The organism is Streptomyces sp. NPDC104313, assembly GCF_055583985.1.
The window spans coordinates 414,399-525,934 of record NZ_JBVJMW010000003.1 but is presented as its reverse complement, the minus strand read 5'-3'; the positions used below and the strand labels follow the sequence as shown (position 1 = coordinate 525,934).

Genomic DNA, 111,536 nt, shown 5'->3' with positions numbered 1-111,536 from the left:
GGTCAGACCACCCTCGCCGGGCCGGAACTGCCACCCGGAGAAAGGGAGTCGGCGCGCGGCATGCTGCTGCGCCGGGGTGTACGGCACCCGGCGGGGGCGGGCCGGCAGGTCATCTCGTACGACACTCCCGTACACGGGCTGCGCCCGGACGGCGAGCGCAGCCACGGGACGGGTCGGCTCATGGCCGAGTGGGACGCGAGCAGCGGGCGCCCGGGACAGATCTGGCTCACGAACATCACCGACCGCCACCCGGCCGAACTGCTGGAGCTGACCCGTTCACCCCAGGGGGCACAGGCCTCGATCGACCGCATGGGCGAGGATTTCGGCCTCCTCGACTTCGAGGGCCGTTCCTTCCCCGGCTGGCACCGGCACATGACACTCGTCTCGGCCGCCTATGCCTGCAGCGCCCTGGAGGGCATGACCCGCTGACCCCGACCCCCGAATTTCACTTGCACCTACAACTACATATCGGCCAGGGTCCCCTTCATGGGCATCACTACTCCCCAGATGATTGCATGGGCATGTATCTTGTTGTTCATCGCAGTCGAGAAGGGGAGCCGTTCCATGACGATCCACCAGCAGCCGCGCGCCGCCTCCGACCAGACCATGTGGGAGGCCGTCCTCGGCCTGCACGCCTTCGTAGAACGTCAGCTCGCGCACACCCTGCAACGCCGCTACGGCGTCGGCCTCTCCGAGTACCGCGCACTGGAGGCCCTCACCCACGCCGAGAAGGGCGAATGCCGCATGCAGGAGCTCGCGGACCACATCGGCCTGGGCCAGAGCTCCGTAACTCGCCTGGTGGGACGCCTGGACAGCGCCGGCTACGCCTACAAGGACAACTGCGCCGACGACAAGCGCGGCGTCTTCGCCGTCATCACCGACGAGGGCCGCAAGCACTACCAGGACGCCCGCGCCACCTACGCCGACGTTCTCAGCTCGGCCCTCAACACCGCGAGCGCCGACGACCAGCTCGCCCGCGCGGTGCAGGCACTGCGCAGCGCCGCCTGACACGACCACGACAGACGGCGGGACACGTCCGGGCGACCGGACCTCCCGTCGTCTTTTGCATGTTCGGGGTTCTTCTTCCACCTCCGGACCTGTGACCTGGATCACGGGATCTCAACTTTTACTTGCTTGACCATGCAAATAAAACCCCGTAGGTTCTCTCTCGTAGCCAGACTGCCCATCCACCGAGGGGGGACCGTTGCCTTCGCCTCGCCTGTTGCAGGCACTCAGCAGACACGTGCAGGAAAAGCCCGACAGCACCGCGCTCGTCTTCGCCGGCCGGCGGGTCACCTACGCGGACCTCGACCGGCTGGCCGGCCTCGCCGCCGCGGACCTCGACGGCACCGGCTTCGGATCGGTACGCGCCCTGTGCGTACCGGCCCACAAGTCGCCGGAGACCGTAGCGCTGCTGCTGGCGGCCTGGCGTCAGGGGATCAACACCCTGGTGCCGTCGCCCAGCCTGGGCGCCGCCGCCCTCTCCACGCTCACCGCCCAGGCCCACGGCCCGCTGTCGGCCGTCGCGGTCCCCGGTGGCGGTGCGACCCTGTCACGGGAGGAGGCCGACCTCGCGCTGTCGGACGGCTTCAGCGCCCCCGACCCCGAGGAGTCGCTGCTGACCCTCACCACCTCCGGGTCCACCGGCGTGCCCAAGCTCGTCCCGGTCCGCACCGGGGCCTACGACCGCTTCGCCGACTGGGCCACGGAGAAGTTCGGGATCGACGGCCGCACCAGCTCGCTGAGCTTCTCGCCGCTCAACTTCGACCTGGCCCTCCTCGACGTCTGGACCGTGCTGGAGGCCGGCGGCACCGTCGTCCTGGCCGACGCCGGAGCCAGCGGGGACGCCGGCTATCTCCGCGAGCTCGCACAGAGCAACGAGGTGACCCTGGTCCAGGGGGTGCCGCTGCTGCACCGGCTCCTGGCCGTGGACGGTGCTCGCTATCCGGCGGTGCGCACGGTCGTGTTCACCGGGGAGGCCGTGTCCGAGCAGGGGCTGCGCGACACGTTCGCCGCCTGCCCGGCCGCCCGCTTCCACAACGTCTTCGGCTGCACGGAGACCAACGACAGCTTCATCCAGGACATCGATCCGGACACGTACGTGCACCCGCTGCCCATCGGCGCCCCGATCGACGGCACCGACGCCGTGGTGCTGATCGAGGGTCCCGACGGCACCGAGGTCCTGCGCGGACCCGGCACCGGCGAACTGCTGGTGCACACCCCCTTCCAGACCTGTGGCTATCTCGAACAGGCCCGCAACGCCCATGCGTTCATGCCCGACCCGCGCGGCGGCGGCGCCATGTTCTACCGAACGGGCGACCTCGTCCACCGCGACGCCGACGGCCGCTACTTCCTCCAGGGGCGAACCGACTTCCAGGTCAAGGTGCGCGGCGTGCGCACCAACACCATGGAGGTCGAGACCGTCCTCGGAGCGCACCCGGACGTCGTCGAGGCCGCCGTCGTCGCCCTGCCCTGCCCCGAGGCCGGCACCCGGCTGCACGCCGAAGTGGTGCGCCGGGACGGCACCTCCCTCAGCTCACTGGGCCTGCGGGCGTACGCGGCGAAGCACCTGCCGCGGCACGCCGTGCCCAGCTCGGTGGGGCTCGCCTGTACCCCACTGCCGAAGACCGCGACCGGCAAACCGGACCGCAACTCGATCAAGAAAAACCAACTGAACGGAGACGCTTGATGAGCACCGTCACCAACGACCCGATCCGCGACTACATCGTCAGTGAGTTCCTGGCCGGCGAGGACGCCGAGGACCTGACCGACGACTTCGACCTCATCGAGAGCACCGTCGTGAACAGCCTCGGCCTGGTCCGCCTCATCTCCTGGATATCCGAGACGTACAGCATCCCCGTCGACGACATCCCGCTGGAGCCGGCCGCCTACCGCACGCTCGCGGACATCCGCGGATTCGTCAGCAAGGCCGCTCCGGCCTCGGTCTGACGACCCTTCTCCTCCCTGCACGAACCCCACGAACCCCACAAGCTCCACAGGCTCCGCAAGCTCTAAATGCACTTCGCGCCCTACGCGCCTGATGAGCCCCACACACCCCATGCGCCCCACGCGCCCCGAGAGCACCGAGAGCACCGAGAGCACCGAGAGCACCGAGAGTCCCCCACACGCATCGCACCGGCAGCACACACGTCCAGAAAACAACGATGACAGGAGCACTTCCATGATCGTCCGTTCTCTCTCCGACGTCCCCGCGATCGAGTGGGGCAGCGGCACCAGCCACCGCCTGCTCACCGAGGCCGACGGCATGGGCTTCACCGTCTGCGAAACGCTGGTCCGCCAGGGCACGACGAGCGCGCTTCAGTACCTCGGCCACCTGGAGGCCTGCTACTGCATAGGCGGCTCGGGCGAGGTGGTGACCGTGGACGGCGCCCACCACAAGATCACGACCGGGACCATCTACGCCCTGGACAAGAACGACGCCCACCACCTGGTCGCCTCCGACGACGAGGACCTCCTCCTCGTCTCCGTCTTCAGCCCGGCGCTGCGTGGCGACGAGAAGCACTCGCTCTCCGAGGACGGCTTCTCCCGCTACTGATCCGTACCGCCGGGTGCGGGGCCGCGACGGCGCGGCCCCGCACCCGGTCCCCAGCGCCCAGCGAAAGGCAAGGCAGACCACTCATGGCATCAGAGAAGGCCCCGGACACGTACGGCATCACCGCGCCTTACGGCGACGAGCTGAACGATGACGTCACCCGCTGGGACCGTGCCGGCGAGTTCCCGCACGACAAGTGGAAGCCGCTGCAACGGTCCGGCCTCTTCACCCTCCCCTTCGCCCCGGAGTACGGCGGCGCCGGCCGGACGCTCACCGAGACCATGGCGGCGCTGGAGGGCCTCGGGCACACCAGCCGGGACGCCGGCCTGAACTTCTCGGCGTCCACACAGATCGTCAGCGTCGGCATCCCGCTCCAGGCGTTCGGCTCCGAGGACCTGCGCGGGCGCTACCTGCCGCAGGTCACCTCGGGCGAGGCGATCACCGCGCACGCGATCACCGAGCCGAGCCACGGCTCGGACGTGATGAACATCCGGACCACGGCCGTCCGCGAGGGCGACGAGTACGTCCTCAACGGCGGCAAGATGTTCATCACCAACGCCCCGGTCGCCGGTCTCTTCCTGCTCTACGTCCGCACCGGCAAGCCGGGCGCCTTCGGGCTGAGCACCTTCCTCGCCGAGCGCGGCACACCGGGCCTCACCGTCGGCGAGCCGCTGGAGACGATGGGGCTGCGCACCTCCCCGATCAGCGAGGTCACGCTGGAGGACGTACGGCTGCCCGTCGGCAACCGGCTGGGCAGCGAGGGCGCCGGCTTCCTGATCATGGACTACGTGATGAAGCGGGAGGTTCTCTTCTCCTTCGCCGTGAACCTCGGGGAGATGACCCACCGGCTGAAGCGGGTGGTCGAACACGCCACCACCCGGCAGCAGTTCGGCAGTGCCATCGGCAAGAACCAGGCGGTCGCCCACAAGATCACGGACATGAAGATCGCCGTGGAGACGGCCCGCAAGTGGCTGTACGACACCGGTCTCAAGGTCGAGCAGGGCAAGGACGCGTCGCTGGACGTGGCCGCCACCAAGATCGTGGTCAGCGAGGCCAACCAGCTCACCGCCCAGCACGCGATCCAGATCTTCGGCGCCCGCGGCTACCTGACCGGCACGGGCATCGAGCGTGAACTGCGCAACGCCACCGCCGGCTCCATCTACTCCGGCACCAACGAGATCCAGCGCAACTGCATCGCCGCCCTGATGGGCCTGTGACGAGAGGCATTCGCATGACCGAGACCCTGGCCCACGCCCTGTCCGAGCAGCCGACGGCCGACGCCCTGTCCGAGCGGCCGGCCGCCGGCGCCACGGCCGCACAGCCGACCGCCGACGACCTCGCCCGCCTCACGGCGGCCACCGATTTCCTCGACCACGAGCACGGGAGCGTCAAGGCCTTCGTCGACAAGGCCCTGGACGGGATCGACCGCGAGACCGCCGGCCAGGTCGGCCTCGCCGTCGCCCTCTACTACGCGGTGCGCGACGGCATTCACTACGAGGTCTACGGCGCCGACCTGTCGCCCGACGGTCTGAAGGCGTCCAGCATCATCGCCGGCGGCAAGGGCTTCTGCCTGCACAAGTCCGTCCTCTACGCCGCCTGCTGCCGCGCCGTCGGCATCCCCGCCCGGCTGCACTACAGCGACGTCCGCAACCACCTCGCCTCCGACCGGCTGCGCGCCTACATCGGCGGCGACGTCTTCTTCCACGGCCTGGCCACCGTGTATCTCGAAGGCCGCTGGCTCCAGGTGACCCCGGTCTTCAACAAGCTCCTGTGCCGGCTGTACGGGATGACCCCGCTGGAGTTCGACGGCCGCTCCGACAGCCTCTACCACCCCTTCGACGCACAGGGGCGGCAGAGCATGGAGTTCCTCACCGACCACGGCGACTTCGACGACGTGCCGTACGCGTTCGTGATGGACAACATGCGCCGCAAGCACCCGAAGTTCCTGGACGAGGACGGCACCGGAACAGTCAGCGGCGGCTCGCTCGCCGACGAGGCGTCCTGACCCGCGCCCCGTATCCGTAACGGCACAGCAGACAGAACAGACAGAACAGGCACACAGGCACACAGGCACACAGGCACAGCAGCAGCAACAGCAACAGCAACCACACAACACAACACACGAACGGCAGAAGAGGAGAAGCACCCCATGACGCAGTTCCAGGCCCGCGAGGACGGGTGGGGCGCGGTCGCCCGCATAGGCGTCGTCGTTCCGCACGCGGACGTCGGGCCCGAGTCGGAGCTCCAGGCGATGGCGCCCCGCGACGTCTACATCCACGGTTCGCGCGTCCACTTCGGGGCGATGCGCCCCGGCGGGGAGATGGACCCCAAGATCCCGCACGACCCGGTGCGCGCCTTCATCGACCCGCCCTTCATCGACGACGCCGTCCAGCTGCTCGCCGCCTCCCCGCTGGACTCCATCGCCCTGGGGTTCACCAGCTCCGCCTATGTCCTGGGCGCGGACGGCGAGCAAAAGCTGTTCGAGCGGCTCGCCGAGCGCACCCGCGGCATTCCGCTCACCGGCACGACCCACGCGGCGACGGCCGGCTTCATCGCCCTGGGCGCGGAACGGATCGCACTCGTCAACCCGCCGTGGTTCGACGACGAGTTGTCGGCGCTGGGCGCCTCGTACTTCGGCGAGCGGGGCTTCGACGTGGTCCACCACGCCCCCTGCGGCCTGCCCAGCAACCAGAAACTGATCACACCGGAGGCGCTGGTGCAGTGGATCGAGTCCGCCGTCGCCCCGCAGCGTCCGCAGGCGGTGCTGGTCGCCGGCAACGGCGTTCGCGCCGTGGGCACCATCGCGGGTCTGGAGGAGCGGCTCGGGTTTCCCGTGCTCACCGCGAACCAGGTGCTCTTCTGGCACGCGCTGCACGCCGCGGGCGGGAGCGAGGCGGCGGGGCGGATCACCGATTACGGAGCCCTGTTCGGCGTACGCCCCGAGGGCGCTCCCACGGCCGCCGCCATGAGAGCGCCCGTGGGAGCGGCCCGGTGAGCATGCTGCCCGCGCACGGTTACCAGGCCGCCGTGCAGGAGACCTGCGACACGCCGGAGTACCACCTGCAGCTCGTGTGCTGGCACGACAACGGTACGGGCGTACGCGGCATGGTGCTGTACCGCGGAGCGCTCCGCCCGGCGGAGCAGGTGCCGGGGTTCCGGCGCTATCTCGCCTCCGATGACCTGGAGCAGTACGCCACGACCGGCCCGTGGCCGCTGCTCGCAGCCACCGTCTGATCCGACCCGCGGCGGGGACCGGCCGGGTCCCCGCCGCATCAGGAGCCGTATCGACATGACACACGACCTCAAGTGGTCCGACGCGCCTCCGGGAGAGGTGCTCGATCCGGTCGGCATCTGGATCGTCCGGGCCCCGGCCGGGCAGCGCCTCCTTCCCGGGGCGGCACCGCCCGACTGGCTGGACGAGAAGGAACGGAGCCGGCTGGCCTCGATACCGCAACAGGCCGGCCGGGAGGCCTACGCCTTCGCCCACTGGGCGCTGCGGAGCGTTCTCGGGTCCTCGCTCGGCTGCTCCCCCGGGAGCGTCGGCTTCCTGCGGCAGCCGTGTCCCGGCTGCGGCGGGGCGCACGGAAGACCGGCCATCCGCGATCCGGCCCCGGACGGCGAGCCGCCGGAGTTCTCGATGTCGCACAGCGGGGACCACGTCGCCATCGCGGTCGCCGAGGCCACCATCGGCATCGACATCGAGTCCTGGCCGACCCCGGAATCCGTCGCCGGCTATCTGCCGTTCCTCCACCCGAGGGAGCAGCAGTGGCTGGGCGGTCGCCCGGAGGACGAACTCGTCCGGGACTTCGCCCGCCTGTGGACCCGCAAGGAGGCCATGGCCAAGGCGACGGGACAGGGCATGGCCGCCATCATGAACCGGCTGGATCTCACCGGTCAGCCACTCGGCTGGCGGGTGCGGCAGCTGCTCGCACCACCCGGGTACGAGGCCAGCTTCGCGGTCCCGGCCTCGGTGCACGTCGCGGTCACGGTGCACGAGAGGCTGCCGGAGCCGATGCCGGAGCCGGTGCGCGCCTGACAGCCGACGGCGGGCGGCCCGTATCCCCCCCGTGAAGGGATACGGGCCGCCCGCCGCACCCGCGTGGTGCGGCCTACAGGCGGGGCGCCGGGCCGTCGGACGGTGCGTCCAGCAACGCATGCGAGAGCGGTCAACTCACCGCCCTCTCGTGAATGCCAGCTCGCGGAACGCGTTGCGGACTTCGGCCAGAAGCTGCCGGTCGCGTGTGTAGTAGAGCTTGTTCGTGAGGAGGACGGCCCAGTGGCCGGTAGTTGGCGAGATCCACATTCCAGTACCGGTGAACCCGTAGTGGACCCACACGTCGTCCGTCTCGTCCGTTCCAGGCGCCGGGTGCCAGAACAGGCCGCGGGCCGGTTCGAGGCCGCCGGTCTGGATGGTGAGCGACTGCGCGGTCCAGCTGGGTCCGAACCCGACAGGGGGCCCGACCGCCGAGGGGGCCAACATGTGGCGCAGGAAGTGCGCCAGGTCGTCGAGGACCGTGAAGGTACCCGCGATGCCGCAGACTCCGCCGAGCAGGCGGGCCGAGAAGTCGTGGGCGACGCCCTTGAGATGGGTATCCGTCTCCTGATCCAGCTCGGTGGGGGCGCAGCGGGCCGCGATTTCGGCGGGCAGCGGGCCGAAGCGGGTGGTTCCCATGCCGAGTGGCTGCCAGGTTCGCTCGGTGGCGAGCTGGTCCAGGGGCATTCCTGAGAGGTGCTCGGCGAGGAAGCCGAGGATCAGGGCCGCGCGGTCGGTGTACTCGACCGCCTCGCCCGGCGGCCGATGCAGTGGTTCGCGCAGCACGCCCTTGCGGATGTCGTCGTGGTTCGTTCCGTACTGGTTCTTCAACTGGGCCCGGAGGGGGACGCCAGCCGTGTGGGTCAGCAACTGTCGCGCCGTGACCTGGCCCAGCTCGTAGCCGGTGACCTCCGGCCAGTAGGTGGCGAGCTGGTCGTCCAGGTCGAGGCGGCCGGCCTCCCAGAGTGTTCCGATCGAGGACCAGACGGCGAGGATCTTGGTGAGGCTGGCGGCGTCGAAAACGGTGTCCAGCTGCATTCGGTGTTCTGGCTCGTCCGGGTTGAGCACCCCCGTGCAGCCGCTGGCCTTGGTGCTGGTGGAATCCCCCACGGCCCAGACCGCACCGGGATAGACCTTGTCTCGGACGCCTTCGTCCAGCAGGGCTTCGATACGGTCGATCATGGTCTCCCTCTGCTTCCTGGGGTCTCCGCCGCTCAGCGTAGTGACGGGACGCGGCGACTCGCGGTTCGGCGCGGCCTACCTCAGCACCTGGTGTCCAAGAGCGTGTAGAGCGCGTTGGGTGGAGGAGAGCGGGTAGCGCCGGGCGTTGGCGAGCCCTGCTTCTCGGAGTGCGGGGAGCCTCCCTCTGGAGTCCCGCATGCGGTGCAACTCTCTGGCTACGGCGCCAGGCCGGGTGAAGTCGGTGGGTGCTGCGGAGGCGCTGAGCACCTCGTTCAGGCCCGGCACTGGTTGGTAGAGGACGGGCAGTCCACACGCTTGTGCCTCAAGAGCCACCAGCCCCATGGCCTCCAGGGTGGTGGAGGGCATCACCAGAAGGTCGTGGTCCGCGAAGGTCTTCCACAGCTGGGGACGGTGGAGCCAGCCAAGGTAGCGGGCCTGGATGCCTGCTCGCCGTAGCAGCGGTGTCATCGCCTGGAACTCGTCTCGCGGTGCGGCGATGCTCAGCTCGATTCCGCGGGTCGGCGCGAGGCTCTTGACCAGAGCCTCGGCTCCCTTCTCAGCCGTGAGTCGACCGGCGTACAGCAGGCGGAGGCGGCCCGCCGGTTGCATCGCGCGGCGGGGCGGCGGGCTGCTGAGTAGGTGGTTGGGGACGCCCCATGGGATGTGGGTGATCTTCCTGCGGTCCGTGCTCGGGGCCAGCTTGAGAAGGCGATCGGCCATCGCGCCCGTAGGCACCACGATCGCGTCCGCCGACCGCGCTGCCTCACGCAGGACCCGGTTCTGGTCACGGTGGCTTTCGGCGAAGAGCAGGTCGGTGCCGTGGACCAAGGCGATCCTGGGTGGCGTCGGCAGAGCCCGCATCAGGGCCGGGGTCGCGCCGAAGGCAAGGTGCTGGAGATGAAGGACATCGATCTTGGACGGGTCGATAGCCCTCCGTAGGGCCTCACGCAGTTCGGTTACGTACCTGCCGAACGCGGGGCCCTCCAGGCACTTACCTCGAACCCGCAGGAGCTTGAGGCCGACCCTGGGGCGCGCATCCGACTCCTCGGCGGCGAGCATGAACGCTTGGGCCGGGATGCCGGGTCGGTTGCCGGTGTAAAGGTCCAGGAAGAGTTCAACGCTTCCTCCCGGGCTGCCGGCAGGAAGGTCCAGGGCCGTGGCAACCATGGGGTTCACAGTCGGTCGCCCCGCATCTCCTCGTATAGGCGGGAAGTCTCAATGCCCTTGCTGGTGCGGTACTTGCGGCCGTGCTGCTGGTAGCTCGCCGGATCGCCGAAGGTTTGGTGGAAGGTGACCTTCCCGAACACCATGAGCGGATAGACGCGTACGGGACGGGCTGCCCGTATCTCCAGGGTCCACCGGATGGCATGGCCCTGGTGGCCGAGCGGGGCGGAGACATGGACCCAGATTCCGAGGGCGCCGACACTTCGGTTGCCGTTGAGGAGTTGGGCGTACGTCTCCGAGCCGGTCCTCTCGTAGGTGATGCCCAGGTACAGGCGTTCCGGCAGCAGGACGTATCCCTCAGGGGGGATGGTGACCGTCCGGCTCTGAGTGCGGGTTGCTGCGTCGAGTTCGCCGTCGCACACGCGGAGAGTCTCGCCGAGCCGCCAGTCGTATGCGTTGGGCGAGAGCCGGTCAGGGTCGTAAGGATCGATGGTGACGGCGCCGGCAGCACGCGCCGCGGCGATGGCCGGTCCGGTGAGGATCACGAGACCGCCGATCCGAAGACGGGGTTGTCGCGCCAGTACGCGGAAGGCTGCGGGCCTGTGGCTGCCTGGTATTTGCCGGTGTACAGATCGACGGCTCCGACGGCGACGAAGAACATGATCTGGCCGATCTTCATGCCGGGGTATACCCGCAAGGGACGAATCGCTGACAGCATCAGCGTCCACTGCCCGTGGAAACCGATGTCCCCGATCGGTGCGGTGATCTCGACGAACAGGCCCAGTCGCCCCACCGAGGACCTGCCGAAGAGCAGGGGCACGAAGGAATCGGAGCCGACTTCTTCGAGGATGTGGCCGAGGTAGAGCTCGCCGGGTTGCAGGACGTATCCGTCCTCGTCCATGCGTACATCCGCCGTGGGGTTCGGACGGTGGCTGTCGATGACTGGTGTCGTGTAGGTCAACAGGGTAGGACCGAGACGGACGTTGTAGCTGTTGGGGTTGACCTGGTCCTGGTCGAAGGGCGCGATGCGTAAGCGACCGTCTACCGCAGCGGCAGTGATCTCGGGGCCTGTCAGGATCACGGCATTCCTCCTTCAACCAGTACCTGTTGGACGGCTTGGCCGAGAGATACGACGGCGTGTCTGGGCTGTCCACCGAAGTACGCGTCGGCCAGGTAGCCAGTGGTCAGCACGGTGCGGATGCCGGGTGGCAAGGGAGCGGGTGCAGTGATGAACGGCCCTACCTGCGCCGGCAGGGACGCCAGCAGCGAGACGTGCTGTTGATCGTCCGGCAGCATCACGTTGACGAGGTGGTTGTCGAATGGCTCGGTCGCGAGCAAGTCGCCCACGGTAAGCGTGCTGTGCAAGGGGACGGGCCGCAGCGCGGTCTCGTTGAGGAGTACCGCCTCCGCCCCAAGCCTCGTGCGCAGGCGCCCGGCCACCTCGGCAAGCAACACGCTGCGGTCGGGTAGTCGGTGCCGGTAAGCCGGAACGATGGTGCCGAGGGGCGAGTCCATCCGGCGGCGCAGGATTTCGATCTCCGCGAGAAGCGGTGCCAGTTCGGGGCAGGGGCCGTCGGACATCGGTGGTAGGAGATTCGTCTGGGTGTCCCACCCGCCAGCCCCTGGTTCGGCCAGTGCGTAGCCAATGCCTAGCTCGCGCCCTTTGAGAACCAGGGTGTCTCCTACGCGAACCGGTCCGTACCGCTTGCTGTGGCAGTGTCCGGCGAAGATCACGTTGAGGAACGGGCAGGCTTCGGCGATGCTCAGGTCTTCGGAGAAGCCGGAGTGGCTGAGCAGCACCCAGTCGTCCACCTCGTGGTGGTGGGCCGACATCAGCTTTCGCAGCGCCCGCACCGGGTTGATGACACGTTGCTGGGTGCGGTCGGCGTACGGGATGGCGTTGAACGCCTCGATGCCCATCACGGCTGTCACCCCCACGCGTCGGTCGCCCACGGAGGTCAGATGGATACGGCGGAACGCAGCGTCGCGACTGACCTCGTCCACGATGTTGGCGCACACGGTGAGCCGGTGGAGATTCGGTTCGAAGTAGTGAGTCCAGCCGTGGTTTCCTGGAGCGATCACGTCGTACAGGCTGGTGAGGATCTGGCGCTCGACCTGGCCACCGCCGATCCGGTAGTAGCCGCTGCCTTCAAAGAAGTCGCCGCAGTCGACGACGAGTGCCTCGGCATGAGCCGTGTGCAAGTGGTTCAGCAGGGGCACGGCGTCGCCGAAAGCGGAGTGGACATCGGTCGTGGCCAGGATGCGCCGTATGGTCCGCGTCATGCCATGACCTCGCAGATGTCGGCACCGAGCGCACGGAGCTTGGTGGGGAGGTCTGCGTGGCCTCGCCGCAGTTGTTGCAGTCCTCCGAGCGTGGTGACGCCACGAGCGGTGAGGCCGGCGATGAGGAGGGCCGAGCCGGTACGGATGTCGGTGGATTCGACGCCCGCGCCGTTGAGGTACTGCGGGCCGGTGATTCGGCACTGAGTGGGCGAGATCTGCTCGATGCGCGCACCCAGCACGGCGAGCTGAGGCACCAGGTTGCTGTGGCGGCCGGGGTTGATCGTGTCGGCGAAAAGGTGCGTGCCGGGCAGCCCCAAGGTCAGTGCCATGAGCGCGGGTTCGAAGTCGGCGTCGAGGCCGCCGGGGGAGAGGGAGGCGATGGCGCGCAAGGAACGGCCAGTCGGCTGCGTGTTCTCGGCGTGGACCGTGAGGGCGTCCTCCTGCGCGGCCACCGGAATCCCGAGCCAGCGCAGCGCTGCCACGAGCGCAGCGACATCTCGGCCACGCACGCCCTCGATGCGGCCGTTGCCTTTCGTGGCCGCGAGTGCGCAGACGAGCGTTCCCGCTTCGATCTTGTCTCCGGGGATGGCCCAGACGACGGATCCCTCCGGGGCACGATCGGCCGGTGGTGCTAGGACGATCAGACGCTCGGTCGCTTGCGTGTCCCAACCCGCTGACTTCAGTGCGTCCAGGACGCTGATGACCTCGGGAGACAGGTTCGGGTGTCCCAGACGCAGCGGGCGGCCCGCGACCACGGCTCGGAGGATGGCCGCGACGGTCGCGCCGCGCGACCGGAAGGGCAACATGATCGATGCGGAGTCGGTACGAGCGCTCCCGGCCACGACGGTGTAGCCGCGGTTGTCCACGGCGTACTGGTCCCCGAACGCCTCGTACACCCTGAAGTGTTGTTCCATGCCGCGCTCGCCGATCTGGCAGCCGCCCGGCCATGGCAGGACGGCACGCCCGTGGGCGGCGAGCAGAGCGGGCACCAGGTAGTACGAGGCGCGGATGCGGCCAGCGGTCTCGAACAGTTCCGGAGCAACGGGTCCGACGTGACCGCCCAGAACAAGAACCGCGGCCGGGTCACCGACTGCGCGGGCGAGCCGGTGCCCGGCCTGCTGCAACAGCGTGAGCATGGCCTGCACGTCGGCGCTGGCCGGAACGTTACTGATCTGCACCGGGCGCCCGAGGGCCGCAGCCGCCGCGAGAAGCGGCAGAGCGGCGTTCTTGGAGCCGTCGACGGTCACGGTCCCGGCGAGTGGCGGGCCAGGGCGGACCGCGATCACTTCTGCCTTCATGGGAGGGATCTGTGTGGTGGGCATGGTCATCTCCTCGGAAGCAGTACGTGGATTGCCGCATCAGGACGCGGAGGATGGGTGTGAGCCGGGATATCGGCCCAGCACCGCTTCCCCGACGCAGTGGTCTCGACGCCGTGTCCCAGGGCCAGGGCAGCCACGATGAACAGGCCGCGGCCGTGCTCGTCGTCCGGGCCCGACAGGCCGGCCTTCGGGCGTACGGAGCTGGCGTCGCAGACCTCGATCCGAACCCTGTCGACGGTCAACCGCACGGTCACGGAGATCGGGCCCTGACCTGCGTGCTGCACCGCGTTGGTCAGCAGCTCGCCGGCTACCAGCGCCAGGGTCTCCGCCATGTCGCCTTCGGCAGGGAATCCCCAGCCGTGCACGCCTGCGACCACTTGGTGTCTGGCATCGCTGACGGCGTATGCCGTGCTGGGGACGGGAAAACTGAAGCAGTGCGGTTCCACAGGGTGCCTCCCGGTCGAGTTCGGCTCCACCAAGGAACCGCCCGGGGTGGTGCGTGGACCAGCTCAGGCGCATGGTCGGCATGTCTTATGCAGAAGCTGCATGACCGCCAAGTGGACTGTGAATTAAGCTCGTTCGGCAGGCAGGATCAGGCGACGGCGAGAGGAGCCGTGGCACAGATGACTGATGCGCACGACGAGGCGAAACGGCTCGGCGAAGTGCTGCGTCGCGCCCGTGTATTGGCCAGGCGATCCCAGGCAGACGTCGCCACCGCGCTCGGCTACCACCAGTCGAAGGTCAGCCGCCTCGAACAGGGCAAAGGCACCGAGGACTCCCAGGTACTGCGCGCTGCCGCTCGGGAACTGGGCCTCCCGTTAGCCTCCGTCGGCCTTGCCGACGTCCCCGACGCCAGGAGCCTCGAACCAGAGACAGATGACATGCGTCGCCGCAACTTCCTCGCCGCGAGCTTGGCCACTTTGGCTGCACCCACCGCCCCTTCCCACTCCGGCTGCGGAGCACTTGTCCAGGCACTCCTCCCTGGGCCCATACCTCCCGCACAGGATGAAGACCAAGACCTGCCCAAGCTCGGTGAGCGCATTTCGGAGGTTCGCCGACTGTTCTACGCGTGCGACTACAACCGCCTGGAGGACACGCTTCCGTCCCTGATCACCGACCTCCGCAACGCGGCAGCAGGCTCGGACGAAGCCGCAGGACTGCTGGCCACCGCCTACCAGACCTCGGCCAGCCTGCTTCTGAAGCGGGGTGATCACGGCAACGCGTGGCTTGCGGTCGGACGTTCCATGGCGGAGGCGGAGCGCAGCGGCGACCCCGTGGTTCTGGCCTCCAGCGTGCGCGTCCACACCCACCTGCTGGCCCGGGAGCGGCACACATCGCAGGCCATCACGCTCGTCCGGCACACCGCCGACCAGCTCACGGGCGCCTACGACCAACGCTCCCCGCGCTATCTGGCCGCTCTCGGCCTGCTCCTGCTCCGCGGGGTCACCGCTGCAAGCGGTGGCGGCGACCGCTCGGCCACCCGCGACTTTCTCACCGAGGCCAAGGAAATCGCCCGGTACGTCGCGCTCGACCGCGCCGACGCCTGGGCCAACTTCAGCCCGACGAACGTCTCCCTGCACGAGGTCAGCGCGACCGTGGCCTTCGGCGACGCCGGGCTCGCCTTGGAGGCCGCGCGTCCCCTCATGCGTCGGCACATCCCCGCACCCGAAAGACGGGCGGCTCTGTGGGTCGAAACGGCGCGTGCTTACAGCCAGCAGGGCCGGCTCGCCGACGGATACCAGGCGCTGCGCATCGCCGAGAGCTGCGCCGCGCAGGACATCCGGCGTCCGGCCATCCGCGAGTTGGTCGCGGACATGGCCGCCCGCGACCGTCGTCGTACGCTGCCTGAACTGCATCACTTCAGCCGCCAACTGGGAGTACCCGCATGAGCGATCAGTCCGGGCACGAAGCCAGCAAGCCGTTTCTGTACGTCGTCGTGTGCGCGGCGGGCATCGCAGGTGATGTCGACCGGTTGATCTCGGCAGCTCAAGAGGCCGGTTGGGAGGCGGGCGTCGTTGCCACCCCTCAAGGTCTGGGCTTTATCGACGCGTCGGCCATCGAAGCGCAGACCGGCTACCCGATTCGGTCGGCCTGGCGGGCCCCCGCTGACCCGCGCCCGCTCCCGCCCCCGGACGCCATCGCTGTCGTACCTGCGACGTTCAACACGATCAACAAGTGGGCGGCCGGGATCTCGGACACCCTGGCGCTGGGCATCCTGTGCGAGTCGTACGGCCTCGGCGTACCCACCGCCGTCCTGCCGTACGTGAACGCGGCCCAGGCAGCCCACCCCGCGTACTCCGAAAGCCTTCGGAGGCTGCGGTCCATGGGGGTCGTGATCGGTTCCTACGAACCCCACCGCCCCAAGGCCGGCGGTGGGGCGGACCGTTTCCACTGGGAGGAAGCGCTGGACCTGCTGGCACCCAGACTGTCCGCGCAGGAGTGATCACCTGCGCCGGGGCGCGAAGCAGAGGTTCACTCTGCCTATCGAATCAGTTGTTGCTACTGCGATACACGAATCAGCCAACGGCACCGTCGCCCCGACGCTCGGAGCTCGGCACCCAGGACGCGAGCGCCGGAGCGGGCCGTTCACTCGTGCGGGGGTATGTAAACGGGGCCCCGGCCCGAAGCTCGGGGCCCGGGTCACGGGTGTCGGGACGCGAGACCCGGGCTTCGAGCCTCCTCTGTAACCGGTAGGTAAAAGAGAGGGGTTGGGAAAACCTCCCCACCCTCCCGACCCCGTCACGGCCAGCAAGTATGACTAATCGCGGCAGCTTGCGGTGCGCTGCCACGACTGCTTACGGTGCGAGAACCAAACGACCCCGACACGGTGTTGAACGCACCAGGCCGGGGTCTCACCACAAGATCCAACCCCAGAAAGCCGATCTCATGGCTACCCAGCACACTAGCCCCGCCCTGCGCGCCCCCGCATCCTCGCCCCCGTACCCGATGGCAGCGCCCGGTTACGGCAAGCGGTCCGCTCCCGGGCAACTTCCCCGACGCGGCGACGACTTCGCCTTACTGCCGACCCGCGAGCGGTACGTCGCCGGATTCGTCGACCACCTCCCCGACGGCGCGTCGATGAGCGTGAAGACCCTGGCCAAGCAGCTCCCGCTCTACGGGCAACAGGCCATCTCCACCGCGCTGACCGCCCTCTCCGTCGCCGGGCACCTGCGGCGCGTACGGTGCGCGGTCGGCCAGGGCGAAACGACCCGCTGGGCGTTCCGCACCTTCTGGTCCCGCACCGCCCACGACAACGAGTGGTGGAACACCTACCTCGCCGCCGAGAACACCCGGGACGTCGGCTCCGTACCGGAAGCGGCCACCTCCGGCACCGTCACCCCTCCGCCTCCCTGGGCCCCGGCCGAGGAGCCGCCCGCGCCCTCAGCGCCGGAGGCCCCCCGCCCAGAACCCGCCCGGCAGACGGCGCAGTCCCCTCGCACGGACGCCGCCCCGGAGCCCGCAGATCCCGCAGATCCCGCGAAACTCTCGCCCCCCGTCTCCGTACCTCACCAGCGCGCCCCCTCCGGCCCCTCGGACACGGCACCCGCGCCGGGCCCGGCACAGGGCACCACTCCGGCGACCACTCCGGCAACGGCCCCGGCTCCGGCGGCAATCCACTCCCCCGCCTACCTCGCCCTCGCCCGGCTCGGCCGCAAGGACCATCGCCTGGGGCTCTCCGCCGGCGACTGCGCCGCCCTGGAGAGGCAGGCGGCCGAATGGCTCGCCCGGGGCGTGGACGCCGACTACCTGACCGCCGCCCTCACCGCAGGGCTCCCCGCCCACGTCGACTCCCCGGTCGGCTTCGTCCGCCGCCGCCTCACCGACAAGATCCCGCCACGGCTGCCCGCCGAGCCCGCCTCACCCGACACCCCCACCCACCGCATCCTGATGGAATGCACCGACTGCGGCACCCCCGGCCGCCCCGAAGCCCTCCCCGACGGCCTCTGCCGCCCCTGCCGCACCACCCACACCTCCAGCACCGCCGAAGAGCCCGTAGACACTCGCGACATTCCCCACGCTCCCGACATCGGCGCCTACATCGCCGAACTCCGCGACCTCCTCAAAGCGCCCTGACGCTGCGCTTGTTGTACGACGAGAGGCCCGTATCCCCCCGTGGAGGGATACGGGCCGCCCGCCGCACCCGTGTGGTGCGGCCTACAGGCCGGTCGGCCCCTGGACGGTCACCTCGGAGGTGAAGACCCGGACGCCGTGCTGCTCGATCGACACGTTCACGTGGCTGCGGCCCGTGCCGTCGGGGACGGGGTCGCCGGCCACGACGACGGCGGGGGCGTCGAGTTCGACGTACCGGGCGAAGTCCGCCTTCATCCCGGTGACGGTCGAGGCGCCGTCGCCGACGGCGTGCGCCGCCTGCCGGGCGGCTTCGAGGAGAAGCATCCCGGGCACGTGGTCGACGGGGTGGTCGAACAGCACCGGGTGCGTGGGATCCACCCGCAGCATCCACCGTCCCCGCCTCCCGCCCGGGGCCGGTGAGAGCACCACGTCGGCCGGGGAGTTCCGGCCCACCCGGCACGGCTCCACGGGCGGGCCCGCCGGAAGGCAGGCCGCGAGTGCGGCGTCGAGGTCCGCGTAACTCCCGCGCAGACGGCGGTATATGGCCGCGGGCTGGTTGTTGAAGCGGGTGTGCGCGGTGCCCATCAGCCGCTCCCCCAGGTGGACGTCGACGCGCATCGTCATGCCGGCGAACCTGCTGCCGCGGCGGACCACCTCCGAGCAGGACACCACCAGGCGCACCTCCTCCTCGACGGCTGTCACCAGCGACGCCGACGGCTCGACCGCGAAGCTGAAGTTCTCCCACGCCTGCCGGTAGTCCCGCGGAACGTCGTGCACGGCGTGGGACAGCAGCGGCACCGTCTGGCGCACGCTCTCGGCGAGCAACAGCGGGTCGTACACACCCCCCGAGGGGCGGTAGAAAGCGTGCCCCCGCGGCCAGCGCGCCGTGAGTGCGTAGCGTCCCGGATTCGGCTCGGCCCACGACGTGAGCAGGACTTCCTCACTTCGAAGCTTGTGCACCTGCCACTGGTGCACCTGCCACTGCTCGACCTGCTCCGTCTCACGGCTCAGTACAGAAACAGACAACTCCGTCCCCCCCAGGATCGGTAGCCATTGCGGACGACTACACAGAGGTGCCTGAAGACCACTCCGTGCGTCCACACCAAAAATAATGTTATTTTTGTTTTGGCAAGTCAAGGGGAGCGTCCCCGGGAATTTCCCACGAGGCGATTTGCTCCCCTAGTCAACTGAATGCACGCAAAACGGACTTGCTTGGGTCATGGTTGACTCAGATACCGTAAGGAGCATTCTTTTTGGGAAGGTGTGAGCGAGCCATGGCGCAACCGAAACAGGAGCGGGCGGAACAGACCCGTCGCGCACTCCTGCACGCAGCCGCAGAGATCTTTGACGAGTTCGGCTACGCGGGAGCCAGCATCACCCGTATCCTCAAGCGCGCCGGGGTGACGGCGGGGGCGCTCTATTTCCACTTCGGCTCCAAGGAGGACCTGGCCAGGGCGGTGATGAACAGCCAGCCGGAGACCCTTGTACCGTTGCTTGCCGTCCGCGGCCTGCAGCGGCTCATCGACCTGACGCTCGTGTGGTCGTGGCAGTTGCAGCGTGACCCGCTCCTCCGGGCCGGCGTACGTCTGACGAACGAGCAGTCGTCCATCGGCGGGGCGCTGAACGCCGACCCGTACGACGACTTCCGCACGATCATGACCGAGTGTCTGGACGAAGCGCGGAAGGAGGGTGAGTTGCAGCCCGGCATCGATTCGACCGTGGTCGCGGAGTTCGTGGTCGCGGCCTGTACCGGAATGCAGATGTACTCCAACGTCGTCAGCGGTCGCCGGGACCTTCCCGAGCGCACCCAGCAGATGTGGAACCTGCTCCTCCCGGGCATCGCGGTCCCGTCCGTGATCACCCGTGCCGAAGCGACCCCCGCCCGTGGCGCCGAGATGATGCCCTGACCGCCCGTCCGCCCCGGCCGCCCTGGCTGTTGTGCCCGCTCTGCCTGTACCGAACGTCCCCGACGATCACCTACGGAGCCGCATGATCTCCCTGCGCCTGGCCGCCCTGAACATCGACGGTGTCCTGCTCAACGACACCTTCAGCCCGGTCATCCACCACTTTGTCGTCAGCAGAGGCGGGACGTACACCGCCGAGCTGGAGCGTTCGATATTCTCCCAGCCCCAGCACGTGGCCGGCCGGTTACTCGCCGCCGCCGTGGGCGGCGGCATGACGGGCGAGGAGGCGCTCGCCTCCTACTTCGAGGAACGCGCCGCCCACATCGAACGCGACCCGGTCACGATCACGCGGCACACGCGTGACCTCCTCCACCGGCTGCGGGGCGCGGGTCTGCGCACGGTCTGCTACGGCGGCCTGGGCAAGGACCACTTCGACCACCATCTGGGCCGCTACGCCCACCTGTTCGACGGGCCCGGCTACGTCTGCACCAACGGCATCCGCCCCGGGCTGAAGGAGATAACCGAGGACGTGTTCGGGCTCCGCCCCCGGCAGGCCCTCTTCGTCGACGACGTCGCCCGGGTCGCCGAAGCGGCCCGTGAGTTCGGCGCCGCCTTCGTCGGGCGCCCTTCCTCCTTCGTCCACAGCCACCAGCGCGCTCTCATGCGGGAGGCGGGCGTACGGTACGTGATCAGCGGTCTGGACGAGCTCGACGACGACCTGCTGTACGGGATCGACCGGGAGATGAGCTCGGAGTCGTTCTGGAGATCGCCCCTGTCCACGTCCGGCCCGGCCAGGTCCGTGTGACGCCGGGAAGACAGCTGTTGCACGGCAAGGTAGCGCTGATAACCGGTGCTTCCAGCGGCATCGGCGCCGCGGCCGCCCAGCACTTCGCCGACGAGGGGGCCGCCGTCGTGCTCGTCGCCCGCAGGGGCCGCCTGGTCGAGGAGATCGCCGAGCGCATAAGGAAGGACGGCGGCCGGGCCGTGGCCGTACCGGGCGACGTCATCCTCCGGGCGGACATGGAGCACGCCGTGGCCATGGCGGTCGCCCGGTTCGGCAGACTCGACTGCGCGTTCAACAACGCCGGTTACGTCAGCGCCGGAACCGTCCTGCACGAACTTGCCGACGACGTCTTCGACCGCACCATGGACGTCAATCTGCGAGGCGTCTGGAACTGTCTGCGCGCCCAGATCCCCGCGATGCTGCCGGGCGGGGCGGGCTCCGTCGTCAACACCTCCAGCGTCGCGGGCGTACGCGCCACCTCCGCTTCGGCGCCCTACGTGGCCGCGAAACACGCGGTCATCGGCCTGACCAGGGCGGCGGCGGCCGAGTACGGCGAGCGCGGCATCCGCGTCAACGCGCTCGTGGTGGGGAGCACCGACACGGAGATGATGGACGGGATCCTCTCGGCAGGCCCCTCCGTGAACGCGGACTTCGGCGGCAAGGCGATCCAGCAGCGCCTCGCCGATCCGACCGAGATCGCCCGCGCCGCCGCCTGGCTCTGCTCGGACGCCTCGTCCTTCACCACCGGATCCGCCCTCGCGGTGGACGGCGGCAGAACAGCGAAGTGACGGCGGTAACGCCGCAGGCGCCCGCGGCCCCCTCGGGAAGGGGCGGCGGGCGCCTGCGGCGTACCGGCACTGAGGAGCGTCAGACCTGAAGCGCGCGGGACCGGTCCGCGCTCGGCTCGGAAGCGGGCACGGCAGCCGCCTCGGGCTTCGTGCGGTCGGCGAGCTTGAGCCAGATGACCCCGACGATGATGACGGCCAGCCAGATGCCCTTGGCCAGGGTGAGGGTCTCGTCGAAGAAGAGCGGGCCGAGCACCGCGGCGCCGACCGCGCCGATCCCCGCCCAGACGGCATAGCCGATGCTCACGTCGATCGTACGGAGGGCGAGGCTCAGTGCGTAGAGCGTCAGCAGGAAGAACACCACCGCGACCAGGGACCAGGTCAGGACGGTGAAACCCTCGCTGCCGCCGACGGCGAGCGCGTACCCGATCTCGAAGACTCCGGCGAGAAGGAGTGAGAGCCAGGCGTTCGTGGAGCTCTTGGCTTCGTTGGACATGGGAGGTGAGTCCTCTCTCAGGGATGTCGTGTCATTCAGGTGATCGTGCGGGGTGCGATGCGTGCGAGGCCGGGAGTCGGGCTCAGGCCTCCGGACTCCGGGCTCAGGCGGACCCGCTCAGCTGGAGACCGACGACGCCACCGATGACGAGGAGAATGCCGATCGCCTTGTTCGCGTTCAGACGCTGGCCGAAGAACAGCGCGCCGAGGATGGTGATACCGACGCCCGCGACGGACGTCCACAGGGCGTAGCCGACGCCGACGTCGAAGGTCAGCAGCGCCTTGCTGAGGAAGAAGGTCGCGGCAGCACCGCTGGCCAGGGTGATGCCGGTCCACTTGCGGTTCTTGAAGCCCTCGGCCTTTCCGGCGGCGATGGCGACCAAGATCTCGAAGGCGACGGCGATGGCGAGGTGAAGCCAGTGCATGGGAGGTCCTTCCGTGCGGTGAATGAGCGGGGATGAACGGGATGTTCCGGGGTGAACGGGAGGTGGGGGGAGCGGGGGAATCGGAGTGCCGGGTGCCGGGTGCCGGGTGCCGGGTGCCGGGCGGCGATGCCGCGTGGCGGGAGTCCGGCCGCTAGCGCGGGGCGCGGCTCATGGTGAGGTAGTCCTGGAACGGCTGCTCGGCCTCCGGGAGGTGCAGCGCCGTGACCTTGATGGGCCAGCTCGCCGGGTCCTCGGCGAAGACGGCGTACGAGCTGGTGTAGTCGAAGCCGTAGCGGGCGGCGGTCCTGCGGTCGGCGGCGTGCACGATGTGACCGATGCCGGCCCACCGCGCCGCCAGGTAGCACAGGGCACAGGGCTCACCGGAGGCGAACAGGGTGGCGCCCGCCACGGCGTGGACGCCGTACTTGGCGGTGGCCTCCCGGAGGGCGACGACCTCGGCGTGGGCGGTCGGGTCGTTGTCCTCACGGACCCGGTTGAAGCCCGTACCCAGGATCCGTCCACTGCCCACGACCACGCCGGAGAAGGGGATACCGCCCTGCGCGACATGCTCGCGGCTGATCCGGACCGCCTCCTGGGCGTAGCCCATCAGTTCGCTTTCGTGTGTACCCATGAGTGCTCGTCTCCCGAGTTGCCGTGCGTCGATCATGTGGTCGGCCGTTCGCTAAGTCATTTGCCTGCACATGCAAGCGGATGCTTTCACAATCCTCCGCCGGCAACTTGCCCTGCCAGACCTAGACTTGCATGTGCATGTAATCAGTGTCAAGCGTTCGCGTAAGCACGAGCGTTGTCCAGGGTCGCCAGCGGCTCCAGCAGCCGGGGGTCGAACGGCGCCCGCGCCGTACCCGCGGCCACCCTGCGCGGCAGGTCGGGGTTGGCCAGCGCGCCCGTCCCGATGGCCAGGACGTCGGCGTGCCCCTCGTCCAGGACGCGCCGTGCCACGGCCTCCTCGTGCAGCCCGCCGTTGGCGATCACGGGAAGCCCGGTGACCGTCCGGGCGAGCGCGGGCAGCGTCCGCCCCTCCGGGAACCAGTCCCGTCCGCTTCCCGCGAGGTGCAGATAGTCGGCCCCGGCCGTGGCGGCGGCCGTGAAGACCGCTTCCGCTTCGGCCTCTCCTCCCGGCCACCGCCAGGCGAGGTCGTTGATCTTCCCCTGGGAGATGCGGACACCGACCGGGAAGCCGGCCCCGGTCGCGCCTCTGACCTCGGCCGTCACCTCCCGTACGAGCCGCAGGCGTTCCTCGACCCCACCGCCGTACTCGTCGGTGCGCAGATTGGTGTACGGGGTCAGGAACTGGTCGAGCAGATAGCCGTTGGCGGCGTGGATCTCCACCCCGTCGAAGCCGACGTCGCGGGCGCGGGCCGCGGCGGCGGCGAAGCCGTGGACGGCCTCGGCGATCTGGCGGCGGCTCATCTCCATCGGCACGGGCCAGGGACCGCTGCCGCGGTACTTGGCCAACTGCTCGCCCAGCGGCCGTACCGCCGACGGACCCGCCGCCCGGTCGCGGAACCGGTTGCCCTGCGAGACGGCCCCGGCGTGCATCAGTTGGAGGACGACGCGCGCGCCGGCCGCGTGCGCCCGCTCGACGACGGGCCGCCAGGCGGCGGCCTGCGCCTCGTCCGTGATGCCGGGCTGGTGCAGGTAGCCCTGGCTGAAGGCCCGGTCGGTGTAGGTCCCTTCGGTGATCAGGAGGCCGAAGCCGCCCTCGGCGTACGCCGCGTAGTACGCGGCCATCTCCTCGGTGGCCCGGCCGTCCTCGGTCGCGGAGACCCGGGTCATGGGGGCGACGGCGAATCTGTTGCACAGCTCCAGCCCCGCGAACCGGCAGGCCGTGAGCGCGGGATGCGTTCCGGGCACCTCAGCAGCCCCCGTCGATGCCGCAGGAGGCGCCGTAGACGTCGCCCCCCGCCTGCTGGGCCCGTGCGTCCAGGATCGCCTTGCGCAACTGGGCCGGACGCGGGACCCCCTCGATCCGGATGTCACCGACGAGCAGGGTGGGAACGGACCGCACCTGATGGGCCGCCGCCTCCCGCAGGGCCTCCTGGTGGCGGGCGCGATAGGTGCCGTCCGCCAGCGCGGCCCGGAACCCGGCCTCGTCCAGGCCGATCTCGCCGGCCAGGGCGACGAGGACGTCGGCCTGCCCCAGATCCTGGCTCTCCTGGAAGAAGGCGCGGAGCATCCGCCGGTTGTAGGCGGTCCCCAGGCCGTGCTCGGCCGCGTACTGATAGCCCTCGAAGGCGAGAGCGGTGTACGGCTGGGGGGACACGTCGGGGAGCGTGATGTCGACACCCAGGCGACGGGCCATGGGGTAGACGGCGCGCTCCCAGATGTCGGGCAGGTAGTCGTCCTCCGGCCGCAGGGTGGGCTGGGGGTGGGGACGCAGCTCGAAGGGCATCCACTCGACCTCCACCTCACCGCCGACGTCCTTGATCGCCTCTTCGATGGGGCCTTCGGCCAGCATGCAGAAGGGGCAGACGTAGTCGGACCAGATCTTGATCTTCACGGGTTCAGCCATGCGCCGACCTCCAGGTCGTTGATCGCGCAAGCAACAACATCCCCCGACAGTGCGGCAGGAGTTGACGGACGACCAGAAGGTTGCACGATCATGCACTTTTGTGTCAAGTCTCCACGCCCTTGCGGAGGCGGCAGACCGAGGAAGTCGGCCAGATCCGGCCGGAGCCGGCCGACCATCCGGCCCATCCGCATATCGACCTGCTCCCGGCCCGCCAGGGGGCGGGATACGGACGACGGCTGATGGAGGCCCGCCTCGCCGCCCTTCGCGCAACAGGGCGGGGATACGGACGACGCCTGATGGAGGCCCGCCTCGCCGCCCTTCGTGCAACAGGGCTGCGAGGCGGCGCACTTGGGCCTGCCCGCCACCAGCACCCGGGCCCGCACCTCCGCGACCGCGTCGGCCTCCACGGGATCACGGTTCCGGGCGACGACGGCGTCACCTGTCTCGTCCGCTCAACTCAGTAACGCGTAGGCCGCGTTGAACAGAATCAACGTGTGCACGAACCGCCCCGGGCGGGTGGGCGGGTATCGCCACATCAGCGGCCAGGTGTCGCCCCCGAGCGCCGGTACGGGGACATAACTGATGCGGCCGGTCGCCCCGTTGAACGTCGTCACCGCACGCGGCCACGGCCGCCCGGCCGTCGAACCCGCCGGGACGAGGAAATACACCCCCCGACGCCCGTTCGACTCGGTGACGACGGGCCCCGGTTCGCCGCCGACCAACTCCTCCATCAGGCCGGCCAGCCGCCGCCCGTCGATGCCGTCCACGCGGACGGCGTCGAATTGCACGCCCGCCTTGCGGAGCTGGAATCCGGAGTCCGGAATCCACTCTGCCCTCAACTCACCATTAAGTGCGTTCACGAGACGATTGTGACCCCGATCACCTAGCGTTCTCACTACCTGTCGAGGTGCGTCGTACAGCCGTTGACCTGCTCGAACGTCGCTGAAGTGGATTGATTTTCAACGACCTCGCGTAGTGACCGGTTGAGTTCGGTCGAGTCGAAAAGAGATCACGTAATGGCACGTGCCGAAAACAAGCAGACCGCGAGCCCGATGGCCCTCATGGTGGCGGAAGTGGCCCGCACGCTACGCATCCAGCGGGGGTGGACACAGGAACAACTCGGCCACGAGATCGGCTACTCGGCAGCCGCCGTGAGCGCCATGGAAACGTGCGCACAGCCCGCGAGCGACGCGATGCTGGTGGAGCTCGAACGCGTACTCGGCAACGGGACCGGCGTGTTCGAGACCGCGCGGCGGTTCATGCGGATGGAGAAGTACCCGCGCCAGTTCCAGGACTACGCGCTGCTGGAGCAGGCGGCGATCAGCCTCCAGCTGTTCGCGACGAACGTCATCCACGGGCTGTTCCAGACGGAGGCGTACGCGCGGGCGCTCATCGGCGGCGGATACCCGCCGCTCTCCGACCAGCGCGTGGAGGAGCTGGTCCAGCTGCGGATGGAGCGCACGGTCCTCTTCGACCGCGACCCCCTCCCGATGATCGAGATCATCATCGACGAGGCCGCGCTTCGGCGAGTCATCGGAGGCGAGGAGGTCATGCGGGACCAGTTGCTCCATCTCGTGGAGTGCGCGCGCCGCCGCAATGTCACGCTTCTGGTGCTGCCGCTGGACGCCGGTCAGTACGGGGAGTACGCAGCAGGTCACGGCGGCATGAGTCTGGTGGAGACGCCAGCGCACGAGCACCTCGTCTACCTGGAGGCGCAGGAGGAGAGCCTGCTGATCAGCGACCCCGCAAAGGTCAGCACCTACGCCCAGCGCTATGCGATGATCCGGTCACAGGCCCTGGGTCCTCGTGAATCGCTGGACCTCATCAAGCGGTTGGCAGGAGTAGCGGTATGAGCAGCACCCTCCGATGGTTCACGTCGAGCTACAGCAGCGGCAGCGGCGGCAACTGCATAGAGGTCGCCTTCGCCTGGCACAGGTCCTCTTTCAGTAACGCTGCTGGCGGCGAGTGCGTCGAGGTGGCCGCCTGCCCCCACGCCGTCCACGTCCGTGACTCCAAGGTGCCCGACGGGCCCGCCTTCGCCGTCGCGCCGGACGCCTGGTCGGTGTTCCTCGGCTGGACGGGCTGAGCGGCCCTCTCAGGACCACCGGCGGACCCCGGCCGGGGGTTCGGGTCGTGGCGGTCCATCAGTGGCCGCGCACCCTCGGCCCACGCGTTTCCCGGCAGGGGCGCGAGGCGGTGTGCCGGGGGGTGCGGGGGGTTGCACCTTCCGTAGCGGCATGTGGTCCGGTGGGTCCACGTCCCGGTCCCTTGAGGAAAGTCCCTGCTCATGCACTCGTCTTTCATGCCACCGCGCCAGGTCAAGATCGGTGACGCGGCGGCCTTCGCCGGCACCACGCCACGGGCGATTCGCCACTACCACGCGATCGGCCTGCTCCCCGAGCCCGAGCGGGGCGGCGACGGACGCCGCCGCTACGGGTACGAGGACATGATCCGTCTGCTGTGGATCCGCAAGACGGCCGACGCCGGGATCGCCCTGGACGACATCCGTGACGCCTTCACCACCGACACGGACTCCGCCGGTGCGGACAGCGGAGACGGTATCGCGGGCATCCTTCAGCGGTTGGAGGAGACCCTCGCCGAGCAGGAGGCGGAATCACGGCGGCAACGGACCGCCGTGCAGCGGATGCGCACCGAAGGCAGCCGGATGGGCCTGCTCTCCGACTTCGTCACCGAACGCCTCAGGAGCCTGCCCGAGGGCTCCCTGCGCCAGGCGGACCTGGACAGTCTGCTGGTCACCGAGCGGATCTTCGGCCCGCTCGGCGCGGCCGTCCAGGCCACCCGCTTCATCGTCCTGGCCACGCATCCCGCTCTGCGGGAGGATTCCGACCGCATCGACGACGCCGAGGAGGCACTCGACGACAGCGTCGCCGTCGATGATCCACGGGTGGCTCACGTGGCCGCCGAGCGGCACGCCTTCGAAGCCGCCCTGGAGGCCGCCGCCGAGGCGTCCGGTCTGGATGAGGACGACGACGCTCTCTTCGACGCCTGGGACGCCATGCACCCGATGACCGCCGAGGAAGAGGCCGACCTCGCCTCCGGCAGGCGGGAGGCCGGCTCCATGAGCGCGGCCCAGGCCATCGGCAAGATGCCCTACGACTTCTCCCCGGCCCGTATGCGCTGTATGGAACTGGCCGTAGAGCTGTCCGCCCAGGACCCACCCGCTTCCTAGAACACGGTCTGCCGGCCTGGGTCGGAGATTCGTCGGCAGTGGGTGGCGACGCTGTCGAGCATCCCGTCGGCTGTCTTCGTCCACTCGTCCACTCGTCCGCTCGTCACCGAGGTTGCGGGGGCGGTTCGGGGGGATGCTCGGCCGTCCAGCGGTCGGCTTCGGCACATGCTGTCTCCAGCGGGCCGAGGAGCCGCGGTGTGGCGGGGACGATGCCGCCGGGACCGAGGCGGGCGGCGGTGCCGGAGCGTTCCAGCAGCTGAAGCAGGGCGGGGCTGACGCCGCACAGGATGAGCCGGCCGCCCTGGTCGTCCAGATCGGCGGCGTAGCGGTCGAGGACCTTGAGCATGGCCGAGGAGGGTACGTCGGGCAGGGCGCGGACCGCCAGGACGAGGACCGCTCCGCGGGCGCCGTCGACGGTGGGGAGCCGGTTCTCGATCCGGGGCAGCTCGGCGAAGAAGGAGGAGCCCGCGTAGTCCAGGACGGTGACGGTGCCCGGCGCGAGGGCGGTCGGCGGTTCGGTGGTCTCCCACCACCCGGGACCGGCGGCCCGGTCCGAGGTGCGGTGCAGGGCGACGAGCTTCGCCTGCCGCGCGGCCTGGGCGCAGTACAGCAGGAGGGAGAGGACCGCGCCCAGGATGATGGCCTGTTGCAGGGGGAGCTGGGTGGTGGCCAGAAAGGTGAGGACCATGGCCGCCGCCGACATCGGTGAGGTGCGCAGGACAAGGCGGACGTCGTGGCGCTTGCCCCAGATCAGTTCACCGCCGACGACCAGGATCAGTCCGCCGATCACGGGCATCGGGATGTGTTCGGCGAGCGAGCCCGCCACGAGGACGACCAGGGCGAGGAAGACGCCGGACACCACCCCGGCCCAGCGGGTGCGGGCCCCGGCCGAGACCGCGACGCCGGTACGCGAGAGCGAGCCGCCCGACGGCATGGCCTGGAACAGGCCGCCGGCGAGGTTGGCGTATCCCTGGGAGCGGAAGTCGCCGTTGACGTCGGAGCGCGTGCCGTCCGGGTTCGGCATCGACGGCGTGATACCCGCGGCCTGCGCGAGAGCGACCAGTGCCACCGAGAACGCCCCGCCGATCAAGTGGGGCACGGCGGACAGGTCGGGTGCGCTGAAGGAGGGCAGCGCCGCGGGGATCGCGCCCACGTCCCGGACCAGCTCCACATCGACGGACAGCGCCGCCACCCCGGCGCTGGTGAGGATCATCGCGATCAGCAGCGCGACGGGCTTCAGGCGACGGAACGCTCGGGCCGCCGCCCACAACGCCACGGTGACGGCGGTGACGACGGTCGCCGCACCCTGCCAGTCCCCGACGTGTACCAGCCAGTCGCCCAGCTGGTACAGCTTGTTGTGCCCCTGGGGGGCGTAGCCGGTGGCGTCCTTCAGCACGCCGGTGATGATCTGTAGCGCGATACCGGTCGAGAACCCGGTCATCACCGCGTTCGACACGAAGCTCATCACCGCGCCGAGCCGCAGAAGGCCCATGAGCAGCATCACCACGCCGACCATCACCGTCAGCACGGCCACGTTGCCCGCGTCCTTCGGGTCGAGACCCGCGTCCGACAGGACGCTCTGCGAGGTCAGGGCGATCGCGCTGGTCAGGGTCGTGACCATGAGGACGGTGCGGGAGGTCAGTGAGCCCACGACCGCGGGCACGACGCCCGCGTACAGGCCGGCGACCGGGTTGAACCCGGCGATCGAGGCGTAGGCCATGCCCTCGGGGATCGAGAACAGGCCGGTCACCGCCCCGGACGTCATGTCCGAGGACCGGGGCCGACCCAGCCGGGAGAGCACGCCGCGGATCGGGGCCGCGGTCATCCGCTTCACGACAGGCCGGTGATCGCGTCCCCGATGTACTTGGTGCCGAGTACAGCGAGGACGGTGGTCATGATCGCGGCGTTGTGGACGGACATCCACTCCTTCCACCCGCCCAGGACCTCCGCCGAGCGGTTGCCGCCCAGGAGGTAGACGCCGAGCGGCAGCAGCGTGCACAGCGAGCCGATGAGCACCATCAGGACGACGGCCACCGTCTTGCCGGCTCCCGAGGCGGGCGCCGTGGCGATGGAGACGGCCCCACCGACGGCCAGGACCAGGTTCTTGGGATTGGCGGCCACCAGAACGACGGCGAGTCCGGCGGACCTGGCCGCGGTGAACCGGTCGATGGCCCGCATCCACTTCGGCGTCACGGCCTGGTGCCCCGCGCGCGGCCGGCTCCGCCACTGCTTGAGCGCCATCAGCACGAACAGCACGCCCAGGACCAGTTTGAGCCAGTACGACCAGGACGGTTTCTCCCCGCCGGTGTGCAGCCCGCTGCCCGCCGCCACGACGACAGCGACGACGGCCGCCAGCCCGACCACCCAGCCCGCCGTGAACGCGATCCCGTTGGCCCGGCCCTTCGGCGTGGCCAGCATCAGGATCACCGCGATCAGCGGCAGCGGGCTGATCGCGATGCCCACCGCCGACGTGAGCATCGCCCCGATCGCCTCACCCATCGCCCTCGCTCCCTTCACCGCGATGACCAGGACACACGTCGTCGACGGCCCCGGGCGGCGCCGACGGCACACGGCGCCTCACCCTCAGGGCCCCGAGCGTCAGCGCAGGTCCTCGAAGTCGCCGGGCCGCCACGAGCCGTCGAACGCGGCCTGTTCGGGGCCGTAGATGCGGAAGTAGACGAACCAGCCCCGTCCGGGCACCGTCTGGATCCAGCGGCCCTGTGCCCCGGCCGGTTCCTCCGGGCCGAAGTAGAGGTCGACGTGGTCCGCGCCCTCGGGTGCCGGCTCGTCGAAGAGCGAGCGCAGCGCCGCCTTCCCCTGGTCGGCCACGATCTCCGAGCGGGTGGCCGCGTCGTACACGGTGACCGACCAGAACAAGGTCTGCGGGACCGGCAGCGGAACCCTCAGCCGGTAGGTTCGCCCGCCGTCGAGGTAGGTGCCCTGTGCGTCACGCAGCCCGAGCCAGTACAGCGAGCCCGCGCCCATCTCGCGGCGGAACATCGCCGGCGAGGCCACGATGGCCTGGGCGAACCACCGGTCCCGGGCTTCCACGTCCAGCGAACCGGGCCGCTCGAAGGTGCCGTTCTCGGGCCGCAGGCCCACCCATTCCCAGGTGCGGTCCGGCCACACCGCCCGGTCCGGGCGCCGCGAGGCGAACGCCGACACCAGCATCTCGTCCCGGCCCTGCCGCGCCGCCTCCGTCAGGATCCGCTCCATCCGCGCGTCCGGTGCGAACGGCCGGCCCGCCTCGACCCCCAGCTCGGCCAGAAGGCCCAGCATCGGCCGCAGCTCGTCCACCGGAGGCTCGGCGTCGATCACCGCGTGCAGGACTCTCCAGAATTCCAGGTTGTCCTCCCACGCCAGCGGCGTGGTGTCCATCGGCTGCTCGTCACGGTCCAGGAAGGAGAAGGCCGGTGGGTCGTCCTTGCTCGCGAGCGGGTAGATCCGCGCCGAGGCGAGGAGCGCGTTCGCGGCGGCGACGTCCCCGCCCAGCGGCAGGGCCCGCAGGGCGCACAGCACCTGCCAGGTGTCGCAGCGCACCACCTCGAAGCCGTCGCCCTCGTCGGGGGTCTGCCCGTCGTACCCCGGCGGCAGCAGCAGTACCCGGCCGCCCCTGGGCCCGTTGCGGCCCGGCAGCCCGAGGTCCACCAGCCACCGGTGGTAGTGGTCGTCGACCAGACCGACCAGCGGCCCCGCGGGCAGCTCGATGACCAGTGGCCCGCTCTTCCTCAGATCCAGTCCCCCGCCGAGGTACGGGGTGTCGGAGTTCAGGGTGAAACCGACGTGGTGCGGCCGGGCGAAGAGGACGGGGGCGGACTCGTTGTCCACCGCTCCCGCCGCCCGGGTCCCGCGCAGGATCCCCTCCATCGACACCACCGGGTAGAAGAACCGGTACGCCTCCACCGCCCGATGGCGGTCGCTGCGCTCGTACGACTCCCGCGCGCTCGCCGCCACCGGATACCCGGCTCGAAACTCCACCCGCTCCACGACACCGCCACCTTCCCTGATCGCAGCCCCCAGCCCGGCCACACCTGTCACCGGCCCCATGGCCCACCCTCACGGGATCCTCGCGGCCGGGCGAACGTTGACCGCCGAACGGGTGATCGGAGGGCCCGGGCCGGCGGAGTCGGCGCGCGGCTCCATCGCCTCGCCAGTCCACCTCACCCTCCCCCCGACCAACCGGCCGCCACCCGGCCACACCTCACCCCGGGGATCAGCCGTTCAAAGAGCCGGGCCCCGGGCAGCCGCCGCCAGGTCCCGGGACCTCAGCGCCAGCCACAGGTCGTAGCGGGCGCTCGGGGGCCGGAGCAGCGAGCGCTGGAGGACCCTTTCGAGCCGGGTGAGGCGCTTGCGGGCGCCGGGCACACTGATGCCCAGCGCGGCGGCCGTCGGCCCCAGGCGGCCCTCGCAGCGCAGCCAGGTGCGCAGGGTCTCCTCGGACCCGAGGACGGGGGCCAGTCGCTGGTCGGCCCAGTGCCGTACGGCGGGGCAGCGCAGGATCTCGTCGAGAGCCCGCGCCGTCTCTCGCGTACCGGATCCGGTGGGGGCGTACGGGGCGGGCCCGGGGCCGCACGCCGGGGCGGGGGTGGCGCGGACGCGCAGCGCCAGATCGAGGGCGGCCTGGTCGGCGAGCCGGTGCAGGTCCAGGCCGAGCAGCTCGCCGATGAGCCGCAGCCGGGCGGCCAGGGTGTTGCGGTGGAGCTTGAGGTGGTCGGTCGCGTGCGACGAGAACGTCAGCCAGGAGCCGGCCGTGGCCACCAGCTCCTGGGCGCCGGGGTCCTGCGCGCGGCGCGGCACATGGGTCAGGAGCGGGGTCAGCAGGTCGTTCGCCCACTGGCGCCCGGCCGGTCCGACGACGAGCGCGGGGTCCGGCGACAGCCCGAACCAGGCGTGCCGGGACGGTAGTTCGCGGGCGACGGCCAAGGCGTGGAAGGCCTGGCGGTAGCCGGTCGCGGTGTCGGCCAGCGGCATGGGTTCGCTGACACCCACGACGCAGTCGCCGACCTGGGCGGCGACGGCCTCGTCGGCCGGGGCTGCCCCTTCCTCCGGCTGCTCCGCGGGCATCACCAGGATGAGGTGGCGGGCGTAGACGGGACACCGCACGATCCAGGACCGGCCGCCGTCCACGTCCGCGCAGATCCGGGCCACCTCGTCGCGGCCGTCGCCCGAGCACTCCACGACGCACACCCGTACCGGATCGGGCAGCCGGGGGCGCAACGCGCCGGCGACCTGCCGGGCGATGGAGAGCTGACCTGTCATCAGCAGATGCAGCACCGCCTCGCGACCCCGGGACTCGGCGAGGTCGACCCGGCGGCGCTCGCGCTCCAGGGTCTCGGCCCGCCGGCACACGGACAGCGGCAGGACCACATCGGCCAGCAGCGTGGCGAGTCCGGCGGCCACGGGCCGGGGGGTGACGACGGCGAGCACGGGGGCGGCGCGGTCGTCGGCGCTCAGGGGAAACAGCAGGGCGGTGTGCGCGCCGGAGTCGAGGGAGTACGCCTGGGCCGCGCGCTCCGTGAGGGTGCTCGCGACCTCGGCGACGAGCCCCGCGACATCGGGGGCCACCGCCCGCTCCGTACGGGCCGCCGCGTGCAGCACCGTCCCGTCCGGGCCGACGAGCCCGGCCCAGCCCCCGGCCCGCCCGGCCAGCCAGCGCAGCAGCCCGGCGGTCCCGCCCGTGCGGGCCAGCCGGTGCATCAGCAGAAGGTCGTCCGCACGCTCCCGTGCTCGCACCTGTTTCCCCGTTCCCGCCCTGGATGCCGCCGTTGCGCCGGTGGACCGCCCCGCATGGCTGACTGTGCGGACCGATACCCCCACGGCCGCCCCACTGGGCGCATTGAATCTCCCGTCTCCTTCCCCTGCGTTCTATCGTCCGAACGTGTTCCAGCCGGTCGGGGGACGGCTCCGGAACAGGAGGAGGCGGGGGCGCGGGGGAACGGGGCGGCAGCGGCTCACGGGGGTGGTCGCTGCCGTCGGTTCCCGCTCCTTCTCTCCCTCCTCTCCCCCTCCTCTCCCCCTTCCCGTCCCAAGTCCCCTCCTCACCGCGCCCCACTCAGCCCCGCGTTGATTGTCAGTGGTGCCTTTTATCGTCGACGTCATGGGAGCCGGCCTCCGGCTCCGGCTCCGGCTTTCGACGTGCCAGGAAAGGCCCCCATGGAGTTCCGTATCGAACGCAGTGCCCTGACCGACGCCGTGTCCTGGGCGGCCCGTGTCCTGCCCGTACGGTCACCCGTCCCCGTACTGGGCGGGCTGCTGCTGGACACGGAGGGCGGGGACGAGGGCGGACCGCTGCGGATCTCCGGGCTCGACTACGAGGCCTCCGCCCGCGTCGACGTGGACGCCGAGGTGCTACGGCCCGGGAAGGTGCTCGTCATGGGGCGGCGGCTGCTGGACATCTGCAAGGTGCTGCCCGAGGGGCCCGTGGAGTGCGCCGTGGAGGGCTCACGGTTCACGGTGTCGGGTGACGGGGCCCGGTTCGGCCTCTCCGTGCTGCCGCTGGACGACTACCCGGCGCTGCCCCCGCTCCCGCAGGTCCGGGGCGCGGTGGACGCGGAGCTGTTCGCGGCGGCCGTGGCCGAGGTGGCGGTGGCCGCGGGGCGCGACGACACACTGCCCGCGCTCACCGGGATCCGGCTGGGGCTCGACGGCGACACGATGACGCTCGCCGCGACCGACCGGTACCGCTTCGCCGTACGGACCCTCCCCTGGCGGGCGACCACTCCCGGCGAGGCCGCCGACGTCATCGTCTCCGCCCGCCGCCTCACCGAGATCGCCCGCTCACTGGGCCGGTCCGGGCCCGTGAGCGTCGCTTTGGACGCCGGTTCGGCGGGCTTCGAGCATGCCGGGACGCGGACCACGGTAAGGCTGCTGGAAGGCCGGCTGCCGCGCCACGAGAAGCTGTTCGCGATGGTGGACCCGGCGGTCGCGGTAGTGGACCGGGCCCGGCTGACGGAGGCCGTCAAGCGGGTCTCCGTCGTCGCCGACGGGGACAGCCCGGTGCAGATGACCTTCTCCCGCGCCGACGCCTCCGTACTGCTCCGCGCGGGTTACGAGGACGACGTGGCGTCCCAGCGGCTGCCGGCCACCCTGGAGGGGGCGAAGGAGCTGACCGTGGCCTTCAACCCCGGCTATCTGTCGGACGCCCTGGCGTCCTTCACGGAGCCGTCCCTGCGGCTCCTGCTGTTGGGGGCCGGACAGCGCGCGATGATCACGGACGAGGCCGGCCTGGACGTCCACCGGCACCTGCTGATGTCGGTGAAGCCGCAGTTGGCGTGAGGGCGGCCACCCATCAACCTCACGATGTTCAAAGGCTGTTGAGGGTCACGGGGGCCACGGGGGGGGCCACGAGCTGTTCGCGCGGCTGTTCCGGATGGCGGTGACGGTGTTCGAGCCCGGACGCGAGCCGACCGGAATCGTCGACGAGTCGACCGGCCTCCCGTACGGTCATGCCGCCCGATCGTTCCGGACGCCGAAACGGGGGTGCGCCCGGCGTGAGCCGGACGCACCCCCGTTTCGGGCGGGTCCTCGGGGATCCTCAGAGGCCCTCGCGGGCCGGTGAGGCGCGGTACAGGGTCAGCAGCTCAGGTTCGGACCGGTGGTGGTGCCGAGGACCTGGGTGAACTGCGTGAACTTGTTGATGCGGCTCTGGACCTGCGCCGGGTTGCCGCCGTTGCACTCCAGGGCGCCGTTGATCGAGCGGATCGTCTCACCGAAGCCGGCGTTGTTGACGATGGCGTTGTGGGGCGTCATGGTGCCGGGGCCGTTCTGGGTGTTCCAGTACCAGAGGCCGGTCTTCCACGCTACGGCGGGATCCTGCTCCACCAGGTACGGGTTGGCCAGGAGGTTGATGCCCAGGGCGTCACCGGCGGCCTTGTAGTTGAAGTTCCAGCTCAGCTGGATCGGGCCGCGGCCGTAGTAGGCGGCCTGGCCGGCCGGGCAGCCGTAGGACTGCGTGGTGTCGCAGTAGTGCGGGTAGTTCGCCTCGTTGACTTCCTTGATGTAGAACAGCCCGCCGGTCTCGTGGCTGACGTTGGCGAGGAAGGCCGCGGCCTCGCGCTTCTTCACCTCGTCGCTGCCGGTCTTGGCGAAGGCCGGGTAGGCGCTCAGGGCGTCGGTCAGGCCCTTGTACGTGTAGAAGGCGTTCCGGTTCGGGAACATCTGGTTGAACTGGGCCTCGCTGACGACGAAGCCGGTGCCCGGGTTCTCGCCGCCGGTGCCACAGGCCCCCTTGTCGGCCCAGACGTCCGAGGTGCCCGGACGCTCGTTCTGGGTCCACCACTTCGCGGTGTAGTTACGGCCGTTGTACGAGACAGCGCCGCCGTTCGTGTAGACGGAGGAGGAGCTCCAGGCCGTGGCGCAGGTGGCTGCCTGCGCGGTGGTGGCGGGAAGAACGACGAGCGTCGCGACGATCGCGCCGAGCGCGACCAGCAGACTCATGACACGTCGGATCACGTGATCACACTCCTTGGACGCGGCGCGACGTCCGGCCTGCGCCGCCGTGGGGGTGCCGATACTCAAGCGAGGATGGTCTGGACCTGTCAAGGTCTAGACCATCCTCGGAGAAGGTGCTGGTTCCACCGGTTCCGGCCGCCGCCGCCCGGGGCGGGCGTGTCAAGAGGGCCCCCAACAGCCCCTATTCCGGAGCGAGTCCATCCGAAGACCCTGCGAACGGGGGCGGAACCGAAGGTAAAATCTTCCGGCCCGCCCAGCATGCGGACGGTTCGGACGACTTCCCGCCCCAGCACGCACAACACCCTCAGCACGCCCAACACGCCCAACACGCCCAACTTGCTCAGCAGGTGAGTCCGGCCCCCGGGGCCACCCCGACGATGCCGGTGATCCGCTCGTACCGCTCCACCCGCGCGGTCACCGACGCCGGGTTGCCTCCGTCGCACTCCAGGGCCCCGTTGAGCGAACGGATCGTCTCGCCGAAGCCCGCGCCGCCGACCATCGCGTCGTGGGACGTCATCGTGCCGGGGCCGTTCTGGGTGTTCCAGTACCAGAGGGCGGTGGCCCAGGCGACGGACGAATCCCGCTCGACCAACCAGGGATCGTTCAGCAGATCGAGCCCGAGGGCGTCCCCGGCGGCCTTGTAGTTGAAGTTCCAGCTGAACATGATCGGGCCGCGCCCGTAGTACGCCTCGCGCCCCGCCGGGCAGCCGAAGGGCTGGGTGTCGTCGCACTTGCGCCAGTAGTTGGCCTCGTTGATCTCCTTGACGTACTTCAGCCCCACCGACTCGAAGTCCGCGTGCGTCAGGAACGCCGCCGCCTCCCGGGCCCGCGTCTGCGGCGTGCCGACGTTGGCGAAGCGCGGGTAGGCGTGCAGCGCGTCGATCAGACCCTGGTACGTGTAGAAGGGGGCCCGGTCCGGGAAGATCTCGCCGAACCGCTGCTCGCTGATGACGAAGTCGGACACCCCTCCCGTACAGGCGCCCTGGTCCGACCAGGCGGATCCGGCGCCCGGATTCTCGCCCCTCGTCCACCACTTGGCGCTCCAGTTGCGCCCGTGGTGGGAGACGGTGTCCCCGGCGCGGTAGTCGGCCGAGGCGCTGTGGAGCGCCGAGCAGGGCCCGGATGTAGGGGCGGCGGCGGCCGACGCGGCGGGGGCCGCCGTCACGAGAGCGGCGGCGAGGGCGGCCAGGGCCACCGGAACGGTCAGGAACCTCTTGGCACGAGCGACGCGAGCGATGCGATCGATGCGATTCAGGACTGCTCACTCCTTCGGTGCGGCACACCGAGCGTCCCGGCAGGCCGACATGACGGGCCACCACCCAAGCCCTCCTGGTCTGGACCTGTCAAGGTCTAGACCAGTAAGGCGGGGGGCTTCGCCCGGCCCCGGCCGGCTCCGCCCGGGGCCGGGGCGCCCGGGGCTGATACCTACCCCGGGTATATGGCCGGTCAAGGTATTGCGGTGGGTGACGCCCCCTCCATAGCGTCATCCGGTGATGATCGCCCACCCCCGCCGACAGGCCGCACTCGTCGTCCTCTGCTTCGTCCAGTTCATGCTGGTCCTGGACGACACCGTCGTGAACGTCGCTCTCCCCAGCATCAGGAGCGACCTCGGCTTCAGCACCACGGACCTGACCTGGGTGGCCAACGCGTACTTCCTCGCCTTCGGCGGACTGCTGCTGCTCTTCGGCCGCCTCGGCGACCTGATCGGCCGCCGCCGGGTCTTCCTCTGGGGCGTGAGCCTGTTCGGCGCCGCGAGCCTGCTCTGCGGCCTCGCCCAGGAACCCTGGCAGCTCGTGGCCGGCCGGTTCGCACAGGGGGCGGGCGCGGCCATGGCCAGCCCGGCGGCCCTGGCGCTGATCACCCTGCTCTTCCCCGGCCGCAAGGAGCGCGCCAAGGCGCTCGGCGTCTGGGGCGCCATCGCCGGCGTGGGCGGCACGACCGGGGTGGTGATCTCCGGCGCGCTCACCGGGCTGGCGTCCTGGCGCTGGATCTTCCTGATCAATCTGCCGGTCGCCGTCCTGGCCCTGGTGCTCCTGCCGCGCCTCGTCGGCGAGAGCCGCACCGACCGCCCCACCCGGCTGGACGTCCCGGGCGCGCTCCTGGGCACCGGCGCCATCGTCTCCGTGGTCTACGCCCTGCTCCGGACCGAGAAGGCGGGCTGGAGCGACCTGTCGGTCCTGGCTCCGCTGCTGCTCGGCATCGCCCTGGGGGCCCTCTTCCTCGGGGTCGAGGCACGCACGGCGGATCCGCTCATCCCTCGGGCCTTCCTCTCCGTCAGGATCCGCGCGGTCTCCAACGCCGCGGGCCTGCTCTTCGCCGCCGTCTTCTTCTCCCTCTCCTTCCTGCTGATGCTGCATCTGCAGACGGTGCTGGGATACGGCCCGCTCAAGGCCGGCTTCGGCTACCTGCCCTACGGCGCGGGCATCCTCGCCGGCGTCTGGTGCTCCTCCCGCGCGGTGATCAGGCTCGGGCTGCGGTGGACCCTGGTGGCGGCGTTCCTGATCGGCGCGGGCGGACTCCTGCTGCTCTCCGGGGTGTCGCCGAACGACAGCTACGCGGCCGGCGTGCTGCCCGGCATGCTGGTGGTGAGCTTCGGCTCGGGCCTCGGCTTCCCCGCCCTCGCCATCGCCGGGGTCTCGGGCACCGACGAGCAGAACGCCGGCCTCGGCTCGGCGATCCTCAGCTCGGTACAGCAGATCGGCGGGGCCGTGGGTCTGGCCGTCCTGGTCTCCGTGGCCACCCGGCGCAGCGAGGCCCTGACCGATTCCGTCGGCCCGTCGCGCGCGGCGACGGAAGGGTTTTCGCTGACGCTCACCATCGCCGCCGGGGCGCTCGCTCTCGGCGCCGCGCTCATCGTCGTACTGCTCGCCAAGGACAGCGCCGCACAGCCGGAAACCCACACGCGGGAGCCATCACCGGAACCGGTGTAGTGGTGTGCGTCATCGATGACGAGGAGCCGGTGGCCCCGCCCCGGATAGCGATGGATCTCGCCGTCCGCCGAGGCAGCCTAATAACCGCTGAGGAGAAGCCCGTCCTCGACGAAATTCCAGACGTCGCTGTACGAATCCCACTTCTCGGGATTGGTCGATTCAACGCGATTATTGATCGCCTTTGCGTACTTCTTGGCGTCCTTGTACCGCTGCCCGTCCTTGCTCAGCACCTGCTCCTCACGCATGTGCTTCGACTGCTGCTCAGAGACCGTACGGACCTGTCGGCCGTAGGTGGCCGCGAAACCGGGGCGGGACCGGAGCCGGCTGTTGGCGTCGCCGCAGACACCGCCGAAGCTGCTGGTGTAGTTCACGTAGTGCAGGAGTCGCCAGAGTTCGAAGCAGGGGTGGGAGTAGGCGATCCTGACCCCCTCCTTGTCCGCGAGCTGCCTGGCCTCGCGGATGTTCAGGTGGTCGTCGCGATCGAAGATCACCCACACCTCGGGATAGTTCCAGTCCCCGGGCTTCAGCCCCGCGTCCTTCGCCTCGCGCTGGACCTTGCCCAGGGTGCGGACGGCGTCCTTGACCATGGCGTGCGGCTTGCGGTGCTTACCTACGGCGTTCTCGTTCTCGAAGTGGTGATCGACGCCCCGGCCAGGCGTGGCCTGCGTGCCCTTCTTCACGATGATGTCGATGTACTCGGGCTCGGTGACCTCGCCCTCCGTGAAGATGTACACCTGGCGGGCCCTGCTCGCGCGGCCCTTCGCTCCGCCCTTCCTGCGGGAAACGATGTCCCCTCCCCTTGGCCTAGCCATCAGACCTCTCCCGCCTCCATCTCTGCCAAGTCGTCCGTCCGCACCAGCCGCCGCCCGATCTGCCCCTCGGAGACCTTCGGCACCGCGCCGAAGGAGCCCGCCAGGTACGACGCCATCAGGTCTTCCTCGTCGGTGGGCTCCCAGTCCGCGACGGACGACAGCTCCGTCGCGCCCCGCTCGTCCTTCTCGGTGAGCCAGAGCTGGCCCGGCTCCAGGAGCCGGCCGCCGCCAGGGGTGCGCAGCAGGGAAGGGTCATGGCCGGTGAAGATCAGCTGCGCGCCCTTCGGGTTCACCCAGGGAGCCTGGAAGAGACGGATGACCTCGGCCGCGAAGCGCGGGTGGAGGCTGGCGTCCAGTTCGTCGATGAGGAGGACCGCGCCGCTGTCGAGGGCGAGCAGGAGCGGGCCGATCAACGCGAACCAGGAGCGGGTGCCCCAGGACTCGGCGGACCAGTCCAGCGCCGTACGCTCTCCGCCGCCCGCGTGGATCAGCCGCACCACCGGGCGGCCGGACGAGGTCTGCTCGACCTCCACCTCGGCGATGCCCAGGTCGGCGACGCGCAGCAGTTCCTCGGCCCGTCGCCGGAAGTCTTCGTTCCGGAGCAGGTTCACGGCCGTGTAGTCCTCGCGCTGGGTGCGCTCGGTCTCGGGCGTGACGTCCCAGAGGTTGTTCTTGAACCAGTCGAAGACCGGGGTGAGCTGTTCGTGCCCGTCATTGGCCGCACGGGTCAGGAGAAGGGCGTCCTGCCTGGTCGTGCGCGCCAGGCGGGTGCGGTCGTGGAGACGGTCGCCGGGGAAGTCGAAGGCCTTCTCGCGGCCGGCGTCCCGGTCGAACCACACCTGACGGCGGCCCTTGGGATAGGCGTAGAGCCATTCCGCCTCGATACGCCGAGCGCCGAGCTCGAACCCGTACGTCCAGCGGACGCCGTCGCCGAGGACGAAGTCCGCCTCGTACAGAGAGGTCTCCGCGGCTGCCTTCGGGTCGAGGGCGAACTCGTCCCGGGGGATGCCGTCGTAGGACGTCCAGTCGGCATAGGAGCGCATCACCGCGTGCTTCATGTTCTTCAGCGCGGCGATGACATTGGACTTGCCGGAGGCGTTGGCTCCGAAGACCCCGACGACGGTGTGCACCGGGAGCAGGCTGCCGTCGGAAAGGGCAAGCTCGCGCGCGGCGGCCTGCTCCCTCTCACTCCCCTCGGACGCCACGAACGACAGCTCCTGCTCGTCGCGCAGGGACCGGACGTTCGCCACCCGGAATCTCAGCAGCATCCTGGCTCCTTCATGGCGGACACATTAGTCACACCATCCAGCCCGCGTATGCGGGTGTGCGGCGGCGGACGACGCGTCGTGCCCGTCGCCCGCCGCCGCGGTGTCGCTCGCCCGTTCCCTACAGGAACGAGTTGATCTGGATCGTCTCGGTCCGGCCGGGGCCGACGCCGATCGCGGAGATCGGGGCGCCCGACATCTCCTCCAGCGCCTTCACGTACGCCTTCGCGTTCTTCGGCAGATCGTCGAAGGTCTGGGCCTTCGTGATGTCCTCGGACCAGCCCGGCAGGTTCTCGTAGATCGGCTTCGCGTGGTGGAAGTCGGTCTGGTTGTACGGGAGTTCCTCGACGCGCTTGCCGTCGATCTCGTACGCCACGCAGACCGGGATCTGCTCCCAGCCGGTGAGGACGTCCAGCTTGGTGAGGAAGAAGTCGGTCAGGCCGTTGACCCGGGTCGCGTACCGCGCGATCGGGGCGTCGAACCAGCCGCAGCGGCGGTCACGGCCGGTGGTGACACCGCGCTCGCCGCCGATGCGCCGCAGCGCCTCGCCGTCCGCGTCGTGCAGCTCCGTCGGGAACGGACCGGCCCCGACCCGCGTCGTATAGGCCTTGAGGATGCCGATGACCCGGCTGATCTTCGTCGGGCCCACGCCGGCGCCGGTGCAGGCGCCGCCCGCGGTCGGGTTCGACGAGGTGACGAAGGGATACGTGCCGTGGTCGACGTCGAGCAGGGTGCCCTGGCCGCCCTCGAAGAGGACGACCTTGCCCTCGTCGATGGCATCGTTCAAGATCAGGGTCGTGTCGGCGACGAACGGCTTGATCTGCTCCGCGTACTGGAGCATGTCCTCGACGACCTTGCCGGCCTCGATGGCCCGGCGGTTGAAGACCTTGGCCAGGAGCTGGTTCTTCTGCTCCAGGGCCGCCTCCACCTTCTGCACCAGGATCGACTCGTCGTAGAGGTCCTGGACGCGGATCCCCACCCGGTTGATCTTGTCGGCGTACGTCGGACCGATGCCCCGGCCCGTCGTGCCGATCTTGCGCTTCCCCAGGAAGCGCTCGGTCACCTTGTCGAGCGTGACGTTGTACGGAGTGATCAAATGAGCGTTGCCGCTGATCAGAAGCTTGGACGTGTCGACGCCTCGCTCGTTCAGACCGCTCAGCTCGGAGAGCAGGACCGCCGGGTCGACCACGACACCGTTCCCGATGACCGGGGTACAACCCGGCGACAGGATTCCGGAGGGGAGGAGATGCAGCGCGTACTTCTGGTCGCCTACGACGACCGTGTGACCGGCGTTGTTGCCGCCTTGGTAACGCACCACATAGTCCACGGATCCACCGAGGAGGTCGGTGGCCTTCCCCTTGCCCTCGTCACCCCACTGAGCACCGAGCAGCACAAGTGCGGGCACAGGCGTACACCCCTTCCGGGCGGGGCATGTCCAAGGTCAGGGGGCGTACGTCATCGTCGTACCTGCCGTACGACGATGTACGGCAGAACCTGAGCCGTCGAACCGGGTGCCCCGGAATAGACCAAGCCCCTGGCGCAATAGCGCAAGGGGCTCTTGCACCAAGATGCTACCCGAGGAAGGACCGAGGTGTCGGCTGCAGAGCCCCCCGGCGACGGCGACGACCAGCTCCTGGTGGTCATCGACCCGGTCGCCCGCCGGACCGACGGCGAATCCGTCCGTATCGCCAAGGACGTGCTGAGCGCCGGCGCGCACGCCAAGATCTGCCTTCCCGACACCCCCGAGGAGTTCGCGCGGGCCCTGTCCCGGCGGGGTTCGCGCAGGCCCGTGGTGGTCGGCGACGACCACGCGCTGCTGCGCGCGGTGGCCCAGCTCCACCGCGAACGGGAACTGGCCGACGGCGTCCTCTCCCTCATCCCCGTCGGCGCGGCGCACACCCTGGAGGTGGCCCACGCCCTCGGCGTCCCCCGGGGCGCGGTGGCGGCGGCGCGGACCGCGCTGGACGGCGCGGTGCGACGCCTGGACCTCCTGGTCGACGACAGCGACGGTGTCGTCCTCGGCCGGCTGCGCATCCCCGCCCCGGCGCCGCCCGCCCACGGGGGCCCGCCCACGGGCGTCACGGCCGTCTGGGACACCTGCCGCTCGCTGATGACGTCCCTGGTCCGCCCGGCCCCGGTCGCCGCCTCCACGTACGCGGGCACACACCGGCTGCGCATCGAGGCGGACGGGGTGCTGCTGAGCGACCTGGACACGCCGGTACGGGGCGTCCAGGTGACCTCCCAGGGCGGCGGGGGCCTGGCCGACGTCGTCGTCCGCACCGCCGCCGGCGAGGACGTCACGGCGGAGGCCAAGGCCGTCACGGTCTCCGGCGCGGACTTCCGCTACCGGGCGGACATACAGACCGGGGGGCCGGTGCGCACCCGGACCTGGACGGTCCGGGCGGGCGCCTGGGGGCTGATGCTGCCGGGCCCGGCGGGCGCGGACGAGGCGGCGGGCGCACGCTGGTAGAAGACGGCCCGAGACGTCCCGGAGGTGACCGTCATGACCAGGATCGCTGTCGGATGGCACATCGAGCTCGAATTCGAGGAGGACACCCATCGCACCCGCGCGGCGGCGCTCGTCCGCCTCTCCGACGGAACAGAGGTACGCGCCCACGGCTACGCCAGCCGCCATCCCTCGGACACCGACCAGCAGCGGGTCGGCGAGGAGATCGCGGGGGCCAGAGCGCTCAACGAACTGGCGATGAAACTGCTGACCAAGGCGCACGGCGAGATCGACGAGGCGTCGGGCAGGTCGTCGTACCCGCTGACGTGAATACCGGGGCCCGCAGACGGCGTGAGGCCCCGTTTCCAGCTCCTCCGGCCTTTGAGGAGCCGGGGGTCCGGGAGCGACGCCCCCGGAAGCGGAGACGGAACCGGGCCCGCACCCCGCCGCGTCCCCCCGGTCATGGAGACCCGGAAGGACACCCTCGACGCGCGGCGCGAAGCCCGCGCCGGGACCGTCGGCTGCCTGACCGCCGCGCTCGGCCCACTCGTGGGCCTCGCGGCCTGGTTGCCGTACGGCAGGAGAGCTCTGTCCGGCGGGTTCGAGGGTGAGACCAACCCGGTCGTCCTCTGGCTCGGACTGCCCGTCATGGTCCTCGGCGGGACCGCCGCCGCCTTGGCCGTCCTCGCCGTCGTACGGGGCCGGTGGCGGCCGGCGCTCGGGCTGCTGGCGACCGTCGCGGGACTCACCGCCCTCGGTCTCGGCCTCGACGTCCTGGCCCCTCCGCAGGCGCTGCGGGACTGCGGCTCGCCCTGCTGAGGCGACCCGCCCTGCTGAGGCGGCCCGCCTACACCTCCACCCGCAGCTCCTTCAGCCCCCGGATCACATACCCCGGCCGCCACTCCGGCTCGGCCGTCATCCGCAGCGCGGGCGCCTTGCGGAGCAGCTCCCCGAAGGAGGCGGCCAGCTCCAGCCGGGCCAGCGGGGCGCCCAGGCAGAAGTGGATGCCCGCGCCGAAGGCGATGTGCGGGTTGTCCTCCCGGGACAGGTCCAGCGTGTCCGGGCGCGCGAACCGCTCCGGGTCCCGGTTGGCCGAGCCGAACAGCAGCGCCACCTCCGCGCCCCGCCCGATCCGCTGGCCGCCGATCTCGATGTCGTCGAGCACCCAGCGCTCGAACATCTGCAACGGGGTGTCGTAGCGCAGGAGTTCCTCGATCGCGCCGGACAGCAGCGCGGGGGCGGCGCGCAGGGCGGCCAGCTGCTCCGGGTGGTGGAAGAGCGTGCGCCAGCCGTTCACGCCGGTGTTGACCGTCGCCTCGTGGCCCGCGTTCAGCAGGAGCACACAGGTCGAGATCATCTCCTGCTCGGTCAGTCGCTCGCCCTCGTCGTGGGCGGCGATGAGCGCCGAGATCAGGTCCTCGCCGGGATGCGCGCGCCGCTCGGCGATGAGCCCGCGCAGATACGCGGAGAAGTCGACGGAGGCGCGGACGGCGGCCTGGGCCGTCTCCTCCGTGGGGTTCAGTTCGAACATTCCGCAGATCGCCGCCGACCAGGGCCGCAGCAGGCCCCGGTCCGCCTCCGGAACCCCCAGCATCTCCGCGATCACGGCGACCGGCAGCGGCTCCGCGACCTCCGCGAGAAGATCGCCGCCGCCCTTCGCCACGAACGCGTCGACCAGCTCCGCCGCCAGCCGCCGTACGGTCGGGGCGAGGTTCTCGACCGTACGCGGGGTGAACGCCTGGGAGATCAGCCGCCGGATCCGGGGGTGGCTGGGGGCCTCAAGATCGAGGATGCCCTGCCCGTTGAGCGTGGTGAACGGCTCGTGCGCGGCGGGCGGCGGGGTGCGGCCGAACTCCTCGTGGCTGAAACGGTGCAGATACGTCCGGCCGAGGCGCCGGTCGCGCAGCAGGGCCGACACGTCGGAGTGGTGCGGGATCAGCCACTGCCCCGTCGGCTCGAACCAGTGCGCCCGGCCGGCGGCGCGCAGCGCGGTGTAGGCGGGGTAGGGATCGGCGACGAACGCGGGCGACCAGGGGTCGAAGGACACGTGCATGACCCGACGCTACCCGCGCCCGCCGCCACCGCAAGAGGTGTCCCCGCCCGGGTCTCCCCGGACCGCCCGCCGCCACCGCAAGAGGTGTCCCCGCCCGGGTCTCCCCGGACCGCCCGCCGCCACCGCAAAGGGGCGCTACCCCGGCGTGACCAGCCGCGCCTCGTACGCGAACACCGCCGCCTGGGTCCGGTCGCGCAGCCCCAGCTTCACCAGGATGCGGCTGACGTGCGTCTTGATCGTGGACTCGGCGACGATCAGGTGCGAGGCGATCTCCGCGTTGGAGAGCCCCTGCGCGATCAGGACGAGCACCTCCGTCTCGCGTTCGGTGAGATCGCCTATCCGGGCCAGGGCGGGCGCGCGCGGGGCCTCCGCGAGCTTGGAGAACTCGTTGATCAGCCGCCGGGTCACCGTCGGGGCGAGCAGCGCCTCGCCCGAGGCCACCACCCGTACCCCGTCGGCGAGCTGCCGGGCGGAGGCGTCCTTGAGGAGGAAGCCCGAGGCCCCGGCCCGCAGCGCCTGGTAGACGTACTCGTCGAGGTCGAAGGTGGTCAGCACCAGCACCTTCGCGTCGGCGTCCCGCGCGACGATCTCGCGGGTCGCCTCGATGCCGTTCATCTCCGGCATGCGGATGTCCATCAGGACCACGTCCGGGCGCAGGGCGGTGACCTGGGCGAGGGCCTGACGCCCGTCGACCGCCTCGCCCACGACGGTGATCCCCGGCATCGCGTTGAGCAGGACCGAGAAGCCCTCCCGGACCATCATCTGGTCGTCGACGATCAGGACCCGGATGTCGGTGTCGCTCATGCGCCGCCGCCCCGTTCGAGGACGACCGTGTCCGCGTCGCCCGTCGTGGCCGCCGCGCCGCCGGCCGTCTCCCGCGCCTCCGGCTCGTCCGCCGGTGGTACGGGGAGGAACACGGCGATCTCGTACCCGCCGTCCTCGGTCGCCCCGGCCGTCATCCCGCCGTTCAGCATCGCGACCCGCTCCCGCATCCCGGTGATCCCGTGCCCGGCCCCCGGCGAGGGCTTGACCGGGCCGCGCGGGGGTCCGTTGACCACGCGCAGCCCGAGTCCGCCGAGGACGTAGCCGAGCTCGACCCGGGCGGAGGCGCCCGGCGCGTGCCGCAGGCTGTTGCTCAGGGCCTCCTGGACGATCCGGTACGCCGACAGCTCGACGCCCTGCGGCAGCTCGCGGACGGCCCCGGTGATCACCTTCTCCGTCTCCAGGCCCGTCTCGCGGACGTTGTCCAGGAGCCCGTCGAGCGCGGCGAGGGTGGGCTGCGGGGCGTTCGGGGCCTCGTAGTCCTCCGCCCGGACGACCCCGAGGACGCGGCGCAGCTCGGTGAGGGCGGCCACGGCGTTCTCCCGGATGGTGACGAAGGCCTGCTCCAGCTCGGGCGGCGGGTTCTCGACCCGGTAGGGGGCGGCCTCGGCCTGGATCGCGACGACCGACATGTGGTGGGCCACCACGTCGTGCAGCTCCCGGGCGATGGTGGTGCGCTCCTCCAGCAGGGTGCGCCGGTCGCGCTCGACGGCGGTGACGGTGCGCTGCACCGTGACCTCGCGCTCGGCGTCGCGCCGGATCTGGACCACGGCGACGATGAGCAGCGCGAAGGCGGACAGCGTCACCACGGGCGCGGTGATCGACGGGTCGCCGCCCTCCAGAAACACCCCGAACAGCAGGGTCAGCAGCCACATCCAGGCGGCCGTACGGGGCCGGGTCCGGGCGGCGACGACCACCAGGACCACGATCTGGGCCATGAACGCACTCGGTCCCCACAGCCCCTCGCTGCCCAGCACGGCGCAGAAGACGGTCGCCAGGATCGAGGCCCAGAACGCGGCGACCGGCCGCACGAGGGTCATCGCGACCGGGATCGCGGGCACCAGGCCCATCAGCAGGCGGAACTCCCACTCGCTGAACCCGGCCATCATCACGAGGAAGGCGGCGAACAGCACCAGGGCGTGCGGGGCCCACACGACGAACCCGCGCACCCCCTCGGGCAGCCGCCGGACGATCCGTCCGTCGGGGTTGAGCGGGGGCAGGGGGCGGTAGGCGAACACCTGGCGCAGGAGGTCGTTCCGCAGGCCGTCCATCGCCCCTGCGGCCGCCCGGAACTCCGGGCTACTGGTTTTTGTCTGGGTCTCGGTCACGCTTCCACGGTAGGCGGCGGCGGACGGCGGGTCGTCAGCATCGCTACGGATTCCGGGGCGTCCATCTCAAGGACTACCCGCCTCCGCCGTACCGCGTCAGGGGCCAAAAACCCCTGGTGGCAGCCTTCAGGCCGCCGCGCGGAAGTGGGTCGCGTGCTCCTGGGCCCACTGCGCGAAGGTCCGTGCGGGCCGCCCGGTGACCTTCTCCACCGTGTCGGTCACGGTCCGGCCCTCCGGCGGGGTGTCCCGGTAGACGTCGATCAGGAACGCGATCACGTCCTCCGGCATGCCCTGGCCCCGCCAGTTCTCCAGCGCCTGCTCCTCGGTCAGCTCGACCAGCTCGACGGCCGCTCCCCGCGCCGCCGCGACGATCGCCGTCCTGTCGCCGACGGTCAGCGCCTGCGGGCCGGTGATCAGGTACTCCTTACCGCCGTGGCCGTCCTCGGTGAGGGCGGTCGCCGCCACCGCCCCGATGTCCGCCTCGTGGACCATCGCGCTCAGCCTGCCGACGAAGGGCTCGCGCACCACGCCCTCACTCCTGATGCCGGGCGCCCACTCCAGGGCGTTCGCCATGAACTCCACCGGCATCACGACGGTCCAGGCGAAGTCACTCGCGCGCACCGCCGTCTCCATCAAGGTGGCCTCGCCGCCGTGCAGCACGGTCACCCGGCGCACGCCGGCCTTCCGGGCCAGGGCGAGGATCTCCTCACCGGTCTCCAGCGGGGCGAAGTACTCGCCGCCGAAGGTGATGAGGTGCAGCCCGCTCACCCCGTCCAGCGCGGGGCCCAGCGACGCCGGGTCGGTGAGGTCGCCGAGGACGACGTCGACCCCGTCCGGGAACTCCGCCCGCGCCGGGTCGCGGGTCAGGGCCCGGACGTGCTCGCCGCGCTCCAGCAGCTGCTCGACCACGCGGCGGCCGACCGTTCCCGTGGCTCCGGTCACCAGGATCGTCATGAGGTCTCCTTCGTCGGTTCCGACTCCGTCTGAGCGGCAACAGGACCAACGTAGAGACCCTTGCGGACACCTTCCGTCCGCAACTGCGCCCGCCCGGCTGACCGGCCCGGCTGACCGCCCGCCGCACGACCGCCCGCCCGCCGCACGACCGCCCGCCCGCCGCACGACCGACTCCGGACGACCGACTCCGGACGACCGCCCGCCGGACAACCGACTCCGGACGACCGCCCGCCGGACAACCGGCCCCGGGCCACCGGCTCACCAGGCGAGCTGGGTGATCTCCTCGGCCACGACGGCGCAGGCGTCGGCGGCCGGATCGATCAGCGGGAAGTGCCCGACGCCACCGAGCAGCGTCAGCCCCACCATCTCGCCGGACCTGGCCGCCGCGTCGACGTACGCCTCGGAGACGGCCTGCGGGACGACGATGTCCTCGACGCCCTGAACGATCGCGGTGGCGATCCCGGTCGGCAGCAGCACCCCGGGGTCCGCGTGCGCCGCCCGCTCCTCGACGTCGGTTCCGCTGCCCAGGAGTTGAGCGACCGCACCACCGCACACCCCCAGCTCGGCCGCCACCTCGAAGTCCGCGATCGGGGCCAGGGCGACGACCCCGCGCAGCGGCGGCGGGGCGGGCAGTCGCCACGGCGACCCCTCGGGCAGGACGTGCCGCGCCGCCGCCCACAGGGCGAGGTGCCCGCCCGCCGAGTGCCCGGTGACCACGATCCGCCGCACATCGGCCCCGGGCAGCTCGCGGGCGGCCAGCACCGGCATCGCGTCCATCGCCGCGGCCACGTCGTCGAAGGTCTCCGGCCAGCGCCCCGCGACGGGGTCGGCTCCGCCCGGCCGGGCGTTCTCCCCGCCGCCGCGCTGCTGCGGGATGTCGTCGCCGCCGCGCCGGTACTCCACGCTCGCCACCGCGAAGCCCCGGCGGGCCAGGAAGTCCGCGAGCGGGGAGACATGGGCCCGGTCGTACGGGGTCCGCCAGGCGCCGCCGTGCAGGAGGACGACGAGCGGGGCGCCGGTGCGGCCGTCGCGCGGCGCGTAGAAGTCGATGACCTGGTCGGGGTGGTCCCCGTAGGCGGCGGACCGGTCGGGCGCGACCGCCGGATGCGCGAACGCCGACTCCGTCTCGGCGACGTCCCGATCACGCGCGGCAGAATCCGACATGCTGCTCAACCGTCCTATGCCTGTGGCCTGTGCCTGTGCTCTTGCCCAACTGGGTTGACCTGCGGGGACGGTACCAGCACTCGGCACCGTCCCCGCCCGGTCGAACAGAGCGTGACGACCCGTCAGCCGACGGTATCGCCGGCGAGCACCTCGGCGAGCGTCCGCGCCGCCCGTTCCGCGTCGGCGAATCCCACGTACAGCGGGGTGAAGCCGAACCGCAGCACGTCCGGCCGCCGCAGATCGCCGACGACGCCCCGCTCGATCAGCCGGCGCATCACGGGCTCCGCCCCGTCGCAGCGCAGGGCGACCTGGCTGCCGCGTTCGGCGTGCGCGGCCGGGGTGACGGAGGTGACCCGGCCCGCGGGGGCGTACGCCTCGACGCACTCCAGGAAGAAGTCCGTCAGGGCGAGGGACTTGGCCCGCACCACGTCGACGGACACCCCGTCCCACACATCCAGCGCCGCCTCCAGCGTCAGCATGGAGACGATGTCGGGGGTGCCGACCCGGCCCCGTACACAACCGTCCGCCGGGGCGTAGTCGGGGGTCATGCCGAACGGGTCGGCGTGCGAGTTCCAGCCCGGCAGCGGCGAGTCGAAGGCGGCCTGGTGGCGCTCGGCGACGTACAGATAGGCGGGCGAACCGGGGCCGCCGTTCAGGTACTTGTAGGTGCAGCCGACCGCCAGGTCCACCCCGTGCTCGTCCAGACCGACGGGCAGCGCGCCGGCGCTGTGGCAGAGGTCCCACACCACGACCGCCCCCGCCGCGTGCACGGCGGCCGTCAGTCCGGGCAGGTCGTGCAGCCGGCCGGAGCGGTAGTCGACGTGGTTGAGCAGCACGGCGGCGGTACGCGGACCGAGGGCGGCCGGCACGTCGGCGGGCGCGACGGGCACGATCCGGTGGCCGGTGAGCCGGGCGGCGGCGGAGGCGATGTACCCGTCCGTGGGAAAGGTCGTGGCGTCAACCAGGATCTCGTCGCGTCCCTCCCCCGCGAGCCGGCCCGCGGCGACGACGGCCTTGAAGATATTCACGCTGGTCGAGTCACCGACGACGATCTGCCCGGCGGCGGCGCCGACGAGCGGGGCGATCCGGTCGCCGATCCGCTCGGGCGCGGTCCACCAGCCGCTCTCGTCCCAGGACCGGATGCGCAGCTCGCCCCACTGGCGGGTGAGGACGTCCTGCACCCGGGCGGGTACGTGGACGGGCAGCGCGCCCAGCGAGTTGCCGTCGAGGTAGACGCCGTCGTCGAGCGCGAAGAGCCCCCGCCGCGCGGCGAGCGGATCGGCGGCGTCGAGGATGAGCGCACGCTCCCGAAGGTCCGCGCGCGGGGTGGTGCGGGTGGTCTCAGACATGGCTGCGCGCCGTCCACAGCTCGGGGAACACGTTCTTCGTGGCGCGCTTCTCCAGCCACGCCACCCCGGCGGAACCGCCGGTGCCGGTCTTGGAGCCCATCGCGCGCCGGGTGGCGACGAGGTGGTCGTTGCGCCAGCGCCAGACGAGCTCGCCGACGTCGGTGAGCAGCTCGCCGAGGCGCACCAGCTCGTCGTTCTGGTCGTCGGAAGCGTAGATCCGGGCCCACACGGCCTCGACCTCGGGCGACGGCTCGTACCGCCGGGTCAGGTCGCGGCCGGTGACCGCCTCGGGGATGGCATAGCCACGCCGGGCCAGCAGGGCGAGCGTCTCGTCGTACAGGCTGGGCTCCCCGAGCGCCTTCTCCAGCTCGGCGTACACGCGGGGCGCGCCCCGGTGCGGCACCAGCATGGAGGCGGACTTGTCGCCGAGCAGGAACTCCATCCGCCGGTACATCGCGGACTGGAACCCGGAGCCCTCGCCGAGGGATCCCCGGTAGGAGTTGAACTGGGCGGGGGTGAGTCCGGCCAGCGGCCGCCAGGACTCGTTGAGCGCCTCCAGCTCGCGCAGGGAACGCTTCAGGGCATCGCGCGCGACGGGTATGCGGTCCTCGCGCAGAGCGCGGGTCGCGGTCTCCCACTCATGGACGATGACCGTGAACCACAGCTCCATGACCTGGGTGGTGACCAGGAAGACCATCTCGCCGGGATCGTCCGAACGCAGGTGCTGGAGATGGGTCAGGACATCCGCCCGGACATAGTCCTCGTACGGAGTCGTTCCCGCGAAGTCCAGGTGCGGGGTGTCCGCACCGGTGGCTTCGGGGCCGGGGTGATTCGTCGACATTTCTGTCTCCTCGACACGAGCTTCCGGGTAGCGGTCCGCCCCTTCCGTGAGGTGATGGAGCTCCGGTCCCCTGCTCGCATACTAAGCCGGACCCGCGCCACGTGGGCGGCGGGCCCGGCTCGGGAGCATATGCCCGGGGTCAGCTCAGAATGTCGGCCGCGGTCGGCGAGGAGTCCCGCAGGAACGTCGAGCAGCGCTCGTGCTCCTCGGTCTCGCCGATCGAGCCGGCGGCCCGCGCCAGGGCGTGCAGGGCGCGCAGGAAGCCGCGGTTCGGCTCGTGCTCGAACGGGACGGGGCCGTGGCCCTTCCAGCCGGCCCGGCGCAGGGAGTCGAGGCCGCGGTGGTAGCCGGTACGGGCGTACGCGTACGACTCGACGACCCGGCCGCCCTCGAACGCCTCGTCGGCGAGCTGCGCCCAGGCGAGCGAGGAGGTGGGGTACTTCGCGGCGACCTCGGTGGGCGGGGTGCCGGCGGCGAGCAGCTCGCGCGGCTCGGGGTCGTCGGGGAGGTGGGTCGCGGCGGGGCCGCCGAGCAGGTTCTCGTGGATGGACATGGCTCAAGTGTGCCTCCCGCGACGGCCCGGCGGCACCGCGCGCCCCGTCCCCGTGGCCCAGCGCGTTCGCACGGGCTTCGGACCCCTCTCCGGGGTGAGGGGTCACCGCTCGGCGTCGGACACCCCCTGGGGCTCCAGCGGCGGGGCGGCGACCGGGCAGTGCACCGCGCACGCGGGCCGCTCGCTCCGGACCGCGGTGGCGGCCGGGGCGCGCACCGTCCACCAGGCGATGGCCGCGCCGGCCACCAGCAGCCCGGCGCACATCGGCATCGCCCGACGGAAGGTCGCGGCGAACTCGCCCGCGTCCCGGTACGCCTCGGGCCCCATCCCGGCGAGCAGCGGAAGGGCGGCCACCGCGATGAGCCCCGCGGCCCGCGCGGCGGCGTTGTTGATGCCGCTGGCCAGCCCCGCCCGCCCGGCGTCCACGGCGGCCAGGACGGTCGCGGTGAGCGGCGCGACGACCACGACGAGCCCGACGCCGAGCACCGACACGGCGGGCAGCACCTCGCTGACGTACGAACCGACGGACGGGGTGCCGGGCCCCACCCGCAGCATCAGGAGCATCCCGGCGGCGGCCAGCAGCGGCCCCACCGTGAGCGGGATACGCGGCCCGATCCGTCGCCCCAGCTCCCCCGACCGGGCGGAGAACAGCAGCATCAGGACCGTGGTCGGCAGCAGTGCGGTACCGGCCCCCAGAGCCGAGTACCCGGCGACGACCTGGAGCTGGATCGCGGAGAGGAAGAAGAAGCCGCCGAGGGCCGCGTAGACGCAGAAGGTCACCACGTTGACCGAGGTGAACAGGCGGGAGCGGAAGATCGACGGCGGCAGCATGGGGTCCGCCCGCCGGCGCTCCACCGCCACGAACGCGGCCCCCAGCAGCAGGCCGCCGAGGGCCGACCCGATCACCACCGGCGACGCGCCCTGCTCAGGGGCCTCGATCAGGGCGTACGTCACCCCGGCGAGGGCCAGCGCCCCGAGGGCGGCCCCCAGCACGTCGAACCGGCCGTGCGCCGCCGGATCCCGCGACTCCGGTACGTGCCGGAGCGCGACGGGCACGCAGATCGCGGCGAGCGGCAGATTGAGCAGGAACACCCACCGCCACCCGGGCCCGTCGACGAGCCACCCGCCCACGAAGGGCCCCACGGCCGCCCCGACCCCGCCGAACCCGGACCAGAGCCCCACGGCCCGGGCCCGGTCGTCCGGATGGAAACTCGCCTGGATGATCGCCAGCGACCCCGGCGCGAGCAGCGCCCCGCCGACGCCCTGAAGGGCCCGCGCGGCGATGAGGACCCCCGCGTTCGGCGCGATCCCGCAGAGCAGCGAGGCTCCCGCGAACCACACCACGCCCACCACGAACACCCGCCGCCGCCCGTACCGGTCCCCGAGCGCCCCGCCGAGGAGGATCAGCCCGGCGAGCGTGAGCATGTACGCGCTGACGGTCCACTGGAGCGCGGCCAGGTCGGTGCCGAGATCCTCGCCGATGCGGGGCAGGGCCACGTTGATGACCGTGGAGTCCAGCATCGCCATGCTGGATCCGAGCACGGTGGTCAGGACGACCCACCGCCCGGCGGAGGAGGCGACCCGGATCTCTCCGGGCACGGGGGCAGCAGCCATGGGAGCAGCATCCCGTCTGACCCCGCCCCCTGCCACCGGGGCCGGGGCCTGGACCGGGCCGGGGCCTGGACCGGATCCCTACGCCTGCCCGCTATCCCGCGGCCCGGGGGAGCCGCACCACCGCTGTCCCACCGTCGAGATCGACGCGGGTCCGGTGGGGCGGCGCCCCGTCCTCCTCATCGTCCCGCAGGAGCAGGGCGGACTGCCGCTCCTTCAGCTCGCTCTGCTTGCCCGGCGAGAAGGTCGCGTGGAGCTGCTCGAACCCGGTCGCCGATATCTGCCCCTGCCGGGCACTGTTCCGCCACGGCAACAGCCCGGCACGCCCGGCGCGCAGCAGAAGCTGATCGAGGAAGGCGAGGGCGGTCAGCAGGATAACCAACCCGGGCAACGTCAGAAACACGAGAAAGGCCATGCGGCTCAGTGTGCCCGCTTCTGGGCCGCAAAGGCAGGGGCCCACATCTCCAGCCCCTCCGGCTTCTCCAGTCCTTCCCACATCTCCAGCCGCTCCGGCTTCTCCAGCCTCTCCGGCGTTTGAGGAGCGGGGGCGCGGGGGCAGAGCCCTCGCAACGGGGGCGCGGGGGCAGAGCCCCCGGAACCACCGCTACCGCACGGCCCCCACCGCCCGCACCAACGCCGAAACCCCCCGCACCGCCTTCTCCCGGGAACACCCCACGTTCAGCCGGACGAACCCGGGCGCCCCGTAAACGGAACCCCCCATGATCGCCACTCCTTCGCGCTCCACCAGCACCCGCTGCAACGCCTCGTCGTCCACCCCCAACGGCCGCAGGTCGATCCAGGCCAGGTAACCGGCCTGCGGCGGCGCCCACCCCAGCTCGGGGAAGGCCTCGCCCAGCCGCTCCGCGACGCACCCCAGGTTCCCCGCCACATACGCCCGTACCGCGTCCAGCCACGACGCTCCCTCCCGGTACGCCGCGATGTGCGCGGTCAGCGACAGCACGGCCGGCGACGCCAGCCCCTCCCCCGTCTCCATCCGGCGCAGGTACTCCGCCCGGTCGGCCGGATCGCCGATCAGCCCGTACGAACCGGTCAGCGCCGGAAAGTTGAACGCCTTCGACCCGGAGGAGATGAGCGCCCAGCGCCCGGCGCCCGCCACCCGCGTCCACGGCACATGGACGCGCCCCGCCTCCCCCTCGTGCACGAAGTCGGCGTGGATCTCGTCGCTGATCACGGCGACCCCGTGCCGCTCCGCGAGCTCCGCCGTCCGGGCCAGCTCGCGGGGCGTCCACACCCGCCCGGTGGGGTTGTGGGGCGAGCACAGCACCAGGACCTTCGCGTCGGGCCGGGACAGCTCGCGCTCCAGCGCCTCCTCGTCCCCCACCGGCACCCCCCGCAGCTCGCGCCCGAGCCCGGTGATCGCCTTGCGGAAGCCGTCGTAGGTGGGGGTGTGGACGACGACACCGTCCCCCTCCCCCGTCCACATCCGAAGCAGCTGGGAGAGCTGGTTGAGCACGGACGGGCCGTAGACCAGCTGCCCGGTGTCGATCGTGGTGCCGTGCCGGGTCGCGTACCAGTGGGCTATCGCCGAGCGGAACTCGTCCTGCTGCCAGGTGGTGTAGCCGAACACCCCGTGCTCCAGGCGGGCCCGGAGCGCGGCCAGCACCTCGGGGGCCGTGGCGAAGTCCATGTCGGAGATGGTGAACGGCAGCAGCCCGTCGACCCCGAACCGGTCCGCGACCCCGTCCCACTGGACACACCAGGTGCCCCGGCGGTCGACAACGGTGTCGAAATCGTACGTCGCACCCACAGCGGGGCCTCTTCTCTCTCCTGGTACGGCAACGGGCCCGGCCCCCTGAAGGAGGACCGGGCCCGACACCGTACGTCCGTGCGGACGGGTGACTACTTCAGCTTCGTACCCGTGGAGCGCAGGTGCCCGCACGCCTCGGTGACGCGCTTGGCCATGCCCGCCTCGGCGGCCTTGCCCCAGGTACGGGGGTCGTAGGTCTTCTTGTCGCCGACCTCGCCGTCGACCTTCAGGACACCGGCGTAGTTGCGGAACACGTGGTCCACGACCGGACGGGTGAAGGCGTACTGGGTGTCGGTGTCGAGGTTCATCTTCACGACGCCGTTCTCCAGCGCGGTGGCGATCTCCTCGGCGGTGGAGCCCGATCCGCCGTGGAAGACGAAGTCGAACGGCTGGCTGCCGGCCGGCTTGCCGTACTTCTCGGAGACGCCGGACTGCAGGTCCTTCAGCAGCTCGGGACGGAGCACGACGTTGCCCGGCTTGTAGACGCCGTGGACGTTGCCGAAGGAGGCGGCCAGCAGGTAGCGGCCCTTCTCGCCCAGGCCGAGCGCCTCGGCGGTGCGCAGCGCGTCGTCGACGGTCGTGTACAGCTCGTCGTTGATCTCGTGCGTGACGCCGTCCTCCTCACCGCCGGTCGGGGTGATCTCGACCTCGAGGATGATCTTGGCGGCGGCGGCCCTGGCCAGCAGCTCCTGGCCGATGGCCAGGTTGTCGGCGAGGGTCTCGGCGGATCCGTCCCACATGTGGGACTGGAACAGCGGGTTCAGACCCTTGGCGACGCGCTCCGCGGAGACGTCGAGCAGCGGACGTACGTAACCGTCCAGCTTGTCCTTGGGGCAGTGGTCGGTGTGCAGCGCGATGGTGACGTCGTACTTCGCGGCGACGATGTGCGCGAACTCGGCCAGGGCGACCGCACCCGTGACCATGTCCTTGTTGTACTGGCCGCCCAGGAACTCCGCACCACCGGTGGAGATCTGGACGATGCCGTCGCTCTCGGCCTCCGCGAAGCCGCGCAGGGCCGCGTGCAGGGTCTGCGTCGAGGTGACGTTGATGGCCGGGTAGGCGAACTTGCCCGCCTTTGCCCGGTCGAGCATCTCGGCGTACGCCTCGGGGGTTGCGATGGGCATCTGACCGCTCCTTGGGATGTGCGGGTGTGCAGGCTTTGAGTCCCTGACCTGGGGGCGACGTCATCGTCGCCCCCATCTTCCCAGATGCGCCATCCGGCTCCACTCGGCGGACCCTGTTTCACGTGAAACCGTCCGCCCCGGGCTCAGCCCAGGTCGAGGTCGGCCACCGAGTAGACATGGACATACGGCAGACCGGCCTCGGCGATGGCCGGGGCGGCTCCGCGCTCGACGATCACGGCGACGGCGACGACCTCGCCGCCCGCCTCACGCACCGCCTCGACGGCGGTCAGCGGAGAACCACCCGTCGTCGAGGTGTCCTCGACGACCAGGCAGCGGCGGCCCTTCACCTCCGCGCCCTCGATCCGGCGCTGCATGCCGTGCGCCTTCTGCGCCTTGCGGACGACGAACGCGTCCAGGCTCTCACCGCGGGCGGCGGAGGCGTGCAGCATCGAGGTGGCGACCGGGTCGGCGCCCAGGGTCAGCCCGCCGACGCAGTCGTAGTCCAGCTCGGCGGTGGCGTCGAGCATGACCTGGCCGACCAGCGGCGCGGCCTTGCCGTCCAGCGTGATCCGGCGCAGGTCGATGTACCAGTCGGCTTCCAGACCCGAGGAGAGGGTCACCTTGCCGTGCACCACGGCCTTGTCCTTGATCTGCTGGAGCAGGTCAGCGCGTACGTCAGTCATGTCCACGAGGGTAAGCGGTGCGGGCCGGCCCTACGGCCGGGGACCGGCCGGCCGCGTCCAGCTCCAGGTCGTCGTGATCTCCAGCGGATCGATCAGGGTCACCAGCCGGGGCGCGGTGTTCAGCCCGTTCGGCGGCCCGGATTGCGGCTCCACGCAGACGGCCTCGTCCTCCTCGTCGTAGACGACCACCCACTCGCCGCGGCTCTTCACCGCCAGCTCCAGCCGCTCCGGCCAGGTGAGCTTCACGTCCACGCCGTCGGGCATGCCGAAGCAGTCGTCCCACGGGCCGGGCAGGGGGTCGATGCGACGGCCGGTGGGCAGATGGTCCGCGCCGCGCTCCTCCTGCCAGTCGGCGTCGAAGGACAGCACGGCGTCCACGCCGTCGATGGTGCGGTGGAACCACGGGTGCCAGCCGGCCTGGGCCGGGAAGGAGTTGCCGTGCGTCTCGACGGCGAGACCCAGCGTCAGCGAGTCCCCGGTCAGCTCGAAGGTCTGTGTCACCCGGCCCGGGTACGGCCAGGGCTCGGCGAGGTCGTAGTAGAAGGCCGCCCGGCCCTCGGCCGCGTCGGCGGCCGTGTGGGCGGTGTGCCAGGAGGTGTCCCGGCCGGTGCCGTGGATGGCGTGCGGCGGGGAGTTCAGCGGCAACCGGTGCAGCTCGTCGCCGTTGCGGAACTCCCCGTTCCCGGTGCGCCCGCACCAGGGCACCATCGGGAAGCAGCCGTACCGCTCGCCCTGGCGGAGCAGTTCGACGCCCCCGATGCGCAGGCTGCCGATCCGGCAGCCGTGCACGGGTTCGACGGTCAACTCGGCGTCGCCGACGGCCAGCCTGACGTTCTCTTCGCTCCTGCTCACCCGACGACCCTACTGGCCCGCCACCGCCCGCGGCGCCCGTCGCCTCCGGCACCCACCACCTCGGGTGCCCCTCACCCCCGGGCGCCCCTCACCTCCGGGTGCCCCTTACCTCCGGCGGCGCAACGCCCGGCTCAGCACCACGGCGGAGGCGAGCGCGAGGGCGGCGGCGGGGGCGACCCACCGCAGGGTGGTGCTCGCACCGCCCGCCTCCGGAGAGGGCAGAGGGGCATAGCGGCCCCGCGGAGGCGCGTGGTCGACCTCCTCGGCGCTGCGCCCGATCATGGTGCGGCGGGCGTGCGCGGCCTCGGCGGGCGGTTCGTCCGGGACGGTGAACTCCACACCGGCGACGGGGTCGAGCGAGGGCGGCGGCACGGGCGAGTCGAACACGGACCCGGACTCCGCCGCACCGGAGTCGTCGGCCTCGGCCCCCGCCTCCGAGCCGGCATCAGGCCCGGCCTCCGCCTCCGACCCGGCCTCCGCCTTGGCCCCGGCACCGGCACCGGCACCGGCACCATCGGCCGGGTCCTCGTCGCCCTCAAGCCCCTCGGCGACCACCGCCCCGTCCCCGTCCCCGCTGTCGCTCTCCACGTCGGCGCCCTCGCCCTCGCCCACACCCTCGTCCCGAACCGCCAGCGACTCCGTCACCAACTGCTGGGTGAAACGGTCCAGGAGCCGGTGGGCAGCCGCGAGCGCCGCGCCCTCCTCCAGCTCGACCAGCCGCCCGTCCCCGCTCGCGGTGCCGCTGTAGGCGAGCGACGTCCCGCCGTCCGCCTCCGTGAGGCCGATGGTCAGGGCCAGCTCGACCGCGCCGGCCCCCCGGGCCTCGACGCCCCGCCCGGTCACCGAGAAGCGCTGCCCGCCCGAACCGCCGGGGACCTCCGGGCCGGTGAGCCGCAGCTCACCCCGGTAGGTGATGGTGTGGCCGCCCGCCCGCAGCTTCAGCCGGCCCGCCAGGGGCGACGCCGACGCGTCGGCGTCCTGCTGGAGGCCGGGGACACAGCGGGCGACCCGGGCGGGATCGCGCAGCGTGCGCAGCAGGGTCGGGACGGGAACCGGAACGAACACCTCATGCTCCATGGCAACCGAGCCTAATCGGCCCCGGCCCGGACGTCAGCGCTTCCGCCCGCCGAAAGCCCGGCCGCTCGCCGGGAGGGCGCCCGACCGCGCCACCGACCACTCCCCCGACCGCGCCCCGGGCAGGCTCACGCCTTCTCCCGGTACCGAGGATGGATCAGCGTCGACGGGATCAGCCCCGGCAGCCGGGCGTCGTCCGCCGCCCGCGCCCCCGCCCTCAGCTCCCGGCCGGTCAGCGACCGCGGGACGGGCCCGTCGGCGGCCAGCGCGGGCCCCGGAGCCACGCCCGGTCCGGCGAGGAGGAAGCCCCAGTCCTCCCGCTCCCGGCCCTCGCCGCCGCCCCGGGCCGGGGCGTACCGGCCGGTGACGCGGTACGGGCGGGTCGCGAGGCCGCCCGCCCGTATCGAGGCCTCCACCGTCCAGAAGGTCTGCGGCCGGGCCCCCAGCGGCCCGGCGTGCACCAGGAGCCGCCCGCCCGGTGCCAGGGCCTTTGCGACCAGCCCGTAGAACTCGGCGGAGTACAGCTTCGTACTGGCCGTGATGCCCGGGTCCGGAAGGTCGGAGATCACCACGTCGTAGCGCCCCCGGTCGGCCCGGAGCCAGGTGAACGCGTCCGCCCCGGCCACCGAGACGCGGGCGTCGCGAAAGGCGTGGTCGTTCAGCTCGGAGAGAGCGGGGTCCGTGCGGGCCAGTCGGGTGACAGCGGGATCCACCTCGACAACGGTGACCGAGCGGACGTCCCGGTAGCGCAGCACCTCGCGTGCGGCGAGTCCGTCGCCGCCGCCCAGGATGAGCACGCGGGCGCGGGACCCGTTCATCGCGGGGTGCACCAGCGCCTCGTGGTAGCGGTACTCGTCGCGGGCGCTGACCCGCAGCCGGCCGTCCAGATAGAGGTCGAGGGAATCGCGGTCCGCGCCGGTCAGGACGACCTCCTGCACCCCGGTCTGCACGGCGACCCGCACCCGGTCCCCGTACACCGCCCGCCGCGCCGCCCTCTCGAAGTCGTCGACCAGCACCGTGGCCGTGGCCAGGACCGCGATCACCGAACCGTTGGCCAGAACGAGGAGCCACCGGGAACGGGAGGTGAGATCGCGCCGGAACACCCACAGGACGAGCGCGCCGCCCGCCGCCGCGTTGACCGCGCCGGTGAACAGCGCACCGGTCAACTGCCCCAGCACCGGCAGCAGCAGGAACGGGAACGCGAGCCCGCCGACCAGCGCGCCCACGTAGTCGGCGGCGAAGAGGTCGGCGACGGCCCCGCCCGCGTCCTGCCGGTCGACGCGCTGGATCAGCGTCATCAGCAGCGGGATCTCCGCGCCGATCAGCACCCCGATCGCCAGCGAGAACCCGACCAGCGCGTACTGCGAGTCGCCGAGCCAGACGAACGAGGCGTAGAGCACCGACGCCGAGGAGCCGCCGATCAACGCGAGGGCCGCCTCGACCATCCCGAAACCGACGGCGGCACGGCAGCGCAAACGTTTCGCGAGAAGGGAGCCGATGCCCATCGCGAACACCATCACGGAGAGCACGACGGAGGCCTGGGTGACCGAATCGCCGATCAGGTAGGAGGCGAGCGCGACCAGTTCGAGCTCGTAGACGAGACCGCAGGCGGCGCAGACGAAGACCGCGGCCAGCACGAGGAACCGGCCGGTCCTCGGCCGTACGGGAAGCCGCGCCGCGCCCCCTCGCAGCGACATCTGCTGGTCGATCATGAAGCGAACGCTACGTCACTGCACCATCGCGGCCTGTCACCCACACGGGTGTAAGTGCCCCTGCCGGTCGGGCCGGTCAGGCCACGGGCGCGGGAATGCGCACCCCCACCCTGGTCCGGGTCACCACCAACTGACCCTCCTGCGGGTACGCGTGCCAGGTGCGCCACCGCACCTGGCCCTCGGTGCGCTGGGCGAGCATCGCGGTGAAGGCGTACGGGCTGCCGGGGAAGGTGCCCACCAGACCGTGCGGGTGATCGCTCACCAGCGCGAGCAGTTCCTGCGCGCGTCCGGCGAACTGCCCCTGCGTCAGGACCTCGACACGCGCCGCGAATTCGTACTCCCAGTCCCCGATCCGCTTCGCGACGCCGAGGGGCAGGGGGGTGCTGCTGCCGGGCATACAGGCCACGGTCTCGGAACAGACTCCGCGATCCTCCTGGAGGAGGACCTGATGCGAGGCGCCGAGCAGCCTCAACTGGAGTTCGGCGCCGTCGAGCCGGAGATCGAGGACCGCCAGGGCGGGCAGTGGCTCCCGCCCCAGCATCCAGGCCAGGTCGGCGGCGCGGGTATCGGAATAGGCCGTCTGGAGGGTGGTGAGCATGGGTGGGCTCCGCAAACACACATGGACACATGGACAGCAGGACGCACCCGGATGACCGCACATGGGAGGTGGGTAGCGCCCGATCTGGTCCAACTGGGGTCCGAGGGCTGATTGTTCTCTTCAACGAGGGAATCACGAAGTACGCACACTCACAGCGTTTTCGCCCAACTTGCCGTGGTTTCCATCCCCCCGGGGGCCCACCGGTTCACTTGTTCAACCAAAAACGTCCGCGTCGCTCAACAAAAGAGCGTCCGGAGGGAGTTCACCCTCCGGACGCCCGTCGCCACGTCACCTCCGGTGACCGTGGGGCAGTGACCCGGTCAGCTGCTGCCCCCGCCGCAGCCGCCACCCCCGCCGCACGACGAGCCGCCGCCGCACGAGTGGCCGCTGCCCGAGTCGCCCCCCGACCCCCAGCCGCCGCCCCCGCCGCCGTCGGCCCACGACCCTCTCCCGGAACGCCGACGTCCGACGCGCAACTTCGGCGGCCCGCTCCCACCGGTGACCCGCAAACCGGCCAGCACCGCTCCGATGACGACCACAGCGACCAGCACCGCGATGAAGACGCTCATGCCCCCCACCCGCCTTTCTTCCCCCGAAGCGAGGTCCCCCATCGCTTCCCCGTTGTTGTGTGACAGGGGGATTCCCCGGCCCTCCGCGCACCAAAGCGGACTTGAGCAACTCCAGAGCTTCGGCCCGGGAGAAAGCCACCTGGCCGGACCCGTTCACGCGCGCCGCCTTCCCCAGGGTGACCGAGCCCCCGCACGCCACGGCGCGACTCCATGGCGCCGGAATCGCCACCCCGCAGAACGCCGGCCATGAGTCAGGATGGTCCCCAGAGGCTCGACGGGTACCGAGTGAGAACGGTGGAGAGATGAACACCAGGCCACTGCTGAACCGAAGGCTGGACGGGCTCGGGACGACGATCTTCGCGGAGATGTCGGCACTGGCGACCGCGACGGGCGCGATCAACCTGGGCCAGGGCTTCCCCGACACCGATGGCCCCGAGGAGATCCGCGAGGCCGCCGTCCGCGCCCTGCGGGAGGGCAAGGGCAACCAGTACCCGCCGGGCCCGGGCGTTCCGGAGCTGCGCACCGCCGTCGCCGCCCACCAGGAACGCTTCTACGGCCTGACCTGGTCCCCGGAGACGGAGGTCCTGGTGACGACCGGAGCCACCGAGGCGATCGCCGCCTCCCTGCTCGCCCTCCTCGAACCCGGCGACGAGGTCATCGCGTTCGAGCCGTACTACGACTCGTACGCCGCCTGCATCGCCCTGGCGGGCGCGAAGCGCGTACCGCTCACCCTGCGCGCCCCGTCCTTCCGCCCGGACCTCGACGAACTGCGATCCAAGATCACCCCGCAGACCCGCCTGCTGCTCCTGAACACCCCGCACAACCCGACCGGCGCGGTGCTCACCCCCGGAGAACTGGCCGGGATCGCGGCCCTCGCGGTGGAGCACGATCTGCTGGTGGTCACCGACGAGGTGTACGAGCACCTGGTCTTCGCGGGGGCGCACCATCCGATCGCGGCGCTGCCCGGAATGCGCGAGCGGACGGTGTCGGTCTCCTCGTCGGGGAAGACGTTCTCGTACACCGGATGGAAGATCGGCTGGGTCACCGGGGACGCGCCGCTGGTGGCCGCCGTGCGTACGGCGAAGCAGTATCTGACCTTCGTGAGCGGCGGCCCGTTCCAGTACGCGATCGCCGAGGCGCTCGCCCTGCCCGACGCCTTCTTCACCGACTTCCGGGAGGACATGCGCCGCAAGCGCGACCTGCTGGCGAAGGGGCTGCGCAGCGCGGGCTTCCTGGTGTACGAGCCGGAGGGGACGTATTTCGTCACCACCGACATCTCCCCGTTCGGCGACGAGGACGCGGGCACCTTCTGCCGCGCGCTCCCCGCGCGCTGCGGGGTGGCGGCCGTGCCGAACTCGGTCTTCTACGACGACCCGGAGGCGGGCCGCAGCCAGGTCCGCTTCACCTTCTGCAAGCGGAAGGGTGTGTTGGAAGAGGCGGTTGCCCGCCTCAAGCGATTGGCGGGCTGACGGGGGCGCGAAAAGAGCGCCGCCGGTTCACTCCGGGGTGCGGGACCTGCTCAAGCCCCGCTTCCGAAGCGACCACGGTTCACTCGGTGTCCTTGGGATGTCGCGGGGAGGCGTACACGAGGATCACGGTGGAAGTCTCCGTGCTGACCAGGTAGCGCACTCGACCACCGCTGGTGACCTCGTACTCCCACTGGTCCAGGTCGGAACCCTTCCACACCTTGGTGGCGTGCCTGCCGCGCAACTGATGCTGCCGATTCCAGTTGGACCGGGTCAGGGGGTCACTTCGGAGAGCATCCAGGCACCGATGCGCGCTCGGCAGGGCCACGCGACACAGTTCCTCCCAGCCCGTCACCGCCTCTGTGGTCCCGAAGACGACGTTCCACCCGTTGAGGGGCGGAACGCTCACTCGGTCTCCTTTCTTCGGGCTCACCCACGCACCTCGACCTGCCCGAGGTCATCACCATCGAGCGGACGCAGCGATTCCCTGAGCTGCTCGGGATCGGCATTGATGCGAGCCGTGGCGCGCCAGGAGACGATCGCGCGGTGCACAGTCTCTCCAGCCCCCAGTTCGGCGGCGTCCGACAGCGCTTCGAGAAGCTCGACAGTGAAAGCCCGAACCTCTTCCGCGTCCAGGTGTCGCGCCCAGGGGAACACCTCGGGCAGTGCGAGGAGGAGCGCCCTGGCACCGTCGTCCTGCTTCATCAGCGCGAGGAAAAGCCGCGAGGCGGTGGTCAGGTTCTCCTCCGCACCCTCCGCGCGTACAGCCGTGGTCAGCACCATGTCCGGCGCGTCCCGATGGGTGACCCGAAGCCGTCCCAGGGCAGCGGCTCTGGCCGCGACGCCTTTTGGGTTGCGGGAGAGATCGGTGAAGGAGACGGATTCCGTTTCTGCTTCCAGACGCACGGTAGACATGATCAGAGCATACTCAGATCACGATCTGATTTCAAGGGAGACCGTCCGGCTTTCGATGCGCGCGCCTTGACCTTCCGCAAGAAGGACGAGGTGCTTCAGGAGGCGGTGGAGCGGCTGCGCCGAATCGGCTGAACACGACGAACGGCCCGGCGGGCGGTCGTGATGACCGTCCGCCGGGCCGTTGCCGTTCGCTGCGGGACTGGGGGAACAGCGCCTGCCGTCCCTAGGCGTCCGCGGGCTCCTCGCCCTCCGGCTTGCCCTCGGCGGGCTCGATGCCGAGGCGCTCGACGAGCCACTTGTCGAACTCGATCGAGGCGCGGACCCAGCTCACCGTCGAGGAGACGAAGTGCTCCAGGCTGACGCCGGTGCCGATGAGCATCTGCGCCTCACCGATCAGCCGGACGGAACCCTCCTCGCCCTCCTCGCCCTCGTGGGCGTGGGTGTAGACCTTGGGCCACAGGGTGCGGCGGTTCCAGTCGTCGATCGCGTCCAGCAGGACGGGACGCTGGTCGAGGTCGTGGGGGCGGTCGTAGAACGTGCGGACCGAGAAGACCTGCTGCTCGTCCTCGCCCCGGAACATGAAGTACGTCCGGAACTCTTCCCACGGCGCCGCGAGGTCACCCTCGTCGTCGACGACGTACTTCAGCTCCATCTGGTCGAGGAGCTGCTTGACGAGGTCCTGGTCAGGGACGACGGGGCCCTCCGGTCCTGCCGCCTGCGGTTCGGGCTGGCCCCCGAAATTAGGAATCGAGGACGGATCGATGCTCACCGTTATTTCCCTTCGTGCGGTTGCGGCCATCCTCCCCCATGGCGGGCGGGGCATGGCAAGCCCGGGCGGCCCCGATCCGCCACAAGCTGACAGACAGCGCGTGGGGACGGAATCCGCCGGGCACCCGCCGACAGCGCGCGACGGCCCGTGACCGGAGGTTACGAGCCGACGGCCCGTGACCGGAGGTTACGAGGCGGGGCCGACGACCAGCCCGTCCCCGGCCCGCTCCACCCGTACGGTGTCACCGTCGCGGACCTCGCCGGACAGGATCTCCTTGGCGAGCCGGTCGCCGATCGCGGTCTGGATGAGCCGGCGCAGCGGGCGCGCCCCGTACGCCGGGTCGTTGCCCTCCTCGGCCAGCCAGGCCAGCGCCTCCGGCGAGACCTCCAGGGTGAGCCTGCGGTCGGCGAGGCGCTTCGCCAGCCGGTCGATCTGGAGCCCGGCGATGTGCGCGAGCTCGTCGCCGGACAGGGCGGAGAAGACCACCAGGTCGTCGAGCCGGTTGATGAACTCCGGCTTGAAGGAGGCCCGCACCACGTCCAGCACCTGCTGCTTCTTGACCTCGGGCTTGACCAGGGGGTCCATCAGGAACTGGCTGCCGAGGTTGGAGGTGAGGACGAGGATGGTGTTGCGGAAGTCGACCGTGCGGCCCTGGCCGTCGGTGAGCCGGCCGTCGTCGAGGACCTGGAGCAGGACGTCGAAGACCTCGGGGTGGGCCTTCTCGACCTCGTCCAGCAGCACGACGCTGTACGGGCGGCGGCGGACGGCCTCGGTGAGCTGGCCGCCCTCCTCGTAGCCGACGTAGCCGGGCGGGGCGCCGACGAGGCGGGCGACGCTGTGCTTCTCGCCGTACTCGCTCATGTCGATGCGGATCATGGCCCGCTCGTCGTCGAACAGGAAGTCCGCGAGCGCCTTGGCCAGCTCGGTCTTGCCGACGCCGGTGGGCCCGAGGAAGAGGAACGACCCGGTGGGCCGGTCGGGATCAGCGATCCCGGCCCTCGTGCGGCGTACGGCGTCGGAGACGGCCTGCACGGCCTCGCTCTGCCCGATCAGCCGCCTGCCCAGCTCGGACTCCATCCGCAGCAGCTTCTGGGTCTCGCCCTCCAGCAGCCGTCCGGCCGGAATGCCGGTCCAGGCGCCGACGACGTCCGCGATATCGTCCGGGCCGACCTCCTCCTTGACCATGGTGTCCTTGGAGGCTTCCTGCTCCGCCTCGGCGGCCTCCTCCAGCTCCCGTTCCAGACCCGGGATCTCCCCGTACAGCAGCTTGGAGGCGGCGTCGAAGTCACCGTCCCGCTGGGCTCGTTCGGCCTGGCCCCGCAGCTCGTCGAGGCGCTCCTTCAGCTCACCGACCCGGTTGAGGCCCTGCTTCTCCTTCTCCCAGCGGGCGTTGAGGCCGCGCAGCTCCTCCTCCTTGTCGGCGAGGTCGCGGCGCAGCTTCTCCAGGCGCTGCTTGGAGGCGGGGTCGGACTCGTTCTTGAGCGCCAGCTCCTCCATGCGCAACCGGTCGACGGACCGCTGGAGTTCGTCGATCTCCAGGGGCGAGGAGTCGATCTCCATACGGAGCCGGGAGGCGGCCTCGTCGACGAGGTCGATGGCCTTGTCGGGGAGGAAGCGGGAAGTGATGTAGCGGTCGGAGAGGGTGGCGGCGGCCACCAGCGCCGAGTCCGCGATCTGCACCTTGTGGTGGGCCTCGTAGCGCCCCTTGAGCCCGCGCAGGATCGCGATGGTGTCCTCGACGGACGGCTCGGCGACCAGCACCTGCTGGAAGCGCCGCTCCAGGGCGGGGTCCTTCTCGATGCGCTCCCGGTACTCGTCGAGCGTCGTCGCGCCGACCATGCGCAGCTCGCCGCGGGCCAGCATCGGCTTGAGCATGTTGCCCGCGTCCATGGCGGAGTCGCCGCCGGCGCCGGCGCCGACGACGGTGTGCAGCTCGTCGATGAACGTGATGATCCGGCCGTCGCTCTCCTTGATCTCGGAGAGGACGGTCTTCAGACGCTCCTCGAACTCGCCGCGGTACTTCGCGCCCGCGACCATCGCACCGAGGTCCAGCGAGACGAGCCGCTTGTTCTTCAGGCTCTCCGGGACATCGCCCTTGACGATGCGCTGGGCGAGCCCCTCGACGACGGCGGTCTTGCCGACGCCGGGCTCACCGATCAGGACGGGGTTGTTCTTCGTCCGGCGCGACAGCACCTGCACGACGCGGCGGATCTCCTGGTCACGGCCGATGACCGGGTCCAGCTTGCCCTCGCGCGCGGCGGCCGTGAAGTCGGTGCCGAACTTCTCCAGGGCCTTGTACTGGCCCTCCGGGTCGGGTGTGGTCACCCGGCGCCCTCCCCTGATCGTCTCGAATGCGGCCAGCAGCTTCCCCGCACCGGCGCCTTGCCCGTCGAGGATCTCACCGGCGCGGCCGCCCTTGGCCGCGATGCCGATCAGCAGGTGCTCGGTGGAGATGTAGTCGTCGCCCAGCTCCTCGGCCCGCTGGGCGGCGTCCTGGATGACGGCGAGCAGCTCGCGGTTGGGGCCCGGCGGGGCGACGGTGGAACCGGTGACGCTGGGCAGGCCCCCGAGCAGCCGCTCGGTCCCGCTCCGCACCGCGGCCAGGTCGGCCTCGACGGCGGCGAGCAGGTCGACGATGTTCTCGTTGTCCTGGCCTTCCAGGAGCGCGAGGAGCAGGTGCCCCGGCGTGAGATCGGCGTGCCCGTCCTTCACGGCCCTGCTGGTGGCCGCGTTGATGGCGTCCCGGCTCTTGTTGGTCAGTTCGGCGTCCACGTGTGGTTACTCCTCCTCGCAGCTGATGGGTCATACGTGAGTGCGTGAGTGTGCGTGAGTGCGTGAATCACGCATTGACTTAATAGACGTACACAAAGTTGAGTCTATTCCACTCAACGCACTGCGCGCACGCGCTGCGGCCCCCGGTGACGACCCCCGTACGCTGCCGCGCCGCGACCCCTCGGCACCGGCCCTCGTACGCTGCCCCCATGGCAGACGTACACCACCCCACTCCCGCATACGTCGCGTTCTGGCGTGAGAGCCACCTGTCCACCCTGACGACCCCCCGCCCCGACGGCACGCCGCACGTGGTGCCGGTGTGTGTGACGTACGACCCGGAGGCCGGGGTGGCGCGCGTGATCACCGACGGGGGCAGCCGCAAGGTCGCCCACATCCGGGCCGCCGGCCCCGGCGGGGCGCGCGTGGCCGTCTGCCAGATCGACAGGGCCCGCTGGGCGACCCTGGAGGGCCTCGCGGTCATCCGCACGGGGCCGGAGGCCGTCGCGGACGCGGAGGCCCGCCACGAGGCGCGCTACGGCCGCGCCCCGCGGATCAACCCGACCCGGGTCGTCATCGAGATCACCCTCGACCGGGCGCTCGGCAAGGCCTGACCGACGGCTCCCCCGGACGCCGCGCCCGTACGGGAACAGCACAACGGCGCCACCGTGTTCAGGTCACGGTGGCGCCGCTGTGTGGGGGAAGCGCCGGAGCGATAGGTGACGACGGGGGAATCGCTCAGGCACTGCGGGGGGTGGCGGAAAGGGGTTCTGCGTCGAACAGCTCGTGGTCCCGCTGATCGAGATTGACGAAGATCATGCCGTACCGAACGGCACAGCGGACCGGCTGCGGCGCACCGCGCGGCCGACGGAGACAGCGATAGGCGCGGACGTCCTCGTCCTCTTCCATCACCACGACGATCGGCTCTCCGAACAGGGTGACCATCAACGAGTCGCCACGGCGGGGGAGTGCCGTGAGCAGATCGATGAAATGCCACCCTGAGCGATAGGCGGTCGCCATCTCGCGCCGGAAGGTGCGGTCGTCCGGTGGGGTACTCATACCCGGCCCGGTGCGACAGGGGCGTTCTCCGACAGCGACCCGGGGGCTGCTTGCGCCCCCGTCGTCCGTGCGGGCACCGAGTCCCAGGCCAGGTCCGGAGGCGGAGCGGCCTGCACGTGCGCGCCGGCCGTACCGTGGGTCACGCCGCCCTCAACGAGGTCAAGAACACTCAGCGCCCCGGTCGCCAGCCCAACGGAGAAGGCAACAGCAAGCACCGAGCGAAGCGTTTTGTAACTCATGATGGGCTTCGTCCTCACTTCCAAGGTTTCCTCTCCCCCGCAGACAAGACGATGGCTCATCCAGGCACGTCAACGCCACAGAAGCGATGCATCATGTTCCTGCTGATGCATGTTCCTGGGGGGTGGAGAATTGACCACAGACAACACCAAAGCTACACATCCCCACTCGGTTACTGCCTTGTGTGACGAGGGAGCACGGCTCTACGCCAGTGCGCTGAGTGTGGGCAAAATAGCTCGCGTAGAGGCGGAAGACACCCCGTGTCTGCTGGAATTCGCCCTGCTGCACCCCGATCCCGACGACCCCACCTGGCTACGACCGGTGCCGCCGTCCGCGGCGCTCACCCAGCGACTCCACCCGATCGAGCGGGAGATCCAGGACCGAAGGCGGCTCTCGGTGGAACTCACCGAGGTGTTCGAACCCTTCATGGCGATCAGCGCCCAGGCCCCGCCGACCACACACGCGATCACGGTTCTCGAGGGCATCGGCCGTATCAACGCCTCGATAGAACTCGCCCTCGCCGAGTGCCGCTCGGAAGTGCTCACCATTCAGCCGGGCGGCGGGCGCAGCGAGGACGCGCTCACTATCGCCATGGAACGCGGGAAGATGCTCACGGAACGTGGCGTCGGCATGCGCACCCTGTATCAGCACACCGTCCGCCACAGCCACGGAACCCTCAATTACGCGGCCCGGATGGCCGAGAGCAAGGTCGAGATCCGAACACTCGAAGAGCTGATTGAACGGCTCATGATTTTCGACCGCACCGTCGCCTTCATACCGGCCACCGACGATCGCACCGTAGCCCTTGAGCTGCGACACCCCGGCATCGTGGAGTACCTCGCCAAGGTCTTCGAGCAGTTCTGGCATCGCGCGGTGCCGCTTCAGGAACAGATTCCGTACGACTCCACGACGGACGGCATTTCCGGGGTAAGGCATTCGATCGCCAAACTGCTCGTCGAGGGCCACGTCGACGAAGCGATCGCCCGCCGTCTCGGCATGAACGTACGCACCTGCCGGTCGCACATCGCCAAGCTCAGCGTCGCGCTCGGCAGCAACAGCCGGGCCCAACTCGGCTACTTGATCGCACGGTCCGGAATCCTGGAATCGGGCCCTGGTCATACGCTCAACCCCACTTCCGGAGCATGACCGCGCACACCGGAGCATGACCGCGCACCGGGGAAGAGCACCGTCGCGCCCCGCCGGCACCGGGAGTTCCCCTCCCCCGGCCCCCGGCATATCCGCGGTGAACTCCTGAACTCCTCCGCGAGCTGCGAGAATTCCGCGCCTCGGGCCCGACCGGCCTGACGCATGCCCGCCATGTGACAGCAGGACCACGAAGACCGGGCGAACGGCGCCACCCCCCTGCCCGCCGCCGTCGAGCCGGCCGACGCGGCGATCGGCCACGCGCCGGCCGCCACGTCCGGCACCAGCGGCCGGCCGATGTGGATGATGGCGGTCGACGCGATCAGCAGCGCCCTGCCCCGGCCACGGCCGCCCTTGGCCTCGTGCGCGCACGCGAAGGGGCCGGGAGAGCGTTCATCCGCTCTCCCGGCCCCATGGCGCACAAAGGGTCCCGCCGGACCGCAGACGCGGACCGGCGGGACCGGCGGACCGCAACCGGAGTCCGGCAGCCACAGACCGGAGGTCTTCCAGCCCGTCTTCCAGTCCGCCCGCCGGTCCGTCGGCTAGTCCGTCAGCCGCTTCGGCTTCGGCCGCCAGACCACCAGCGCGCTGGTCTGCTGCACGTCCTGATACGGCACCAGGTCCCGACGGTACGAGGCGTGCACCTGGGCCTCGCGCTGCCGCATGGCGACCGCCGCGCCGTCCACCGCCGCCGAGAGCTCGGCGACGCGCTGCTGGAGGGCCGCGACCTGATTCTCCAGTTCGATGATCCGCTTGATGCCCGCGAGATTGATGCCCTCGTCCTGCGACAGCTGCTGCACGGTGCGCAGCAGCTCGATGTCGCGGGCCGAGTAGCGCCGGCCACGCCCGGCCGTACGGTCCGGGGAGACCAGGCCGAGACGGTCGTACTGGCGCAGAGTCTGCGGGTGCAGGCCCGAGAGCTGGGCCGCGATCGAGATCACGTACACCGGCGTCTCATCGGTCAGCTGGTACGGATTGCGTCGACGGCCGTCCATCTCAAGCTCCCTTCGCAGCCTGGAACAGTTCCGCCCGCGGGTCCTCGTCCGCGGTCGCCTTCCGGTAGGCCTCCAGGGCGTCCCTGGCCTCCTGGCCCAGGTCCCCCGGGACCGCGACCTCCACGGTGACCAGCAGGTCCCCGCGGGTGCCGTCCTTACGCACCGCGCCCTTGCCCCGGGCGCGCATCGTACGCCCGTTGGGGGTGCCGGGGGGGAGCTTCAGCGTGACCGGGGGGCCGCCGAGCGTGGGGACCTTGACCTCGCCGCCGAGGGTCGCCTCCGGATAGGTGACGGGCACGGTGACCGTGAGGTTGTCGCCCCTGCGGCCGAAGACCGGGTGGGCGTCGACGTGGACGACGACGTAGAGGTCGCCGGCCGGACCGCCGCGTTCGCCCGCACCGCCCTTGCCGCGCAGCCGGATCCGCTGGCCGTCGGAGACGCCCGCCGGAATCCTCACCTGCATGGTGTGCGCCGACTTCGCCCGGCCGCTGCCCCTGCAGACGTCACAGGGGTCCTGGGCGATGAGGCCCCGGCCCTTGCAGTCCACACAGGGGTCGGTGAGCGAGAAGCCGCCGCCGCTGCCGCGCGAGACCTGGCCGGTGCCGACGCAGGTCGGGCAGACCCGGGGGGTGCCGTTCTTGTCGCCGGTACCGGAACACGCCTTGCAGGGCGCCTGGCTGGACATCCGCAGCGGGACCGTGGCCCCGTCGACCGCCTCGGTGAAGCTGAGCGTCACCTCGGACTCGATGTCCTGGCCGCGCTTCGGCTGGACACGGGCGCCCGTGCCGCCGCGGTTGAACAGCCCGCCGAAGACGTCGCCGAGACCGCCCCCGCCGCCGCCGAAGCCGCCGCCCGCGCCGCCCTGTCCGCCGCCGCCCGGGGCGCCGCCTCCGAAGAGGTCGCCCAGGTCGAAGTTGAAGTTGCCGCCGGCACCACCGGGGCCGGCGCGGAAGCCGCCGTTGCCGAAGAGGGCACGCGCCTCGTCGTACTCCTTGCGCTTCTTGGGGTCGCCGAGGACGTCGTTCGCCTCGGAGATCTCCTTGAAGCGCTCCTCCGCCTTGGCGTCACCCTTGTTGGCGTCCGGGTGGAACTCGCGGGCGAGCTTCCGGTACGCCTTCTTGACCTCGGCGTCGGTGGCGTCCTTGGGGACGCCGAGGACCTTGTAGTAGTCCTTCTCGACGAAGTCCTTCGTGCTCATCGACGTCCCTCCTTCCGGACGATCGGCCGAGCGGCCGGCCCGTGGGCCGACCGCCGGGCCGGTCGGTGGACACCCCGGTGGTCAGACGCGTTGCCGTCAGACCTCCTCGGTGCCACCGCTCTCCTCGTCGTCTGTCTTCTCTTCCTTGGCCGCGGCGGGCGTGGCGCCCGGCTGCGGCTCGGCGACGGCCACCCGCGCGGGGCGGATGGTGCGCTCGCCGATGCGATACCCCGGCTGAAGGATCGCCACGCAGGTCGTCTCGGTGACGTCCGGCGCGTAGCTGTGCATCAGCGCCTCGTGGATCGTCGGGTCGAAGGGCTCGCCCTCCTTGCCGAACTGCTGGAGGCCCAGCTTCGCGACGATGGTCTCCATCGATTCGGCCACCGACTTGAAGCCGCCGACCAACTCTCCGTGTTCCCGCGCGCGGCCGACGTCGTCGAGGACGGGCAGGAGCTCGGACAGGAGGTTCGCGACAGCGATCTCCTTGACCGTGACCCGGTCCCGCTCGACGCGACGGCGGTAGTTCTGGTACTCGGCCTGGAGCCGCTGGAGGTCCGCGGTGCGCTCAGCGAGCGCGGTGCTCACCTGGTCCAGCTGTGCGGTCAGACCGACGGTCGGGTCGAGGTCCCCGGCCGGGGCCGCCGCCTCCTCCTCGGAGGGGTCGGCGGCCTTCGGCTCGGCGTCATCAGGGGTGGCGCCGGAAGGGACGTCGGGCTTCTCCTCGAAGCCCGGAGTCTCCTCGGTCACGCCGCACCGCCCTTGGTGTCCTTCTCGTCGTCCACGATCTCGGCGTCGACGACATCGTCATCGGCCTTGGCCTGAGCATCGCCCGGGGCGTCGGCGCCCGGGGTCGCGCCCTCGGCCTGGGCGTTGGCGTACATCGCCTGGCCCAGCTTCTGGGAGACGGCCGCGACCTTCTCGGTGGCCGTGCGGATCTCGGCGGAGTCCTCGCCCTTGAGCTTCTCCTTCAGCTCGCCGACGGCGGTCTCCACCTCCGCCTTCACGTCAGCCGGGACCTTGTCCTCGTTGTCCTTGAGGAACTTCTCCGTCTGGTAGACGAGCTGCTCGCCCTGGTTGCGCGACTCGGCGGCCTCGCGGCGGGCGTGGTCCTCCTCCGCGTACTTCTCGGCCTCTTCGCGCATCCGGTTGACCTCGTCCTTCGGCAGCGAGGAGCCGCCGGTGACGGTCATCTTCTGCTCCTTGCCGGTGCCGAGGTCCTTGGCGGCGACGTGCATGATGCCGTTGGCGTCGATGTCGAAGGCGACCTCGATCTGCGGCACACCGCGCGGGGCCGGCGGCAGACCGGTCAGCTCGAACATCCCGAGCTTCTTGTTGTACGCCGCGATCTCGCGCTCGCCCTGGTAGACCTGGATCTGCACGGACGGCTGGTTGTCCTCGGCCGTCGTGAAGATCTCGGAGCGCTTGGTCGGGATCGTGGTGTTGCGCTCGATGAGCTTGGTCATGATCCCTCCCTTGGTCTCGATGCCCAGGGACAGCGGGGTGACGTCGAGGAGCAGGACGTCCTTGACCTCGCCCTTGAGGACACCGGCCTGGAGCGAGGCGCCGATGGCGACGACCTCGTCCGGGTTCACACCCTTGTTGGCGTCCTGGCCACCGGTCAGCTCCTTGACGAGCTCGGCGACGGCCGGCATACGGGTGGAGCCACCGACGAGAACGACGTGGTCGATCTCGGAGAGCGCGATGCCCGCGTCCTTGATGACGTTGTGGAACGGGGTCTTGCAGCGGTCCAGGAGGTCCGAGGTCAGCTGCTGGAACTGCGAGCGCGTGAGCTTCTCGTCCAGGTGCAGCGGGCCCTCGGCGGACGCCGTGATGTAAGGCAGGTTGATCGTGGTCTCGGTCGAGGACGAGAGCTCGATCTTCGCCTTCTCCGCGGCCTCGCGGAGACGCTGGAGAGCCATCTTGTCCTTGGACAGGTCCACGCCGTGCCCGTTGGCGAACTGCTTCACCAGGTAGTCGACGACGCGCTGGTCCCAGTCGTCACCACCGAGGTGGTTGTCACCGTTGGTGGCCTTCACCTCGACGACGCCGTCGCCGATCTCCAGGAGGGACACGTCGAAGGTGCCGCCACCGAGGTCGAAGACGAGGATCGTCTGGTCGTCCTTGTCGAGGCCGTACGCCAGCGCGGCGGCGGTCGGCTCGTTGACGATGCGCAGGACGTTCAGGCCCGCGATCTCGCCGGCCTCCTTCGTCGCCTGACGCTCGGAGTCGTTGAAGTACGCCGGGACGGTGATGACCGCGTCGGCCACCTTCTCGCCCAGGTAGGACTCGGCGTCGCGCTTCAGCTTCTGCAGGATGAAGGCGCTCATCTGCTGCGGGTTGAAGCCCTTGCCGTCGATCTCGATCTTCCAGTCAGTGCCCATGTGGCGCTTGACGGAGCGGATGGTCCTGTCGACGTTGGTGACCGCCTGACGCTTCGCGACCTCGCCGACGAGCACCTCGCCGTTCTTGGCGAAGGCGACGACGGACGGCGTGGTCCTGGCGCCTTCGGCGTTGGTGATGACGGTGGGCTCGCCGCCTTCGAGAACGCTGACGACGGAGTTAGTCGTGCCCAGGTCGATGCCGACCGCACGTGCCATTTCAATTCCTCCAACTGACTACTTGAGTGGATCTGACTCAAGAATGCATGACGCCGATCCGGGAGTCAACAGACCTGAGTCACTTACGCTCAACTTATGTGCTCATGCAGAGCACACCTGCAACCCACCCGCCCCCCTCGACCACCCCACCACCGCACCCGCGCACGCCACACCCCTCACACACCACCCGCCCCACCGTCTCACCATGGGATCGTTCTGTCACAAAATGCCGTGAGACGGTCACAACCGTCATCGACCGGCAGGTTTCACCGTGGATCGTCACACCATCGAACCTCGAAACCCCGGGCGGGCGCGATGCAGAACGCGAGGAAGCCGCGCGTACGGCGGAAGAACCAGAGAAGCCTGAAGAGCCAGAAAGGCCAGCAGCACCAGCAGGGCCAGCAGGGCCAGCAGGGCCAGCAGGGCCAGCAGGGCCAGCAGGGCCTCAAGAAGCAGAAGAAGAACGACAGGAACCCGCAGCCTCAGCATCCTCGACAGGCCCAGCCACCTCAGCCGCCCCAGCCAGCCCAGCAGATCCACCAGCCCCGGCGGGTCCGGCGCCCGCGACAGCCGCCGCCCCTCCCACCCCAGCCCCGCCCGGAGCCGCCCGAGGCGGATCCGCGCAGCCCGGAACCGTACGAGACGCGTCCGCACCCACATCCGCACGCGGCCCCGCACCGACGCCCGCACCCGTACAGGGCGGCGACAGGGGCGGTCAGGGGCCAGTTCCCCTCACGGCTCGCGGCACACCTGGCCGGCCTCACCGACCGGGCCCGGCGGCTCGCGGACCGCTTCCTCCCGCGCACACCTGCCGAACGGGTCCTGGACCTGACCCTCGGCACCGCCCTGCTGGTCCTGACCGCCCCCGCCGTCGCCGTCGCGGCCCTCGCCCTGAGCGCACGGCGGCCCCCGGGCGGCGCCTGGGACCGCCGGCCCCGGGCCGGCCTGGGCGGCCGGGTCTTCGAGCTGCGCACCCTGCGCACCCGGAGGCTCCGGCTGGACCTGTTCTCCCGCCTGCCCCACGTCGTACGCGGCGACCTCTCCCTGGTCGGCCCCGCCCCACTGGCCCCGGGCCACCCACGGGCCACGGGGCCCGGCGCCCGGCAGTGGCGGCAGGAGCTGCGGCCGGGACTGACCGGACCGGCGCAGGTGCGCGCCCACTCCGGCATGCCGTGGGACGACCCCGCTCTGCTGGACCAGCACTACGCAGAGCACCATGGAGTGGTGCTCCACCTGGCGATCCTTGCCGAAGCCGCACGCGAACCCCTGCGGACGCGGCTCCGGAAGGCCCGTCGGACCAAGGCACACCTGAGCGACGCAGATCACCGACGCCCCGGCTACAGCCCGGCGGAATAAGTGGATAGTGTCAGCACAGACTAATTAAGTTACTGCTTAGTAGCAGCGGGCGATCATCACTGGATCCCGCTCTCGCAGGCCCGAGGAGCCCCGAAATGCAACTCGCCGCGATCATCGTGTCGCTGGTGCTGACGGTCGTCGGCGTTGCGCTCATCACCCGAGCCGTCGCGCAGATCTACCGCTTCGTCCGTCTGGGACAGTCGGTACCAGCAGGCAGCCGCACCGACGACCCCAAGCAGCGGACGATCACCTTGATCAAGGAGTTCGTCGGCCACACCCGCATGAACCGCTGGGGAATCGTGGGCGTCGCCCACTGGTTCGTCGCGGTCGGCTTCCTGACCCTGGGCCTGACGATCGTCACGGCGTACGGCCAGCTGTTCAAGGCCGACTGGGTGCTGCCGTACATCGGCACCTTCCTGCCGTACGAGGTCTACATCGAGTTCATCGCGCTCGGCACGACCCTCGGCATCCTCGTCCTGATCGCGATCCGCCAGCTGAACCTGCCCTCGCGGGCGGGCCGCAAGTCGCGCTTCACCGGTTCGAAGATGGGCCAGGCGTACTTCGTCGAGGCGATCATCCTGATCATCGGCGCCGCGATCATGCTGCTCCGCGGTCTTGAGGGCGCGCTGCACCACGTGGACAGCTACGGGCCCGCGTACTTCGCCTCGTACCCCTTGGTGCTCGCCTTCAAGGGGCTGAGCGTCGAGACGCTCCAGAACCTGGTCTACCTCTTCGCGATGATCAAACTCGGTACGACGATGATCTGGGCGATCACGGTCGGGCTGAACACCAACATGGGTGTCGCCTGGCACCGCTTCCTCGGCTTCCCGAACATCTGGTTCAAGCGGAACGCCGACGGCGACGTCGCGCTCGGCGCACTCCAGCCGATGACGTCGGGCGGCAAGGAGATCGACTGGGAGGACCCGGCCGAGGACGCGGTCTTCGGCGTCTCCCAGGTCGAGCAGTTCTCCTGGAAGGGCATCCTCGACTTCTCCACCTGCACCGAGTGCGGCCGCTGCCAGTCCCAGTGCCCCGCCTGGAACACCGGCAAGCCCCTCTCCCCCAAGCTCCTGATCATGTCGCTGCGCGACCACGCGCACGCCAAGGCCCCCTACCTCCTGGCCGGCGGCGGCAAGGACATGGAGGGCAACGAGAAGGCCACCGCGGAGCAGCTCAAGGACGTCCCCGCGGCTGCCCTCGCCGAGGCCGAGCGCCCCCTCATCGGCACCGCCGAGGAGAACGGCGTCATCGACCCGGACGTCCTCTGGTCCTGCACCACGTGCGGCGCCTGCGTCGAGCAGTGCCCGGTCGACATCGAGCACATCGACCACATCGTCGACATGCGCCGCTACCAGGTGATGATCGAGTCCGCGTTCCCGTCCGAGGCGGGCACGATGCTCAAGAACCTGGAGAAGAAAGGCAACCCCTGGGGGCTGGCCAAGAAGGCACGCGTCGAGTGGACCAAGGAGGTCGACTTCGAGGTCCCGATCGTGGGCAAGGACGTCGAGGACCTCACCGAGGTCGACTACCTGTACTGGGTCGGCTGCGCCGGCGCCCTGGAGGACCGGGCCAAGAAGACCACGAAGGCCTTCGCGGAACTGCTGCACATCGCGGGCGTCAAGTTCGCGATCATGGGCGGCGACGAGAAGTGCACCGGTGACAGCGCCCGACGCCTGGGCAACGAGCCGCTGTTCCAGCAGCTCGGCCAGGAGAACGTGGCCATGCTGAACATGGCGTTCGGCGAGGACCCCGCCGAAGGTGAAGAAGGTGACACGACGACGAGGAAGCCCAAGTCGTCGAAGAAGATCGTCGCGACCTGCCCGCACTGTTTCAACACGATCGCGAACGAGTACCCGCAGCTCGGCGGCGAGTACGAGGTCATCCACCACACACAGCTGCTCCAGCACCTGATCGACGAGGGCAAGCTGATCCCGGTGACCCCGGTCGAGGGGCTGATCACGTACCACGACCCGTGCTACCTGGGCCGTCACAACAAGATCTACACCCCGCCGCGCGAGATCATCGCGAAGGTTCCGGGGCTGCGGAACGAGGAGATGCACCGCCACAAGGAGCGCGGCTTCTGCTGCGGCGCCGGCGGGGCCCGGATGTGGATGGAGGAGCGGATCGGCAAGCGCGTGAACAACGAGCGCGTCGACGAAGCCCTCGCCCTCAACCCGGACATCGTCTCCACCGCCTGCCCGTTCTGCCTCGTCATGCTGACCGACTCGGTCAACGGCAAGAAGAACGACGGCCGGGCCAAGGAGTCCATCCAGGTCGTGGACGTCTCGCAGCTCCTCCTGGAGTCGGTGAAGACCCCGGCCGATCCGGCGGGCGAGCCGGAGCGGGTGGACGCACCGGAGCCCGAACCGGCAAAGTGACGTAACACGTCAGCGCGATGAGCGGCCGGACCTGCCTCGGGGGCAGGACCGGCCGCTTTTCCGTGTGCGGCCCGCTCCTGAGCCCCCCGGCGCGGGAGCGACGACGGCCGCATGGGAGCCGGGGCATGTACGCGACGACGTATCTGGAGCATCATGTGCCCCGGAACCGCCCGGTCACGGGTCAGGAAGCCCTCGCCGGCAGACGACGGACAGCAGTCGGCGGGCAGCACACGACACGCGACGAGCGAACAACGGACGAGCGACGAACGAGGCCCCGTGCGCCCACGCATCACGCACCCGAAGGCAGCAGCGGTCACCACCAGGGCGACGGCCGCCCTCGCCGCGGGCTGCACCGGCCTGCTGCTCGTGCTCACCGGCTGCGGAAGCCCCTCGGCCGCCGACGCACCATCCTCCGCCGCATCAGGATCCGCCTCCTCATCCGCCTCCTCATCCGGGGACAAGAACGGCGACACCCCGCCGAACGCGCAGGCCCGGGCGGGCACGGCGCGCGTCCCCGTACCGCGGGGAGCCGGCAGCCGCGTCCCGTACGACTTCAACGGCGACGGACACCGGGACCTGGTCATCGACGACCTGGTGAAGGCCCCCGAGGACAGTCACGGCGACGACGCGGGCATCGGCATCGTGTACGGCTCCGACACCCCCGGCCGCCCCCTGGACCCGGCCGCCCGGCAACTGCTGAGCGCGAAGTCGAACGCGGAGAAGTCCGGTGACACCCTGCCCGCCGCGTTCGACGCCGAGGCGGCCCACGACCTGGACCGGGACGGCTTCACCGACCTGGTCGTCTCCACCGACCCCCCGTACAACGGCATCGGCGCCCCGCCCGTCCCCCTCCAGATCCTCTTCGGCTCCCCGCAGGGCCTGACGGGCAAGGCGGTCACCGTACGCATCCCGCAGAAGGCGCGGTCCGGCAACGAGTGGCCCGAGCAGCCGGTCTGCGGCGACTTCGACGGCGACGGCAAGGCCGACCTCGCGGTCACCGCCAGCGCCGGCCAGGTCACCTTCCTGCACGGCCCCTTCACCCGCACCGGGGCCCCGCGCGGCGCGGAACTGCTCCCCGACGGCGGCCCGTACCTCTACGCCCCCGAGCCCAGGGCCGACACCGACGGGGACGGTTACGACGACCTCGTCGCCGCGGCCCGCCCGCACGCCCCCGGACAGGCGGCCAAGGGCACGCTGCTCCTCGGCTCCGCGAAGGGCCCGGCACAGCCGGGCGGCGCCTACGCGTTCACGGCGGAGAAACTCCCCGAGGCCCCCCTCACCACCACCGCCCGCACCCGCACCGCCCTCCTGGACCACGGCGACTACGACGCCGACAGGAAGGCGGACACGGTGGTGCGGACGTACCGGGGCGAGCGGCAGGACCTGATCGCCCTCTACACGGCGGGTAACACGGACCGGCCCGTCGTCACCTTCTCCACGGCGCTGTTCCTCCCCTGAACTCCCCCCGACTCCCCTTCCTCAGGGCCTCGTGGAGCCCTTAGGGGATGTCACAGGTCGGCCGCAATGGCGGGCGGGTTCCCCGGCCCCCGTCCTCCGCCCCCGGGGACCAGGTACGTTCAATGGGTGGCTGGATTCAGGATCGGACGCGGCCGGGACAACCGCACCCCGCAACAACCGCAGCAGCAGCGGCAGCAGCCGTACGGAGGGCAGGAACCACAGCCGCCGTACGGTGCTCAGCCGTGGCCGACGACAGGAGGCCCCGGAAACGGCGGAGCACCACCGCCGTACGGGCCGCCGCAGGGCACCCCGTACAACACCGGCGGCTACGCGGGCCCCGGGCCAGGCGGGCAGGGCGGACACGGCCAAGGCCCCCACGGCCACGGCGGCCACGGCGGCCACGGCGGCCACGGCGAACCGGAGTACTTCGGCGACCCGTACACGGACCCCGCGCCCCATGACCCGTACGCCAACAACCCGGGTCACACGCAGGCGTTCCGCGTCGACGAGGACGCCTACAGCGGCGGCAACACCTACCAGGCCGGTTCCGCCCCGGCCCAGCCGACAGGCCCACGTCTGCGCTGGAAGGAACTGCTGACCGGCATCGTGGCGCGCCCGGGGCCGACGTTCTGGCAGATGCGGGACTACCCGGTCTGGGGCCCGGCGCTGGTCGTCACGTTCCTCTACGGCCTGCTCGCGCTGTTCGGCTTCGACCAGGCCCGCGAAGAAGCGATCAACGCGACGATCTCGACGGCCATCCCGTACGTCCTGTTCACGGGCGTCGGTTTCGTCATCGGCGGCCTGGTCCTCGGCGCGGTGACCCACACCCTGGCCCGCCAGCTCGGCGGCACGGGCTCATGGCAGCCGACGGTGGGCCTGTCGATGCTGATCATGTCGATGACCGACGCCCCGCGCCTCCTCTTCGCCCTCTTCCTGGGCGGCGAGAACCCCCTGGTCCAGATCGTGGGCTGGCTGACCTGGCTGGCGGCCGGGGCGCTGTTCACGTCGATGGTCAGCAAATCGCACGACCTGCCGTGGCCGAAGGCGCTGGGAGCCTCGGCGATCCAGCTGATCGCGCTGCTGTCGATCATCAAGCTGGGCACGATCTGAAAGCCCAGTCCGCACGAGAAGGCCCCCGAAGCCGTTGGTTCTAGCGCGCTTCGGGGGCCTTCTCACGCACAGGGGTACATGGGCTACGGCCCCTACGCGTCGAGAACCTGCCCGTCCCGCCGCACGACGGGCTTCTCCACACTCCACGGGAAGTTGATCCACTGATCGGTCTTCTTCCACACGTACTCGCACTTCACGAGGGAGTGGGACTTCTCGTAGATGACGGCGCTGCGCACCTCGGCGACATGGTCGACGCAGAAGTCATGGACGAGCTTCAGCGTCTTGCCGGTGTCGGCGACGTCGTCGGCGATCAGGACCTTCTTCTCGGAGAAGTCGATCGCGTTGGGCACGGGCGCCAGCATGACGGGCATCTCCAGGGTCGTGCCGACCCCGGTGTAGAACTCCACATTCACCAGATGGATGTTCTTGCAGTCGAGCGCGTAGGCAAGCCCACCGGCGACGAACACACCACCCCGGGCGATGCTGAGCACGACATCGGGCTCGTACCCGTCGTCGGCGACGGCCTGCGCCAGCTCGCGCACCGCCCGCCCGAAGCCCTCGTACGTCAGGTTCTCCCGCACGTCACTTGCCATGGTCGATCACACCTGGGTCCGATGGAAGTTCTGGAACGACCGCGAGGCCGTCGGCCCCCGCTGCCCCTGGTACCGCGACTCGTACCGCTCGGAGCCGTACGGGAACTCGGAGGACGAGGTCAGCTTGAACAGGCACAGCTGCCCGATCTTCATGCCCGGCCACAGCTTTATCGGCAGGGTCGCAAGATTCGACAGCTCCAGGGTCACGTGCCCGGAGAACCCGGGGTCGATGAACCCGGCCGTCGAGTGCGTCACCAGCCCGAGCCGCCCGAGCGAACTCTTGCCCTCCAGCCGCGAGGCCAGATCGTCGGGGAGCGAGATCACCTCGTACGTGGAAGCCAGCACGAACTCCCCGGGGTGCAGGATGAACGCCTCGTCGCCCTCCGGCTCGACCGTACGGGTCAGATCGGGCTGTTCGACGGCCGGATCGATGTGCGGGTACCGGTGGTTCTCGAACACCCGGAAGTAGCGGTCCAGCCGCACGTCGATGCTCGACGGCTGCACCATCGAAGGGTCGTACGGATCAATACGGACTCGGCCGACGTCGATCTCGGCCCGAATGTCCTTGTCTGAGAGAAGCACGTCCCGAGGATACGCAGAACGCGCGAGCCCGCCCCAACCGGACCACCCGCGCGCCTGCGGAACACCTCCGCCCCGCTACTTACGCGCCCTCTCCCACCAGCCGCCACAGCTGCCGACCACTACGTGCCCGCAACTGCTTCCGCCGCCACTTCCCGCGCCCACTGTCCCGCCGCGACTTCCCACCACCGCTGCCTACCGCTGCTACCTACCGCTTCTCGAACGCCACCGGCACGGCCTGCCGCAACCGGGCACACCGAGGACACCGGATCAACCGCCCTGGCCCGATCCGGCCGGCCCCGAGCTGCTGCATCGGGAACGACGAGGTAGCGAAAACATGCCCTTCGGCACAGCGGACGACGGTGCGCTCCATCGACTCCATCAAGCCCCTTCCCCAACCACATATGGACGAGAAAGCCACATTAGGGGATGAATGAGACGCCACTCCACACGGCACTCCGACCACCCACGCTACGCCCCCAACTCCCGCCCATCACACCCCCGTCCACCCTCCCCCTCCCCCTCCCCCCGGACACACAACACGGAGGCCCCACGGCTCATCCGCCGGAGGCCTGACATGGGGTAGGGTGTGCAACGATGCAGCGTCGGTAATCGACGCGCTTCGCGGGTGTAGTTTAATGGTAGAACATGAGCTTCCCAAGCTCAGAGCGCGAGTTCGATTCTCGTCACCCGCTCCACATCAAAGCCCCAGGCCAGCGGCCCGGGGCTTCCTTGTTGCCGCAAGCCCGATCAGACACCCCGCGCCCGCTCTGCACCCGACGTGCCCGTCGACCCCTTCCGGCCGCCCCCACCCCACGAACATGTATGCCAACTATGATAGTTGCTATACGCTTCAGCGTATGGAGACGAAAACGTACACAACCATCGACCTGCGCAAGGGGATGGGCGAGATCCTGGACCGGACCCGGATCGCCGGCGAGGCCGCCGCCATCACCCGGAAGGGAAAGACGGTCGCCTACCTGGTGCCGGCCGAATGGTTCGAGCAGATGGCCCGCGGGCACCAGCCGCACGAGGACCGGCACGAGGCGGCCTGACCCACCCTCCATACCAAGGAGCCCGAACCATGCCCGCCCATGCACTGCACTTCGATGGGTACGAGGGGGAACCTCTGCGGTTGCCGCCCATGCCCGAACGTACGCCCCAAGCACTCCGATTGGCCATTCAGGAACACGCTCCGCACCTCCTCCCGGACTTCGAGGCCCACTGGAAGCGCGTCATCGGCGACGCCTTCAACATCACCCCCGTTCCGGCCTTCATGCGCCTGTGGTGGACGCAGTACGCCATCGCGCGAAACCCCGTCCTCGACTCGCACCTTCGCGACCTCGAAGCCCGTGCCGCCAAGTCCGAGGACCCCGAGGAGTCCGTCCGGCTTCTGGAGGAGTACAGCCGCCTCCGGCACGAAGCCGCTGAGAGGAAGCCCGGAGAGTGATCGACGAACCACTCCGGCCGCCCTGGCAAATGGACTGGACGAAGCAGGCGCAGCACGACTTCCAGAACATGCCCGCCGAAGCCAGCGACCTGGTTCTGAGCGCACGTGCGGAACTGATCACAACCGAAGACCCGTACTTCCGGGGAATCGACGCCGATGCCTCGCTCCCGCACTGCGGCTTCCATAGACCGTGACCGTCCACTCCGACCGACGCAAAAGCACAGCTCAACGCCTCTTCGGTGGCCCAAGCACCGCTCATTCCCAAGCTCGGAGCGCGAGTTCGATTCTCGTCACCCGCTCCACGACTATGGTCCAGGCCATCTGCCCGGGCCTGATGTGCCATCCGGCACCGGTTCAGGCGTCGTGCGCCAGATCCGGAACAAGTGGCGTGCCCTCGTACGACATGGACCGTCAACGGCGGCGGCCCTCCGGCAGCCCGGCTCGACCGAGGGCACCCGCACAGCCGCCCGGTGATGTCGTTGCAGCGGCACGACGGCCCGCGTGCTCGGCCGGCCAGTTCTCGATGCGCGTCCACGACTCACTCATCGGTGCGGTCATGGCACGGGATCCTGCCACCGGGTACTGACAGCCACCGGATGCCCGGAAGCCTGGATGCCCGGAAGCCGTCAGCCGTGCGTCGCGGAGGTGTACGCGAACAGCGCGATCACACCGGCGACGCATACGAGGATCACCCACGAGCTGAACCCGGTGCGCCGCCCCCTGCCGTTCTGCCGCGTGGACTTGCGGGACCGCCGGGACCGCCCGGTGGCCGCCCGGTCCGGAGCGGGCCGCGCCGTGTCGGCCGCCGCGTCGGCCAGCAGGCGCCGGCAGGTCGCGGCGAGCACGCCCGTACCGGCGGAGAGGGGCACCACAGCCTCCGAGCGCGCCGGAGCGGTGGTACCGCCGTCCAGGATGCGTCCCGCGCGTACGAGAATCTCGTCCCGGCCGCCCGAGGGAGCGAGGCTGATCCATCGCCGTACATGCTCGCCCCGGATGACCATCCCCCCGGACCGCTCCCGGTACACGGTGTGCTCCCGCCACAACACCGCCGCCAACTCCTGTGCGGTGTCTCTCAGTTGTGCGCCCGCCATGCGTCCCCCCACCTCGCGTCGAATCGAACGAGCATCGAACTCTACTGGCGGGCGCGGCTTCCGGAGCATCAGCCCCACCCCAAGCCGACCCGGCCGGTGCCGGCAGCCGGTGCCGGCTGAGGCGAACCTGCCGCCTCGTATCACCGATGGAGCTGCCGGACGCGGAACGCGCCCTCTTGGTGGCAGGTGTGCGGCAGGCCGCCGGTCCGGGCAGGGACCGGCTCTGCCGGGAACGGGTCGTGGGCGGGCGCGCGCTGTTCGAGGCGGAGCGGTACGTCGACGACTGGCAGGAGCGCTACGGGACGACGATGGGTCCGGCCAGGGCCGCGGGCAACCTGCGGGCCCGGGGCCATGGACCTGTTCGAGCGGATCGGGCACCGGCGGGGTTACCTGGAGGCGCTGCGCGAGGCACCGTTCTTCCTCGTATCTTCCTCGTACCCAACGGCCGGCCGGGGTGATCAGCGACCGCCCCGAGTCCGCAGCCGCTGTGGTCGCCCTGGGACTCGGGCTTTCGGCCTGTGGTGACGACGGCGGTGAACCTGCGGCGGAGACTCACCGGCGGCTGCCCGGCCCCGCCCGGGCAGCGAGCCGGGCAACGAGCCGGGCAACGAGCCGGGCAGCGAGCTCATCGGCGATACTCCCGGCGAGTGTGACGGGGAGACCGCACCCCACGAGTTCACCACCGGGGCGCGTCGGTCACGGCCGGCCAGTTCGACGAGGGCCACGCGGTACAGCGACAGTCCGGTTGTCCGGGCCGATCGAGTTTCGGTTCAGCGGTCCTGTCGACGGCGGGGACGAGCCTCGCTCAGCACACAGGGTCTCGTTCAGCAAACAGGGCCTCGCTCAACGCACGGGGAATCCGAAGGAGTAGCCCTGCTCCTTCAGCCAGGGCAGGACCTCGCGCAGAGCGGTCAACGTCTGGGAGCGTTCCCCGCCCGCGTCGTGGAAGAGGACGGTCGGCCCGTTGGAGATCTCGCGCTTGACGGTGGCGACCATGGTGTCCGCACCGGGGTGTTCGAAGTCCTTGGTGTCGACGTTCCAGCCCAGCGGTCGCATTCCGTGGGAAGCGGCGAGCTGTCGGCTGTACGGGGTGAAGGCGCCGCCCGGGGCCCGGTAGTACTGCGAACGGACGCCTCCGGACGCCTTGGTGATCATGCGTTCGGCGTCCAGGATCTGCTGGGACTGGTAGGCCTCGGACTTGGTGTCCATGGTGGTGTCGTGCGAGACGGTGTGGTTGCACAGCCGGTGGCCGTCTGCCACGACCGCCTTGACCAGGTCCGGGTAGGCCTGGGCCTGGGTGCCCACCATGCAGAACGTGGCCTTCACACCGCGGTCCTTCAGCAGTCGCAGCACCTGCGGCGTCCAGACCGGGTCCGGTCCGTCGTCGATGGTGATGTTGACGCCCCGGGCCCCGCGGTCCGAGGCGTGCACGATGTCCGCGGCCACCTTGGCCGCGGGCCGGTCCCGCTCGTCCGGCGACGCGGCACTCCCCGACGGCCGCCCCCCGGTGGTGTCGGCCTGGGCGGTCCACAACGAAGTGGCGGCGGCCAGCGCCGTGACGCCGAGCGCCGCCGCGAGGAGCCGGCTGTGCCATGCCCTTCCCTTGTGCTTGCCCATGTCCGCCCGCCCCTTTTGTCTTTCCGCCGTCTCGACCGATGCCGTGCACCCATCTAGACAGGCGAACACCCCGGTGGGCTACCTCGGTTACCGATCGCGGACAAAGCTGAAGGGACCCGGCGACAAACAAGGGTCACCAGGAGATCCGGTCAGCGGGCTGTGTCCTCGGGGAGGTTGCCCTCGGCGAGGGTGTGCACGACCAGGGCGTTGGCGTGGCCGTGGCCCATTCCGTATGCGGACTTGAGCCAGGAGACCAGCTCCATGTGCTTGGTCAGCGGGGAGGTGCGAATGAGGCCCTTCCACTCGGAGACCGGGCGGCCGTACTTCTTCTCGATCGAGGGGAAGTAGCTGGCAGGGCCCTTCACGGCGTCGGTCATGGGGTGTCCCGTCTGCGGAGTGCGGTTGTGGAGTGCGGTTGTGGAGTGCGGTTGTGGAGTGCTGAGTGCGCGCGGGTGGTGAGTGGTGAGTTTGCGCCTTACCCGTCCGGAAGCTTCGGGGGTATGACCGAAGGTGGACGGTGAAGTCATCGGTGTTCAGCTGTGGATCAGGTCACAGCCCCGACCCCCGTGCGCCGCGCCGCCGGAGACCCGACCACCGGAGGCTGACTCCGTTCTTTGCCCAGGCTTTACCCGGATCGGGGCCGGTGCCGGGATGCCCACGCGGCGGGAGCGCGTTGGGGCCGGGTGAACATCCCTCGGCTACGGACAGGACACCGACGTGACAGACGTGACGGCACACACGCCGACCGACGTGACAGGCACGGCAGCACGGGCGGCGGGCACCCTCTCCCGCCCGTTCTCCGTACGCGGGCTCACCGCCCGGAACCGGATCGCGATGGCGCCCATGACCCGGGAGTTCTCCCCGGACGGTGTTCCGGGACCGGACGTGGCGGACTACTACACCCGGCGGGCCGCCGGTGACGTCGGGCTGATCATCACCGAGGGCACCTACGTCGACCACGAATCCGCGGGGACCAGCGACCGGGTGCCGCGCTTCCACGGCGAGGCGGCGTTCGCGGGCTGGGCCCATGTGGCGGACTCCGTGCACCGCGCCGGCGGCACGATCATCCCGCAGCTGTGGCACGTGGGCGTGACCCGCACCGAAGGCGCCGGTCCCGTACCGGACGCCGAGCCGGTCGGACCGTCGGGCCTTTCCCTGAGCGGCGAGCCCAAGGGGCGCGCCATGACGCAGCAGGACCTCGACGACGTCATCGCCGCCTTCGCCGACGCGGCGGCGGCCGCCGAACGCCTCGGTTTCGACGGCGTCGAACTGCACGGCGCCCACGGCTACTTGATCGACCAGTTCCTGTGGTCCGGCAGCAACCGGCGTACCGACGCCTACGGCGGCGACCCGGTCTCCCGGGCCCGCTTCGCCACCGAGATCGTGGCCGCCTGCCGCGCCGCCGTCTCCGACGCCTTCCCCCTCTTCTTCCGGATGTCGCAGTGGAAGATGGACGCCTACGACGTGAAGATCGCCCGGACCCCCCAGGAGCTGGACGCCCTGCTCACGCCGCTGGCCGAGGCCGGTGTCGACGTCTTCCACGCGTCGACCCGCCGCTACTGGCTGCCGGAGTTCGAGGGCTCCGACCTGAACCTCGCCGGATGGGTGAAGAAGGTCAGCGGCAGGCCGACCCTCACCGTCGGCTCGGTCGGGCTGGACGACGACTTCTTCAGCTCCATCCAGGGCAACGACTCCAAGGCCACCGGTATCGAGCAGCTGCTGGACCGGATGGAGCGTGACGAGTTCGACATGGTCGCCGTCGGACGGTCGCTGATCTCCGACCCCGAGTGGGCGGCGAAGACCCTGCGCGGGCGCACCGCGGACATCACTCCGTTCACCGCGGAGATGCTGACGACCCTGCGCTGACCCGCGAGCCCCCCGACCCGGCGCCCCTGACCTGGTGCCCCTGACCCGGTGCTCTTTGACCCGGAGCTCTTGGCTCTGCTCCCTGCGCCCCATGCCCTATGCCCTGTTCGCCGCCACTGGGAGGTCCCTGCGGATCGCGGCGATCAGGGCGCGGCTGGCCTCGTGGGCGGCGGCGCTGCCCTCGGCGGGGGCGGTGCCGGCGCGCTGGCGCAGCACGACCCCGAGGACCAGACGGGAGACTCCGGCGACCTCCTGCGTGGTGGCCCAGACGAGGTTGCCGCCCGCCGGGGTGGAGGAGCCGGTCTTCAGGCCGATGACCCCGTCGCGCCCGAGGAGCTTGTTGGTGTTGCGGAAGGTCGCCCCGGCGCCCGGGGCCGTGACGGAGGCGGTCGCCACGATCCCCCGGAAGGCCGGGTCCTTCATGGCGGCGCGGGCCAGCCGCAGTTGGTCCTCCGCCGTGCTCCTCGTACTCGCCTCCATGCCGCTCACTCCGGTGTACGTGGTGGCGCGCATACCGAGGCCGGCGGCGGCCCGGTTCATTTTCGCGACGAACGCCTTCTCGTCGCCCGCGTCCCAACGGGCGAGCAACCGGGCCACGTTGTTGCCCGACGGCACCATCATCAGTTCCAGCAGCCGCCGTTGGGTGTACTCCCGCCCGGCCAGCACGGGGGCGGTCGTCTCGACGGAGGAGTACGACTCGTCGGCCGCCTGCCGGTCGGCGACCACGGTCGCACCGGGGGCGTCGGCCCGCATCGGGTGGCCCTTCAGGATCACGTAGGCCGTCATGACCTTGGTGACGCTGGCGATCGGGACCGGCTTCCGCTCGCCCCGGGTGCCGAGGCTGCCGATCCCCTCGACCGCCACGCTCGCCTGGCCCTCACGTGGCCAGGGCAGGTGCATCGACCTGGCGAGCGGCGCCACCTCATCCTCCTCCCGGCCCTCGGCGGGGGCCGGCCCGACCGTGGACCTGCCGCCGCCGACCGCGTACCACCCGCCCGTACCGGCCACGAGCACCACGGCGGCGGTCAGCGGTACGAGGATCGAGCGCCGGAGGCGTAGGCCGGAGCCGGAGCGGAAGCGAAAGCGGAAGCCGCTCCCGGCAGCGGGTGCGGGGGTGGGGATGGTGCCGGGGGCCGGAACGGTCGGGATCTCGGGCATGGGCGCCTCCAGGTGACAGGTGCGGGTTCGTGCGGTTTCCCGCACCTCTGTCACCTTCGAGGAGGCGTTCTTCCGGCCCCGTACAGCGCCGTTTCCACCCCGGCGAGAATGCGTTTCGGTTCCGTATCAGGCCGGACGCGGGGCCAGGTCCAGGGTCGCGAGCGCTCCGCCGCCCGGGGCGTCCGCGAAGGTCAGCCGGGCTCCGAGCACCTCGGACTGGCCCTGGGCGACCGTCAGGCCGAGACCGTGCCCCCGGCCGCGTTCGCTCGCGCCGGTACGGAAGCGCTGGGGGCCCCGCTCCAGCAGGTCGGCCGGGAAACCGGGCCCGTGGTCACGTACGGAGATCCGCGTCCCGGTCACGGTCACCTCGACGGGTGCCGCTCCATGCCGGTGGGCGTTGGTGACGAGGTTGACCACGATCCGCTCCACCCGGCGCGGGTCGGTCTCCACCACCTCGGCGGCCCCGACGGCGACCCCGGTGTCCGTGCCCGTACGCCGCACCACATCGGCGACCAGTTCGCCCAGCGGCACCGGGTCGAGGCGGGGCCGCTCGACGCCCGCGTCGAGGCGGGAAATCTCCAACAAGTCCTCGACCAGCGCGTTCAGGGCCCGCAGCCGGTCCCGTACGAGGCCGGTCGCCTCGTCGTCGTCGGGCAGCAGCCCGGCGGCGGTGACCAGGCCCATGAGCGGGGTGCGCAGTTCGTGCGCGACGTCGGCGGTGAAGCGCCGCTCGTTCTCCAGCTTGCGCTGGAGGGCGCCCGCCATATCGTCGACGGCCGCCGACATCTCGGTGATCTCGTCGCGGGCCCGCCCGGCGGGGCCGATGCGGGCGTCCAGGTCGCCGTCGGCGATACGGCGGGCGGTACGGGCTCCGTGGCGCAGCCGCCGGTTGATCGGTTCGGTGGCGAGGGCGGCGAGCGGGACGACGAACAGGAGGGCGGCGAGGACGGATTTCACGATGCTGCGGTCCAGGAGCTGGAGGCCCCGGACCTCGGCGCTCATGTCGTCCCGGACGACGAGGATCCGGTCGCCGCCGACGTCCACCGCGCCCCACATCCAGAACCAGTTGGGGGGATCGGCGTCGTACCAGGTGGCGTACTCCTCGGTGGTGCCCGGACGGCCCTCGGCGAGGTCCCGTGCCAGCGGCTCCGGCAGTTCCGCCCTGGTCCGTACGTCGATGTCGGCAGGCGCCTTCCCCGTACGGAAGAACTCCCGCTCGGCGGCGATCAGCCGGATGAGGGTCCGGTCGTGGCCGACGCGCAGCCCGCGCTCCCGGGTCGCGTCGTGGACCAGGAAGCCGACCACGGCCGCGACCGCGCAGCACGCGGCGGCGGCGAGTGCGGCGATCTTCCAGCGCAGGGCACGGGGGTTGAGGAGGTCCACGGCGTCCGCCGGCCGCTCAGCCGCGGACGAGCTTGTAGCCGAAGCCGCGGACGGTCTCGATCCGGCCGCTGCCGATCTTCTTGCGCAGCCGGAGCACGCACAGGTCCACCACCCGGGTGTCGCCCTCCCAGCCGTAGTCCCATACGTCGCGCAGCAGGCGGCGGCGGTCGAGGACCGAGCCGGGCGCGGCGGCGAACTCCAACAGCAGCCGCAGTTCGGTAGGGGTCAGCGACAGGGTCTCGCCGGCCCGGCGCACCTCCATGCCGAGGGTGTCCACACTGAGGTCCCCGAAGACCAGGGTGTGATCGGCCCGGCCGGACTTCTTGGCCGCGGGGCCCTCCGCGTCCGGGCGGAAGGTGGCGCGGCGCAGCAGGGCGCGGATCCGGGCGACCATGACGGCGGTGTCGACGGGCTTGATCACGTAGTCGTCGGCCCCCGCCTCCAGGCCCGCGACCACGTCGAGGGCGTCGCCGCGCGCGGACATCATCAGGACCGGGACGGGGCTCTCCTCGCGGATCCGGTGGCACAGGCCGATGCCGTCCAGCTCGGGCAGCATCACATCGAGGATCAGCAGGTCGTACGTGCCCGCTCGGAAGGCCTCCAGGCCGCTGAGCCCGTCGGCGGCCACCGCGACCCGGTAGCCATAGCGTTCCAGGGCCAGCTGTACGGCGCGGCGGATGGTGGCGTCGTCCTCGACCACGAGCACGCTGACGGGGGCCGGGCCCCGGGCTTCGGACACGTTGCCTACCTGGGCGTTCGAGGTCATCGGTCGGTCGCTCGCATCGTAGTCGGGGGCGGGTGGGGGACCTGGTCACCGCCTCACCGGGGCCGCGCCGGAGAGGCCGTCGGCTCACCGGGGCACGGCGGTGGGATCACCGGCTCGCTCGGCGTTGCGGCACGGTTACGTCACCGGCTCAGGGTGGCGTTGCGGCACGGGTACGTCACCGGCCCGCCCGGCGTTGCGGCACGGGTACGTCACCGGCTCAGGGTGGCCGCCACCGGGAGGTGGTCGCTGCCGGTGGCGGGCAGGGTCCAGGCCGCGCGCGGGGTCATCCCCCGCACCAGCACGTCGTCGATGCGGACCACCGGGAACGCTGCGGGCCAGGTGAACCCGAGGCCGTCGCCCGCCTCCCGTTGCGCGGAACGCAGCTGGGAGGTCACCGGGGCCAGCGCGCCGTCCTGGTACGTCCCGTTGAAGTCGCCCAGCACCACGACCCGGGGCGCGGGCTCCGCCCGGAGCGCGGCGGCCAGCTCGCGGGCCGCCTCGTCGCGCCGGTCCGTCGTGAAACCGGCCGCCGAGACCCGTACCGACGCCAGATGGACCGCGTACACGGCGACGGGCCCGTCCGGGGTCCGGGCCGTGGCGCGCAGCGCGCGGGTCCACGGCATGATCGGCACCGCCCGCACGTCCGCCAGCGGGTACCTGCTCCAGATGCCGACCCCGCCGATCACCGCGTGGTGCGGATAGGCCGCGGCCAGTTCGCGGGAGTAGACGGCCGCCGACGCGTCGGACAGCTCTTCGAGCGCCAGCATGTCCGCGCCCGCCCCGACGAGCACGCGCGCGGTGCCGGTCGGGTCGGTGTTCCCCTCGCTCACGTTATGGCTGACCACCGTCAGATCGCCGCCGCCCGAGCGCTTGTCGATGAGCGCTCCGCCGAAGAGCACGCCCCAGACGACGGCGGGCGCGAGCACCGCCACGGCGGCGGTCCGGGACCGGCGTACGGCGGCGAGCCCGAGCAGGACCGGCACGCCGAGTCCCGTCCAGGGCAGCAACGTCTGGAAGAGACTGCCCGCGTTGACACCCGCGTTCGGGATCCAGGCGTGCGACGCCATCAGCGCGGCGCAGCACACCGCGACGGCGGCGAGCAGGCGGTCCGGGCCGCGGGAGCGGTCACGCCTGCCGGCGGGGGACGGCGGACCGGCGGGGGGCGGCACAGCGGCGCCGGGCGGCGGGGGCCCCGCGCCGGTGGCCGTCCGGGCGTCAACCTCCTCGTGGGTGTCCAGGCCCTTCCGGGTGCTCAGCACGGCACGGGTCTCCCAACGTCGCGTACACCGGAGGTCGGGTACGCCCCCAGCGTTCGCGAGCCGTGCTTCCGGGCGGTCAGAGCGGTGCTTCGGGGACCGCGCGGGTCTGTATCGGCTGCGTATCGGCTATCGGTCGGGGGGCGTCGGGAGAAGGGCGTCACGGGCGCGGCGGACCGCCTCCTCCGGGTCCAGCCGGCCGCCCCTCCCGTATGCCTTCGCGAACGCGTCCGCGCCCAGCGCCGCCCGTGCCGCGTCGGTGACACGGTCGACGTCGGCGCGTTCGGCGGGCGGCAGCGGGGCCCCGGCCCGACGCCGGGCGGCCGCCGCCGCACCCAGCAGGACGGCCGCGTGGGTGGCGGCGGAGCCCTGGCCGGGGAGGGCGGCCGCACCGGCGAGGCCCTCCAGGGAGAGGGCCAGGGCGCGGGGCTCGGCGAGAGCGCGGGCGATCTCCAGGCCCGCCAGGTGGTGGGCGGCCGCCGCGCGCGCGTCGCCGCGCAGCTCGGCGACGAAGCCGAGCTCGGCCAGGAGCAGATGATCTCCCGCCCGGGAGGAGACATCGGCGTAGCCGTCGCGGATGTGCAGCAGGTGGGTCTCGGCCCCGTCGAGGTCGCCCGAGCGGCGGGCCCCGAGGGCGAGGCCCATCCCGGAGTGGATCTCGCCGTACTTGTAGCCCTGTTCGGCGGCGATCCGGCGCGCCTGCTCGTGCAGCTCGCGGGCGCGGTCCCAGTCACGGGCGAGCAGCGCGAGCCGTCCGAGGCCGGAGAGCCGCGCGGACACCTCCGCCTCCAGTCCCCATTCCCGTGCCATGCGCAGCCCCTCGTGCTGGCGACGCTCGGCGTCCTCGTAGGCGCCCTTGATCTCGGCCAGCGCGGCAAGCGGCGAGACCGTCTGCAACTCACCCCAGAGATCGCCGAGTTCACGGAAAATCAGGGCACTGCGCGTTCCGTCGCGGCCGAGACCGGCGAGGTCGCCGCTGACCAGCGCGAGCGTCGCGCGCAGGCCGAGAGCCGCGGCGGTGCCCCACTGGTCCTTCGCGGCGGCGAACAGGGTGAGGGCACGGGTGTTCAGCTCGCCGCTCCCGGCCGCGTCGCCCGCACCGAACAGGCCGTACGCGCAGAGCCAGAGCGCACGGGCCCGGCGCACGGGGTCGGGAACGCCGTCGGACGTGGGGACAGCGACGGACGTGGGGCCGCCGTCAGACGTGGGGGCGCCGTCGGATGTGGGGACAGCGACGGACGTAGGGCCGCCGTCAGACGTGGGGGCGCCGTCGGACATGGGGACGCCGTCGGACATGGGGGCGCGTCCTTCCACTGTGGCGGCGACGGCCGCGCGATCACCGGTGAGCAGGGCGAAAGCGGTGTGCAGCAGAGCGAGTTCGGCAGAGGCCCGGCGGCCGGGGAGGGTGGGAAGTACGGGGAGAATGGGGAGTACGGGACGTACGGGGCGGGCCGGGTCGGTGGATGCCGAGAGGTCGGCCGGCCCCGAAACATCGGCCGGCCCCAAGACGTCTTCCGGCGCCGGAGCGTCGCCCGTCGCGGCCAGCACCGCACCCAGGCTGCGGCGGGCTTCCGTGAGGCGGCCCCGCAGCAGCCACCACCAGGCGAGGGCTGTGGCCAGCCTGACCGCCTCCGCCGGCTCTCCCGCGACCGCCCGGCGCACCCCTTCTTCGAGCGCCGTACGCAGGTTGCCGGCCTCGGCGTCCAGCCGGGCCAGCCAGGGCCGCTGACCGGCGCCGCGCAACCTGGGCTCGGCGGCCTCGGCCAGGGCCCGGTAGTGGCGCAGATGACGGTCCCGTACGGCCGCGAGGTCCTCCATCTCGTGGAGCCGCTCGGTCGCGTACGCGGCGACGGACTCCAGGAGCCGGTAGCGGGGGCCGGTGGGCCCGTCCACCACGACCACCAGGGACCGGTCGACCAGCCGGGTGACGAGGTCGAGTACCTCTTCCCGGGCGACGCCGTCCCCCGCGCAGACCGCTTCGGCGGCGGCCAGGTCGCAGCCGTCGCTGTGGGCGGCGAGGCGGCGCAGGACGATGCGTTCGGGCGCGCTGAGCAGTTCCCAGCTCCAGTCGATCACCGCCCGCAGCGTCTGCTGGCGAGCCGGGGCGCCGCGCTGCCCGAAGGTGAGCACCCGGAAGCGGTCGTTGAGGCGCACCGCCAACTCCCGTACTCCGAGTGCTCGTACCCGGGTGGCGGCGAGCTCCAGTGCGAGCGGGATGCCGTCGAGGCGGCGGCAGATCTCGGCCACGGCCCGGCGTTCGGGCTCGTCCGGTGCGTCCGGGTCGCGCGGGAAGCCCGGTGTGGCGGCGGCGGCGCGCTCCATGAACATCCGGACCGCGTCGACGGGCGGCAGGGGCTCGACCAGGAACATCGCCTCGCCGGCCAGGCCGAGCGGCTCCTGCCCCGTGGCGAGGACTCGCAGGCCGGGGGCGGTGCGCAGGAGCAGCTCGGCGAGTTCGGCGGCGGCGTCGACGACGTGCTCGCAGTTGTCCAGGACGAGCAGGGTGCGCCGGTCGCGCAGGGCTGCGGCGAGGCGGTGCGGCAGGGAAGGCGTCGCGGCGCCGGTACCCGGGAGCGAACGGGGGGCGTCGTCGCGGATGCCCAGGGTGGCGGCGACGACCTGGGCCAGGTCGGCCGGGGTCCCGGCGCGGATGCCGGAGAACTCCACGAGCCAGGTCCCGTCGCCCAGTTCGCCTGCGCGGCCCCCGTCCCGCTCAGCGGTGGCCGCCGCCACGGCCAGCCGGGTCTTGCCGACGCCACCGGGGCCGGTGAGGGTCACCAGCCGCGCGCCGGCGAGGAGTCGGGAGAGGTCGGCGAGCGCCTCACGGCGGCCGACGAGGGGGGTGAGGGGGACGGGGAGGTTGGAGGGGGAGGACGTAGCTGAAACGGCGCCCGCCGCGTGCGGGGGGGCGGACGCGGCGCCCGCAGCCCCCGGCGTGGCCGCCGCACCTCCTGCGGAGGCGTGACCCGAGAGGGCCCTCACGGCCGCCGCGTCGTCCGACGCGGCCCCGTGCGCGGGAGTCCCGTCCGCCGAAGCCCCGTTCGCGTAAGCCCCGTTCGAGTGAGCCCCGTACGCGTGAGCCCCGTACGCGTAAGCCCCACCCCCCGAAGCCCCACCCCCCGAAGCCCCGTACGCGTAAGCCCCACCCCTCGAAGCCCCGTCCGCGTAAGCCCCGTACGCGTGGGTCACCGCGCTCAGCCCCGGCTCCTGCCGCAGCACCGCCCCGTGCAGCGACGCCAGTTCGGGGCTCGGGTCGACCCCCAGCTCCCCCGCCAGCCGGGCGCGCAGGTCCTCGTACGACGCGAGCGCCTCGCTCTGGCGGCCCGCCGCGTACAAGGCCCTCATCCGGACGGCGCGCAGGCGCTCGCGCAGCGGGTGGAGCGCCACGAGGTCGGCGAGTTCCCCGGCGAGGAGCGCGTGGTCCCCCGCCTCCAGGCGGGCCTCCGCCTGCTCCTCCAGCACGGAGAGCCGCTGCTCCGCGAGGCGCTGGACGGCCCCTCGGACGAAGAGGGCGTCCGCGAAATCCGCGTATGCCGGTCCGCGCCACAGCTCCAGGGCCTCGGTGAGCAGCGCGGCCCGCGCGCGCGGGTCCCGGACGGGGCGGGCGCTCGTCACCAGGGCGCGGAACCGGGTGGCGTCCACCTCGTCGGCGCCGTCGTCGATCCGCAGCCGGTAGCCGGGGGGCCGGCGGACCACCCGGTCACGGCCGATGACCCGGCGCAGTTGGGAGACCTTGGCCTGGAGCGCGCCCGAGGGCCTGCCCGGAGGCGCGTCGCCCCACAGGTCGTCGATGAGGCGGTCGGCGGAGACCGGCTCCCCGTCGTGTGCGAGCAGGTCCGCCAACAGGGCCCGGACCTTGGCTTCGGGGACCCTGACTTCCCGTCCCTCGCCGTCCCACACCACCAGTGGCCCGAGCACCCCAAACCGCATAGCCGCCACCGTACAGGCCCTGCGGACCGGCGTCCCGGCCGTCGGCCGCCCGAAGGTTTCCCGAAGGTTTCCCGAAGGTTTCCCGAAGTGCCCGGGCGCAGAGTCATGCCGCCGGTGGCACCACTCCACCGGCGAGGAACGGGCGCCCCTGGAGGGAGCGGCAACCATGACCAAGTACGCGCGAAGGAAAGCCCTGGTCGCCGGTGAGGCAACGGGCATCGGCCTGGCCATCGCCAAGCGCCTCGTGGAGGGCGGGGCGGCGGTTCTGCTGACCGCCCGCACCTACGAGGAGCGCGCGCACGCGATCGCCGAACTCGGCTCCGCCGGCCGCGTCGTCGCGCCCTCGGCCGTGGCGGACGCCCTCGCGGGGGACGGCTCCACCGGCTTCCCCGCAGGCGGCGTCGATCTTCTCTTCGCCGACGCGATCCCCACCGCGCGCCCCCTGCTGCCGCACCTCGGGGACGGCGGCTCGATCGTGCTGACCGCGCCCACCCCGTGCCCCGACGCCGTGCGGGCGTTCGCCGCCGAACTCGTCTCGCGGGGTATCCGCGTCAACGCGGTGGCGCCGGGCTGTATCGAGGCGCCGGGCTCCGGCGCCGTACGCCTGCCGCCGCTGGGGCGTCTCGGCGCCGCCGAGGAGGTGGCGCGCGCCGCGCTCTTCCTGGCCACGGAGGCGACGTTCACCACGGGGGCCCGGCTACCCGTCGACGGCGGCCTCGGCCGCCCGTGAACCGGCTTCCCCCGAACCGCGGTCCGTGAACCGGCCGGCCGTGAACCGCGGTCCGTGAACCGGCCGCCCCGGGACCTCCGGCCGTCCCGCTCGCCACCTCGGCTCTCCCCTCCCACTCTCCCCTTCCCCCCTCTCCCCTCTCCCCTCTTCCGTTCCCGCGTCTCACACCCCACCACCCATCCGGAAACCAGGAGCACATCCCATGAGCACCGCACCCGACTCGGCGCCCGCAGCCGCTGCGGCACCGGACCCGACGAACGCGGGCGACCACCAGCAGAAGCTTCCGCTCTTCGCGCTGCTGGCCCTCGCCACCGCCGTCTTCATCACCAGCCTCACCGAGACCCTCCCGGCCGGTCTGCTGCCCGCGATGAGCCAGGACCTGGGGGTGAGCGAGTCCGCGACCGGGCAGACGGTCACCGTCTACGCGATCGGCACCGCCCTGACCGCGATCCCGCTCACCGCCGCCACCGCGGGCTGGCGGCGCAAGAAGCTGCTGCTCACGGCCATGGGCGGATTCGCCCTCGCCAACACCGTGACGGCCGTGTCGTCCGTCTACGAGCTGACGATGGTGGCCCGGTTCGTCGCGGGTGTCGCGGCCGGTCTCGCCTGGGCCCTGCTCGCCGGGTACGCCCGCCGCATGGCCCCCGCGCACCTCCAGGGCAAGGCGATGGCCGTCGCCATGGCCGGTGTCCCCGTCGCGCTCTCCCTCGGCGTTCCCGCCGGTACGTTCCTCGGCGACTGGCTCGGCTGGCGTGTGGCGTTCCTGTCGATGACGGCACTCACCGCCGCGCTCCTGGTGTGGATCTTCGCGGCCGTGCCGGACTTCCCGGGCCAGGCGCGCGGCGAGCGGCCGAAGCTGCTGCCGACCCTGAAGATCCCGGGGGTCTCCCCGGTCCTCTTCGTCACGCTGGTCTTCGTGCTGGCGCACACCATCCTGTACGCGTACATCGCCACGTACCTCGACGACCTGGGCCTGGGCGACTCCACCGGCCTGATCCTGCTGGTCTTCGGCGCCGCCTCGCTGGCGAGCATCTGGATCGTCGGCGCGCAGATCAACCGCCGGCTGCGCGGCCTCACCGTCGGCGGCGCCCTGCTGGTCGCCGTCGCCTCGCTGATCCTGGCCGTCCTCTCCGACACCACCGCCCTCGTCTACGTCGCCGCGGTGCTGTGGGGGCTGGGCTGGGGCGGTGTGCCCACCCTGCTGCAGACCGCCGTGGGCGACGCGGGCGGCGATTCCGCCGACGCGGCACAGGCGATGCTCGTGACGCTCTGGAACGTGGCGATGGCGGGCGGCGGCATCGTCGGCGGCATCCTGCTCGACACCCTGGGCAGCGAGTCCTTCCCCTGGACGGTCCTGCTGCTCCTCCTGCCGGTGATCGCGGTCGTGCTCTACGCCCGCCGGGCGGGCTTCCCCGCCCGGCGGCCGGCAGCCGAGGAGGCACCGTCGGCCGGGGCCCCCGCCGCGAAGGCCCCGGCCGAGAAGGCGACGGCCCCGGCCGGCGGGGCGGGCCCGGCGGCCTGACGACCGACCGCCGGAGGCCACCCGTCCCCCGTCCTCCGGCGGTCCCACCCCACCGGCCGGTCCCGGAGCACCGGCGGCGGCTCTCCGGTCGCGGTCCCTGTCACCGGGACACGGACTCCGCACAGAGCACAGAGCACAGAGCACACAGCACCGTGCCGGGGGCATGTTCATGATTTGTTGACACTTCGCCAGGCCGATCCGGCGCACCGCTCCACCACGGGTAAAACCGGGTAATCCCCTCGCACGCACCGCCCGCCTCCGTCCCGTCCAAGCACGTTTGCGCAGGTCAGACGGCGAACTTGCAAAATAGACGGCCGACCCGGGCAAATCCCGCCCCGGGCGGTACTTTCACCTCGTACTGATATGCCAAGTAGCCACTCGGGGGCGAGCGGTGACGAGTATCGAGGGGGCGTAGCGTTACATGTCGTCAAGTGAGGTACGCGCGGCGATGCCGGGCGACGGCGCGCGCATGCAGACGTTCCTGGACGAGATCTTCCGGGCGTTCCAGCGGCCGGAGCAGCGCCGTTGGGCCCAGGCGTATCTGTGGGCCCTGATCCACGCATCGGGCAAGAAGACCCCCCGTCGCATGGCGCTGGCGAAGCCCCTGCCCTCGGCCGCCACACACGGTCTCCACCAGTTCATCAACGCCAGCCCGTGGGACTGGACTCCGGTACGCCGCCGGCTCACCGCCCTGGTCGCCGCGCGGACGACGCCGTCCGCCTGGACCGTCGCCGAGCTCATCATCCCCAAGCGCGGCGAGCACTCGGTGGGCGTGCACCGGCGTCTGGACACCGTCACCGGCCGTACCGTCAACTGCCAGCGTGCGCTGGTCTTCTTCCTCTCCTCGGGCGCCCAGAGCTACCCGGTGGGCTGGAGCCTCCTGCTCGACGGCACATGGGACTCGGACCGGGAGCGCAGGCGCCGTGCGCGCATACCCGACTCCGAGGCCGGGCGCACCCCCGCCGGCCATGTCACCGGCTACGCCGCCGAGGTGGCGGCGCATCCCCTGTTGCCGCGCGTTCCCTGGGTGCTGGACCTGACCCGCTGCCCCGAAGCGGCCGGGGTCCTCGCGGGGCTGGCCCGGCAACGGGCCGATGTGGTGTGCGAGGTCGCGCCGGACCATCCGGTGCTGCTCACCGGGCAGCACGCGCCCGCCGTGACCACCGTCAGCGGGCTGATGGAGGTGCGGCACGCCCGGCAGACCCATGTCCTGCTCCGGCAGGCCCCCGACGGCCGGGTGCGGGCCGTACCGGTCCACACGTACGCGGGCACGGTGACCGCCCCCCGGCCCGCGCCCGGCGACACCGTGGGTGCCCGCACGTACCGCGTCCTGGAGAGACCCGACCCGGACGGCCGGCAGCCGTCCCGCTACTGGCTCACCACGCTGACCGGCCACCGGGTGGAGGAGGTCCTGCGGCTGGCGCGCAGCCACTCCTCGGCGCTCTCGGCCGTGGCCGTGCTCCGTCAGCGGTTCGGCGTCCTCGACTTCGAGGGCCGGTCCTTCCCCGGCTGGCACCATCACATGACCATGGCCTCGGCCGCCTATGTCCACCAGCGCCTGTCCCGCGCTCCCGGAGCGGCCACCGCGCCGCCGGGCGTGCCGCCGCCGCCCCGCGTCCCGGCCGCCGCGCTCGCCGGCGCCCCCGACTGACGTGCGGGCCAGGCGGGAGACGGAGCGCATGAGACAGGTGCTCGTGGTAGAGCCGGACGTCTCGGCCGCGGCGGCCGTGGTCGGGGATCTGCGGCGGCAGGGGTTCACCGCGCGCGGCGTCCCGACCGGGGAGCGGGCCCTGCGGGCGTACGGCGAGGCGGACCTGGTGCTGTTCTCCCTGGAACTGCCCGATATCGACGGTCTGGAGTTATGCCGGACCCTGCGCAACGGCGGGGACACAGCGCTGATCGCGGTCACCGAAGCCGACGCGGAAATGGAACGGGTCCTCGTTCTGCACGCGGGCGCGGACGACTGCGTGGTGAAATCCTGGGGGTTCCGGGAAATCGCGGCCCGTATCGAGGCGGTACTGCGCCGCACCCAGCCCCGGGGGACCCTTCCGGCCGCCATTTCCCTGCGCCATCTCCATATCGATCCGCATCTGCGGGAAGTGCGGTTGCACCACCGGCCCGTCGGCGTCACGTCGAAGGAATTCGAGCTGCTGTACACCCTGGCCGCCACTCCTGAGACGGTCGTGACGCGCAAGGAGCTGATGGCCCGGGTCTGGGGGAGCGACTGGGGGCACACCAGCCGCACGATCGACACGCATGTGAGCAGTCTCCGGGCGAAGCTCGGCTCCAGCGGCTGGATCATCACGGTCCGGGGCGTCGGCTACCGCATGGGGCACGCCTGGCGGATGCCGGAGACGTCCGCCGGCTGACCGGAGCCCGCGCCCCGCACCGGAGCCCGCGCACCGCCCCGGGGTCCGCCCCCGGTGCGCGCCCCCGCCCGCGCGCCTCCGGGCCCGCACCGTCACACCGCCGCGCCCTCCAGCCGTCGGAGCAGCGGGTGGTGCGCCTCGCCCGTCGCCCCCACCGCCCGCCGCGCCCACCAGGCCGACGCCAGGTTCGACGTCAGCAGGGTGCGGTGCGGGTCCCGCCGGGCCAGCTCGGTGAGGGCGGCGAGCGTCCCCATGCCCGTGCCCGTGAACAGCAGGGCCGTGCCGGCGGGCAGTTCCCGCTCCCGTATCCGCCGCAGGATCGCCTCGGTCGTCACCGCGTACGGGTCGAAGTGCCCGTACCCGCCCGGCCCCGCGGTCTCCTGGGCCGGGACGAGCACCACCCCGTCGACCGTGAGACCGGCCCGCTCCCAGAAGCCGCGGGAGGTGTCGGTGAGCCACGGCTCGTACGGGGAGACGAGCGTCAGCCGGTCCGCCCCGAGCGCCTCGCAGGCGGCGAGGATCGCCTGGGTGGAGGACTGCACGGGAGAGCCGGCGCGCTCCGACAGCTCGGCGCAGAAGGCCCGGTCGCCCTCCGGGCCGAGCAGGTAGTGCGACGCGCTGCACGCGACCACGGTGGCGTCCAGTCGCAGTGCACCGAAGCTGCCGAGCAGGTCGGGGAGCACCTCGTTGTACGTCTCCAGCATCGCCCTGAGCCCGGCCCCCGGAGTCACCGGGAAACGGGTGGCGAACACATTCGTTCCGGCGCCGAGCAGATGGTTGAACTCGGGTTCGGCCGTGGGGTTCTCCGGCGGCACGACGACCCCGAGCCGGGGCAGTGAGAAGAGGTCCATGGACGCACCGTAGGGCGGGTGTCACGACAAGGAGCATCATCCGTCCGTTATTTGGCACGTTCACACACCACCCTTGCACTGTTTTTCCTTCCTGACATTCCTTGACACTCCTTGACACTCCGCAACACAGCCCTGACACAACAGATATTGCTCTTTTCAGCCAGGCGCCGAAGGATACGAAGCATCGAATGCGAGACCGCGATCTGCGGTCCTCGCCCAGCACATCCAGACCCCTTTTTCGGGGCAAGAGGAGCAAAGGACATGGCAGCAGAAGGAGAAGGGCCGGAAGAACGGGAAAAGCCGCCCCGCATATCGGATGCGACACTGCGGGACTCCGCACACATGGCGGGGGTGGAATTCAGCCCCGCGGACGCCGCGGCCATCGCGGGCCTGCTGGTGCGCACGGGCGTCGAGCTCGTCGAGGTGGGCATGGTCTCCGGCCCGGACTCCCAGGACGCCGACCTCGTCCTCGCCACCCACGAGGCCATCACCCCCGAGCGCAGCATGACGCTCGTCGTCGTACGCGACCGGCGGCAGGTCGCCCGTGCGCTGGACGAGGCCGGGCGCCTGGGCGTGCGGCACATCATGTACTCCATCCCCACCTCCGAGCAGCACGCGCGGCTCAAGCTCGACTCGGCAAGCCCGAAGTTCCTCCAGTCGCTGGCCCGTTCGGCGATCCAGCAGGCCAAGGAGCGCGGCTTCCACGTCACGTTCAGCGGTGAGGACGGCGCCCGTACGCCCCGGGAGCGACTGGTCCCCTATGTGGAGGCGGGGTTCGCGGCGGGGGCGGACCGGTTCCGGCTCGCGGAGACGGTCGCGTACCTCTCCCCCTGGCAGATGGAGACGGTGATCGCGGACATCACCGCGATCGACGGCTCCGAGATCGAGATCCACTCGCACAACATGCTGGGCATGGCCGTCGCCAACTCCCTGGCCGCCGTTCGGGCGGGCGCCCAGTGGATCTCCGCGACCGTCGGCGGCATCGGCGAGCGCGGCGGCAACGCCCCGCTGGCCGAACTCCTCACCTCGCTGCGGGTCCTCCACGGCGACACCCGCTTCGACCTGAGCCACCTCACCGAGCTGTCCCGGATCGCCCTGCGCGGCGCCGGCCTCGGGGACGCCTTCCAGTCCGGGCCGACCACCCCGCACGCCTTCGCGTACGAGCTGCCGGGCCAACTGAACCACCCGGGCGCCTACGAGACGCTGCCCGCCGAACTGGTCGGCAACACACGTGAGTTGCGCGTCCGCTCCCGTCTCACCACCGCTCTGGTCCGCTGGGCCCTGGCCGATTCGGGACCGGACGTCGACGTGGACGCCTTCACCTCCTGGCTGGCCGGGCGGCAGGAGCGGGACGGCCGCCCGCTGCTGGACCGGGACGCGATCCGCAAGGCCGCCGTCGACTTCCGCCCCGTCCCCGCGTAACCCATCCCCCTGTCTACGGAGTTCACGATGCCCACCGCCACCCTGACCGGCGTATGCCCCGAGTGCGAGACCGACCTGACCGTCCCCCCGGTCACCCTGGGCGAGACCCTCTCCTGCCCCGAGTGCGTCCTGACCCTCCGCGTCGAGGCCGTCCAGGACGGCCGGCTGACGCTGGAGATGGTCGAGGTGCAACTGCGCGACTGGGGTCAGTGAGATGGGCGCCCTCCGCCCCGTCGCGCTCATCGCGGACCGCGTCGCCTGGGAGGAACGCCTGCTCATCGGGGCGGCCCCGGCCTTCGGCCTCCGCCTCGACTGGGTCAACGACGAGTCCCTCTCCCTCGGCCACCCGGACGCCCCGGCGATCAGGGGGTACGACACCCTGCTGATCCGCAGCCGCAGCTACACCCGCGGCGGGCTGATCGCCACCCTCGCCGAGGCGGCCGGCGTCCCCACCCTGAACACCGCCCGGGCCATCCACGCCTGCGAGAACAAGGCAGCGCTGCGCGCCCTGCTCCGGACGTCGGGCATACCGGTCCCGGACCACCGGCTCGTGCTCTCCCGCAAGGACTTCGACAAGGCGCTCGCCGATCTCCCGCTGCCCCTCGTCCTCAAACCCGTCTTCGGCGGCATGGGCAAGCGGGTCACGCTCATCCGGCACGCCGACACCGCCCACTCCGTGTACGACTACATCGAGGACCTGGCCCACGCCTTCGAGCAGGCCTCCGTGGTGGAGCCGTACCTCGGCGGCAGCTCGGTGCGGTGCCTGGTCGTCGGGCGGGAGCTGATCGGGGCCGCCGAGTTCGAGAGCGGCGGCAGCGACTGGCGCAACAACGCGGCCCTCGGCAACAAGAACCGGGCGATCGCCCACGACCCCGACGTCCTGAAGATCGTCGACGGTGTGGTCGATGTGCTCGGGCCCGGGATCTACGGGGTCGACCTCTTCGCCACCCCCGACGGCTACGTCGTCAACGAGGTCAACCACGCACCCGGCTTCCGCGCCGTGGCCTCCGCCACCGGGGCGGACATTCCCTCGGCCATCGGCCGCTATGTGCAGGAGCTGCTCGCATGATCCGCGCAGGAGTCGTCGGCGCCTCCGGGCTCGCCGGCGGCGAACTCATCCGTCTCATCACCCAGCACCCCGACCTGGAGCTGACCTTCCTGGGCGGCTCCTCCCACATCGGCCGCCGCCCCTCCGAGCTGCACCCCGGCCTCCGCCTCGGCCACGGGCTGACCGTGCAGCCGGTCACCGAGGACGTCGTCGACCGGGTCGACGTCCTCTACCTGGCCACCCCGGCCCCGGTCTCGGCCGAGCTGTCCTCGCTGCTCGCCGACCGCGTCCCGGCGATCGTCGATCTCAGCGGCGCCTTCCGCATCCGTACGCCGGAGCTCCACGACCGCTGGTATCCCAAGGTCAAACGGCGCACCGACCTGGCGGACCGCTTCGTCTACGGCGTACCGGAGCTGATCGGCGACCAGCTGAAGGACGCCGCGCTGATCTCCCTGCCCGGCTGCTACGCCACCGCGATCACCCTGGGCCTGGCCCCGCTCACTCTCGGCCTCGGTCTCGACCTGAAGACGGTGGTGGTGGACGGCAAGAGCGGTTCCAGCGGCGGCGGCATCCAGCTGCGCACCTCCGACCTGCATCCGTTCCGGGCCGGGGCCATCGCCCCGTACTCCCCGACCGGTCACCGGCACGCCGCCGAGGTCGGCGACTTCCTGGAGCGGAGCAAGCCCGGCACCATCGGGAACCTGTCGATGTCGGCGTACGGCGTCCCCAACGTACGGGGGCTGCTGACCAGTTCGTATGTGTTCACCGACGAGAAGGTGGACCAGCGCGAGCTGAACCGGGCCTTCCTCCGCTTCTACAAGGGGCGCCCCTTCGTCCGGGTGCGGCGGCACGACGAGACGCTGATCCCGGTACCCGACCCGCAGGCCGTCCTCGGCTCCAACTACGCGGACGTGACGGTCCTGCTCGACGAGGAGGGCGGCCGGATCGTCGTGCTCGCCGCGCTCGACAACCTCGTCAAGGGCGCGGCGGGCCAGGCGGTGCAGGTGACGAACCTGCGGTTCGGCCTGCCCGAGGAGACCGGGCTGACGCAGCAGCCGGTGATGCCGGCATGAGCGCGGACCGTGCCGCCCCCACCGTCGTGAAGCTCGGCGGCAGCTGCCTGGACGACCTCGACGGCGGCTGGTGGGACGACCTGGCACGCCACGGCCGGGACCACCCGCTGGTCCTCGTGCACGGCTGGTCCAAGCCGCTGAGGAAGCTCGACGCCCGCTACCGCGACCCCTCCGCGATCCTGCGCGACCGGTACGGCAACCAGAGCCGGTGGACCACACCCGAGGTGATCGGCGACATCAAGACCGTCAGCGCCCAGCTGGCCGAGGACGTCCTCGCCCGGCTGGGGAGCCGCGGCATCACCGCCGAGCGGCTGCTCGGCAGCGACGGGCTGGTCAGCGCGGGAGCGGGCGAGCGGTGGTGGTGGCGGGAGAAGCACCTCGTCGAGCTGGAGAACCTCGTCGGCCCGATCACCGGGGTCGACCCGGCCCCGCTGAGGAACCTCCGGCCCGCCCACGCCTACCTCGTCACCCCGCTCGCCCGGAACGCGGCGGGCCAGGAGGTCAACACCGACGCCGACCGCGCCGCCGCCGCCCTCGCCGGGGCCACCGGCGCACGGGACCTGGTCCTCGTCACCGACGTCGGCCATCTGCTCATCGACGGGGAGCCGGTGCGCCGGATCGGCGCCCGGGACGCCGCCGCCTTCCGCGACAGGGGCGCCAAGGGCGGTATGCGCAAGAAGCTGCGAGCCGCCGGCGAGGCCCTGGAGCACGGCGTCGAGCGGGTCGTCATCGGCAGCGCCGCCGTGACCCGCCTGCTGGACGGCTCCACCGGCACCGTCGTCACCAAGGACCGCACCCCCACGACAGGAGCGAGCGCATGAGCGGGCCCCGCGTGCTGGTCGTCAACAACGGCACCCTCTCCCTCAGGCAACTCCGCTCCCGTTTCGAGGAGTTGGGCTCGGACACGGAAGCGGTGGACGTCTCGTCCGTACCGGCCCGGTTGGACGGCCGATTCCGGGCGATCGTGCTGAGCGGCACCAAGGTGCGCGCGTACGACACCGACTACTACAAGCCCCTGATCGACCTGGTCACCACGGCGGACGTCCCGGTCCTCGGCATCTGCGGCGGGATGCAGATCCTCGCCGTCGCGGCCGGCGGGCGCCTCGCGGAGGGGCCGCAGCGGGTCGGCGGCCACGAGGTGCGGGTGGACACGGAGGAACCTCTCTTCACCTACGTGAAGCCGACGGTCACCGTCTTCCACCGGCACACCCTCTACCTCCAGGAGGCCCCGGCGGGCTACCGCTCGATCGGCCGCTCCGAGCACGCGCCGGTGGAGTTCCTGCGCTCGGACGACGGCCGTGTCCACGGCGCCCAGGCCCACCTGGAGTTCCGCAAGGACGGCCTGGAGATCCTGCGGGGCTTCGCCCAGCTCTACCAGTGAACCGAGCCCCCGGATCTCGGCCGGCTCCTCCCTCCTCCGACCCGGACCCCTCCCTCGTCCAGCCCGGACCCCTCCCTCGTCCAGCCCGGACCCCTCCCTCCTCCGGCTCGGACACCCAGCTCTTCGGACAGGAAAAGGACTTCGCCATGAGCACAGCAGCGGAAGAACCGCAGGACCCGGCCCTCACCGTCCATCTCAACGGCAGCGGCGGCGACATCAAGGGATGGGTGGTCATCGACACCCTCGTCGACGGCCTGGCGATGGGCGGCACGCGGATGACCACCGGAGTGACCGAGGAGGAAGTCGCGGGCCTGGCCAGGGACATGACCGAGAAGTTCACCCTGGCGGGGCTGCGCATCGGCGGCGCCAAGGCGGGCATCGTCGCTGACGACGCGAACTCCGTCGGCGCCGGCCGCGATGAGGCCTTCCGCACCTTCGGCCGCACGGTGAAGCCGCTCCTGCACGGCGGCATCCACCTCGGCATCGATATGGGCGTCACCCCCGCCGACCGGGCCGTCTTCTTCGAGGAGGCGGGGTACGACCCCCGCTACCGGCTCGGAGCACCGGACATGCCGATCGACTGGCGTACGTACTACGAGCCCCTGATCGACGCGACCGGTCACGGAGTCGGGGTCGCCGCGATCACCGCCCTGGAGGCGAGCGGCCACGCCGGACCCGCCCGGGTCGTGGTGCAGGGCTTCGGCGCGGTGGGGCGGGCGGTGGCACGATTCCTGGAGGACCGGGGGCACATCGTCGTGGGCATCGCGGACATCCGGGGCACCATCAGCGCGGACCGGCTGCCGGTGGCCGAACTGACAGCTGTCACCGATCAGTTCGGGGCCATCGACCGCAGCAGGCTGCCGCAGGAGGTGAAGGTCTCCGGCGAGCCGGACGCCTGGCTGGACGTGGAAGCGGACCTCCTGGTCCTGGCAGCGCAGAAGTACGCGCTCAACGCCGAGAACGCCCACCGACTGCGGGCCGGCCTGGTGGTGGAGGGCGCCAATCTCGCCTCCGGCGCGGCGGCGAGGGAGAAGGTGGCCGCCTCGGGGGCCGGGCTGGTCCCGGGCGTGATCGCCAATATCGGCGGCGCGGCCTCGGCGGCCCTGGCCGTCACCCGGGTCGTCCCGTTCGAGCTGGCGGCCGAGGCCCGCAAGGCCTGGGTCTTCGACTGGGTCGGCGACCGGGTCCGGCGGAACACCAGGGACCTGCTGGAGATCGCGGCCTCGCGGGCGGGCGACCCGCTGCCCGAGCTGCTCGCGGCCCGCCGGAAGGAGCGTTGATGAGCACGGCGGCGCGGGGCCGGCCGGCCGGCCCCGCCGCGGCGTCCGCCCCGGAGGAGCGGACCGGGGCCGCCGGGCAGCGCGGCGCGGAGTACCGCCGCCGGGGCTGGTGGCGGGACGAGACCTTCCTCGACGACCTGCACCGCCGGGCCAGGGAGCACCCGCGCCGACTGGCGATCGCCGGGCGGCGCGTCGCGGAGTCCCGCACCGACACCCTCGACTACGCCGAACTGAACCGGCTGACCGACCGGTTCGCCCTGTCCCTGCTGGAACTGGGCGTCCGGCGTGGGGATTTCGTGGCCGTGCAGCTGCCCAACCGGTGGGAGATGGTGCCCCTGATCTTCGCTTCCGCGCGGGTCGGCGCGGTCATCATCCCGATCTCGCCCATCTGCACGGAGGAGGAGCTGCGCCACCGGCTCGGCCTCACCGGGGCCCGGGTGTGTGTCACCCTCCCCACGTGGTCGGGCACCCCGCTGGCGGAGATCGCCACCCGCCTCCGGGGCGAACTCCCCTCGCTGGAGCATGTGCTGGTGGTGGACGGACCGCTGCCCGAGGGGGCGCTCCCCTTCCACGAGCACTTCGTGGCGGTGGAGCGGGAGGAGCGGGAGGGAGCCGCCGCCCGGCTGGACGGTCTGGCGCTCGGCGCGGACGACCCGTTCGTGGTGCTGTTCACCTCCGGCACCACCGGCCTGTCCAAGGGCGTCCTGCACAGCCAGAACACGGTCCACTCGGCCGTACGCGGGTATGTCGACGCCTTCGGGGCGGGCGACAGCAGGGGCGACAGCGACGGCCCGGGCGAAGGCGCAGGTGACTGGGTGGCTGCGGTCTCCACGCCGCTCGTCCACTACTCGGGGTTCGCGCAGGGCATCCTGGCCGGGGTCATGCTGGGCGGCACCGTCGCCTTCCAGGACGTCCGCCGCAACGAGGAGCTGCTCGACCTGGTGGAGCGGTACGGCGCGAGCTTGCTGTACGGGCCGCCCGCCACCCTCGCCGATGTGACCGCCTCCCAGCGGGCCGAGCGGCGGGACACGAGCACGCTGCGGCACGTGGTGATCGGCTCGGCACCGGTGCTGAAGGAGCTGGCCGACGAGGTGCGCGGGACGCTCGGCGCCCGCGCCCACTCGTTGTGGGGCATGTCGGAGAACGGCCCCGTGACCACCACCCGGCCCGAGGACCCGGAGGGCTGGGCGGCGGTGAGCAACGGCCGCGCGATCGACGCCATGGAGACCCGGATCGATACGTCGCAGGCGTACGGGAGCACGGGGACGACGGGCGCCGAGGGCCCTGTCGGCCGGCTCAGGGTGCGCGGCGCGTCGCTCGCGCTCGGGTACCACCGGCGCCCCGAGGCGTTCGCGGCCGAGCTGGACGGGGACGGCTGGTTCGACACCGGCGACCTCGCCCGGGACGACGGCCGGGGCGGCATCCGCATCATCGGCCGGGCCCGGGACGCGGTCCTGCGGGACGGGCGGGTGGCTCCGATGACGGAGCTGGAAGCGGTGATCGGCAGCCATCCGAAGGCGGTCGAGGCCGCGCTCGTGGGCCTGGAACCCGCCGACGGTGCGGGCGGCAACGTGATCGTGGCCGTCGTGGTCCCGCGTGACGGGGAGGGACCGACGCTGGAGGAGGTGCGGGCCCGGGTCACGGAGGCGGGCCACGACGTCCGCTTCCTGCCGGACCGGGTGGAGCACCTCCCCGCCCTCCCCAAGACCCTCACCGGCAAGGTCCGCAAGACCGAGCTGCGGGAGCGGTACGCGCCGGGACCCCCCGTCTGACCCCGTCTGACCCCGTCTGACCCCGTCCGACCCCGTACGCCCATCCAGACGCCCATCCAGACGCCCATCCGCGCCCATCGAGACGCTCATCGAGCGCTGGAGCTGTCATGCCCGAACCCACTCCGGTCCCGCCGATCCCACCAGCCCCACCAGCCCCACCGGCTCCACCGGTCCTGCCGGTCCCACCGGTCCTGCCGGTCTCCCCGGTCACCATGTCGGCGACCCTCGCCGCCGACGAGGCGCTGGCCCGACGCCGCCGCGCCGGGGAG

At 71.2% G+C, this 111,536-nt stretch carries 110 protein-coding genes and 1 tRNA gene (2 of these 111 cut by a window edge); 49 read left to right on the top strand and 62 right to left on the bottom strand.

Annotated features, from left to right (window positions below; all coding sequences use genetic code 11):
• The 10 genes from ACZ60Q_RS09560 to ACZ60Q_RS09515 all read left to right on the top strand — a co-directional run.
• Window positions 1-429, top strand: partial view of an IS701 family transposase gene (locus tag ACZ60Q_RS09560; RefSeq protein ID WP_469630743.1) — the 3' portion only. Its footprint begins 690 nt before the window's first position; 429 of the gene's 1,119 nt are visible here — the last part of the coding sequence; its start codon lies off the left edge, out of view; it ends in the stop codon at window positions 427-429.
• 135 nt (window positions 430-564) lie between these two features.
• The gene (locus tag ACZ60Q_RS09555) at window positions 565-1,008 is read left to right on the top strand and encodes a MarR family winged helix-turn-helix transcriptional regulator (protein WP_469630740.1); all 444 of its coding nucleotides are present in this window, start codon (window positions 565-567) and stop codon (window positions 1,006-1,008) included.
• A gap of 235 nt (window positions 1,009-1,243) precedes the next feature.
• On the top strand, window positions 1,244-2,689 hold the full coding sequence (locus ACZ60Q_RS09550; protein ID WP_469630738.1) for an AMP-binding protein: 1,446 nt from the start codon (window positions 1,244-1,246) through the stop codon (window positions 2,687-2,689).
• On the top strand, window positions 2,689-2,949 hold the full coding sequence (locus tag ACZ60Q_RS09545) for an acyl carrier protein (protein WP_469630735.1): 261 nt from the start codon (window positions 2,689-2,691) through the stop codon (window positions 2,947-2,949). Before ACZ60Q_RS09550 ends, ACZ60Q_RS09545 begins: the two co-directional genes overlap by 1 nt.
• A gap of 232 nt (window positions 2,950-3,181) precedes the next feature.
• Window positions 3,182-3,556: an ectoine synthase gene (locus tag ACZ60Q_RS09540; protein WP_469630732.1), complete on the top strand. Its 375-nt coding sequence runs from the start codon at window positions 3,182-3,184 to the stop codon at window positions 3,554-3,556.
• An 83-nt stretch (window positions 3,557-3,639) separates the two neighbouring features.
• On the top strand, window positions 3,640-4,770 hold the full coding sequence (locus ACZ60Q_RS09535; protein ID WP_469630729.1) for an acyl-CoA dehydrogenase family protein: 1,131 nt from the start codon (window positions 3,640-3,642) through the stop codon (window positions 4,768-4,770).
• 14 nt (window positions 4,771-4,784) lie between these two features.
• Window positions 4,785-5,558 carry a transglutaminase-like domain-containing protein gene (locus ACZ60Q_RS09530; protein WP_469630727.1) on the top strand — a complete coding sequence of 258 codons (774 nt, stop codon included), beginning with the start codon at window positions 4,785-4,787 and terminating at the stop codon, window positions 5,556-5,558.
• A 144-nt stretch (window positions 5,559-5,702) separates the two neighbouring features.
• On the top strand, window positions 5,703-6,548 hold the full coding sequence (locus ACZ60Q_RS09525) for a maleate cis-trans isomerase family protein (RefSeq protein WP_469630724.1): 846 nt from the start codon (window positions 5,703-5,705) through the stop codon (window positions 6,546-6,548).
• Between the two features lie 2 nt (window positions 6,549-6,550).
• A complete protein-coding gene (locus tag ACZ60Q_RS09520; RefSeq protein WP_469631303.1) occupies window positions 6,551-6,787 on the top strand; it encodes a DUF6253 family protein in 237 nt (78 codons plus the stop codon).
• Between the two features lie 55 nt (window positions 6,788-6,842).
• The gene (locus ACZ60Q_RS09515; RefSeq protein WP_469630721.1) at window positions 6,843-7,589 is read left to right on the top strand and encodes a 4'-phosphopantetheinyl transferase family protein; all 747 of its coding nucleotides are present in this window, start codon (window positions 6,843-6,845) and stop codon (window positions 7,587-7,589) included.
• 135 nt (window positions 7,590-7,724) lie between these two features.
• Here the strand turns inward: ACZ60Q_RS09515 and ACZ60Q_RS09510 are convergent, their stop codons facing one another.
• From ACZ60Q_RS09510 to ACZ60Q_RS09480, 7 genes are all read right to left on the bottom strand, one after another.
• Window positions 7,725-8,768, bottom strand: coding sequence for a serine hydrolase domain-containing protein (locus ACZ60Q_RS09510; RefSeq protein WP_469630719.1), 1,044 nt, complete (start codon window positions 8,766-8,768; stop codon window positions 7,725-7,727).
• 75 nt (window positions 8,769-8,843) lie between these two features.
• Complete coding sequence (locus ACZ60Q_RS09505; RefSeq protein ID WP_469630717.1) at window positions 8,844-9,935, bottom strand: glycosyltransferase family 4 protein; 1,092 nt, start codon at window positions 9,933-9,935, stop codon at window positions 8,844-8,846.
• Between the two features lie 5 nt (window positions 9,936-9,940).
• Window positions 9,941-10,477 carry a dCTP deaminase gene (locus ACZ60Q_RS09500; RefSeq protein ID WP_469630715.1) on the bottom strand — a complete coding sequence of 179 codons (537 nt, stop codon included), beginning with the start codon at window positions 10,475-10,477 and terminating at the stop codon, window positions 9,941-9,943.
• Window positions 10,474-11,013 (bottom strand): dCTP deaminase, encoded by a 540-nt coding sequence (gene dcd, locus ACZ60Q_RS09495; RefSeq protein ID WP_469630712.1) that lies wholly within the window; start codon window positions 11,011-11,013, stop codon window positions 10,474-10,476. The genes ACZ60Q_RS09500 and dcd (ACZ60Q_RS09495) overlap by 4 nt, the downstream gene beginning before the upstream one ends.
• Complete coding sequence (locus ACZ60Q_RS09490) at window positions 11,010-12,215, bottom strand: metallophosphoesterase (RefSeq protein WP_469630709.1); 1,206 nt, start codon at window positions 12,213-12,215, stop codon at window positions 11,010-11,012. The genes dcd (ACZ60Q_RS09495) and ACZ60Q_RS09490 overlap by 4 nt, the downstream gene beginning before the upstream one ends.
• The gene (locus ACZ60Q_RS09485) at window positions 12,212-13,537 is read right to left on the bottom strand and encodes a UDP-N-acetylglucosamine 1-carboxyvinyltransferase (RefSeq protein WP_469630706.1); all 1,326 of its coding nucleotides are present in this window, start codon (window positions 13,535-13,537) and stop codon (window positions 12,212-12,214) included. The genes ACZ60Q_RS09490 and ACZ60Q_RS09485 overlap by 4 nt, the downstream gene beginning before the upstream one ends.
• 2 nt (window positions 13,538-13,539) lie before the next feature.
• Window positions 13,540-13,980, bottom strand: a complete 441-nt coding sequence (locus tag ACZ60Q_RS09480) for an ATP-binding protein (protein ID WP_469630703.1) — start codon at window positions 13,978-13,980, stop codon at window positions 13,540-13,542.
• Between the two features lie 177 nt (window positions 13,981-14,157).
• Here ACZ60Q_RS09480 and ACZ60Q_RS09475 point away from each other — a divergent pair, with 177 nt between their 5' ends.
• The 3 genes from ACZ60Q_RS09475 to ACZ60Q_RS09465 all read left to right on the top strand — a co-directional run bounded on the left by ACZ60Q_RS09475 (window position 14,158) and on the right by ACZ60Q_RS09465 (window position 17,608).
• Window positions 14,158-15,423 carry a helix-turn-helix domain-containing protein gene (locus tag ACZ60Q_RS09475; RefSeq protein WP_469631300.1) on the top strand — a complete coding sequence of 422 codons (1,266 nt, stop codon included), beginning with the start codon at window positions 14,158-14,160 and terminating at the stop codon, window positions 15,421-15,423.
• Window positions 15,420-15,977 carry a flavoprotein gene (locus tag ACZ60Q_RS09470; RefSeq protein WP_469630700.1) on the top strand — a complete coding sequence of 186 codons (558 nt, stop codon included), beginning with the start codon at window positions 15,420-15,422 and terminating at the stop codon, window positions 15,975-15,977. The genes ACZ60Q_RS09475 and ACZ60Q_RS09470 overlap by 4 nt, the downstream gene beginning before the upstream one ends.
• 443 nt (window positions 15,978-16,420) lie before the next feature.
• Window positions 16,421-17,608 carry a MarR family transcriptional regulator gene (locus tag ACZ60Q_RS09465; protein ID WP_469630697.1) on the top strand — a complete coding sequence of 396 codons (1,188 nt, stop codon included), beginning with the start codon at window positions 16,421-16,423 and terminating at the stop codon, window positions 17,606-17,608.
• 81 nt (window positions 17,609-17,689) lie between these two features.
• Here ACZ60Q_RS09465 and ACZ60Q_RS09460 read toward each other — a convergent pair whose 3' ends face one another.
• Window positions 17,690-18,631 carry a ScbA/BarX family gamma-butyrolactone biosynthesis protein gene (locus tag ACZ60Q_RS09460; protein ID WP_469630695.1) on the bottom strand — a complete coding sequence of 314 codons (942 nt, stop codon included), beginning with the start codon at window positions 18,629-18,631 and terminating at the stop codon, window positions 17,690-17,692.
• A 248-nt stretch (window positions 18,632-18,879) separates the two neighbouring features.
• On the opposite strand from ACZ60Q_RS09460, the gene ACZ60Q_RS09455 reads away from it, so the two are divergent.
• From ACZ60Q_RS09455 to ACZ60Q_RS09445, 3 genes are all read left to right on the top strand, one after another.
• On the top strand, window positions 18,880-19,512 hold the full coding sequence (locus tag ACZ60Q_RS09455) for a ScbR family autoregulator-binding transcription factor (protein WP_469630692.1): 633 nt from the start codon (window positions 18,880-18,882) through the stop codon (window positions 19,510-19,512).
• 82 nt (window positions 19,513-19,594) lie between these two features.
• Complete coding sequence (locus ACZ60Q_RS09450) at window positions 19,595-20,314, top strand: HAD family hydrolase (protein WP_469630689.1); 720 nt, start codon at window positions 19,595-19,597, stop codon at window positions 20,312-20,314.
• Window positions 20,315-20,328: 14 nt separating this feature from the next.
• Window positions 20,329-21,081, top strand: coding sequence for an SDR family NAD(P)-dependent oxidoreductase (locus tag ACZ60Q_RS09445; protein WP_469631297.1), 753 nt, complete (start codon window positions 20,329-20,331; stop codon window positions 21,079-21,081).
• 79 nt (window positions 21,082-21,160) lie between these two features.
• Here ACZ60Q_RS09445 and ACZ60Q_RS09440 read toward each other — a convergent pair whose 3' ends face one another.
• From ACZ60Q_RS09440 to ACZ60Q_RS09410, 7 genes are all read right to left on the bottom strand, one after another.
• Window positions 21,161-21,574, bottom strand: a complete 414-nt coding sequence (locus ACZ60Q_RS09440; RefSeq protein WP_469630686.1) for a DMT family transporter — start codon at window positions 21,572-21,574, stop codon at window positions 21,161-21,163.
• A gap of 103 nt (window positions 21,575-21,677) precedes the next feature.
• Entirely contained in the window at window positions 21,678-21,998 is a 321-nt protein-coding gene (locus ACZ60Q_RS09435) for a DMT family transporter (RefSeq protein ID WP_469630683.1), read from the bottom strand.
• Window positions 21,999-22,149: 151 nt separating this feature from the next.
• Window positions 22,150-22,629, bottom strand: coding sequence for a nucleoside deaminase (locus ACZ60Q_RS09430; protein WP_469630681.1), 480 nt, complete (start codon window positions 22,627-22,629; stop codon window positions 22,150-22,152).
• Between the two features lie 149 nt (window positions 22,630-22,778).
• Window positions 22,779-23,873, bottom strand: a complete 1,095-nt coding sequence (locus ACZ60Q_RS09425) for an oxidoreductase (protein ID WP_469630678.1) — start codon at window positions 23,871-23,873, stop codon at window positions 22,779-22,781.
• Window position 23,874: 1 nt separating this feature from the next.
• A complete protein-coding gene (locus ACZ60Q_RS09420; protein ID WP_469630675.1) occupies window positions 23,875-24,531 on the bottom strand; it encodes a DsbA family oxidoreductase in 657 nt (218 codons plus the stop codon).
• Window positions 24,516-24,938, bottom strand: a complete 423-nt coding sequence (locus ACZ60Q_RS09415) for a hypothetical protein (RefSeq protein WP_469630673.1) — start codon at window positions 24,936-24,938, stop codon at window positions 24,516-24,518. The genes ACZ60Q_RS09420 and ACZ60Q_RS09415 overlap by 16 nt, the downstream gene beginning before the upstream one ends.
• Window positions 24,939-24,983: 45 nt before the next feature.
• Window positions 24,984-25,391, bottom strand: a complete 408-nt coding sequence (locus tag ACZ60Q_RS09410) for a hypothetical protein (protein WP_469630670.1) — start codon at window positions 25,389-25,391, stop codon at window positions 24,984-24,986.
• Between the two features lie 156 nt (window positions 25,392-25,547).
• On the opposite strand from ACZ60Q_RS09410, the gene ACZ60Q_RS09405 reads away from it, so the two are divergent.
• The 3 genes from ACZ60Q_RS09405 (at window position 25,548) to ACZ60Q_RS09395 (ending at window position 27,721) form a co-directional block, all read left to right on the top strand.
• On the top strand, window positions 25,548-26,384 hold the full coding sequence (locus tag ACZ60Q_RS09405) for a helix-turn-helix domain-containing protein (RefSeq protein ID WP_469630667.1): 837 nt from the start codon (window positions 25,548-25,550) through the stop codon (window positions 26,382-26,384).
• A complete protein-coding gene (locus ACZ60Q_RS09400; RefSeq protein WP_469630664.1) occupies window positions 26,381-26,617 on the top strand; it encodes a DUF397 domain-containing protein in 237 nt (78 codons plus the stop codon). The genes ACZ60Q_RS09405 and ACZ60Q_RS09400 overlap by 4 nt, the downstream gene beginning before the upstream one ends.
• Before the next feature lie 201 nt (window positions 26,618-26,818).
• Complete coding sequence (locus ACZ60Q_RS09395) at window positions 26,819-27,721, top strand: MerR family transcriptional regulator (RefSeq protein WP_469630661.1); 903 nt, start codon at window positions 26,819-26,821, stop codon at window positions 27,719-27,721.
• Between the two features lie 103 nt (window positions 27,722-27,824).
• On the opposite strand, the gene ACZ60Q_RS09390 is transcribed toward ACZ60Q_RS09395, so the two are convergent.
• The 4 genes from ACZ60Q_RS09390 to ACZ60Q_RS09375 form a co-directional block, all read right to left on the bottom strand.
• A complete protein-coding gene (locus tag ACZ60Q_RS09390) occupies window positions 27,825-29,546 on the bottom strand; it encodes a SulP family inorganic anion transporter (protein WP_469630658.1) in 1,722 nt (573 codons plus the stop codon).
• Between the two features lie 5 nt (window positions 29,547-29,551).
• On the bottom strand, window positions 29,552-30,220 hold the full coding sequence (locus ACZ60Q_RS09385; RefSeq protein ID WP_469630655.1) for a GAP family protein: 669 nt from the start codon (window positions 30,218-30,220) through the stop codon (window positions 29,552-29,554).
• A 99-nt stretch (window positions 30,221-30,319) separates the two neighbouring features.
• A complete protein-coding gene (locus ACZ60Q_RS09380; RefSeq protein WP_469630652.1) occupies window positions 30,320-31,768 on the bottom strand; it encodes a DUF1254 domain-containing protein in 1,449 nt (482 codons plus the stop codon).
• A 174-nt stretch (window positions 31,769-31,942) separates the two neighbouring features.
• A complete protein-coding gene (locus tag ACZ60Q_RS09375; RefSeq protein ID WP_469631294.1) occupies window positions 31,943-33,418 on the bottom strand; it encodes a helix-turn-helix domain-containing protein in 1,476 nt (491 codons plus the stop codon).
• A gap of 456 nt (window positions 33,419-33,874) precedes the next feature.
• Between ACZ60Q_RS09375 and dnaN the strand changes: the two genes are divergently transcribed.
• On the top strand, window positions 33,875-34,996 hold the full coding sequence (dnaN, locus tag ACZ60Q_RS09370) for a DNA polymerase III subunit beta (protein ID WP_469630649.1): 1,122 nt from the start codon (window positions 33,875-33,877) through the stop codon (window positions 34,994-34,996).
• A gap of 297 nt (window positions 34,997-35,293) precedes the next feature.
• Here dnaN and ACZ60Q_RS09365 read toward each other — a convergent pair whose 3' ends face one another.
• A complete protein-coding gene (locus ACZ60Q_RS09365) occupies window positions 35,294-36,172 on the bottom strand; it encodes a glycoside hydrolase family 19 protein (protein WP_469630646.1) in 879 nt (292 codons plus the stop codon).
• A 340-nt stretch (window positions 36,173-36,512) separates the two neighbouring features.
• Entirely contained in the window at window positions 36,513-37,361 is an 849-nt protein-coding gene (locus ACZ60Q_RS09360; RefSeq protein ID WP_469631291.1) for a glycoside hydrolase family 19 protein, read from the bottom strand.
• Between the two features lie 304 nt (window positions 37,362-37,665).
• Here ACZ60Q_RS09360 and ACZ60Q_RS09355 point away from each other — a divergent pair, with 304 nt between their 5' ends.
• Window positions 37,666-39,102: an MFS transporter gene (locus ACZ60Q_RS09355; protein WP_469631288.1), complete on the top strand. Its 1,437-nt coding sequence runs from the start codon at window positions 37,666-37,668 to the stop codon at window positions 39,100-39,102.
• Between the two features lie 77 nt (window positions 39,103-39,179).
• Here ACZ60Q_RS09355 and ACZ60Q_RS09350 read toward each other — a convergent pair whose 3' ends face one another.
• From ACZ60Q_RS09350 to ACZ60Q_RS09340, 3 genes are all read right to left on the bottom strand, one after another.
• Entirely contained in the window at window positions 39,180-39,914 is a 735-nt protein-coding gene (locus ACZ60Q_RS09350) for an RloB family protein (RefSeq protein ID WP_469630643.1), read from the bottom strand.
• Window positions 39,914-41,182 (bottom strand): AAA family ATPase, encoded by a 1,269-nt coding sequence (locus ACZ60Q_RS09345; protein ID WP_469630640.1) that lies wholly within the window; start codon window positions 41,180-41,182, stop codon window positions 39,914-39,916. Before ACZ60Q_RS09345 ends, ACZ60Q_RS09350 begins: the two co-directional genes overlap by 1 nt.
• 118 nt (window positions 41,183-41,300) lie before the next feature.
• A complete protein-coding gene (locus ACZ60Q_RS09340; protein WP_381096569.1) occupies window positions 41,301-42,584 on the bottom strand; it encodes an adenylosuccinate synthase in 1,284 nt (427 codons plus the stop codon).
• A 186-nt stretch (window positions 42,585-42,770) separates the two neighbouring features.
• On the opposite strand from ACZ60Q_RS09340, the gene ACZ60Q_RS09335 reads away from it, so the two are divergent.
• The 3 genes from ACZ60Q_RS09335 (at window position 42,771) to ACZ60Q_RS09325 (ending at window position 44,444) form a co-directional block, all read left to right on the top strand.
• Complete coding sequence (locus tag ACZ60Q_RS09335) at window positions 42,771-43,649, top strand: diacylglycerol kinase family protein (protein WP_469630637.1); 879 nt, start codon at window positions 42,771-42,773, stop codon at window positions 43,647-43,649.
• Window positions 43,650-43,682: 33 nt separating this feature from the next.
• Window positions 43,683-43,955 carry a DUF1876 domain-containing protein gene (locus ACZ60Q_RS09330; RefSeq protein ID WP_469630634.1) on the top strand — a complete coding sequence of 91 codons (273 nt, stop codon included), beginning with the start codon at window positions 43,683-43,685 and terminating at the stop codon, window positions 43,953-43,955.
• Between the two features lie 132 nt (window positions 43,956-44,087).
• The gene (locus tag ACZ60Q_RS09325) at window positions 44,088-44,444 is read left to right on the top strand and encodes a hypothetical protein (protein WP_469630631.1); all 357 of its coding nucleotides are present in this window, start codon (window positions 44,088-44,090) and stop codon (window positions 44,442-44,444) included.
• 28 nt (window positions 44,445-44,472) lie between these two features.
• On the opposite strand, the gene ACZ60Q_RS09320 is transcribed toward ACZ60Q_RS09325, so the two are convergent.
• The 18 genes from ACZ60Q_RS09320 to ACZ60Q_RS09235 all read right to left on the bottom strand — a co-directional run bounded on the left by ACZ60Q_RS09320 (window position 44,473) and on the right by ACZ60Q_RS09235 (window position 62,680).
• Window positions 44,473-45,678 (bottom strand): cytochrome P450, encoded by a 1,206-nt coding sequence (locus tag ACZ60Q_RS09320; RefSeq protein ID WP_469630628.1) that lies wholly within the window; start codon window positions 45,676-45,678, stop codon window positions 44,473-44,475.
• A gap of 135 nt (window positions 45,679-45,813) precedes the next feature.
• Window positions 45,814-46,482, bottom strand: a complete 669-nt coding sequence (locus ACZ60Q_RS09315; protein ID WP_469630626.1) for a response regulator — start codon at window positions 46,480-46,482, stop codon at window positions 45,814-45,816.
• The gene (locus ACZ60Q_RS09310; protein ID WP_469630623.1) at window positions 46,479-47,828 is read right to left on the bottom strand and encodes a sensor histidine kinase; all 1,350 of its coding nucleotides are present in this window, start codon (window positions 47,826-47,828) and stop codon (window positions 46,479-46,481) included. Before ACZ60Q_RS09310 ends, ACZ60Q_RS09315 begins: the two co-directional genes overlap by 4 nt.
• Before the next feature lie 126 nt (window positions 47,829-47,954).
• A complete protein-coding gene (locus tag ACZ60Q_RS09305) occupies window positions 47,955-48,782 on the bottom strand; it encodes an NAD(P)H-binding protein (RefSeq protein WP_469630620.1) in 828 nt (275 codons plus the stop codon).
• A 258-nt stretch (window positions 48,783-49,040) separates the two neighbouring features.
• On the bottom strand, window positions 49,041-49,946 hold the full coding sequence (locus ACZ60Q_RS09300) for an alpha/beta hydrolase (protein ID WP_469630617.1): 906 nt from the start codon (window positions 49,944-49,946) through the stop codon (window positions 49,041-49,043).
• A gap of 122 nt (window positions 49,947-50,068) precedes the next feature.
• On the bottom strand, window positions 50,069-51,295 hold the full coding sequence (kynU, locus tag ACZ60Q_RS09295) for a kynureninase (protein ID WP_469630614.1): 1,227 nt from the start codon (window positions 51,293-51,295) through the stop codon (window positions 50,069-50,071).
• Window positions 51,288-52,136: a tryptophan 2,3-dioxygenase family protein gene (locus tag ACZ60Q_RS09290; protein ID WP_469630611.1), complete on the bottom strand. Its 849-nt coding sequence runs from the start codon at window positions 52,134-52,136 to the stop codon at window positions 51,288-51,290. The genes kynU and ACZ60Q_RS09290 overlap by 8 nt, the downstream gene beginning before the upstream one ends.
• A 139-nt stretch (window positions 52,137-52,275) precedes the next feature.
• Complete coding sequence (locus tag ACZ60Q_RS09285; protein ID WP_469630608.1) at window positions 52,276-52,689, bottom strand: DUF3151 domain-containing protein; 414 nt, start codon at window positions 52,687-52,689, stop codon at window positions 52,276-52,278.
• 102 nt (window positions 52,690-52,791) lie between these two features.
• Window positions 52,792-54,303, bottom strand: a complete 1,512-nt coding sequence (locus ACZ60Q_RS09280) for an MFS transporter (RefSeq protein ID WP_469630605.1) — start codon at window positions 54,301-54,303, stop codon at window positions 52,792-52,794.
• A 91-nt stretch (window positions 54,304-54,394) separates the two neighbouring features.
• Window positions 54,395-54,715: a DUF6191 domain-containing protein gene (locus tag ACZ60Q_RS09275; protein ID WP_469630602.1), complete on the bottom strand. Its 321-nt coding sequence runs from the start codon at window positions 54,713-54,715 to the stop codon at window positions 54,395-54,397.
• 189 nt (window positions 54,716-54,904) lie between these two features.
• Window positions 54,905-56,068: a MalY/PatB family protein gene (locus ACZ60Q_RS09270; protein ID WP_469630599.1), complete on the bottom strand. Its 1,164-nt coding sequence runs from the start codon at window positions 56,066-56,068 to the stop codon at window positions 54,905-54,907.
• A 92-nt stretch (window positions 56,069-56,160) separates the two neighbouring features.
• The gene (gene fbaA / locus ACZ60Q_RS09265) at window positions 56,161-57,192 is read right to left on the bottom strand and encodes a class II fructose-bisphosphate aldolase (protein ID WP_469630596.1); all 1,032 of its coding nucleotides are present in this window, start codon (window positions 57,190-57,192) and stop codon (window positions 56,161-56,163) included.
• Window positions 57,193-57,335: 143 nt separating this feature from the next.
• The gene (gene pyrE, locus ACZ60Q_RS09260) at window positions 57,336-57,875 is read right to left on the bottom strand and encodes an orotate phosphoribosyltransferase (protein WP_469630593.1); all 540 of its coding nucleotides are present in this window, start codon (window positions 57,873-57,875) and stop codon (window positions 57,336-57,338) included.
• 30 nt (window positions 57,876-57,905) lie between these two features.
• The gene (locus tag ACZ60Q_RS09255; protein ID WP_469630590.1) at window positions 57,906-58,727 is read right to left on the bottom strand and encodes an aldose epimerase family protein; all 822 of its coding nucleotides are present in this window, start codon (window positions 58,725-58,727) and stop codon (window positions 57,906-57,908) included.
• Window positions 58,728-58,832: 105 nt separating this feature from the next.
• A complete protein-coding gene (locus ACZ60Q_RS09250; protein ID WP_469630587.1) occupies window positions 58,833-59,804 on the bottom strand; it encodes an SRPBCC domain-containing protein in 972 nt (323 codons plus the stop codon).
• 125 nt (window positions 59,805-59,929) lie between these two features.
• A complete protein-coding gene (locus ACZ60Q_RS09245; protein WP_469630584.1) occupies window positions 59,930-61,513 on the bottom strand; it encodes a polyamine aminopropyltransferase in 1,584 nt (527 codons plus the stop codon).
• Window positions 61,514-61,589: 76 nt separating this feature from the next.
• Window positions 61,590-62,111: a DUF2617 family protein gene (locus ACZ60Q_RS09240; RefSeq protein ID WP_469630581.1), complete on the bottom strand. Its 522-nt coding sequence runs from the start codon at window positions 62,109-62,111 to the stop codon at window positions 61,590-61,592.
• A 320-nt stretch (window positions 62,112-62,431) separates the two neighbouring features.
• Window positions 62,432-62,680, bottom strand: coding sequence for a hypothetical protein (locus ACZ60Q_RS09235; protein WP_469630580.1), 249 nt, complete (start codon window positions 62,678-62,680; stop codon window positions 62,432-62,434).
• Between the two features lie 302 nt (window positions 62,681-62,982).
• Here ACZ60Q_RS09235 and ACZ60Q_RS09230 point away from each other — a divergent pair, with 302 nt between their 5' ends.
• On the top strand, window positions 62,983-64,149 hold the full coding sequence (locus ACZ60Q_RS09230) for a pyridoxal phosphate-dependent aminotransferase (protein ID WP_469630577.1): 1,167 nt from the start codon (window positions 62,983-62,985) through the stop codon (window positions 64,147-64,149).
• Between the two features lie 79 nt (window positions 64,150-64,228).
• Here the strand turns inward: ACZ60Q_RS09230 and ACZ60Q_RS09225 are convergent, their stop codons facing one another.
• From ACZ60Q_RS09225 to clpB, 4 genes are all read right to left on the bottom strand, one after another.
• Window positions 64,229-64,555 carry a hypothetical protein gene (locus tag ACZ60Q_RS09225; RefSeq protein ID WP_469630574.1) on the bottom strand — a complete coding sequence of 109 codons (327 nt, stop codon included), beginning with the start codon at window positions 64,553-64,555 and terminating at the stop codon, window positions 64,229-64,231.
• Window positions 64,556-64,575: 20 nt separating this feature from the next.
• Window positions 64,576-65,061 (bottom strand): prevent-host-death family protein, encoded by a 486-nt coding sequence (locus tag ACZ60Q_RS09220; protein ID WP_469630572.1) that lies wholly within the window; start codon window positions 65,059-65,061, stop codon window positions 64,576-64,578.
• Between the two features lie 223 nt (window positions 65,062-65,284).
• Window positions 65,285-65,830: a type III secretion system chaperone family protein gene (locus ACZ60Q_RS09215; RefSeq protein ID WP_469630570.1), complete on the bottom strand. Its 546-nt coding sequence runs from the start codon at window positions 65,828-65,830 to the stop codon at window positions 65,285-65,287.
• A gap of 186 nt (window positions 65,831-66,016) precedes the next feature.
• Window positions 66,017-68,602: an ATP-dependent chaperone ClpB gene (clpB, locus tag ACZ60Q_RS09210; protein WP_469630567.1), complete on the bottom strand. Its 2,586-nt coding sequence runs from the start codon at window positions 68,600-68,602 to the stop codon at window positions 66,017-66,019.
• 209 nt (window positions 68,603-68,811) lie between these two features.
• On the opposite strand from clpB, the gene ACZ60Q_RS09205 reads away from it, so the two are divergent.
• On the top strand, window positions 68,812-69,213 hold the full coding sequence (locus ACZ60Q_RS09205; protein ID WP_469630564.1) for a pyridoxamine 5'-phosphate oxidase family protein: 402 nt from the start codon (window positions 68,812-68,814) through the stop codon (window positions 69,211-69,213).
• A gap of 124 nt (window positions 69,214-69,337) precedes the next feature.
• Here ACZ60Q_RS09205 and ACZ60Q_RS09200 read toward each other — a convergent pair whose 3' ends face one another.
• Entirely contained in the window at window positions 69,338-69,658 is a 321-nt protein-coding gene (locus ACZ60Q_RS09200) for a Rieske (2Fe-2S) protein (RefSeq protein ID WP_003967571.1), read from the bottom strand.
• A 348-nt stretch (window positions 69,659-70,006) separates the two neighbouring features.
• Between ACZ60Q_RS09200 and ACZ60Q_RS09195 the strand changes: the two genes are divergently transcribed.
• Window positions 70,007-71,041: a helix-turn-helix transcriptional regulator gene (locus tag ACZ60Q_RS09195; protein WP_469630561.1), complete on the top strand. Its 1,035-nt coding sequence runs from the start codon at window positions 70,007-70,009 to the stop codon at window positions 71,039-71,041.
• 539 nt (window positions 71,042-71,580) lie between these two features.
• On the opposite strand, the gene ACZ60Q_RS09190 is transcribed toward ACZ60Q_RS09195, so the two are convergent.
• From ACZ60Q_RS09190 to dnaK, 4 genes are all read right to left on the bottom strand, one after another.
• Window positions 71,581-72,033 (bottom strand): heat shock protein transcriptional repressor HspR, encoded by a 453-nt coding sequence (locus ACZ60Q_RS09190; RefSeq protein WP_469630558.1) that lies wholly within the window; start codon window positions 72,031-72,033, stop codon window positions 71,581-71,583.
• Between the two features lies 1 nt (window position 72,034).
• Window positions 72,035-73,231, bottom strand: coding sequence for a molecular chaperone DnaJ (gene dnaJ / locus ACZ60Q_RS09185; protein WP_469630555.1), 1,197 nt, complete (start codon window positions 73,229-73,231; stop codon window positions 72,035-72,037).
• Window positions 73,232-73,327: 96 nt separating this feature from the next.
• On the bottom strand, window positions 73,328-73,978 hold the full coding sequence (gene grpE / locus ACZ60Q_RS09180; protein WP_469630553.1) for a nucleotide exchange factor GrpE: 651 nt from the start codon (window positions 73,976-73,978) through the stop codon (window positions 73,328-73,330).
• A complete protein-coding gene (gene dnaK, locus ACZ60Q_RS09175) occupies window positions 73,975-75,828 on the bottom strand; it encodes a molecular chaperone DnaK (protein WP_469630550.1) in 1,854 nt (617 codons plus the stop codon). Before dnaK ends, grpE begins: the two co-directional genes overlap by 4 nt.
• 750 nt (window positions 75,829-76,578) lie before the next feature.
• On the opposite strand from dnaK, the gene ACZ60Q_RS09170 reads away from it, so the two are divergent.
• The 4 genes from ACZ60Q_RS09170 to ACZ60Q_RS09155 all read left to right on the top strand — a co-directional run bounded on the left by ACZ60Q_RS09170 (window position 76,579) and on the right by ACZ60Q_RS09155 (window position 82,130).
• Window positions 76,579-77,184, top strand: coding sequence for a sugar transferase (locus tag ACZ60Q_RS09170; RefSeq protein ID WP_469631285.1), 606 nt, complete (start codon window positions 76,579-76,581; stop codon window positions 77,182-77,184).
• A 95-nt stretch (window positions 77,185-77,279) separates the two neighbouring features.
• Complete coding sequence (locus ACZ60Q_RS09165) at window positions 77,280-79,562, top strand: (Fe-S)-binding protein (protein WP_469630547.1); 2,283 nt, start codon at window positions 77,280-77,282, stop codon at window positions 79,560-79,562.
• 276 nt (window positions 79,563-79,838) lie between these two features.
• On the top strand, window positions 79,839-81,020 hold the full coding sequence (locus tag ACZ60Q_RS09160) for an FG-GAP repeat domain-containing protein (protein ID WP_469630545.1): 1,182 nt from the start codon (window positions 79,839-79,841) through the stop codon (window positions 81,018-81,020).
• Between the two features lie 126 nt (window positions 81,021-81,146).
• A complete protein-coding gene (locus ACZ60Q_RS09155; protein ID WP_469630543.1) occupies window positions 81,147-82,130 on the top strand; it encodes a Yip1 family protein in 984 nt (327 codons plus the stop codon).
• Between the two features lie 92 nt (window positions 82,131-82,222).
• Here ACZ60Q_RS09155 and ACZ60Q_RS09150 read toward each other — a convergent pair whose 3' ends face one another.
• The gene (locus tag ACZ60Q_RS09150; RefSeq protein WP_109164844.1) at window positions 82,223-82,723 is read right to left on the bottom strand and encodes a phosphoribosyltransferase; all 501 of its coding nucleotides are present in this window, start codon (window positions 82,721-82,723) and stop codon (window positions 82,223-82,225) included.
• Between the two features lie 6 nt (window positions 82,724-82,729).
• Window positions 82,730-83,305, bottom strand: coding sequence for a dCTP deaminase (gene dcd / locus ACZ60Q_RS09145; protein ID WP_469630539.1), 576 nt, complete (start codon window positions 83,303-83,305; stop codon window positions 82,730-82,732).
• Window positions 83,306-83,926: 621 nt separating this feature from the next.
• On the opposite strand from dcd (ACZ60Q_RS09145), the gene ACZ60Q_RS09140 reads away from it, so the two are divergent.
• From ACZ60Q_RS09140 to ACZ60Q_RS09125, 4 genes are all read left to right on the top strand, one after another.
• Window positions 83,927-84,000 (top strand) — tRNA-Gly (locus ACZ60Q_RS09140).
• Between the two features lie 162 nt (window positions 84,001-84,162).
• Entirely contained in the window at window positions 84,163-84,357 is a 195-nt protein-coding gene (locus ACZ60Q_RS09135) for a type II toxin-antitoxin system Phd/YefM family antitoxin (RefSeq protein ID WP_469630536.1), read from the top strand.
• A gap of 29 nt (window positions 84,358-84,386) precedes the next feature.
• The gene (locus tag ACZ60Q_RS09130) at window positions 84,387-84,752 is read left to right on the top strand and encodes a hypothetical protein (RefSeq protein ID WP_469630534.1); all 366 of its coding nucleotides are present in this window, start codon (window positions 84,387-84,389) and stop codon (window positions 84,750-84,752) included.
• Window positions 84,749-84,946, top strand: coding sequence for a hypothetical protein (locus ACZ60Q_RS09125; RefSeq protein WP_469630531.1), 198 nt, complete (start codon window positions 84,749-84,751; stop codon window positions 84,944-84,946). The genes ACZ60Q_RS09130 and ACZ60Q_RS09125 overlap by 4 nt, the downstream gene beginning before the upstream one ends.
• A 432-nt stretch (window positions 84,947-85,378) precedes the next feature.
• On the opposite strand, the gene ACZ60Q_RS09120 is transcribed toward ACZ60Q_RS09125, so the two are convergent.
• The 3 genes from ACZ60Q_RS09120 to ACZ60Q_RS09110 all read right to left on the bottom strand — a co-directional run bounded on the left by ACZ60Q_RS09120 (window position 85,379) and on the right by ACZ60Q_RS09110 (window position 87,837).
• Window positions 85,379-85,843, bottom strand: coding sequence for a hypothetical protein (locus ACZ60Q_RS09120; RefSeq protein ID WP_469630528.1), 465 nt, complete (start codon window positions 85,841-85,843; stop codon window positions 85,379-85,381).
• Window positions 85,844-86,686: 843 nt separating this feature from the next.
• Window positions 86,687-87,460 carry a polysaccharide deacetylase family protein gene (locus tag ACZ60Q_RS09115; protein ID WP_469630526.1) on the bottom strand — a complete coding sequence of 258 codons (774 nt, stop codon included), beginning with the start codon at window positions 87,458-87,460 and terminating at the stop codon, window positions 86,687-86,689.
• A 149-nt stretch (window positions 87,461-87,609) separates the two neighbouring features.
• On the bottom strand, window positions 87,610-87,837 hold the full coding sequence (locus ACZ60Q_RS09110; protein WP_469630523.1) for a DUF4287 domain-containing protein: 228 nt from the start codon (window positions 87,835-87,837) through the stop codon (window positions 87,610-87,612).
• Window positions 87,838-88,177: 340 nt separating this feature from the next.
• Here ACZ60Q_RS09110 and ACZ60Q_RS09105 point away from each other — a divergent pair, with 340 nt between their 5' ends.
• Window positions 88,178-89,326 carry an NADH:flavin oxidoreductase gene (locus tag ACZ60Q_RS09105; RefSeq protein WP_469630520.1) on the top strand — a complete coding sequence of 383 codons (1,149 nt, stop codon included), beginning with the start codon at window positions 88,178-88,180 and terminating at the stop codon, window positions 89,324-89,326.
• Window positions 89,327-89,422: 96 nt separating this feature from the next.
• Here the strand turns inward: ACZ60Q_RS09105 and ACZ60Q_RS09100 are convergent, their stop codons facing one another.
• The 5 genes from ACZ60Q_RS09100 to ACZ60Q_RS09080 all read right to left on the bottom strand — a co-directional run bounded on the left by ACZ60Q_RS09100 (window position 89,423) and on the right by ACZ60Q_RS09080 (window position 97,819).
• A complete protein-coding gene (locus tag ACZ60Q_RS09100; RefSeq protein ID WP_469630517.1) occupies window positions 89,423-90,484 on the bottom strand; it encodes a D-alanyl-D-alanine carboxypeptidase family protein in 1,062 nt (353 codons plus the stop codon).
• A gap of 126 nt (window positions 90,485-90,610) precedes the next feature.
• Window positions 90,611-91,867 carry a sensor histidine kinase gene (locus ACZ60Q_RS09095; protein ID WP_469630514.1) on the bottom strand — a complete coding sequence of 419 codons (1,257 nt, stop codon included), beginning with the start codon at window positions 91,865-91,867 and terminating at the stop codon, window positions 90,611-90,613.
• Window positions 91,868-91,883: 16 nt separating this feature from the next.
• A complete protein-coding gene (cseB, locus tag ACZ60Q_RS09090) occupies window positions 91,884-92,633 on the bottom strand; it encodes a two-component system response regulator CseB (protein ID WP_469630512.1) in 750 nt (249 codons plus the stop codon).
• A 209-nt stretch (window positions 92,634-92,842) separates the two neighbouring features.
• Window positions 92,843-93,889: an endonuclease/exonuclease/phosphatase family protein gene (locus tag ACZ60Q_RS09085; protein WP_469631282.1), complete on the bottom strand. Its 1,047-nt coding sequence runs from the start codon at window positions 93,887-93,889 to the stop codon at window positions 92,843-92,845.
• Window positions 93,890-94,018: 129 nt separating this feature from the next.
• Window positions 94,019-97,819: an AfsR/SARP family transcriptional regulator gene (locus tag ACZ60Q_RS09080; protein ID WP_469630509.1), complete on the bottom strand. Its 3,801-nt coding sequence runs from the start codon at window positions 97,817-97,819 to the stop codon at window positions 94,019-94,021.
• Window positions 97,820-97,985: 166 nt separating this feature from the next.
• On the opposite strand from ACZ60Q_RS09080, the gene ACZ60Q_RS09075 reads away from it, so the two are divergent.
• From ACZ60Q_RS09075 to ACZ60Q_RS09060, 4 genes are all read left to right on the top strand, one after another.
• On the top strand, window positions 97,986-98,549 hold the full coding sequence (locus ACZ60Q_RS09075) for an SDR family oxidoreductase (RefSeq protein WP_469630506.1): 564 nt from the start codon (window positions 97,986-97,988) through the stop codon (window positions 98,547-98,549).
• A 202-nt stretch (window positions 98,550-98,751) separates the two neighbouring features.
• On the top strand, window positions 98,752-100,071 hold the full coding sequence (locus ACZ60Q_RS09070) for an MFS transporter (RefSeq protein ID WP_469630504.1): 1,320 nt from the start codon (window positions 98,752-98,754) through the stop codon (window positions 100,069-100,071).
• Window positions 100,072-100,492: 421 nt separating this feature from the next.
• Window positions 100,493-101,722: an IS701 family transposase gene (locus ACZ60Q_RS09065; protein ID WP_469630501.1), complete on the top strand. Its 1,230-nt coding sequence runs from the start codon at window positions 100,493-100,495 to the stop codon at window positions 101,720-101,722.
• A gap of 28 nt (window positions 101,723-101,750) precedes the next feature.
• Window positions 101,751-102,440 carry a response regulator transcription factor gene (locus ACZ60Q_RS09060; protein WP_469630498.1) on the top strand — a complete coding sequence of 230 codons (690 nt, stop codon included), beginning with the start codon at window positions 101,751-101,753 and terminating at the stop codon, window positions 102,438-102,440.
• A 92-nt stretch (window positions 102,441-102,532) separates the two neighbouring features.
• Here ACZ60Q_RS09060 and ACZ60Q_RS09055 read toward each other — a convergent pair whose 3' ends face one another.
• The gene (locus tag ACZ60Q_RS09055; protein ID WP_469630495.1) at window positions 102,533-103,291 is read right to left on the bottom strand and encodes a maleate cis-trans isomerase family protein; all 759 of its coding nucleotides are present in this window, start codon (window positions 103,289-103,291) and stop codon (window positions 102,533-102,535) included.
• A gap of 261 nt (window positions 103,292-103,552) precedes the next feature.
• Between ACZ60Q_RS09055 and ACZ60Q_RS09050 the strand changes: the two genes are divergently transcribed.
• The 9 genes from ACZ60Q_RS09050 to ACZ60Q_RS09010 form a co-directional block, all read left to right on the top strand.
• Window positions 103,553-104,713 (top strand): isopropylmalate synthase, encoded by a 1,161-nt coding sequence (locus ACZ60Q_RS09050; RefSeq protein WP_469630492.1) that lies wholly within the window; start codon window positions 103,553-103,555, stop codon window positions 104,711-104,713.
• A gap of 27 nt (window positions 104,714-104,740) precedes the next feature.
• Entirely contained in the window at window positions 104,741-104,926 is a 186-nt protein-coding gene (locus ACZ60Q_RS09045; RefSeq protein WP_469630490.1) for a lysine biosynthesis protein LysW, read from the top strand.
• Window position 104,927: 1 nt separating this feature from the next.
• Window positions 104,928-105,782 carry an ATP-grasp domain-containing protein gene (locus ACZ60Q_RS09040; protein ID WP_469630487.1) on the top strand — a complete coding sequence of 285 codons (855 nt, stop codon included), beginning with the start codon at window positions 104,928-104,930 and terminating at the stop codon, window positions 105,780-105,782.
• Complete coding sequence (gene argC, locus ACZ60Q_RS09035; RefSeq protein ID WP_469630484.1) at window positions 105,779-106,834, top strand: N-acetyl-gamma-glutamyl-phosphate reductase; 1,056 nt, start codon at window positions 105,779-105,781, stop codon at window positions 106,832-106,834. The genes ACZ60Q_RS09040 and argC overlap by 4 nt, the downstream gene beginning before the upstream one ends.
• Window positions 106,831-107,655, top strand: coding sequence for an amino acid kinase family protein (locus tag ACZ60Q_RS09030; protein WP_469630481.1), 825 nt, complete (start codon window positions 106,831-106,833; stop codon window positions 107,653-107,655). The genes argC and ACZ60Q_RS09030 overlap by 4 nt, the downstream gene beginning before the upstream one ends.
• Window positions 107,652-108,215, top strand: a complete 564-nt coding sequence (locus ACZ60Q_RS09025) for a type 1 glutamine amidotransferase (RefSeq protein WP_469630479.1) — start codon at window positions 107,652-107,654, stop codon at window positions 108,213-108,215. Before ACZ60Q_RS09030 ends, ACZ60Q_RS09025 begins: the two co-directional genes overlap by 4 nt.
• Window positions 108,216-108,361: 146 nt before the next feature.
• A complete protein-coding gene (locus ACZ60Q_RS09020; protein WP_469630476.1) occupies window positions 108,362-109,495 on the top strand; it encodes a Glu/Leu/Phe/Val dehydrogenase dimerization domain-containing protein in 1,134 nt (377 codons plus the stop codon).
• Entirely contained in the window at window positions 109,495-111,267 is a 1,773-nt protein-coding gene (locus tag ACZ60Q_RS09015) for an AMP-binding protein (RefSeq protein ID WP_469630473.1), read from the top strand. Before ACZ60Q_RS09020 ends, ACZ60Q_RS09015 begins: the two co-directional genes overlap by 1 nt.
• Window positions 111,268-111,479: 212 nt before the next feature.
• A protein-coding gene (locus ACZ60Q_RS09010; RefSeq protein ID WP_469631279.1) for a pyridoxal phosphate-dependent aminotransferase crosses the window boundary here: on the top strand, window positions 111,480-111,536 show its 5' portion. Its footprint extends 1,218 nt past the window's final position; the window shows 57 of its 1,275 coding nt (coding positions 1-57); it begins with the start codon at window positions 111,480-111,482; the stop codon falls past the right edge of the window.

Excerpts from the sequence above, each read along its gene's own strand:
- ACZ60Q_RS09065 (WP_469630501.1), top strand. The coding sequence starts at position 100,493 with ATGTCGTCAAGTGAGGTACGCGCGGCGATGCCGGGCGACGGCGCGCGC.
- ACZ60Q_RS09450 (WP_469630689.1), top strand. The coding sequence starts at position 19,595 with ATGATCTCCCTGCGCCTGGCCGCCCTGAACATCGACGGTGTCCTGCTC.
- ACZ60Q_RS09520 (WP_469631303.1), top strand. The coding sequence starts at position 6,551 with ATGCTGCCCGCGCACGGTTACCAGGCCGCCGTGCAGGAGACCTGCGAC.
- ACZ60Q_RS09320 (WP_469630628.1), bottom strand. The coding sequence starts at position 45,678 with ATGCACGTGTCCTTCGACCCCTGGTCGCCCGCGTTCGTCGCCGATCCC.
- ACZ60Q_RS09440 (WP_469630686.1), bottom strand. The coding sequence starts at position 21,574 with ATGTCCAACGAAGCCAAGAGCTCCACGAACGCCTGGCTCTCACTCCTT.
- ACZ60Q_RS09070 (WP_469630504.1), top strand. The coding sequence starts at position 98,752 with ATGAGCACCGCACCCGACTCGGCGCCCGCAGCCGCTGCGGCACCGGAC.
- ACZ60Q_RS09455 (WP_469630692.1), top strand. The coding sequence starts at position 18,880 with ATGGCGCAACCGAAACAGGAGCGGGCGGAACAGACCCGTCGCGCACTC.
- ACZ60Q_RS09300 (WP_469630617.1), bottom strand. The coding sequence starts at position 49,946 with ATGTCGGATTCTGCCGCGCGTGATCGGGACGTCGCCGAGACGGAGTCG.
- ACZ60Q_RS09535 (WP_469630729.1), top strand. The coding sequence starts at position 3,640 with ATGGCATCAGAGAAGGCCCCGGACACGTACGGCATCACCGCGCCTTAC.
- ACZ60Q_RS09195 (WP_469630561.1), top strand. The coding sequence starts at position 70,007 with ATGTTCCTGGGGGGTGGAGAATTGACCACAGACAACACCAAAGCTACA.
- ACZ60Q_RS09220 (WP_469630572.1), bottom strand. The coding sequence starts at position 65,061 with ATGTCTACCGTGCGTCTGGAAGCAGAAACGGAATCCGTCTCCTTCACC.
- ACZ60Q_RS09555 (WP_469630740.1), top strand. The coding sequence starts at position 565 with ATGACGATCCACCAGCAGCCGCGCGCCGCCTCCGACCAGACCATGTGG.
- ACZ60Q_RS09530 (WP_469630727.1), top strand. The coding sequence starts at position 4,785 with ATGACCGAGACCCTGGCCCACGCCCTGTCCGAGCAGCCGACGGCCGAC.
- ACZ60Q_RS09400 (WP_469630664.1), top strand. The coding sequence starts at position 26,381 with ATGAGCAGCACCCTCCGATGGTTCACGTCGAGCTACAGCAGCGGCAGC.
- ACZ60Q_RS09080 (WP_469630509.1), bottom strand. The coding sequence starts at position 97,819 with ATGCGGTTTGGGGTGCTCGGGCCACTGGTGGTGTGGGACGGCGAGGGA.
- ACZ60Q_RS09505 (WP_469630717.1), bottom strand. The coding sequence starts at position 9,935 with ATGGTTGCCACGGCCCTGGACCTTCCTGCCGGCAGCCCGGGAGGAAGC.
- ACZ60Q_RS09470 (WP_469630700.1), top strand. The coding sequence starts at position 15,420 with ATGAGCGATCAGTCCGGGCACGAAGCCAGCAAGCCGTTTCTGTACGTC.
- ACZ60Q_RS09100 (WP_469630517.1), bottom strand. The coding sequence starts at position 90,484 with ATGCCCGAGATCCCGACCGTTCCGGCCCCCGGCACCATCCCCACCCCC.
- ACZ60Q_RS09235 (WP_469630580.1), bottom strand. The coding sequence starts at position 62,680 with ATGAGCGTCTTCATCGCGGTGCTGGTCGCTGTGGTCGTCATCGGAGCG.
- ACZ60Q_RS09025 (WP_469630479.1), top strand. The coding sequence starts at position 107,652 with ATGAGCGGGCCCCGCGTGCTGGTCGTCAACAACGGCACCCTCTCCCTC.
- cseB (WP_469630512.1), bottom strand. The coding sequence starts at position 92,633 with ATGACCTCGAACGCCCAGGTAGGCAACGTGTCCGAAGCCCGGGGCCCG.
- ACZ60Q_RS09345 (WP_469630640.1), bottom strand. The coding sequence starts at position 41,182 with ATGCTGCTGAGATTCCGGGTGGCGAACGTCCGGTCCCTGCGCGACGAG.
- ACZ60Q_RS09515 (WP_469630721.1), top strand. The coding sequence starts at position 6,843 with ATGACACACGACCTCAAGTGGTCCGACGCGCCTCCGGGAGAGGTGCTC.
- dnaN (WP_469630649.1), top strand. The coding sequence starts at position 33,875 with ATGGAGTTCCGTATCGAACGCAGTGCCCTGACCGACGCCGTGTCCTGG.
- ACZ60Q_RS09055 (WP_469630495.1), bottom strand. The coding sequence starts at position 103,291 with ATGGACCTCTTCTCACTGCCCCGGCTCGGGGTCGTCGTGCCGCCGGAG.
- ACZ60Q_RS09200 (WP_003967571.1), bottom strand. The coding sequence starts at position 69,658 with ATGAGTACCCCACCGGACGACCGCACCTTCCGGCGCGAGATGGCGACC.
- dnaJ (WP_469630555.1), bottom strand. The coding sequence starts at position 73,231 with ATGAGCACGAAGGACTTCGTCGAGAAGGACTACTACAAGGTCCTCGGC.
- ACZ60Q_RS09490 (WP_469630709.1), bottom strand. The coding sequence starts at position 12,215 with ATGACGCGGACCATACGGCGCATCCTGGCCACGACCGATGTCCACTCC.
- ACZ60Q_RS09350 (WP_469630643.1), bottom strand. The coding sequence starts at position 39,914 with ATGGCTAGGCCAAGGGGAGGGGACATCGTTTCCCGCAGGAAGGGCGGA.
- dnaK (WP_469630550.1), bottom strand. The coding sequence starts at position 75,828 with ATGGCACGTGCGGTCGGCATCGACCTGGGCACGACTAACTCCGTCGTC.
- ACZ60Q_RS09390 (WP_469630658.1), bottom strand. The coding sequence starts at position 29,546 with ATGACCGCGGCCCCGATCCGCGGCGTGCTCTCCCGGCTGGGTCGGCCC.
- ACZ60Q_RS09245 (WP_469630584.1), bottom strand. The coding sequence starts at position 61,513 with ATGATCGACCAGCAGATGTCGCTGCGAGGGGGCGCGGCGCGGCTTCCC.
- pyrE (WP_469630593.1), bottom strand. The coding sequence starts at position 57,875 with ATGACTGACGTACGCGCTGACCTGCTCCAGCAGATCAAGGACAAGGCC.
- ACZ60Q_RS09430 (WP_469630681.1), bottom strand. The coding sequence starts at position 22,629 with ATGGGTACACACGAAAGCGAACTGATGGGCTACGCCCAGGAGGCGGTC.
- ACZ60Q_RS09280 (WP_469630605.1), bottom strand. The coding sequence starts at position 54,303 with ATGGCTGCTGCCCCCGTGCCCGGAGAGATCCGGGTCGCCTCCTCCGCC.
- ACZ60Q_RS09380 (WP_469630652.1), bottom strand. The coding sequence starts at position 31,768 with ATGGGGCCGGTGACAGGTGTGGCCGGGCTGGGGGCTGCGATCAGGGAA.
- ACZ60Q_RS09510 (WP_469630719.1), bottom strand. The coding sequence starts at position 8,768 with ATGATCGACCGTATCGAAGCCCTGCTGGACGAAGGCGTCCGAGACAAG.
- ACZ60Q_RS09420 (WP_469630675.1), bottom strand. The coding sequence starts at position 24,531 with ATGGCTGAACCCGTGAAGATCAAGATCTGGTCCGACTACGTCTGCCCC.
- ACZ60Q_RS09230 (WP_469630577.1), top strand. The coding sequence starts at position 62,983 with ATGAACACCAGGCCACTGCTGAACCGAAGGCTGGACGGGCTCGGGACG.
- ACZ60Q_RS09475 (WP_469631300.1), top strand. The coding sequence starts at position 14,158 with ATGACTGATGCGCACGACGAGGCGAAACGGCTCGGCGAAGTGCTGCGT.
- ACZ60Q_RS09465 (WP_469630697.1), top strand. The coding sequence starts at position 16,421 with ATGGCTACCCAGCACACTAGCCCCGCCCTGCGCGCCCCCGCATCCTCG.
- ACZ60Q_RS09315 (WP_469630626.1), bottom strand. The coding sequence starts at position 46,482 with ATGAGCGACACCGACATCCGGGTCCTGATCGTCGACGACCAGATGATG.
- ACZ60Q_RS09150 (WP_109164844.1), bottom strand. The coding sequence starts at position 82,723 with ATGGCAAGTGACGTGCGGGAGAACCTGACGTACGAGGGCTTCGGGCGG.
- ACZ60Q_RS09305 (WP_469630620.1), bottom strand. The coding sequence starts at position 48,782 with ATGACGATCCTGGTGACCGGAGCCACGGGAACGGTCGGCCGCCGCGTG.
- kynU (WP_469630614.1), bottom strand. The coding sequence starts at position 51,295 with ATGTCTGAGACCACCCGCACCACCCCGCGCGCGGACCTTCGGGAGCGT.
- ACZ60Q_RS09120 (WP_469630528.1), bottom strand. The coding sequence starts at position 85,843 with ATGGCGGGCGCACAACTGAGAGACACCGCACAGGAGTTGGCGGCGGTG.
- ACZ60Q_RS09130 (WP_469630534.1), top strand. The coding sequence starts at position 84,387 with ATGCCCGCCCATGCACTGCACTTCGATGGGTACGAGGGGGAACCTCTG.
- ACZ60Q_RS09250 (WP_469630587.1), bottom strand. The coding sequence starts at position 59,804 with ATGGAGCATGAGGTGTTCGTTCCGGTTCCCGTCCCGACCCTGCTGCGC.
- ACZ60Q_RS09050 (WP_469630492.1), top strand. The coding sequence starts at position 103,553 with ATGGCAGCAGAAGGAGAAGGGCCGGAAGAACGGGAAAAGCCGCCCCGC.
- ACZ60Q_RS09435 (WP_469630683.1), bottom strand. The coding sequence starts at position 21,998 with ATGCACTGGCTTCACCTCGCCATCGCCGTCGCCTTCGAGATCTTGGTC.
- argC (WP_469630484.1), top strand. The coding sequence starts at position 105,779 with ATGATCCGCGCAGGAGTCGTCGGCGCCTCCGGGCTCGCCGGCGGCGAA.
- ACZ60Q_RS09040 (WP_469630487.1), top strand. The coding sequence starts at position 104,928 with ATGGGCGCCCTCCGCCCCGTCGCGCTCATCGCGGACCGCGTCGCCTGG.
- ACZ60Q_RS09060 (WP_469630498.1), top strand. The coding sequence starts at position 101,751 with ATGAGACAGGTGCTCGTGGTAGAGCCGGACGTCTCGGCCGCGGCGGCC.
- ACZ60Q_RS09115 (WP_469630526.1), bottom strand. The coding sequence starts at position 87,460 with ATGGGCAAGCACAAGGGAAGGGCATGGCACAGCCGGCTCCTCGCGGCG.
- ACZ60Q_RS09395 (WP_469630661.1), top strand. The coding sequence starts at position 26,819 with ATGCACTCGTCTTTCATGCCACCGCGCCAGGTCAAGATCGGTGACGCG.
- fbaA (WP_469630596.1), bottom strand. The coding sequence starts at position 57,192 with ATGCCCATCGCAACCCCCGAGGCGTACGCCGAGATGCTCGACCGGGCA.
- ACZ60Q_RS09540 (WP_469630732.1), top strand. The coding sequence starts at position 3,182 with ATGATCGTCCGTTCTCTCTCCGACGTCCCCGCGATCGAGTGGGGCAGC.
- ACZ60Q_RS09525 (WP_469630724.1), top strand. The coding sequence starts at position 5,703 with ATGACGCAGTTCCAGGCCCGCGAGGACGGGTGGGGCGCGGTCGCCCGC.
- ACZ60Q_RS09110 (WP_469630523.1), bottom strand. The coding sequence starts at position 87,837 with ATGACCGACGCCGTGAAGGGCCCTGCCAGCTACTTCCCCTCGATCGAG.
- ACZ60Q_RS09290 (WP_469630611.1), bottom strand. The coding sequence starts at position 52,136 with ATGTCGACGAATCACCCCGGCCCCGAAGCCACCGGTGCGGACACCCCG.
- ACZ60Q_RS09275 (WP_469630602.1), bottom strand. The coding sequence starts at position 54,715 with ATGGCCTTTCTCGTGTTTCTGACGTTGCCCGGGTTGGTTATCCTGCTG.
- ACZ60Q_RS09020 (WP_469630476.1), top strand. The coding sequence starts at position 108,362 with ATGAGCACAGCAGCGGAAGAACCGCAGGACCCGGCCCTCACCGTCCAT.
- ACZ60Q_RS09240 (WP_469630581.1), bottom strand. The coding sequence starts at position 62,111 with ATGCTCACCACCCTCCAGACGGCCTATTCCGATACCCGCGCCGCCGAC.
- ACZ60Q_RS09385 (WP_469630655.1), bottom strand. The coding sequence starts at position 30,220 with ATGGGTGAGGCGATCGGGGCGATGCTCACGTCGGCGGTGGGCATCGCG.
- ACZ60Q_RS09015 (WP_469630473.1), top strand. The coding sequence starts at position 109,495 with ATGAGCACGGCGGCGCGGGGCCGGCCGGCCGGCCCCGCCGCGGCGTCC.
- ACZ60Q_RS09375 (WP_469631294.1), bottom strand. The coding sequence starts at position 33,418 with ATGCACCGGCTGGCCCGCACGGGCGGGACCGCCGGGCTGCTGCGCTGG.
- ACZ60Q_RS09045 (WP_469630490.1), top strand. The coding sequence starts at position 104,741 with ATGCCCACCGCCACCCTGACCGGCGTATGCCCCGAGTGCGAGACCGAC.
- ACZ60Q_RS09285 (WP_469630608.1), bottom strand. The coding sequence starts at position 52,689 with ATGTCCATCCACGAGAACCTGCTCGGCGGCCCCGCCGCGACCCACCTC.
- ACZ60Q_RS09030 (WP_469630481.1), top strand. The coding sequence starts at position 106,831 with ATGAGCGCGGACCGTGCCGCCCCCACCGTCGTGAAGCTCGGCGGCAGC.
- ACZ60Q_RS09330 (WP_469630634.1), top strand. The coding sequence starts at position 43,683 with ATGACCAGGATCGCTGTCGGATGGCACATCGAGCTCGAATTCGAGGAG.
- ACZ60Q_RS09190 (WP_469630558.1), bottom strand. The coding sequence starts at position 72,033 with ATGGACGGCCGTCGACGCAATCCGTACCAGCTGACCGATGAGACGCCG.
- ACZ60Q_RS09325 (WP_469630631.1), top strand. The coding sequence starts at position 44,088 with ATGGAGACCCGGAAGGACACCCTCGACGCGCGGCGCGAAGCCCGCGCC.
- ACZ60Q_RS09545 (WP_469630735.1), top strand. The coding sequence starts at position 2,689 with ATGAGCACCGTCACCAACGACCCGATCCGCGACTACATCGTCAGTGAG.
- ACZ60Q_RS09355 (WP_469631288.1), top strand. The coding sequence starts at position 37,666 with ATGATCGCCCACCCCCGCCGACAGGCCGCACTCGTCGTCCTCTGCTTC.
- ACZ60Q_RS09135 (WP_469630536.1), top strand. The coding sequence starts at position 84,163 with ATGGAGACGAAAACGTACACAACCATCGACCTGCGCAAGGGGATGGGC.
- ACZ60Q_RS09075 (WP_469630506.1), top strand. The coding sequence starts at position 97,986 with ATGACCAAGTACGCGCGAAGGAAAGCCCTGGTCGCCGGTGAGGCAACG.
- ACZ60Q_RS09205 (WP_469630564.1), top strand. The coding sequence starts at position 68,812 with ATGGCAGACGTACACCACCCCACTCCCGCATACGTCGCGTTCTGGCGT.
- ACZ60Q_RS09485 (WP_469630706.1), bottom strand. The coding sequence starts at position 13,537 with ATGCCCACCACACAGATCCCTCCCATGAAGGCAGAAGTGATCGCGGTC.
- ACZ60Q_RS09405 (WP_469630667.1), top strand. The coding sequence starts at position 25,548 with ATGGCACGTGCCGAAAACAAGCAGACCGCGAGCCCGATGGCCCTCATG.
- ACZ60Q_RS09165 (WP_469630547.1), top strand. The coding sequence starts at position 77,280 with ATGCAACTCGCCGCGATCATCGTGTCGCTGGTGCTGACGGTCGTCGGC.